Here is a 115343-nt window from a genome sequence, read left to right on the forward strand (position 1 = left end):
CGGGTGCCCCGGCTATCTCGCGCTCGAGTTCGTCACGGGGTCGGGGGCCGCCGAGGTAGGTGCTTACCTCTGGTGAGGCCAGCAGCTCGATGACCGCCACACGGTCCCGGGCCTCGGGCTCGCGGAGCACGAGCCTCTCGGTCTTGATCGGGGCTGGTGGCCAGGCGACGGGTTCGAGATCAGTCATGCCGACCAACCAATCAGCAGACTCGGCAGTGACCAGGATTCGCGGACCCGTCAACTCACGTGCCCGGGCCCCACCTTCTTCTCCCGCATCCCCGCCAACGAGCCACAGCCGCACTGCTGCGCGCTGCGGGTGGGTTCTCAGCGCGCGGCCATCCGTCGGTTCCTCCTCCGGTTTTTGACCATTCGTCAAACAGCAAGGGGCGGCAGGTCACAGGCCTGATGCGTCGACTGCCTGAAACCGCTGTCACCCGTCAAGGCAACAGCTGCCCGGACCGCCCTCCACGTAGCCAATCGGACGGCTACGCTCGAGGTCTGTACGTCGTTCGGGCGACTTGGGGAGGTAATGGGATGACGGAGGAAGGGCCCACGCCGGCCGCCTCGCCTTCCCTCTGGGAGCGCGACGAGGAGGTCGCCGCCGTGGAGCGGGCGATCGGCATCCTGCGCGCGGACCGGTCCTCCTCGGGCAACCTCCTGGTGTTCCGCGGCGAGGCGGGACTAGGCAAGACCGCACTGCTCACCGAGACGCGCCGGATCGCCGAGGCACGCGGCTGCACCGTCTGGTCCGCCCGCGGCGGCGAGACCCTCAGGTCGGTCCCCTTCAACGTGGTACGCCAACTGCTCCAGCCCGCGCTCGTCTCCCTGATGCCGGAGGAGGCGCGCGAGTATCTCGGCGACTGGTACGACATCGCGGGCCCCGCCCTGGGTGTGACGGATCCCGGCGAGCGCCAGGCCGACCCGCAGGGCGTGTGCGACGGTCTGGTCGCCGCGGTGCGCCGACTCGCCCGCCGCGACTGGCCGCTCGTCCTCGTGATCGACGACGCGCACTGGGCCGACCAGGAGACCCTGCGCTGGCTCGCCGCGTTCGCCGAGCGCCTCGACGACCTCTCCGTCCTGCTCGTGGTGGCCCGCCGCCCCGGGGACGTCACCGGCGAGAGCGCCCGCCACCTCGACGCCGTCTCCGCCGCCGCGGGCGGCCCGGTCGCCACGCTCAGCGCGCTCACCCCGGACGCCACCGCAGGCCTCACCCGCGCCACCCTCGGCGCGCACGCCGACGCCCCGTTCTGCCGCGAGGTCTGGGCCGTCACCGGCGGCAACCCCTACGAGACCGTCGAACTCCTCGCCAAGGTCCAGGACAGCGAACTCGAACCCGTCGAGGCCCAGGCCTGCGAACTGCGCGCCCTGAACCGCTCCGCGCGCGGCGGCGGCCTCGTCGCCCGCCTGGAGGGACTCGGCATCGAGGCCACCCGGTTCGCCTGGGCGGCGGCCATCCTCGGCACCGGCATCTCCGTCGACCTCGTCGCCAAGCTCGCCACCATGGGCCGCGACGACTCCGTGCGCTGCGCCGAACTCCTGCGCAACGCCCGCATCCTCACCGAACCCGACCCGGCCGCCGTAGCGGCCGCCGACGGCGACCTGGAGTTCGTCCACCCGCTCATCGCCACCGCCGTCTACAACTCCATCCCCGACGCCCTGCGCACCGCCATGCACGGCATCGCCGCCCAGGTCGTCGCCGACTCGGGTCTCGGCGCCGCCATGGCCTCCCGCCACCTCCTCCAGGTGCACCCGGACGACGACGAGGAACTCGTCGAGCAGCTGCGCGAGGCTGCCCGTGAACACGTCGCCGTCGGCGCCCCGGACGCGGCCCGCCGCTGTCTGGAACGGGCACTGCGGGAACCGCCCCGTCCCGAGACCCACGCGCGCGTGCTCTACGAACTCGGCTGCGCCACCCTGCTGACCGCACCCGCCACCACCGTCGACCACCTCCAGTCCGCGCTCGCCATGCCAGGCCTGGACGGCGCGGAACGCATCCAAGCCGTCTTCCGCCTCTCTCAGGCCCTGCTCCACAACGACCAGCTGGAGGACGCCGTTCGCACGGTCGAGGCGGAGGCCGCCCGGCTCGGACCCGGGCCCGCACAGCTGCGGCTGCGGGCCGTCCAGTACATGTGGGAGGGCATCCACGCGGGCGAGGCGAGCTCCCCGGGACGCTCCGAGCGGCTCGCCGAACTCGCCGCGACCTGCACCGGACGCGACAACTCCGAGCGCGCCCTGCTCATCCTGCGCGGCTTCGACGCCATGACCCACGGGGAGAACGCGGAGGTCGTCGTCGAGCTGAGCGACCGCGCCCTCGTCAACGGCCGCCTGGCACCCGGACTCGGCTGGACCGACACCGAGTGGGGCCTCGAGATCCTCATGATGCTCGCCAGCTCCTACACCTACACCGACCGGCTCGACCGCGCCGAGAGCATGTTCACCGAGGCCCTGCGTACCTACGAGTCGGCCGGCTGGAGCGGCGGCCACCTCGCCCTGGCCCACGCCTTCCTCGGCTTCGCGCACCGCCGGCGCGGCCGCCTCAGGGAGGCCGAGTCCACGCTGCGCGAGTCCCTGCGCATCGCCGAGCGTGTCGGCCGGGGACTGCCCCTGTACTGGTCGGCGACCTGCAACCTCGTCGACACGCTGCTCGCCCGCGGCCATGTCGACGAGGCCTGGGAGGTCGCCGAACAGTACGGTTTCGCCCCGCCCTACCCGTCCACCATCGTGCTGCCCGACCCGCAATCCGTACGCGGCCGGCTGCTGCTCGCCGTCGGCCGCACCCAGGACGCGGTCAACGAGCTGGAGGCCGCGGAGAAGGCGGCGACCGCCCGCGGCCATCTCAACCCGGTGATGGTCCCCTGGGCGCTCGACCTGGCCCGCGCTCTCTCCACGACGGACCCGGTCCGCGCGGCCCAACTCGCCTCCGACGCCCGGCGCCGCGCCGAGCGCTTCGGCACGGACACGGCGATCGGGGAGGCGCTGCGGTGCGCTGCCGCGCTGGAGACGGGGCAGCGGGCGGTGCGGTTGCTGTCCCAGGCGGTGACGTATCTGGAGTCCTCGCCCTGTCAGTACGAGCATGCGGCCGCGCGGGTGGAGTACGGGATCGCTGCGCGGTCGGTTGCCGAGATCCATCGGGGCTTGGCGTTGGCACGGTCGTGTGGGGCGGATGGGCTTGTGGCGCAGGCGCGGGAGGTGCTGGAGACGGGGAGGGGACTGCGGTGAGGTGCAGGCCGCAGGCTGTGTGTGGCTGGTCGCGCCCACGCGGCGGAGCCGCATATCGATACAGCCCCGCGCCCCTTAAGGGGCGCTACAGCGCGAGGAGTTGGTCTGTGACCTCCTCCAGGCGCTTCTGCATCTCCCTGTCGTACGTTTCCTCGTGCGCCCGGGCCGGACGCGTTCCGTCGAAGTAGCCGCCTGTCCCCAAGTCCTGTGTGGCCAGGGCCAGTACACCCGGCGCGCCGTCCGCCACCGTGCTCCGCGGTGTGAACTCGCCCTCGCGCACCATCGCCGTGTCCATGAACGTCGCCGGGTGCAGGACGTTCACCGCGACGCCCGTACCGGCCAACTCCTCGGCCAGGGTGAACGTATGGGCCGCCAGGGCGAACTTGGCGCGTCGGTACGCCGCGAAACCGTCGTATCCGCGACGGAACCCGATGTCGTCGAAGTCGACGGGGTCCTGGCCGACCGAGCCCACGTTGACGATGGGGGTGGGCGCGTTCGCGCGCAGCACCGGCAGCAGGGCACGGGTCAGGGCCACCGGCGCCAAGTAGTTGACCGCGAGCCGCAGTTCGTGGCCGTCGGCGCTCAACTCGCGCCCCGTGCCCGGCGCGCCCGCTCCGACGCCCGCGTTGTTGATCAGTACGTCCAGGTCGGGGCGGGCGTCGGCGACCCGTGCGCCCAGCTCCCGCACCTCGGCCAGCGAGGCCAGATCGGCCACGAACGCCTCGGCGTCGCCCTCGGTGCGCAGTTCCTCGACGAGCCGCTCGGTACGGCCCGGATCGCGGCCGTGGGCGAGCACGACATGGCCGGAGCGGACCAGCTCGAAGGCGAGGTGGTGGCCGAGTCCGGAGGTGGCACCGGTGATCAGAATCGTGGACATGCCTCCACCGTAGGCCCGCGGTGGAGGCATGTGCGTGACGTTGCCGCAGCTACGACCGGCAGGGTCACCCTTCTTCTTCCGCCAGCACGCGTTGCGCGGCGGCGAACGCCGAGTTGGCCGCCGGAACCCCGCAGTACACGGCCGTCTGGAGCAGTACCGCGCCGATCTCCTCCGGCGTCAGACCGTTGCGCCGGGCCGCCCGGACATGCATGGCCAGCTCGTCGTAGTGCCCGTGGGCGACCAGCGCGGTCAGTGTGATCATGCTGCGCTCGCGGCGGCTGAGCGTCGGGTCGGTCCAGATCTCGCCCCACGCGTAGCGCGAGATGAAGTCCTGGAATCGCGCGGTGAAGGGCGACTGCCGGGCCTGTGCCCGGTCCACGTGCGCGTCGCCGAGCACCTCGCGCCGCACCTCCATGCCCCGCTTGGCGCCACCGTCGAAGTGTGCGCGCAGAGCGGTCAGCACGGCCTCCGGGCACTGCGCGACCGCCAGATGCGAGGCCCCGGGGAGCTCGACGAGCGCGGCGCCCGGCACCGCGTCCGCGATCTCCCGCAGATGTGCCGGCGGGGTCGCCGGATCCTCCCGGCCCGCGACGAGCAGGGTGGGCGCGGAGATCTCCGCCAGCCGCTCCCGGATGTCGAAGGCGGCGAGCGCGTCACAGCAGGCGGCGTAGGCCTCGGGGTCGGCGTCCCGATGGTCCTGGACGAGCCGGGGCACCGTGAAGCCGGGCGTGAACCAGCGGGCGTCGGCACTCTCCACGAGCCGGTCCATGCCCTCGGCGCGGACCTGCGCGGCCCGCTCCTGCCAGGACCTGGAGCCGTTGAAGTGCGACGACGAGCAGATCACGGCCAGCGACGACACCCGCTCCGGATGGTGCACGGCCAGGTGCAGCCCGACCGCGCCGCCCAGCGACACCCCCGCGTACGCGAACCGCTCGATGCCGAGCGAGTCCGCGAGCGCGAGCACGAGGTCGGCGAGGTCACCGATGCCGGCGCCGGGACCGATCAGGCCGGCCGCGCCGCCGCCGTGCCCCGGCAGATCCCAGCGGACCACCCGGTGGGTGAGGGAGAGCTCGGGCGCGACCTTGTCCCACAGGGCGTACGACGTCCCGAGCGACGGTCCGAGGATCAGCGGGGGAGCCGAAGCGGGGCCCTCGGCATGGTGGTTGAGGAGTTTCTCGGTCAACGTCGCTCCAGAGCACGATCGGTGAGGGTGGCTGCGGCCCCCGTGTAACGGGCGGGGTCGGCGAGGCTGTCGAGGTCGACACCCTTCAACTCCGCTTCCTCCGCCAGGAGTTCGCCCAGGCTGCGGCCCTCGGCGTAGGTGCGCTTCGCCAGCTCGGTCAGCAGGGCCTTGGCGCGCGCCCGGCCCAGGACCGGCGCCAGTTCGGCGGAGAGCCGCTCGGAGACGATCAACCCGTGGGTGAGGCCCAGGTGTTCACGCATCACCTCCGCGTGCACCCGCAGCCCTTCGGAGAGTTCCGCGGCGTCACGGGCGGCGCCGCCGACCAGCCGGAGCAGGTCCCGCAGCGGTTCCCACTCCGCGTGCCAGGCGCCGGCCGGCCGCTCGTCCTCGGCCGTCAGCGACCCGTACAGCGTGGCCGCGAGCTGCGGCGCCCGCCGGGCCGCGGCCGCGATCAGCGTGGACCGTACGGGATTCGCCTTGTGCGGCATCGCCGACGAACCGCCGCCGCTGCCCTCCGAGACCTCGGCGATCTCGGTACGGGCCAGCGTGAGCACATCCGTGGCGACCTTCCCCAGGGCTCCGGCCGTGAACGCCAGACATCCGGCGAGATCGGCGATCGGGGTGCGCAGGGTGTGCCAGGGAAGCTCGGGCGCCTTAAGGCCGAGCTCCCGGGCGTACGCCGCCGGCAGCGCGGTCGGGTCGGTGGCGCCGTACGCGGTGAAGGCGGCCAGCGTCCCGGCCGCACCGCCGAGTTGGGCGGGCAGCGCGTTGCGTACGGCCGTGATCCGGTCCCGTGCGTCCAGTACCAGCGACCGCCACCCGGCCGCCTTCAGCCCGAAGGTCGTCGGCACGGCGTGCTGGGTGAGCGTGCGTCCCGGCATCACGGTGTCCCGGTACTCGGCGGCCAGCCTGGCCAGCGCCGCCGCCGTGCGCCCGAGGTCGGCACGGACCAGGTCGAGGGTGCGCACGGCCACCAGCACCGTCGCCGTGTCCATGATGTCCTGGCTCGTCGCACCCCGATGCACGTACGGCCCGTACTGCCCGCCGACCGCCTTCGTGAGGTCGGCGACGAGCGGGATCACCGGGTTGCCGCCCCCGCGCGCCCGTACGGCGATGTCCCGGGCGTCGAAGTCCCCGGACCGGGCAGCCGCGGTCACCGCCGCGGCGGCCTCCTCGGGAGCCAGGCCCAGCGCCGCCTGGGCGCGCGTCAGTGCGGCCTCCGCGTCGAGCAGCGCGCGCAGATACGCGGCGTCGCTCGTCGCGGAGGCGGCGGGGGATCCGGCCCACCCGGGGGCGAGCAGACCGGCGTCGGGTTCGGCAGAAGTCACTGGAACTCCAGGAAGACCGTCTCGCCTTCGCCCTGAAGGCGGATGTCGAAACGGTAGGTCCCCTTGGCGTCGTCCGTCGCGATGAGCGTGCCCCGGCGCGCCTCGTCCACCTGGGAGAGCAGCGGGTCGGCGGCGAGCGCCGCGTCGTCGCCCGGGAGGTAGATCCGGGTGTAGAGGTGCACGAGGAGCCCGCGCGCGAAGACGCACACGCTGAGGTACGGCGCGCTCAGACCTCGGGCGCCCGGCCGCAGCGTCCGCGCGGACCAGTGGCCGTTGGCGTCGGTCTGGATGCGCCCCCAGCCGGTGAACTCCACGCCGTTGCGGCCCAGGAAGCCGCCGCTCGACGGGTCGCGCCGCATGGAGCCGTCGACCGTCGATACGTTGCCGTCCGGGTCGGCGCCCCACAGCTCCACGAACGCGTCCGGCAGCGGGTTGCCCTCGCCGTCGTAGATGTATCCCTGGACCGCGATGGTGTCGGGGTGGCCGACGGGCGCGATGTCGCCGCCGCCGGGGAAGGGGAGGGCGTGGCCGTAGAAGGGCCCGACCGTGTGCGACGGCGTGGGCAGCACCGTCTCGGGACGGCTGATGTCGATCTTCGTCATGGCAGGTCAGCGCCCTTCTTCGATCCAGGTGGCGTTCGGGCCGTCGAGCACGACGTCCCAGTGGTAGCCCATCGAGAACTCCGGCACCGACAGGTTGTGGTCGTACGTCGCGACGAGGCGCTGCCGGGCCGCGTCGTCCGTCACCGACTGGATGATCGGGTCGTACGGGAACAGCGGGTCGGCCGGGAAGTACATCTGCGTCACGAGCCGCTGGGTGAACGCCGTGCCGAAGAACGAGAAGTGGATGTGTGCCGGGCGCCAGGCGTTGAGGTGCTGACGCCACGGGTACGGGCCCGGCTGGATCGTCGTGAAGTGGTAGTGGCCGTCGCCGTCGGTGAGGGTGCGGCCGACGCCCGTGAAGTTCGGGTCCAGCGGGGCGTCGTGCTGCTCGCGCTGGTGGGCGTACCGGCCGGCCGAGTTGGACTGCCAGATCTCGACCAACTGACCGCGCAGCGGGCGCCCGTCGCGGTCGAGCAGCCGCCCGGAGACGGTGATCCGCTCACCGATCGGCTCACCGTTGTGCTGCCGGGTGAGGTCGTTGTCGATCTCGGTGATGTCCCGCTCTCCGAAGGCGGGGGAGTGCAGCTCCACCAGCTCCGGGTCCTTGGACACGTCGATCGTGATCGGCGGCTGCTTGGGGTGGCGCAGGACCGAGGAGCGGTACGGCGCGTAGTCGCGGCGCGGCTGATGCTCGACTGGCGCACCGTCGGCGACCCGCTTCTCGTAGGCGGCGTGCTCGGCCGCGATCTCCTGGTCGATGTCGTGCTGGGTGAGTGTCATGGGGAGGTCCTGGGGTTTCTGGAAACTCGGGGTCCGGGGTCGCGCCCTTTCAGGGGCGCGGGGAACTGCGCGATCAGCCGCAGCCGGCCCGCAGTCGCGATCGATGCCTAGCGTTCCAGGACGAGTGCGAGTCCTTGCCCGACGCCGATGCACAACGTAGCGACACCAACTCCACTGCCCTTGCGAGCAAGTTGGTGGGCGACCGTACCGGCAAGGCGGGCACCGGAAGCGCCCAGCGGATGCCCGAGCGCAATCGCCCCGCCCTGCGGATTGAGAATCGCCGGGTCGAACTCGGGCCATTCGGCGACACATCCGAGCACCTGCGCGGCGAAGGCCTCGTTGAGCTCCAGGACCGACAGATCGTCAAACCCCTTGCCCGCCTTGGCCAGTGCACGCGTAACCGCCTCTACGGGGGCGAGCCCGAAGTAGTCCGGGTCGAGGGCGTTCACACCGGTCGCGGAGATCCGGGCGAGCGGCTCCCGCCCCGTGGCCCGCAGGCCCTCCTCGTCCACCAGCAGCAGCGCCGCCGCACCGTCGTTCAAGGGGGAAGCGTTCCCCGCGGTGACGGTGCCGCCGTCCTTACGGAACGACGGCTTCAGCTTCGCCATCGCGGCCAGAGAGGCATCGGCCCGTACGCATTCGTCGACGCCAAAGACCACCGGGTCGCCCTTGCGCTGCGGGATCGACACGGGCGCGAGCTCGGCGTCGAAGAGCCCGGCCTCCTGCGCCCTGGCCGCCTTCTGGTGCGAGGCCAGCGCGAACTCGTCCTGCTGCTCACGCGTGATCTTGTGCTTGTCGGCGATGAGTTCGGCCGACTCACCCAGCGGGACGGTCCACTGCGGGTCCATCCTCGGGTTGACCATGCGCCAGCCGAGCGTGGTCGAGTACAGCTCGGTGTGCCCGGCGGGGAAGGCCCGGTCGTTCTTGGGCAGCACGTACGGCGCCCGGGTCATCGACTCCACGCCACCCGCCACGGCGATGGAGGCGTCGCCGACCGCGATGGCGCGGGCGGCCTGGATGACCGCCTCCAGGCCGGACGCGCACAGGCGGTTGACGGTGACGCCGGGGACCGAGGTCGGCAGGCCCGCGAGCAGGGCGCCCATGCGGGCGACGTTGCGGTTCTCCTCGCCGGCGCCGTTGGCGTTGCCGAAGTAGACGTCCTCGACGCGGGAGGGGTCCAGGTCGGGCGTACGGGCGAGGAGTTCGCGGATGGCGTGGGCGGCCAGGTCGTCCGGGCGCACCGAGGACAGGCCGCCGTTGTAGCGGCCGATCGGGGTGCGGACCGCGTCGACGAGGTAGACGGGCTTCACAGCAGTTCCTCCGCGACGGTCAGCTTGGCGTCGGTCTTGGCGATGATCTCGTCGACCAGGACTCCGGGGGCGGCCTCGTTCAGCACGAGTCCTTCCGGCGTCACGTCGATCACGCCCAGGTCGGTGATGATCCGGTCCACGCACCCCTTGCCGGTCAACGGCAGCGCGCACTCCTCGAGGATCTTCGCGGAGCCGTCCTTGGCGGTGTGGGTCATGACCACGATGACGGTACGGGCGCCGTGGACGAGGTCCATCGCGCCGCCGATCCCGGTGATCAGCTTGCCGGGGATGGCCCAGTTGGCGAGGTCGCCCTTGGCGGAGACCTGCATGGCGCCCAGCACGGCGACGTCGATGTGGCCGCCGCGGATCATCGAGAAGGACAGCGCCGAGTCGAAGAAGGAGGCACCGGGCAGGACCGTGACGGTCTCCTTGCCGGCGTTGATCAGGTCCGGGTCGACCTGGTCCTCGGTGGGGTAGGGGCCGGTGCCCAGGATGCCGTTCTCGGACTCCAGGATCACCTCGACACCGGACGGGAGGTAGTTGGGGATCAGCGTGGGCAGGCCGATGCCGAGGTTGACGTACTGCCCGTCCTGCAGCTCGCGCGCCGCGCGCGCGGCCATCTGCTCGCGTGTCCAGGCCATCAGCTGCTCACCGTCCGCTGCTCGATCCGCTTGTCGGCGGCCTGCTCCGGAGTCAGTGCCACCACCCGCTGTACGAAGATCCCCGGCAGATGCACCGCGTCCGGTTCGATCTCGCCCGGCTCGACGAGCTCCTCGACCTCGGCGATCGTCACCCGGCCGGCCATCGCCGCGAGGGGGTTGAAGTTGCGCGTGGACCTGTTGAAGACGAGGTTCCCGTGCCGGTCGCCCCTGGCTGCCCGCACCAGCGCGAAGTCCGTGCGGATCCCGCGCTCCAGCACGTACTCGGTGCCGTCGAACTCCCGCACCTCCTTGGGCGGCGAGGCGAGCGCGACGCCGCCCTCACCGTCGTAGCGCCACGGCAGTCCGCCCTCGGCGACCTGGGTGCCCACCCCGGCCGGGGTGAAGAAGGCCGGGATGCCCGCGCCACCGGCGCGCAGCCGCTCGGCGAGCGTGCCCTGCGGGATCATCTCGACCTCGAGCTCGCCGGACAGGTACTGCCGCGCGAACTCCTTGTTGGCCCCGATGTAGGAGCCGGTCACCCGCGCGATGCGGCCCGCGGCGAGCAGGACCGCGAGCCCGGACTCCATGGCGCCGCAGTTGTTGGAGACCACGCCGAGGCCGCTGACCTCACGCTCGTACAGGGCCTGGATCAGCACGTTCGGCACACCGCTGAGTCCGAAGCCGCCGACGGCGAGTGTCGCGCCGTCCGGCACATCGGCCACCGCCTCGGCGGCGGTGGCGACCACCTTGTCCATGCGTGAAGCTCCATCCCACTGATTAATCAGGGCACTGAGTATTTCCGTGAAGTTTCCTTCACGCTGTCACTGGACGGGTGAGACGTCAAGACCCGGGAGAACTGTGAGGTCACACGGGTGGGCGACCTTGCAGACAGTCTGCGCCTGGCCCGGTATCGTTCAGTGCACTTACGAATTCGACCTCGGGAGCGCACATGGCCGCGGTGGATCTCACCACCCACCCCGGGCACCTGGCCCGGCGGCTCCAGCAGGCGCACTACCTGCTCTGGAACACGATGGTCTCGGAGGAGATCACCTCGCCGCAGTTCGCGGTCCTCAACGCGCTCGTCGCCGAGCCGGGCCTCGACCAGCGCACGGTGGGGGAGCGGGTGGGTCTGGACCGGTCCACCATCGCCGAGGTGATCAGCCGTCTCGGCCGCCGCGGGCTGGTCGACAAGGTGCGCGACCCGCAGGACGGCCGGCGGTTCCTGCTGCGCCTCACCGACGACGGGCTGCGCACCCACCGCAAGCTCACCGTGCGCACCGCCCGGATGAACCAGGTCTTCCTGGCCCCGCTCTCCGCCGAGGAGCAGTCCGTCTTCTTCGACCTGATCCAGCGGGTCTCGGACGCGGCCGAGGGGCTCCGCAACCCCGCGGAACCCCTCGTCGCCCAGCGCTAGGCCTTGGCGAAGAGCACCCAGACCTGCCCCTGGGCGAAGTTCACCGGCTCGCCGCCACTCGTCGTGAACGTCGTACCGTCCCTCGCCTTCTCGCGCTTCCAGTCGACGGTGTACGCCTTCCCGTCCCGCAGCACCTTCGCCTTCCCGGAGCCCACCGTCTCGGTGTACGGCGTGTTGTTGCCGAGGAAGTCGTGGAAGTCGGACTTGCGGATCTTCACGTACTGCACGACGACCGTCGCCGGGGCGAGCCGCTTGCCGGCGGTCGTGACGGTCGGCGTGCCGTCCATCGAGACCAGATAGCGGTCCCGGCTGGAGGACCAGGTGAACCGGAAGGTGGCCGCCGGGTAGCGCACGGTCTCCGAGGTGTCCTTCGTCCCGCCGGACGACGGGGCGGCGCCGTAGGTGAAGCCGGTCGTCAGGGCGTCCGCGCCCGGAACCGAGGGCATCAGGCGGTCCGGGCGCAGATAGAGGTTGTGCGGGGAGGGCTTGTCGGTGCCCCGGTAGTAGGCGCCTGACGTCTTGTCGGGTGTCTGCGGGTTCAGCGGCGCCTTGTCGATCAGCGGCATCAGCTTGCCCTGGGCACCGGAGAAGGCGAGCGTCGGGTGGTCGAACTGGCGCAGCAGCTCCAGATCGGACTCCCGGGCGCTGCGCACCGGCCCGACGACCTTGGGAAGCCTGGTCGCGTACACCGCCATCAGCCGGCTCAGTCCGCCCTCGACCTGCTCGGCGTAGATGATGTCCGCGGAGTCGGTGCCCGTGTGCGGGCGGGCCGCCCGTGCGTTGTCGATCTTCACGGCGAGCGCCGACTCACCGGTCAGCCCGCTCTGTGAGGGCTCCTGGCTCGGTTCCTGGTCCTGGTCCTGGGTCTGGTCCGTGCCTCGTCCGTCGTCGGCCGGGCCGGGCTGCTCGGTGCCTGTGCAGCCCGCCGCCAGGGAAATTGTCAGTGCGGCGGTCAGGAGCGCCGCCGTAGTCATGGCGCGTCTCTTGCGCGCCCTTCGTCCCATGCCCACCGTCGCCACCCAAGTCTCGTTTCACTGATTGTGCGCTTATGTGTTCATTGGTGGCCATACCCGGTGGGATTTGATCGGCCGAGGTGAATACCTCTGAGGAGCGCGTTGCTACGCCGAGCGGCCCACAGCGCGGTTCGGCGCAGGCGCCCCGGGTACCCGGGGCGCCTGCGCAGGGGCCGAAGGGAGTGGCGTGATGAAGGCAGTGACCTGGCAGGGCAAGCGGGACGTGCGGGTGGAGGACGTGCCCGATCCGGGGATCCAGGAACCCACGGACGCGGTCATCCGCATCACCTCCACCGGGCTGTGCGGCTCCGACCTGCATCTGTACGAGGTGCTCACCCCGTTCATGACGCCGGGCGACATCCTCGGACACGAACCGATGGGCATCGTCGAGGAGGTCGGCGCGGCGGTACCGGACCTGAAGGCGGGCGACCGGGTCGTGGTGCCGTTCCAGATCGCCTGCGGCAACTGCTGGATGTGCCTCAACTCGCTGCCGACCCAGTGCGAGACCACACAGGTCACCAGCGAGGGCATGGGCGCGGCCCTGTTCGGCTACACCCGGCTCTACGGCGCGGTCCCGGGCGCCCAGGCCGAGTACCTGCGCGTCCCGCAGGCCCAGTACGGCCCCATCAAGGTGCCCGAGGGTCCGTCGGACGACCGCTTCGTCTACCTCTCCGACGTGCTGCCCACCGCCTGGCAGGCCGTCGCCTACGCGGACGTCCCCGAGGGCGGCAGCGTCGCCGTGCTCGGCCTCGGACCCATCGGCGACATGGCCTGCCGAGTGGCACAGGTGCGGGGCGCCGGGCAGGTGTTCGGGGTGGACCTGGTGAGCGAGCGACTGCGCCGGGCACGCGCGCGTGGTGTGCAGACGTACGACCTGAGGAGCTTCGACAGCGAGAAGGAGCTCGTCCAGGCCATCCGCGACGAGACCGACGGCCGGGGCCCCGACGCGGTGATCGACGCGGTGGGCACCGAGGCCCACGGCAGTGCGGTCGCCCGGCTGGCCCAGCAGGCCTCCGCCCTGCTGCCGCGCCGGATCAGCGGACCGTTCGCGGAACGGTTCAGCGTCGACCGGCTCGCCGCCCTGCACACGGCCATCGAGCTGGTGTGCCGCGGCGGCACGATCTCGCTGTCCGGCGTCTACGGCGGCATGGCCGACCCGCTGCCCATGCTCACCATGTTCGACAAGCAGCTCCAGATCCGGATGGGCCAGGCCAACGTGAGGCGCTGGAGCGACGAGATCATCCCGTACCTGACCGACGAGGACCCGCTCGGCGTCGACGACTTCGCGACCCACCATGTGCCGCTGTCGGACGCCCCGCACGCGTACGAGATGTTCCAGAAGAAGCAGGACGGCGCGGTGAAGGTGCTGATGCGGCCCTAGGGCCCTTCTGACGGATCATCGCGGCGGTCAGCCCAGGATCTCGTTCAGGTCGTACCTGACGGGCTCCTCCAGCTGCGCGTAGGTGCAGCTCTCCGGCTCCCGGTCCGGGCGCCAGCGGCGAAAGCGGGCCGTGTGGCGGAACCGTACGCCGTTCTCCATGTGGTCGTACGCCACCTCGGCCACCCGCTCCGGCCGGATCGCCACCCACGACAGGTCCTTCTTGCCCGACCAGCGGCTCGGCGCCCCGGGCAGCCGGGCGCTCTCGTGGGCCGCCTCCTGCGACCAGGCCGCCCAGGGATGTCCGCCGGCGTCCTCCATGCGCAGCGGCTCCAGCTCCGCCACCAGCTCGGCGCGCCGCTTCATCGGGAAGGCGGCCGACACGCCCACGTGCTGGAGGGTGCCTTCGTCGTCGTGGAGGCCGAGCAGGAGCGAGCCGACGACCGGGCCGCTCTTGTGGAAGCGGTAGCCGGCGACGACGACGTCCGCCGTGCGCTCGTGCTTGATCTTGAACATGGCACGTTCGTCCGGGCGGTAGCGCAGGGTGAGCGGCTTGGCGATCACCCCGTCGAGCCCCGCCCCCTCGTACTGCTCGAACCACCGCTGAGCCACCTCGATGTCCGTGGTCGCCGGGGCCACGTGCACGGGGGCGATCACCCCGGACAATGCCCTGGTCAGCAGCTTTCTGCGGTCGTTCTGCGGGACGTCCAGGAGTGACTCGTCCTGGAGGGCCAGCAGGTCGAAGGCGACGAAGGACGCCGGTGTCCGCTCGGCGAGCGTACGGACCCGGGAGGCCGCCGGGTGGATGCGCTCGGTGAGCGCGTCGAAGTCCAGACGGCCGTCCCGCGCGATCACGATCTCCCCGTCCAGCACACAGCGCTCGGGGACCCTGTCCTGGAGAGCGGCCACGAGCTCGGGGAAGTACCTGGTCAGCGACTTTCCGGTACGGCTGCCCAGCTCGACCTCGGCCCCGTCGCGGAACACGATCGCCCGGAACCCGTCCCACTTCGCCTCGTACTGCATGTCCGGCGGGATCCTGGCCACCGACTTGGCGAGCATCGGCTTCACGGGCGGCATCACCGGCAGATCCATGCTGTCGATTCTGCGCCCGCGAAGCCTTATATGCCCGGTGTGCGAGGTTTGCGTGGTACGCCTACCGTGGCTCGCATGGGTGACGCGGTGGAACTGGAGGCGGGCGGCCGGACCGTCCGGCTGTCCAGTCCGGACAAGATCTTCTTCCCGGAGCGCGGGTTCACCAAGCTCGACCTGGCCCGCTACTACCAGGCGGTCGCCCCCGGCATCCTGCGCGCCCTGCGCAACCGCCCCACCACCCTGGAGCGCTACCCGGACGGCGTGAGCGGCGAGTCCTTCTTCCAGAAGCGCGCACCGAAGAACATGCCCGACTGGATCCCGACCGCCCACATCACCTTCCCCAGCGGCCGCAGCGCCGACGAGATGTGTCCCACCGAGGAGGCCGCCGTCCTGTGGGCCGCCCAGTACGGCACGCTCACCTTCCACCCCTGGCCGGTACGGCGCGACGACGTCGACCGACCCGACGAACTCCGCATCGACCTCGACCCGCAGCCCGGCACGGACTACGACGACGCCGTGCGCGCGGCGGGTGAACTCCGCGCCGTCCTGGAGGAGTTCGGCGGACTGCGCGGCTGGCCGAAGACGTCCGGCGGACGGGGCCTGCATGTGTTCGTGCCGATCGAACCCCGCTGGACCTTCACACAGGTCCGCAGGGCCGCGATCGCGGTGGGCCGGGAGATGGAACGGCGGATGCCGGACCAGGTGACGATCAGGTGGTGGAAGGAGGAGCGCGGCGAGCGCATCTTCATCGACTACAACCAGACCGCCAGAGATCGCACCATCGCGTCCGCCTACTCCGTACGACCCCGCCCGCACGCCCCGGTCTCCGCACCCCTGCGCTGGGACGAGGTCGGCCAGGCGCGCCCCCGGGACTTCGACCTCGCGACCATGCCCGCGCGCTTCGCCGAACTCGGCGATGTGCACGCGGACATGGACGATCACGCCTTCTCGCTCGACGCGCTGCTGGAACTGGCACGCCAGGACGAGCACGACCACGGTCTGGGCGACCTGCCGTACCCGCCCGAGTACCCGAAGATGCCGGGAGAGCCCAAGCGGGTACAGCCGAGCCGGGCCAGACACGACGACACGTGACGGTGGATCAGGTGCGGGCGGCCAGACGCCACAGCGAGGTCGTCTCCCGGCCGCGGGCCGCGTGGAGGGGATCACCGGGGTCCGTCGCGCGGCGGTGACGCGGCCTGGTGTCGATCCTCCCGCATACCCGCAGACCCGCGCCCTCGATCGCCGACAACAGCTCGCCGCGTGTGCGAAGCCCCAGATGCTCGGCCAGGTCCGACAGGACCAGCCAGCCCTCGCCGCCCGGTGCGAGATGGCCGGCCAGTCCGTCCAGGAACGCGTGGAGCATGGTGCCGCCCGGGTCGTAGACGCCCTGTTCCAGTGCGGAGGACGGCCGGGCCGGGAGCCAGGGCGGGTTGCAGACGACGACGTCGGCGCGCCCCTCGGGGAACAGTCCCGGACCCGTCACCCCGACGCGCTCGGCAAGGCCCAGCCGGCGGACGTTCTCACGGGCGCAGGCCAGGGCGCGCGGGCTGATGTCGGTGGCCGTGACGCGACGGAACCCCCGGCGGGCCAGCACGGCGGCGAGCACTCCCGTCCCGGTGCCCAGGTCGAACGCGGTGCGGGGAGCGGTCAAGGGGAGGGGAGCGGGCGCGGGAAGGGGCGCCGTCGCGACGAGGTCCACGTACTCGCCCCTGACCGGGGAGAACACGCCGTAGTGGGGGTGGACGCGGGCGCCGCCGAGGGCGGGTACCTCGACGCCCTTGCGGCGCCACTCGTGTGCTCCGAGCACGCCCAGCAACTCCCTGAGGGAGATGACCACGGGGCCGCGGGGCGGGCCGTAGGCCGCGGCGCATGCCGCACGGACGTCCGGGGCCCTGGGCAGGGTCAGAGCGTGGTCGTCGGCCAGCGGTACCACGAGACGGCCCAGGACCCGGGCCCGGTGGCCGCGCGCCCTGCGGTACAGATGGAAGGACTCGCTCGGGCTGTCGCCGGGCCGTGGTGGCTTGCGGTCGATGCGACGGCCGACGGCCTCCAGGAGCCGGCGCGCGTGGGGGAAGTCGCCCTGCCAGAGCAGCGCGGTGCCCTCGCAGGCCAGCCGGTGGGCGGTGTCGGCGCGCATCCGGTCGTCGACGACGACGCGCCGCGGGGCGGGGGCCGCGCTCTCGGAGTGCCAGCGGGCGTGTCGGACGGTGTCGGTGCGGGGCTCGGTCCAGGAGATGGTGGACACGGTGAACTCCTCGTGGTCGAACGTGCGGATACACGAAGAGCACTTCGACGAGGAGCACGAGAAGCGGCCGACGCGATGGCGTGGCCGCGGTGAAAGGGCAGGTGGGCTCTCTGTGAGCGCCGGGGCTACCGCTCCCGCGTCGAAGCGCGAGCGGGGACGTCGCCGAGCACCATGCCTAGTGTCATGACCTGTCCTGTCGGGGCTGTCGGGGCTGTCGGGAGGGAACGGCAGCAGGCTCGCACGTGGCCTTGCCGCCGGGCAAACCGTTTGCGGGGTGCGGCCCACCGTCACCGCGGTGGGCCGCACCCCTGGGGTCACCGGAGAGCGGTGCTCACAACTCCTTGATCCTGATGTCCCGGTACGAGACCACGTCCGTGGTGCCGTGCACCTGGAGTCCGAGGTAGCCGGAGGCGAACCGTCGCCCGTCCGTGCCCGGGTCGTCCGAGCGGGGCGGGGTGAAGTCCTGGCCGCCGATGTTGTCGAACTCGTTGATCAGCACGCCGTTGCGGTAGACCGAGTAGTGCTGGTCGACCACCCGGATCTCGTAGTCGTTCCAGGTGCCCTTCTGGGTCACGCCCGCGCCGGCCAGACCCACGCGGTCGAAGCCGTAGACCGAGCCCGTCTTGTACATGTCGCCGTCGGGCCGGTCCAGGACCTGCACCTCGTGCCCGTACTTGATGGCGACCCACTCCGGCCGTGACTCCTCCGGATGGTCGTGGATCCACGGGAAGCGCACGAACACACCGGAGTTGGCGTTGCCGGTGCCCGGCGCGTCGTCCCGCCACTGGAGCCGCAGCGAGAAGTCGCCGTACTTGCGCTCCGGGAACCACAGCATGCCGAGCCCGGCCTTGGTCGTGCCGGAGGTGATCGACCCGTCGGTGTTCAGTCCGAACGAACCGCCGCCCACCTGCTGCCACTTGGCGAACGAATCGGCGCTGCCGTCCAGGATCTTCCGATACCCCTCGGTCTGCCCGGGCTCGCCGATCCCGGACTGCCGGGCGGCCTTCTGGATGGCGTCGTACTCGCGCTGGTCGACGACCCCTTCCCTCAGGAGCTTGTCGAGGACCGTCTTCACGTGCTTGACGAACAGCGCGTGGGAGGTCCACTCCTTCTCGTCCTCGATCAACTCGTTGATACGGCACCGGCTGTTGGTGAACCGGTTGGGCACACCCGAGTCGACCTCGCCGACGATCACCGTCAACCGCTCGTCGAACTCGGGGCAGTTGGGTGCGGGGACCTGGCTGGACACGACGGTGAAGGTCACCGTGCGAGCGGCGGCGGTGTTGCCCGCCTTGTCGGTGGCCCGGTAGGCCAGGGTGTGGGCGCCGGCGCGGTCGACGATCACCGGTGTGGTGTATGCGATGTACGGTCCACCGTCGATCGAGTACTCGATCCGGTCGACACCGGACCCACCGTGCTCGTCCGTCGCGCTCACGGTCACCTTGGCGTTGCCGACATAGGCCCCGGCCGAGTTCTTCGTGCCCTCGACGGTCACCCCCGTCACCGGCGGTGTGGTGTCCGGGGTGGGTGTCGCGACGACCGTGAACCGCACGCTCTTCTCGGCGGCGACGTTGCCCGCCTTGTCGGTGGCCCGGTAGCGCACGGTGTGGGTGCCGAGCTGGTGCACCATCACGGGCGCGGTGTACGCCTGCCAGGCCCCGTCGCCGACGGCGTACTCGATGGTGTTGACCCCGGAGCCGGTGTCCGAGGCGGACACGGTCACCGTCGCCATGTCGAGATACGCCCCGTCGGCGTTCTGCTCGCCGGTCACCGTCGCCGAGGTGTCCGGGGGAGCGGTGTCGTCGGAGGGCGGGGGGACCACCGTGAACTGGACGCTCTTCTCTGCGGACACATTGCCCGCCTTGTCGAGCGCCCGGTAGCGGACCTTGTGGCTGCCGACCTGGTCGACGACGACCGGGGTGGTGTACGGCAGCCAGTCACCGGTATCGCCGACCGCGTACTGTATGCCGTCGACCCCGGATCCGCCCTCGTTGTCCGTCGCGCTGATCGCGACACTCGCCGAGCCGACGTACTCGCCCTGCGCGTTCTGCGTCCCGGTCACCTGCGCCGCCGTCGCGGGTGCGGTGGTGTCCTCGCCGGTGCCCTCGGTCACCACGAGGATGCCCTGCATCTGTCCGTGGCCCGGAATCGTGCAGTGGTAGAAGTAGCGGCCCGGGGTGAGGGTGACCTCGGCGGTGTGGCGGCCGCCCATGTCGTCGTTCGGGTTGGCGAGGATGTTGAGTTCCACATCGCTGTTGAACTCGGGGTCCGACGTCACGAACGTCAACGTGTGCGGCATACCGGTGGTGTTGCCGGTCGCCACGCTGTTCTCGAAGACGATCGTCGCCTGACCCGCCACCGCGGTCGCCGGCGCCGACGTGTACTTCGTGATGTCGTCGCCGGCCGTCCAGGTGAGTGTCTGGGCGGCGGCTGCCTGCTCCACGGGCTGCCGGGCGGAGACGGGCACCGTCTGCAGCCCGAGCATGATCAGTACGGCGGCCAGCAGGGCGGTCCAGATTCTTCGTCGCTGTGTCACCGAGCAGCCCCCCTCGCCAGCAGATCGGCGGCCGGAGTAGGACCTCCGCCCTGGTAAGTGACCCGCCACAGCGCCGACTTGGCGTCCGAGGTGAAGAAGCCGCGGCCGTAGTCGAGCACGTACAGCGAGCCGTCGGGACCGAACTTCCAGTCCATGAGGTTCTTGATGCCGTCGTTGCCGATGGGCACGATCTTCTTCAACGACTCGGAGTGCACGGGCAGTCCGCCGTCCCCGTGCGTCTTCGGGTCGGTGATGACGGCGTTGCGCGGCTGGTCGGCGTCGTAGAAGTCACCGACGAACCACTTGCCGTCCCAGTACGAAGGCCACTTGACCTCGCTGGCGCTCGCCGTGTCGTAGCGGTAGACCGGTCCGTTCATCGCGGCCTGTCCGCCGCCCTTCAGCCACGGCAGCAGATACGTGGACTCCTCCTGCTTGTAGGAAGGGAGGCCGTTCGCGTCGCGCGGGAAGTCCGGTGCGCCGCCCTGGGGCGAGTACCAGATGTTGTTGCCGGTGACCGGCGGCAGGTTGACAAGGCCGTCGTTGTTCGGGGACTCGTTCTTCGGGTGGTCGCAGTCGTACCAGCCCAGCGGCTTCGTCGGGTCGGGGAGGTTGCGGTCGCGATAGGGCTGCTTGTTGCCCATGCAGTACGGCCAACCCCGGTTGCTCGCCTTGGTGATGACGGCGAACGTGTCGTACTTGGCCGGACCCCAGGTCGTCGAGGGCGCCGAGGCGTCCGGGCCGACCCAGCCGGCGTACAGGATGTCGGTCTTGTGGTCGACGAAGATACGGGCGGGGTTCCTGACCCCCATCACATAGATCTCGCCGCGGGTCTTGCCGCCGCCCTCGTCGCTCTCCTGCCCGGTGAAGAGGTTCCCGGCGGGCAGGGTGTACGTCCCGTCCGGCTCCGGGTGGATGCGCAGGATCTTGCCGTTGAGGTTGTGGGTGTTGCCGGCGGTGCGCCGCGCGTCGGCGAAGGAGACGCCCTTGTAGTTCGGCTCCGGGTTGTTGCCCGAGTAACCACCGCTGAAGCCACTGGAGTTGTTGTCACCGGTCGCGATGTACAGGTTGCCCGTGGAGTCCCAGGTCATCCCGCCGCCCGCATGGCAGCAACTGTGGATCTGCACCGGCCACTTGAGCAGCACCTTCTCGCTGCCCAGGTCCAGCTTGTTGCTCGCCGGGTCGAGCGTGAACCGGGAGACTCGTCGCTCGGCCATGCGCGTCTCGCGGTTGATCTGCGCGTGCGGTGTGTAGTGCAGATACACCCACCCGTTGTCCTCGAACCGCGGATCGAGCTCGATGCCGAGTAGGCCCTCCTCGACCTTGACCAGCTCGTCGCCGCCGCCCTTGTTGCCGAAGACCGTCAACGCCCCCGCGAGGGTGACCCTTTTGGTCTTCGGGTCGTAGACATGGATCTCACCCCTGCCCTTGCCGATGTCGGGGTTGTTCCAGTCGGTGACCACGGGCTGCGAGGAGTCCGCGCCGCCCCGGCCGATGTAGAGCACCCGGCCGTCGGGCGCGGTGACCAGGCCGTGCGGCTCGCCGATCTGGTCGTTCTGCCCCGCCTGGTTGGGCTGGGTGAGACGCTCCGCCTTGTAGTTGCCGGTGATGGTCGCCTTGCAGTCGGCCTGCGCCAGCCGCGAGGTCCACAACAGGGCACCGCGCAGATGCGCACGGAAGTCGCTCTCGTCGTACGACGACACCGTGCCGCCCATGCCGGTGTAGAAGGAACGGCCGCCGTCGTAGTCACGGCACCAACTCACCGGATGATCCCAGCCGTTCTTGCTCGCGCCCGGCTGATATGTCGACTCGCGGACCCGGGCCACGGTGTGGACCTCGCCCGACGGGTTCTTGGCCCAGTTCAACCACTGATCGGGCCGCTTCCACTGCACCGGCAGATCCTTGGTCGCCGGATGCACGCGGTCGCCGACCTCGACGACGGCCCGTTGTACGGCCGTTGGACTGGAGGCCGCCGGACGGGCGCCGACCAGACCGGTGAACCAGTCCGAGTACGGCTCGGCGCGCGCCGCGTCATGCACGCCGACGAAACCGCCGCCGGCCTCCATGTAGGCCTCCAGACCGGCCTCCTGCTCCGGATCGAGGATGTCACCGCCGCCGGTCAGGAAGACGATCGCGTTGTACCGCCCGAGCTTCGTCCCGTCGGTGAACACCGACGCGTCGTCGGTGGCCACGGTCGTGAACCGCTGCTCGGGCGGCCCGGACAGGCCGATCGTCTCGATCGTCTCGATCCCCGCGTTCACGACCGGCGACTCCTCCCCGGCCGCCGCGGAACCGTAGAAGACCAGCACGCGTACATTCGCGCCGCCTGGCGGCGACTTCACGGACATCGTTGTCAGGGGCGGCTCCGGGGCCGGACGCGCGCTGGCGGCGGGACCCGACAGCAGTCCGGCGACGACGATCCCGGCGGTCACGCCCGCCACGCCGACCCGTCTTCTCGCGCTCAGTCCTCGTAAGTGCATGGGCACCTCCTCGGTCACAGCAACAGCGCGATGGAAGCTAGACCTCTTTGCGCAACTCGCCAATACCTATGACCGAGTTGGGGTCAACTTTGTCCTGAGCGTGGAAAAACAGCGGAACGGCCGGTACCGTCTCACAGGTTCATCACAGGTGCGTCTGCGCAAGTTCCGTACCAGGGTGGGGAGTTCCACGTGGACAGACGCGGGTTCAACCGACGAGTACTGCTGGGTGGCGCGGCCGTCGTGGGCAGCGGGGCCGTCGCGACATCGTTGTCGCTGGCGCCGGACGCCGTGAGCGCCGACGGACCGGCCAGGACCGCACCGGCCGGGGGCGAGGTGAGACACATCAAGCTGTACGCCGAGAAGCTCGCCGACGGGCAGCTGGGCTACGGCTTCGACAAGGGCAAGGCCACGATCCCCGGCCCGCTCATCGAACTCAACGAGGGCGACACCCTGCACATCGAGTTCGAGAACACCATGGACGTCACGGCGAGCCTCCACGTCCACGGCCTCGACTACGAAATCACCAGTGACGGCACCAAGTTGAACAAGAGCGACGTCGAGCCCGGCGGCACCCGCACCTACACCTGGCGCACCCACGCCCCCGGCCGCCGGGGGGACGGCACCTGGCGGGCGGGCAGCGCGGGCTACTGGCACTACCACGACCATGTGGTGGGGACCGAGCACGGGACGGGCGGTATCCGCAAGGGCCTGTACGGTCCGGTGATCGTGCGGCGCAAGGGCGACGTCCTCCCGGACAAGACGTACACGATCGTCTTCAACGACATGCTCATCAACAACAAGCCGGCGCACTCCGGGCCGAACTTCGAGGCCACGGTGGGCGATCGCGTCGAGTTCGTGATGATCACCCACGGCGAGTACTACCACACGTTCCACATGCACGGTCACCGCTGGGCCGACAACCGCACGGGCATGCTCACCGGCCCCGACGACCCGAGTCAGGTCATCGACAACAAGATCGTGGGCCCCGCGGACTCCTTCGGCTTCCAGGTCATCGCGGGGGAGGGTGTCGGGGCGGGCGCGTGGATGTACCACTGCCACGTCCAGAGCCACTCCGACATGGGGATGGTCGGGCTGTTCCTGGTGAAGAAGACGGACGGCACGATCCCGGGGTACGAGCCGCACGAGCACGATCACTGACGGGAGAGGTCGAACAGGGCTCACCCGCGCTACCGTCGCCGACACGGCAGGTCCACGAAGGGCGCCCCAGCGCATCGAGCACCTGCGCCTGGTCGTCCTCCGCCCGACTGCGCGCAGCGGCAAGCAGGAAATCGCCTCCAGCAGGGCGTTGATCATCGGGTGGCGTGGCCCCACCGCACTCAGACGCGTCTCGCCCTCGTGGCCATACGCCGATGATCTGGCCGTCCCGATCTCGTGAGCAACCGGATCTCGGTCCCTGGAGAGCGCTCTCACGCCTCCTCCGGCCAGGGCTATCCTGATCCGCAACCGCGAGGAGGGCCCCGAAGTGACCGAGACAGCGCCGCGTCCCACGCTGGAGGCCGTGGCCGAGCGGGCCGGGGTCTCGCGGGCCACCGTGTCCCGGGTGGTGAACGGTGGGGACGGGGTGCGGGAGCCACTCGTCGAGCGGGTCCGGCGGGCGGTGGAGGAATTGGGGTACGTGCCCAACCAGGCCGCCCGCAGCCTGGTGACGCGCCGGCACGACGCGATCGCCGTCGTCGTCGCCGAGCCGGAGACCCGGGTCTTCGCCGACCCCTTCTTCGCGCTGCAACTCAGGGGCATCAGCAAGGAGTTGACGGCCCACGACAACCAGCTGGTCCTGCTGCTGACCGAGGGACGCGACGACCACGCCCGGGTCGGCCGCTACCTCGCCGGCGGCCATGTCGACGGGGCGCTCGTGTTCTCCCTGCACCTCGACGATCCGCTGCCCGAACTGATCCAACGGGCCGGTATCCCGACGGTGTTCGGCGGGCGGCCCGGGTGGAGCGACGGCAGCCGTGACGTGGTGTTCGTCGACAGCGACAACCGGGGTGGGGCGCGGGACGCCGTACGCCATCTCGTGGGCCTCGGCCGCACCCGCGTCGCGCACATCACCGGTGCCCTGGACCAGACGTCGGCGGTGGACCGGCTGGAGGGGTTCCGCGACGTCATGGGGGACACCGGTCCGGGGCTGGTGGCCGAGGGGGACTTCACTCCCGGGGGCGGGGAACGGGCGATGCGGGAGCTGCTCGAGCGCTGCCCGGACGTCGACGCCGTGTTCGCCGCGAACGACCTCATGGCGTCCGGGGCGCTGCGGGTACTGCGTGAGCAGGGACGGCGCGTGCCTGACGACGTGGCCGTGATCGGGTTCGACGACATGCTGACGGTGGCGGAGCAGACCGATCCGCCGCTCACGACGATCCGTCAGGACATCGAGGAGATGGGCCGGTTGATGGCCCGTCTGTTGCTGGGGACGGACGGAGCCGCGTCCAGCGTCGTGCTGCGGACGACGCTGGTGCGGCGGGCGTCCGCCTAGGTGTGGGCCCGCAGCTGGTCCAGCGCATGCTCCAGGAGCGCCACCCGGAAGCCGGGCTCCGCGTCGCGCAGACTCGGATCGGCCGATCCGGCCCGGCCCCCGCCGAGCGCACGACCTCGATGTCCGGGTCGTGCTCCATGACCTCGATCAGGGCGGCCACGGCCCGTGGCTCCTCGGGCAGTCCGGGCGCGAGGATGTCCAGCCCGGCGAGGGCCGCTCGAACGACCCCCGGGTCGCGCGTCGCGCACGGTCGATGTCGTCCGCGGGGAGAGGAGCGTAGCGGCGTACGGCGTCATGAAGCAGCTCGACGGTCGCGGCGAACGTGACCGCGTAGGTGAGGGAGTCCTGGTCCGTCCCGGACAGCTCGTGGGGCTTCCCGCCCTGCTCACCTGCACGCCGCAGCCGAGCACCCGCTTCGGCGGCCGACTCGTCGTCGACGGTGTCCAGCGCGGCCCCCGCCCGAACCCCGACAGGCTGAGGGCCGCCCGCCGACCGGCCTCCTCGCGGCCCTCGTCAGCCCTGCTCCGGCACGCTCTTGATCACCGCGAACCGCGCCCCGTACGGATCGGCCAGCTTGGCCACGCGGCCGACGCCCTCCACGTCCGTGGCGGGCATACGGACCGTGCCGCCGAGCTCCTGCGTCCTGGACACCACCGCGTCCGGGTCCGTGACCTCGAAGTACGGCAGCCAGTACGGATCCGTCTCCCCGGGGGCCTCGGCCAGGGGCACGATGCCGCCGAACATGGCGTCCTCGGAGGCACCGGCGGGGTTGATGGTGGTGTACGTGCCGCCGGGGAAGTCGACGCCGTAGGTCTCCAGACCGAGGGCGGCGTTGTAGAAGAACGCGGCCGCGGGCTGGTCCGGTGTGTACAGCTCCAGCCAGCACAGCGAGCCGGGCTGCTGCACGACGTCGAGGCCCTTGTTCCGGGCGGGCTGCCAGATACCGAAGGAGACGCCCGCCTTGTCGGCGAGGATGGCCATGCGGCCCTGGTCCATGACGTCCATGGGCTGCATCAGCACCGCGCCGTGCGCCTGCTCGGCGGCCTTCGCCGTGGCGTCCGCGTCCGGTGTCTGGAAGTACACCGTCCAGGAGGACGGGCCCTGCTCCGGTGGGTTCTGCATGCCGGCCGCGGCCGTCCTGCCGTCGAGCTGGAAGAAGCCGTATCCGCCGGCCTCGGGCGGCCCCGGCTGGAACCGCCAGCCGAACAGCGCGCCGTAGAAGGAAGCGGCGCCGTCGATGTCGGGGGTGCCGAGATCGAGCCAGTTCGGGGCGCCGGTGACATAACGGGTGGTGAGCATCATTGCCCTCCTCTGAAGGGTCCCGTCCACTGCACTGCCGAGTGTTGCACCGCCCACTGACAATCGCCCCGGGCGGTGACCATCCGTGTCCGGCAGATCCCTCCCAGTTTTCCTGCGATTCCGCGCGCCGCCGTGCGCCACGCCGCGTGGCGCAGGACCATCAAGGCGGCCGGGGGCCTGTGAACGCGGCGTTGATCCCACGTTGATCGAACGTTTTTCGCCGCCCGGCACGATCCTCGGCATGCTCATCGAAACGATCACCCCGCCCGGCCTGGACTGGCAGGACGAGGCGTTGTGCGCGCAGACCGGTGGAGACTTCTTCTTCCCCGAGCCGGGCAGCTCCGTACGGGAGGCGAAGCGGATCTGCGGGCTGTGCCCGATCCGCTCCGCCTGTCTGGAGTACGCCCTCGACAACGACGAACGCTTCGGTGTCTGGGGTGGCCTGTCGGAGAAGGAACGCCTGGAGATCAGGCGTACGTCACACTGAACCGCCACGTCCCCGCCGGCACCCGCACGTCCTGGCCGGTCACGGCGAGCTCCTGCCCGTTGGCCTCGGCCGCGCGCACCTCGCCGAACTGGCACGGATAGACGAACCGCACCCCCTGCGGCGCCTGGGTGATGTCCACGGTCACCGTCCGCGCGGCCGGGTCGTGGGCGAGCCGGTAACCGAACGGCGAGCCGAAGAGCGTGGGGGCCGCGCCCACGGTGACCTGTTCGGCGCCCGGCACCCAGTGCGGTCGTACGCCGGGAGCGATGTACAGATGCGGGTCGTGGTCCTCGTCGGCCTCGAAGAAGAGGATGTCGCGGATCAGCAGCAGATACTCGGCGGCCGCCCAGCCGTGCGGGATGTCGCCCATGTACCAACGGCCGAACGGGGCTTCGGAGAAGTCGGACGCCACCGGGTACGCGTGCTGCTCGTTCCAGGCGCCCAGCGCCGCCGCACGCCCTGCCGTGTGGGGGAAGCCCGCGCCGACCGTCCAGCCGAGCAGCTCGTCCATCCGTCCCGGATCACCGGCGAGCAGATGGGCGTGCGCCAACTGCATGGTCAGATAGGGCCCGTACGCGTACCAGGCGGCGTCGTGCCGGAAGCCTCCGGTGACGAAGTGCGCGTACATGGTGTCGAGCGTGCAGCGGGCCGCCCGGTCGATGTCGTCGCCCAACTTGCTGCCCATGTGCAGACGCAGCGGGTGGAAGTAGGCGGCCGTGCCGATCATCGTCGAGTCGAGCCGTCCGACGTCGCCGGGGCCGGTCGGGATGTACGTCTCCCAGGCGCCGCGTCGCCGCTGCTCGCCCAGCACCCAGCGGATCGACTCGGCGGTGGCGCGCTTCAAGTCGTCGAAGGCGCCCCACAGTTCGCCGACCTCCGGTGCACCGATGCGTTCGGCGAGCCGCGCGGCCTCGTAAAGCCCGGCCAGGCCCCAGAAGTCGTCCCAGTAGTGCGGCTTGTCGCGCTCGCCGAGATGCTCGGCGCTCCAGCCGCTGTGCAACAGGCCGTTGTCGTCGCGGTTGTCCCGCAGCCAGCGGGCCGCGTCGCGCACATACGGGACGTACAACTTGGTCCCGAACGCCGCCTGTCGGCCGCTCGTGCGGTCGAACCGGCCGATCGCCCACAGGGCTTGGCCGTTGCTGTCCCACTCGCGGTCGTCCTTCTCGTGCGGGCCGCCGTAGAAGCCGTACTCGGCGCACGGACCGATCCGGCCCGTACCGTGGTTGAACCTGAGCGGGTAGTGGGTTCCCAACTGCCGTTCGGCCAGTGCCGAGTCGCCGACGAGCGAACATGCCGTCGCCTCGACGGAGGAGTCGCGGATCCAGAAGGAGTCGTAGACGGTCGGGCCGGGATGGATCTCACCGTGGTCGGACAGGATCAGGAGCTGTGAACGCGCCTGCCGGAACTGGTCGGTGAGGTGCGCCACCGGGCGCGGCAGCCCCGGCTGGAGCCCTTGCCCGAGGAGCTTCGCCGTCCAGAAGTCCCGGTTGGCCGACTCCAGTTCGGCGGCCGGCGTGCCCCTGAGTTCGGCGAGGTCGGCGGAGCCGGAGAACTGGTCCACGGGCAGGCGTACGTCGATCTCGAAGACCTCGTCCTCGGTGATCTGGAACGGCCACGCGAACACCGCGCTGCACAGCCCCGCCACCTGGTCCTGCGCTTCCAGGGCGCCGTTCAGCTTGCCGCCGACGGCCAGGTCGTAGAAGGCGCTGCGGGTGAGATACGCGGCGGGGTCCGAGGAGAAGTCCGCGTTGCCGTAGACCCCGTACTGCTGGGGCGCGGTGTCGAAGACCGGGCCCCAGCCCGAGTTGGTCTCGAGCCGCTGCTCGTTCGGCAGATGGCGCAGGAACGTCAGCCGCCGGTCGGTGATCTGCCGCCCGTTGCGGTCGTGCCGCTGGAAGCCGCTGGGCCCGGCCGGCAGTACCGCCGCGCACAGCAGCCCGGTGCGCTCCTGGCCCGTCGGACTGCCCACGGTCACCCGAGTGACCACCAGGTCCCGCCCGCTCGCGCCGACGGTGCCGGCGAAGGTGCGCTGCACGAACTCGACGTCGTCCGCGGTGCGGAACGTCGTCAGCACGACCGGCAGATGCGGTGCCTCCAACCGCTGCTCCACCCGTCCGCCGTCGGGGAGTTGGGGCAGCCGCACGGCGCCCGTGGCCGGGTCGTGCAGGAAGAACGAGAGGCTGTACCTGTCGTACACGGGCTCGATCTCGCCCGCCTGGCCGATCAGGGACTCCTGACGGTGGTCCTTGACGCCGACCATGTGCCAGTACCGGTACAGGGCGTTGGAGGCGAAGGCCGCCTCCTTGGACTCGTAGGTGCCGGAGTCGAAGTCGTCGCTCCAGCGTCGGAAGGCCTGCTGCGCCCACCAGGGCACGGGGTACGGGACCTGTTCCCGACCCGCCCAGGCGCGCCACATGACCTCGTAGAACATCCACTCATGGGTCTGGGCCATGGTGTGTCACCCCCTTCGGGCACCGTTGCACCGACGGGGCCTCCCGTAAATCGGTGCGACCGGCCGTTCGGGGTGCGGTTAGGATCCGGGGGCGCGTCCGGACGTAGCGCAGAGGCAGGCGCACCGCCTTGCTCAGGCGACCACGCCGGTTCGAATCCGGTCGTCCGGATACGCGCGGGGGTCCCGTAGAGCAGAGGCAGACTCGCCGCCTTGTCAGGGCGGATACGCCGGTTCGAATCCGGTCGGGACCGCGGTACGGCGGTGATGGGCGGGACGGCACAGGGGCGGGGCGATCATGGAGGCGGGACTGTCCGTTTCGGGGCACGAGGCGGTCACCGAGGCGGAACTGGCCGCCTTCCACCAGGTCGTGGGCAAGTTGCGGGCCCTGCCCGTCGACGATCCGGTGCGGTTGCGCGCCGAGCAGGTCGCCGCCTCCTTCGCCCGCGACGGGCGGCTGCGGCGGCGCAGGACGCGGGGTGCCGAAGCTTCCGCCGCCGACGCGCGGGCCATGGCCGCGACCGCGACCGGCGCGCCGAGCCGCCGCGAGGACGCGCCCCTGGCCGGATCCGGCGATCCAGGTGTCTTCCGCAAGCCGCGCACCTGCTATGTCTGCAAGGCGCCCTATCAACACGTCGATGCCTTCTACCACCGCCTCTGCCCCGCCTGTGCCGCCGACAACACGGCCCGGCGGGCGCTGAGCTGTGACCTCGGCGGGCGCCGTGTGCTGCTCACCGGCGGCCGGGTGAAGATCGGTTTCCAGCTGGCGCTGATGATGCTGCGCGACGGCGCGGAGGTCCTGGTCACCTCGCGCTTCCCGCACGACACCGTGCGCCGCTTCCGCGCCGAGCCGGGCAGCGGGAAGTGGCTCGACCGCCTCAGCGTGTTCGCCGTCGACCTGCGTGACCCGCGCCAAGTGCTCGGCCTGTGCGAGGAGTTGCGGCAGGAGGGCGAGCCGCTCGACATTCTCGTCAACAACGCCGCGCAGACCGTGCGGCGGCCGCCCGAGTCGTACGCGCTGCTCTCCTCCGGGGAGTACGACGCGCTGCCCGAGGGAGCGCGCCAGGCACCCGGCTTCACGCCGATGCGGATGCTGGAGAGCGGCGCGGCGTCCTTGCCGGCGGCCCTGCGCGAGGCCGACGAGGCCGGACTGCTGCCCGATCCGTCCCCGGAGAACTCCTGGTCGGCCCGGCTCGGCGCCCTCGACCCGGCCGAGGTGCTGGAGACCCAGCTCGTCAACGCCCTCGCCCCGGCCCTGCTGTGCGACCGGCTGCTGCCCCTGCTGCTCGCCTCGCCGCGGCCGCGCCGGTACGTGGTCAACGTGACCGCGGTGGAGGGCCGTTTCGCCGTCCGCAACAAGATGGCCGGTCATCCCCACACCAACATGGCCAAGGCCGCCCTCAACATGCTCACCCGCACCAGCGCCGCCGAACTCGCCGAGCAGGGCGTCCACATGTGCGCCGTCGACACCGGCTGGATCACCGACGAGAACCCGGCGCCGAAGAAGGCACGGATGGCCCAGGCCGGGTTCCGGACACCGCTGGACGTGGTGGACGGGGCGGCCCGGGTGTACGACCCGATCGTGCGGGGCGAGGCCGGGGATCCGGTCTCCGGGGTGTTCCTCAAGGACTATCGGGAGGCGCAGTGGTGACCTCGGACGAGGGGAAACGGCCGGCGGCGGACGGGTTCGCCGGTGTGCCGTCCGTCGTGCCGCGCCCGGTCGCCGAACTCGGCCCGCTGCTGGACTGGTTGCGTGCCGGGCGCCCGGCCGGGGAACGGCTGGACTTCCCGGCGGGCACGGCCCTGCCCGACGGCCGCCTCGACCTGTGCAAGCAGGAGCTGGGTGCCGAGGGCGCCGCCCTGGTCGCCGGGGCGCTCGCCCAAGGGCCCTCTCCCGTACGGCACCTGCTGCTCGGCACGGACGGGCTGGGAGATACGGGGGCGGCCGTCGTGGCCGGGGCGGGCGAGGACGTCGAGACGCTCTACCTCGGCTGCAACGGGATCACCGCGGGCGGCGCCTGCCGGATCGCCGACCAGCTGCGGGCCTCTCCGCAGGTTGTGACCGGGGTGTGGCTCAAACGCAATCCGCTGGGCGCCGGGGGAGGGCGGGCGGCGGCTGAACTCATCGAGTCCGCACGGTCGTTGCGCACCCTCGACCTTGTCCAGACCGGCCTCGACGCGGCCGGCGCCGTCGTCCTCGCCGACGCGCTGCTGGCGGCCGCGGGCAACGGGCGCCGTATCGAGCGGCTCTTCGTCGGCGGCAACCCGCTGGGGGAGGCGGGAGCGGAAGCGCTCGGCACGGTCGTGGCGGCCGGCGCGATCGACGAACTGTATGTGTCCGCCGCCCGGTTGCAGGACGCGGGAGCGCTCCGCCTGGCCGAGGCCCTGGAGCGGGCGCCGCACGGACGGCTCACCCGTCTCGCCGTCGCCAGCGACGGCATCGGACCACGGGCCGCCGCCCGGCTGGTGACGGCGGCCACCGCGGCCGGGGTCACCTTGCTGGACCTGGGCCGGGTGCGCGCGGCGGCGGTCCTGGGCGCTGCCGACAACCACATCGACCTGAGGGCCGCCGAGACGATGGCCGAGACCCTGGCCGCCGCCGAGCACCGCCTGACCCACCTGGTCCTGACCCACACCGGCATGCGCAGCCGCGAGGCCCACCGCCTCCTCGACACCGCACCTCGCGCCGTCACGGCCACGCGCTTCGTCCTGGGCCATGGCATCGCGGCCAGCGTCAAACGCCGCCTGGAGGCGCTCAGCGCACACCTTCCGCGGCCGGCGGTCCCCTCCGACGTGGCCGCCGTACGGAGCGTGCACAGGACAGCCCCGCCCGACGCCTGAGACTCACTGTCTCCGCATCCCCAGGAACACCTCCGTCCAGAACCGCTGCTGCCGCTCCGACGCCCCCACGAGATACGTCGCCCGAAGCTTCGCCGGCAACAGCGCGACCAGACGTGCCACCACCGCGCGGTGCTTCTTGAGCTGGGACAGCTCCGCGTTGGCGAGGATCTGGTGGACGACGTCGCTGTCGTCGCCGCCCTCCCCGGCGCGTATCCGTCGGTGAGCACCACGACGGCGTCCGGGGTCTCCTCGAACCGCCGTCCCTTCACCTCCGTACGGCCCTCCACATAGTCCGCGACGACCTGGAAGCTGGTACCGCCACCGCCGTAGACCCGCTCGCCCGGCACGAAGGGCATCACCACGGCGTCGAAGGACAGCCAGTGCGCCTGAACGCCGTCGATCCGGCCCACGAGTTCGGTGAGCCAGGTGATCACATGGTGCGGCATCGAGCCCGAGGTGTCGTACGCGACGACCAGCACCTTGTCCCGCACCGGGCCGCGCCGCGCCGGCATCGGATCCTGGCCGAGGGCCGCGAGCAGGGCACCGCGCTTCTTCGGGTACACCAGCCGTTCGCCGTCGCGCAGTCTGGAGCCGAGGACGTCGACCAGCCAGCGCTGCCACCAGTCGACCGTACGCGTGCGCGTGGTCTCGCCGCGCAGCATGCCCGCGCCCAGATTCCCCCAGATCCGGGCCGCCCGGGCGTTGCCGTCCTGGGTGCGGTCCATGAAGTCGAGCAGCTCCCGCTCCGCGCCCGCGTGCCCGCGCCGGGCCGCCAGCAGGGAGTTGAGCAGCGCGGAGGAGGTGACCGCGTCGACGGTCTCCTGGTCGGCCGGGACCGGGGCGCCGTCCGCCAGGTGCACGCACAGCCGGCGCTCCGGGACCGGCGGGCGGTGCATCCGCTTCAGCTCGCCGTAGACCCGCAGGTCCGTCTCGGTGAACGTCTCGTAGGGCACCGGCTCCAGGCCGTGGGTCGTGAGGTCCGCGCGGTAGTGCTCATACACCTTGTGCGGGTCGATGCCTGTCGGCCGTCCAGCAGAGGCAGTTCGCGTCTGCCGAGCCGGACCAGTGCGACATGGTTGATGGACACTTCGGCGGCCAGCTCGAAGACCGGGTCGTCGCGCAGCTCCGGTTCGGCGAACAGATGGCGGTGCACGAGGTGGCGGGCTTCGTGGAACAGGAGGAACTTCACGCCGTCCAGGCCGAGTCCGACGAAAAAGTCCGGGTTGAACAGCAGCAGACAGGTGCCGTCGCCGGACGCCACCACGGCCGTTGTGTCGATCGCGGTCGTCGGGATCTGGTGGTGGCACTTCGCGTACAGCCAGGACGCCACCGCCGACTGCGTCAGCCCGAAGTCCAGCAGCGCGGCCTCCTTGAGCCGCCGCGCCTCCTCCACCGCCCCCGGATCCGCCGGGCGGTACGCCTCCAGTGCCCTGCGGTCGGCGAGGTCGACCACCGGGGGACGCCGCCCCGCTCTCCGTACGCCATCTCGTGCCCCCCGTACTGACCTGCCCCCGTGCCTCATTGGTACCAGGGCCCACTGACATCGGGCCAAGGCATTACGATCTGGTGTCAAGGGCGGGGTCGTAGCGCAGAGGCAGGCGCACCGGTCTCCAAAACCAGAACACGCTGGTTCGAATCCAGCCGCCCCGCCCCCCTGGGCCCTGTCGCCTAGGCGATGGCGCCGGCGGTCACCACGAGTTCGGGCACGTTCCCGTGGAAGCTCTCCACCAGCTGGGCCAGCACCGCCCACGCCTCCTCACGGTCGCCCAAGTGCTCCCGGACCAGCGGGCGGAGCGCGTTCTCGGCCTCCTGGACGCGGTTCGGGAACAGCACGTGCCCCATCGCGAGCACTTCGAGGACGCGGATGGCCGGCCCCTCGGACATCACGTACTCGGCGGGACTGTCGTACACGCCCGCCTGGCGGAGCCGGTGCCTGAACTTGGCGTGTGAACCGAAGGGTTCACGCACCAGGGGCGGACAGTCCGGGCGCACGGACAGCGCCCAGCGCGCGTAACCGGGCAGTGGGTGCACGGCGTCGGCCTCGCCGACGGTCTGCCAGTCGGCGCGCGTCAGCACCATGGAGGCGGCGGCGCGTCCCGCGGCCATGGAATCCACCTCGCGCAGAGAGCCGACGAGGCCATGGCGGACGTAGCTCTCGGGGATCTCGTCCTCCGCCCCCGGGAGCGTGCGGTCGACGGGGATGGTGCCGGCGCGGCCGGGACCGAACGGCACACCGCGCGCGATGGCCCTGCGCAGCCCGGAGTCGGTGCTGATGTACCTCCACACGACAGCGTTGAGCTCCGGATCGTCGTTCTCGAGAATCCACAGCGCCACCGAGGCCGGCAGGTGCGTCGCCCACGTCCATGCCCGTCGCAACCGCTCCGCGGTGGCCTTGGGGCGCTCGGGAGAGGGCAGCCCGGTCCGTGCCCGTACCCGCTCGGCGGTCTCCCCGTCGACCAGGCCGAGCAGGGAGCCGACCGCCTGTTCCACCGTGCTGTTCTGCCGCATTGCCGCATGATGCCGCAGACGGAAGCCGGCCCGCGCGGAAAATTTCTCCGCGCGGGCCGGCTCGTGTGCTCCTGGGTGACGTCAGCCGGCGGCGCGCGCCGCCAGCCGCGCCTTGCGCGCGGCGAGCTTCTCGTCGAACTTGGAGGCCTCCGAGTCGAGACCGCCCATGTACAGGCCGATCTCGTCCTGCGCCTTCTGTCCCTCGGGGCCGAGACCGTCGATGTCCATGACCTTCAGGAACCGCAGTACCGGCTGGATGACGTCGTCGTGGTGGATGCGCAGGTTGTACACCTCGCCGATCGCCATCTGCGCCGCGAACCGCTCGAAGCCGGGCATGCCGTGGCCGGGCATGCGGAAGTTGACGAGGACGTCGCGCACGGCCTGCATGGTCAGGTCGGGGGCCAGCTCGAACGCGGCCTTCAGGAGGTTGCGGTAGAAGACCATGTGGAGGTTCTCGTCGGTCGCGATGCGCGCCAGCATGCGGTCGCAGACCGGGTCGCCCGACTGGTGGCCGGTGTTGCGGTGCGAGACGCGGGTCGCCAGCTCCTGGAAGGCGACGTAGGCCACCGAGTGCAGCATCGAGTGCCGGTTGTCCGACTCGAAGCCCTCGCTCATGTGGGACATGCGGAACGCTTCCAGCTTGTCCGGGTCCACCGCGCGCGAGGCGAGGAGGTAGTCGCGCATCACGATGCCGTGGCGGCCCTCCTCGGCGGTCCAGCGGTGCACCCAGGTGCCCCAGGCGCCGTCGCGGCCGAAGAGCGAGGCGATCTCGTGGTGGTAGCTGGGGAGGTTGTCCTCGGTCAGGAGGTTCACCACGAGCGCGATGCGGCCGATCTCGGTGACCTTCGACTGCTCCTTGTCCCAGGCCTCGCCGTCCTCGAAGAAGCCGGGGAAGTTACGGCCGTCGCTCCACGGCACGTACTCGTGCGGCATCCAGTCCTTGGTGACCTTGAGATGCCGGTTGAGTTCCTGCTCGACCACTTCCTCCAGGGCGTACAGCAGCTTGGCGTCGGTCCAGACGGAAGGGCTGCCGAGGTGAGGGGTGGCGATCGTCACGGGGACTCCAGGGGGACGTGTGACAAAGCTGAACAAACCGGCGAGCGGTTGCCGGATTCTGTGGAACTTACGAAAGCGTAGGCTACGAATCCGTAGGTTACGAGACCGTAGGTTAAGCACGTTGTAAAGATCCCTGATCAGCACATGTTCCAGGGCCTGCCCAAAGGCTCCAGGACCGCAGGTCCGGGACCGAACGGGTGATCTGCTCACTCGGTCAGGCGTACAGCTCCCGCATCCGGACCGAGAGGCATGTCACACATCCCTCGAGCTTCTCGAACTCGCTGATGTCGACGACGACGGGTTCGTGGCCGAGGTCGGCGAGCAGTTCCGTCGTCTTCGGCGCGCTCGCCGAGATGAGCAGCTTATGGCCGCCGAGCAGCACGACGTGGCCGCCGGCCGCCTCGGGCACCGACAGGAAGCGCGGGAAGAGCGAGGGCCGGTCCACCTTCGGGATGTGTCCGATCACCGTTCCGTCAGGGAGCGCGGTGACCGCCGACTTCAGATGCAGCACCTTGCTCACCGGCACCGCGACGACCCGCGCCCCGAGCGGCTCGAAGGCGGCCCGCAGCTGCTGCACGCCGGCCGCGTTGGTCCGGCCGCCGCGCCCGACGTAGATCGTGTCGCCGACCTTCAGGACGTCGCCGCCGTCGAGCGTGCCGGGCTCCCACACCCAGTTCACCGAGCAGCCGAGCGAGGCCACCGCCTCCTCGACGCCGGCGGTCTCCTGGCGCCGGGACTCGGCGCCGGGCCGGGTGATGAGCGCGACGTTCTTGTACATGACGACCGTGTCCTCGACGAACACGGAGTCCGGGCAGTCGTCGGCCGGATCCACCTCGACCGTGTCCCAGCCGTGTGCGCGCAGGGCCTCGACGTAGGCCTCCCACTGCTCGACCGCGAGATCGAGGTCGATCTTCTCGCGCTCGATGTGCGTCACCAGTCCTTCGGCGAGGCGCGGGCTGGGGCGGCGGACGAGGGCCTTCTTGCTGGGCACGAGGAACTCCGTAACGGCGGCATGGACGGCACCCCGGAAAAGCGGCACCGGTCAGCCATCATGCAGGGCGGGCCCGCGCGCACAAAACCCCCGGTGCCAGGCTGTGGCCCTCCTGAGATACGCGGCGGTAACCGAGCCCGGCGCCGCGAGCAGCTCATTCGGCGTGTGCGCGGGCGCGGGCCGGGCGCCCGGGTGCCCTCCCGGCGGAAGGGGCACCCGGAGCGCCGCGTACCCGGCTAGCCGACAGCCTCCGGCGTCGTTTCCCGCAGTTCACCGTCCAGCAGCAGCCAGCGCGTGATGCCGATCGACTCCAGGAACGGCAGGTCGTGGCTGGCCACGATCAGCGCCCCCTCGTACGACTCCAGCGCGGTCGTCAGCTGCCGCACGCTCGCCATGTCGAGGTTGTTCGTCGGCTCGTCCAGCATCAGCAGCTGCGGCGCCGGCTCGGCCAGCATCAGCGCGGCCAGCGCCGCCCGGAAGCGTTCGCCGCCGGACAGGGTCGCCGCCTGCTGGTCGGCGCGGGCGCCCCGGAACAGGAAGCGGGCCAGGCGGGCCCGCACCCGGTTGTTGGTGGCGCCCGGCGCGAACCGGGCCACGTTCTCGGCGACGCTGAGCTCGTCGTCGAGCACGTCCAGACGCTGGGGCAGGAAACGCAGCGGCACATGTGCCGTCGCCTCGCCCGCCACCGGCTCCAGCTCCCCGGCGACGGTCCGCAACAGCGTCGTCTTGCCCGCGCCGTTGCGCCCGATCAGCGCGATCCGTTCGGGTCCGCGCAGGTCGAAGCCGCCTCTCACCTGGGCCCCGTACGCCAGCTCCAGATCCATGAGGGTCAGGACGTTCCGGCCCGGCGGTACGGCTGTGTACGGCAGCTCGACGCGGATCTCGTCGTCGTCCCGTATCGCCTCCACCGCCTCGTCCAGCCGTTCCCTGGCCTCGGCGAGCCGCTCCTCGTGCATGATGCGGTGCTTGCCCGCGGACTCCTGCGCCGCGCGCTTGCGCGCCCCCATGACGATCTTCGGCTCGCGCTTCTGGTCCCACATCTTCTGCCCGTACCGCTTGCGGCGGGCCAACTTCATCTGGGCATCCGACAGTTCGCGCTTCTGCTTCTTCAGATCCGCCTCGGCGACCCGCATCATCCGTTCCGCAGCCTCCTGTTCGACGGCCAGAGCCTCCTCGTAGGCGGAGAAGGTGCCGCCGTACCAGGTGACCTCGCCGGAGCGCAGATCGGCGATCTGGTCCACCAGGTCCAGGAGTTCACGGTCGTGGCTGACCACGATCATGACACCGGGCCAGGACGCCACGGCCGCGTAGAGCCGCCGGCGGGCGTACAGATCCAGGTTGTTCGTCGGCTCGTCCAGGAGCAGTACGTCCGGGCGGCGCAGCAGCAGCGCCGCCAGCCGCAGGAGCACCGACTCGCCGCCGGACACCTCGCCGATCGTGCGGTCCAACCCGATGTCGCCGAGGCCGAGTTCACCGAGCGTGGCCAGGGCGCGCTCTTCGACGTCCCAGTCGTCGCCGACGGTCTCGAAGTGCTCCTCCGCCACGTCGCCCGCCTCGATGGCGTGCAGCGCGGCGCGCCGGTCGGCGATACCGAGCGCCTCGTCGACCTTCAGGCCGGTGTCGAGCGTGACGCTCTGCGGCAGGTAACCCACCTCGCCCGCGACGCGCACGGCACCGTCGACCGGGGTGAGTTCACCGGCGATCAGCTTCAACAGGGTGGACTTGCCCGACCCGTTGACGCCGACCAGCCCGGTCCGGCCCGGGCCGAAGGCGATGTCCAGGTCCTCGAAGACGGGGGTGCCGTCGGGCCAGGTGAAGGAGAGGGACGTGCAGGTGAGGGAAGTAGACATACGGGCCTCGCGGTTGCTCGATGCGACAGGGGGCAAACGCGTATCGAGACACCTGTGACCAAGGGGAGTCAGACTCCGCGGGCATGAGAAGAGCCCTGCACCGGAGGACGGCTCGAACGCCGAGGTCGCACGCAGCGCACACAGGTGGTGTGTGACGCGGGTGTCTCAGGACCTCAGACGAGCAACGTCCTTCTCCAATCGACGGCAACAGGACCGTCATACACCGTAGGAGAGGGCGTGAAGGCTGTCAACGAATTAACGTGAGACCCGATCGCACCTTGAGGAGGCCCCGTGCCCAACGGCTCGCTGTCGCTGCCCGCCCGGCTCTATCTGCTGGCCTGGGACACCACGAGGAACGAGCTCGCCGGCACCACCCACCTGGTGCGGGCCGGTGCCCTCACCGAGCTGGCCCAGCGCGGTCTGCTCGTCGACGACGACGGCATCGCCACCCCGGTCGACATGGACTCCCGCACCGGTGACGCCGTCCTCGACGGACTCCTGGAACTCGTACGCGAGTCCCGGCCGCACCGGTGGCGCAGCTGGGTGCCGCTGCACGCGCGCGTGACCGCGGAGGCCGTACGGGAACAGCTCGCCGCCGAGGGATACCTACGGGCGGACAAGCGCCGGGCCCTCGGCCTCTTCCCGACCGTCGAGTACGCCCTGGAACGGGTCGCCTTCGTGGACGTACTGCGCGAGGAGGCACGGCAGGTCCTCGAAGGGCCCGTGCGGCCCGCGGACGTCTCCGAGCGGGACGCGGCCGTCGTCGTGCTGGCGGCCGCGGCCGGGGTGAGCGCCCTGGTCGCCCGCAAGGAGCGCGGACAGCACCAGGAGCGGCTGGCGGATTTGGGGGAGCGCAGTGGGACGGCGGCGCCGGGTTTGCGGAAGATCATGGACGAGCTGGGTACGGCGCTGACGCCGACCGTCGCGCCGACGGGGGTCTGAGGGCGCGAGGGGACGGGGGCGAGGGACCGAAAGCGGTGTGAGGGCCAGCCGGTCTCGCGGGGCCGGTGAGGCGCTGCGGGCCCGAGGGGGCCGGTCGCGCAGTTCCCCGCGCTCCTGGGGTCGGTCGGTGCCCACGCCCTTCCAGGCGGTGGACGGTGTCGAGGCATCGGAACGTCCATGTCGGATTCCTGCCGGACCCGCCCCGGCTCCCGCTGCTTGGCTGGACGGCATGACGAACCAGACCTCGCTCCGTGATCGCGCCCTCGCCTTCCACGCCCTGCACGTTCCGGGGCGGCCGCTCGTCCTGCCCAACGCCTGGGACACCGCGAGCGCCCGTGTCGTCGAGAACGCCGGTGCCGCCGCCGTGGCGACCACCAGTGCGGGGCTCGCCTGGGCCCTGGGCGCGGCGGACGGCGACCGGGTGGAGCGGGAGCGGGCGCTCGGTGTCGTCGCGGACATCGTGGCTGCCGTCGGCGTGCCCGTCAGCGCGGACGTCGAGAGCGGCTACGCCGAGGATCCGGAGGGCGTCGCCACCACCGTCCGCGCGGTGCTCGCGGCGGGAGCGGTCGGCGTGAACATCGAGGACGCGCTCTACGGGGAAGGCGCCGGGCCGCTGCGGGCCGTCACCGCACAGGCCGAGCGGATCGCCGCCGCCCGGGAGGCCGCCGATGCCGAGGGCGTGCCGCTGTTCGTCAACGCCCGCATCGACACGCTCCTGCGGGGCGCCGGGGACGTGGACGGCACCCTGGAGCGGGCCGCCGCCTTCCGGGCCGCGGGCGCCGACGGGATCTTCGTCCCCGGGGCCGTCGACCCGGGAACCGTCAAGGTGCTCGTCGACGGCATCGACGGACCGCTGAACGTCATGGCCGGCCCGGGCGCCCCGCCGGTCGCGGAACTGGCCGCGCTCGGCGTCGCACGCGTGAGCGCCGGTTCGGGCATCGCGCAGGCCGCGCTCGCACTGGTCGACCGCGCCGCACGGGAGCTGCTGGGGGCGGGAACGTACGAGTCGCTGGCGGGAGGCCTCGACTACGGCAAGCTCAACGGGCTGCTGGGAACAGTGCGCTGAACGCGCCCCCGAGGGGCGCGGGGACCGCGCGACAAGCCACGACGACGCTGCGAACGACAGACGGCCGATGCGGCCCACGGTCCTTCGCGGCACCCCCGCGGAGCGCTACGCGTCCCGCATCAACTCCGCCAGCTGCTCGTCCAGGTCGAGCTGCAGATGCTCCAGCCCCACCGGCACCAACTCGGCCGTAGCCTGCAGGAACCGTCGTACCTCCCCCGAACGCACATGCACGACAGCCGTGCCCTCGGGCGCATGGAACTCCAGAACGGTGCGGTCGTACCCGTACGGCCGCACCCGCACGTCGCCATGCCCCTCGGCGGTCTCCAGGCCCGCCGTGAGGAGCTCGCGGGAGAAGGTCCAGCAGACCTCCACGCCCTCCAGCGTGGCCGGAGCCGGGAAGGTCATGCGGACGGCGAACGGATCGCGCCGGTCGTAGTGCAGCGTGGCGGGAATGCTCGGCATCCGCGGCGCGGCGGCGACGAGACGGGCCTCAACGGGCTGCTCGATGACAGTGGACAACGCGTTGCTCCCTAGTGACGGCTGGACTGACTTCCGGGCGGATGGGGCCGGGTACTGGTAGAGACGACGGAATCGGCCAATCCGTGTACATGAAAGTCGAGTGACCTCGGTCACCGTTTTTCATGCACGCAAGTGGCGCATGCCACCTTCCGTGCGCGAAGGGCACTTGTGGCGACCGGTGCCCCGTCCGGCGGCGGTCTGGACGGCCACGGGCGCGTGGACTAGCTTCGCCCGCCATGAGGCGCATGGGGAACACGCGACGCACGCGACACAGGGGACGTACCGGCAGACGGCTCGCCGCGGGAGTGGCGTGCGCGGCGGCGCTGGCCGCGCTGACGGCCGTACCCGCACAGGCAACGCCGCAGCACCGGGCGCCGCACTGGGAACTCAAGGACAGCGGGACCCCGGAGGTGCGCTTCCGCGGTCTGTCGGCCGTCAGCCGGACCACCGCCTGGGTCTCCGGCACCCAGGGGTCCGTTCTGCGCACCACGGACGCCGGCGCGACCTGGCAGAACGTCTCGGTGCCCGGCGCCGGCGAACTCCAGTTCCGGGACATCGAGGCGTTCGACGCACGCCGGGCCGTTGTGCTGGCCATCGGTGAGGGCGAGGCGTCCCGGGTGTACCGGACCGACGACGGCGGGGCCACCTGGACCGAGTCCTTCCGCAACACCGACGCCCGCGCCTTCTACGACTGCCTCACCTTCTTCGACCGCAAGCACGGCCTGGCGATGAGCGACCCGGTGGACGGGAAGTTCCGCATCCTGTCGACGAGCGACGGCGGCCGTTCCTGGAAGGTGCTGCCGAACGACGGCATGCCCGCCGCGCTGGAGGGCGAGGCCGGGTTCGCGGCCAGTGGCCAGTGCCTGGTGAGCTCCGGCCCGAAGGACGTCTGGCTGGCCACCGGCGGAGCGGCACGCGCGCGTGTGCTGCATTCCTCCAACCGCGGCCTGACCTGGACGGCCACCGACACGCCGATCCCCGCGGGCGACCCCGCCAAGGGCGTCTTCGCGCTCGCCTTCCGCGACCGTACCCACGGCCTCGCGGTCGGCGGCGACTACCGCCCCGACCAGGCGTCCCCGCAGGCGGGCGCGGTGACCCGGGACGGCGGCCGCACCTGGCAGCCCTCGGCGACACCGCCGCCCGCCTACCGCTCGGGCGTCGCCTGGCTCCCGTACAGCCGCACCGCCGCTCTCGCGGTCGGCCCCACCGGCACCGACCTGACCACGGACGGCGGCCGCACCTGGCGCACGGTCGACACGGGCTCGTACGACACCGTGGACTGCACCCCCGACCTCGGCTGCTGGGCGGCCGGCGAGAAGGGGCGTGTGGCCCGGCTGGAGAGCTGAACCGGAATGTGGGTACCCGGTCGCCGAGCGCGGAAGGAGTGAGCCCACATGCCACGTGGTTCGAGCCCGAAGAGGGAACGCCAGTACGAGCACATCAAGGAGAGCGCCCAGGACCGGGGCGAGAGCAAGAAGCGCGCGGAGGAGATCGCCGCGCGGACGGTCAACAAGGAACGCGCCCGCTCCGGGGAGTCGAAGACCGCGAGCCGCACCTCGACCCAGGACATGTCGTCCGGGAAGAGGGGCGGTCAGCGGTCCGGGAAGGGCTCCCAGGGTCCGACGTACGACCAGCTCTACGAGGAGGCCAAGCGCCGCAACATCAGCGGTCGTTCGGACATGAACAAGAGCCAGTTGCAGCGGGCGCTCGGCAAGTGACGCTTCAGGAGGGCGACTCGCGGTACCGCTCCAGCTCCGGTGCGGTCTTCGTGGCCGTGAACTCGGTGATGCGGTAGGCGCAGACGCCGGCCGTGACGAACGGGTCGGTCGCCGCGAGCTCCTCGATCCCCGCGCGGTCCTCCGCGACGGCCAGGATCACCCCTCCGTCGCGGGGGCTCTTGCGCCCGGAGGCAAGGAACACACCCCGCTCGTACTGTGCGTCGAGCCAGGCCACATGTGCCTCCAGCACGGCGTCGACCTGATCGAGCGGGGCGGTGTAGGTCAGCTCCAGTACGAACATGATCGCGAGCCTACGCCGACGTACGCTCGTCCCACCATGAGGACCGTAAGCATTCCCGCGGGCTGGCCCGCGACCGAGGAGCAGGCCCGCGCCGTCCAGGACGAGTTGCGGACGAAAGTGGTGCTCGACGAGCCGGGCCCGCCGCCCGGCACGGGGCACGTGACCGGAGTGGACGTGGCGTACGACGACGAGCGGGACGTCGTGGCGGCCGCGGCGGTCGTGCTGGACGCGGCGACCCTCGAAGTGGTCGCCGAGGCCACGGCGGTCGGCCGGATCTCCTTCCCGTACGTCCCCGGCCTGCTCGCCTTCCGCGAGATCCCCACGGTCATGGCCGCGTTGGACGCCCTCCCGTGCCCGCCCGGCCTCGTCGTCTGCGACGGCTACGGCCTCGCCCACCCCCGCCGCTTCGGCCTCGCCGGCCACCTCGGCGTCCTCACCGGCCTCCCCACCATCGGCGTCGCCAAGAACCCCTTCACCTTCAGCTACGACGACCCGGACACCCCACGCGGCAGCGCCTCCCCGCTCCTCGCGGCCACCGAGGAGGTCGGCCGCGCGCTCCGCACCCGCGAGGCCGTCAAGCCGGTCTTCGTCTCCGTCGGCCACCGAGTAACCCTCGACAACGCCTGCGCGCACACCCTGGCGTTGACCCCCCAGTACCGCCTCCCGGAGACGACCCGCCGAGCGGACTCCCTGTGCCGTAGGGCACTGAAGGAGGCGACCAGGATCAGGGACGGTCGAGTGGAGCCCACCGTGGACTGAGGGCGCGTTCCGTACGAGCGGATGCCGTACTGGGTGACTGAGTACGCGAACTGAGTATCTGTACGGATGCGAGCGTGCCGTCATGATCGGCAGGCTGTGCCCATGACGACGCACCGCATGCCCCGCCACCGCTCCCCGAAGCCGCTCGCCGACCCGAACCGCCCCGTCGAGCGGGCTCTGATGGCCGCGCTCGTCCTGGCCGTGCTCGCGGGGCTGGCCTGGATCTGCGGGATGATCTACACGGTCGCCACCTGGCCGCTGTAGGTCACCGGCTCCTGGCCACCCGGAAGACGATCCCCGCGCGCTGCAGCCGTTCGGTCAGGGCGTCGCCCATCGCCACCGCCGTGGTGACCTGACCGGAGGTGGGCGGGAGGTCGTCGAAGGCCAGGGACAGGGCCGCCTCGGCGAAGATCTTCGCCGTCTCGTCGTAGCCCGGGTCACCGCCCGCCACTTCGGTGAACACCTGGCGGCCGCCGCCCTCGCCGACGAAGCGGATCCTGAACCAGCTCTTGGCGCGCTTCTCGGCGCTCGGCCCGTCCCCGGGCTTGAGCCGGTCGGACAACCAGCGTCGCGCGGGCGGCAGTTGGGCCGCCGCGAAGAGCGCGCCCACGGCCGCGACGCCACCCACCGCGATCGGCAGCCGGCGTACGGCCGCGTAGTGGCGGTAGCGGAAATCGGGGCCGTAACGTTCCAGCGCGCGGGCCGACCGCCCCACGATCTGCGGGTCGATCGTCGGCAGCGGCAGCGCCCAGGAGCCGACTTCCCAGACGTACCGCGGGGCACCGCTCGGGGTCGACGCCCGCCGCCCCACCAGCCGCGGCTCGTGCCGACCACGGTCCCGCGCGGCGGCGATCATCTGCCGCCCGCGCGCGAACTGGCCCAGCGCCGAGGCGAACGTACCGCCCGAGAAGGTCGCGTCCGCCGTCACGAACCCGTCCACCGTGAGCGGCACCCCCTGCGGCAGTTGCCGCACCGTGAAGTACACCCCCAGGTCGTGCGGCACCGAGTCGAAGCCGCAGGCGTGCACCAGCCGTGAACCGGTCTCACGCGCGCGTGCGTCGTGCCGGACGTACATCCGGTCCACGAACTCCGGCTCGCCGGTGAGGTCGAGATAGTCCGCCCCGGTCTCCGCGCAGGCCGCGACCAGCTCCTCGCCGTAGGTCACATAGGGGCCCACCGTCGTGGCCACCACGCGCGCCTGTTCGGCGAGTGCCCGCAGCGAGGCCGGATCGGCCACGTCCGCCCGCAGCACCCCGACGTCCGCGCCGCCCGGCAGCCGCTCCCGCAGCGCCTGGAGCTTCTCCTCGCTGCGACCGGCGATCGCCCAGCGCAGTCCGTCGGGCGCGTGCGCGGCGAGGTACTGCGCGGTGAGCGTCCCCACGAACCCGGTGGCTCCGAAGAGCACGATGTCGTAAGGACGCTCCGACCTGTTCAGCCTGCTCATGACACCCCTCGGTTCCGCACCACGCGCCGTTGTCGGTGGCCGAGGCTAGCGTGAGGGGTGCGGGGCCCGACGACGAGGCCGGAGGTGTGCGGTGGCCGTGCCCAGAAATGCTCTGAAGAAGTGGGAAAAGGTGCGCGACTTCGCGCTCGGGATGCCGGGCGCTGTCGAGGCCACACGGCGGAGCCGCACATCGATACAGCCCCTGGGGCGAGTCGGTCGCCAAGGTCAACAAGAAGGTGTTCGTCTTCCTCGGTGTCGGCGACGGCAGCTATCCGCTCGGCGTCACGGTCAAGCTCAAGGACGACGAGGCGCATGCGCACGCCCTGACCTGCCCCGGCGCCGAACCCGCCGGGTACGGCCTGGGCAAGGCGGGGTGGATGCGCGTCCCGCTGGAGGAGAAGGGTGCCCCGGCCGCGGAGCTGCTGTGCGACTGGGTGGAGGAGAGCTATCGCGTGATCGCGCCGAAGTGCTGGCAGCGGAGCTGGACGCGCAGTGAGAGGCTGATTGTCTAAGCGCTTGCTCGTTCAGGTCTTGTGCCCGGTGGAACAGGTTCTTAGCATCACTGGTGTTACATCGGTTGTGTCACGCCAATGGGGGCTGGATGACAACGGCAACGACGCCGGGGCAGGGCCCGCTGACCGGCGTGCGCGTACTCGAGCTGGCCGGTATCGGGCCGGGCCCGTTCGCCGCCATGCTCCTCGCCGACCTGGGCGCCGACGTGGTCCGCGTGGACCGGCCGGGCGGACCCGGGCTCGCCATCGACCCCGAGTCCGACGTCACCAACCGCAACAAGCGCTCGGTGATCATCGACCTCAAGGCCCCGGACGGCGCCGCCCGCGTCCTCGACCTCGCCGAACGCGCCGACATCCTGATCGAGGGCTACCGCCCCGGTGTCGCCGAGCGCCTCGGCATCGGCCCCGAGGTCTGCCACGCCCGCAACCCGGGGCTCGTCTACGGCCGGATGACCGGCTGGGGGCAGGAGGGCCCCCTCGCCCAGCGCGCCGGCCACGACATCGCGTACATCGCCCTCACCGGCACCCTCGGCCTGATCGGCAGCCCCGACGCGCCCCCGCCGGCCCCCGCCAACCTCCTCGGCGACTACGCGGGCGGCTCCCTCTACCTCGTCGTAGGAGTCCTCGCCGCCCTCCACCACGCGCGGGCCACCGGCGCCGGCCAGGTCGTCGACGCCGCGATCGTCGACGGCACCGCCCATCTCTCGGCGATGATCCACGGCATGCTCGCCGCCGGGGGCTGGCGGGACCGGCGCGGCGCCAACCTCCTGGACGGCGGCTGCCCGTACTACGGCACCTATGAGACGGCCGACGGGAAGTACATGGCGGTCGGGCCGCTGGAACCGCAGTTCTACGCCGAGTTCGTACGCCTGCTCGACCTGGAGGAGCACGCCGAGGCCCGCAAGGACTGGACCCGCTGGGGCGAGCTGCGCGACGCCGTCGCCGCCCGCTTCACGTCCCGTACGCGGGACGAGTGGACGGCCGCCTTCGACGGCACGGACGCGTGCGTCGCCCCCGTCCTGTCGCTGCGCGAGGCCCCGCACCATCCGCACCTCGCCGCGCGCGGCACCTTCACCGACCACGGCGGCCTCACCCAGCCCGCGCCCGCCCCGCGCTTCTCCGCGACCCCGACCGCCGTACGCACCGGCCCCGCCCGGCCCGGCGCCGACACCGGGGACGTGGCGCGCGACTGGGACGTACCCCATCTCCTGAAGGGCCTCGATCCGGACGGCCCCGCGACGAAGGGCCCTGAATGAAGCGGCAGATCTTCGCCCCCGAGCACGACGCGTTCCGCGAGACCGTGCGTGCCTTCCTGGCCAGGGAGGTGCGGCCGTACTACGCGCAGTGGGAGAAGGACGGCATCGTCTCGCGCGAGGCCTGGCGCGCGGCCGGCGAGCAGGGTCTGCTCGGGCTCGCCGTGGACGAGGAGTTCGGGGGTGGCGGCACCGCCGACTTCCGCTACAGCGCCGTCCTCGCCGAGGAGTTCACGCGCGCGGGCGCACCCGGGCTCGCTCTCGGCCTGCACAACGACATCATCGGCCCGTATCTGACCGGCCTGGCCACCGAGGAGCAGCGGCGGCGCTGGCTGCCCGGTTTCTGCGACGGCACCCTGATCACCGCCATCGCCATGACCGAACCCGGCGCCGGCTCCGACCTCCAGGGCATCCGCACACACGCCGCGGACCGAGGCGACCACTGGGTCCTGAACGGCTCCAAGACCTTCATCTCCAACGGCATCCTGGCCGACCTGGTGATCGTGGTCGCGAAGACGACCCCCGAAGGCGGCGCGCGCGGTCTGTCGCTGCTCGTCGTCGAGCGCGGCATGGCGGGCTTCGAGCGCGGCCGCAACCTCGACAAGATCGGCCAGAAGGCACAGGACACGGCCGAGTTGTTCTTCCACGACGTGCGTGTGCCCAAGGAGAACCTCCTGGGCGAGCGCGACGGCGCGTTCGGCCACCTGATGACGAACCTCGCGCAGGAGCGTCTGAGCATCGCCGTCTCCGCGATCGCCGCCGCCGAACACCTGCTGGAGATCACCACGGAGTACGTCAAGGAGCGCGAGGCCTTCGGCCGGCCGCTGGCGACCAAGCAGCACATCCGTTTCGAGATAGCGGAGATGGCCACCGAGTGCGCCGTCACCCGCACGTTCCTCGACCGCTGCATCGAGGATCACTCGAACGGGCAACTCGACGCCGTCCACGCCTCCATGGCCAAGTGGTGGTCGACCGAGCTGCAGAAGCGGGTCGCCGACCGCTGTCTGCAACTGCACGGCGGCTACGGCTACATGAGCGAATATCCCGTCGCCCGGGCCTTCACCGACGGCCGCATCCAGACCATCTACGGCGGCACGACCGAGATCATGAAGGAGATCATCGGGCGTTCCCTGCTCGGCTGAAAAGCTCTTCCGCACGGCTGACCCTCACCCCCGAAAGGCCTCCCCGTGAGCACCGAAGCGTATGTGTACGACGCGATCCGCACCCCGCGCGGTCGCGGCAAGGCGAACGGCGCCCTGCACGGCACCAAGCCCATCGACCTGGTCGTCGGACTCATCCACGAGATCCGCGACCGTTTCCCGGGCCTGGACCCGACCGCCATCGACGACATCGTGCTCGGCGTGGTCGGCCCCGTCGGCGACCAGGGCTCCGACATCGCCCGGATCGCCGCCGTGGCCGCCGGACTGCCGGACACCGTCGCGGGCGTACAGGAGAACCGCTTCTGTGCGTCGGGTCTGGAGGCGGTCAACATGGCCGCGGCCAAGGTCCGTTCCGGATGGGAGGACCTTGTCCTGGCGGGCGGTGTGGAGTCCATGTCCCGGGTGCCGATGGCCTCGGACGGCGGCGCCTGGTTCAACGACCCGATGACCAACCTGTCCGTGAACTTCGTGCCGCAGGGTATCGGCGCCGACCTCATCGCCACCATCGAGGGCTTCTCGCGGCGGGACGTCGACGAGTACGCGGCGCTGTCGCAGGAGCGGGCGGCGACGGCCTGGAAGGAGGGCCGCTTCGACCGTTCCGTCGTGCCGGTGAAGGACCGCAGCGGGCTGGTCGTGCTGGACCACGACGAGTACATGCGCCCCGGGACCACCGCCGACTCCCTCGCCAAGCTCAAGCCGTCCTTCGCGGACATCGGTGACCTGGGCGGCTTCGACGCCGTCGCGCTCCAGAAGTACCACTGGGTCGAGAAGATCGACCACGTCCACCACGCGGGCAACTCCTCGGGCATCGTCGACGGCGCCTCGCTCGTCGCGATCGGCTCCAAGGAGGTCGGCGAGCGCTACGGCCTCACCCCGCGCGCGCGGATCGTCTCCGCGTCCGTCTCCGGCTCCGAGCCGACCATCATGCTCACCGGCCCCGCCCCGGCCGCCCGCAAGGCGCTCGCCAAGGCCGGGCTGACCATCGACGACATCGACCTCGTCGAGATCAACGAGGCCTTCGCGGCGGTCGTCCTGCGCTTCGTGAAGGACATGGGCCTGTCCCTGGACAAGGTCAACGTCAACGGCGGCGCCATCGCGCTGGGCCATCCCCTCGGCGCGACCGGCGCGATGATCCTCGGCTCGCTCGTCGACGAACTGGAGCGCCAGGACAAGCGGTACGGCCTCGCCACGCTCTGTGTGGGCGGCGGCATGGGCATCGCCACCATCGTCGAGCGCATCTGACCCCCCTCCCGACGGATCACACGGAGCATCTCCACATGAGCACTGAGTCCACCACCATCCGCTGGGAACAGGACCGGTCCGGCGTCGTCACCCTCGTTCTCGACGACCCCTCTCAGTCCGCGAACACCATGAACCAGGCGTTCCGCGACTCCCTCGCCGTCGTCACCGACCGCCTGGAGGCCGAGAAGGACTCCATCCGCGGCATCATCCTCACCTCCGCCAAGAAGACCTTCTTCGCCGGCGGCGACCTGCGCGACCTCATCCGGGTCACCCCGCAGACCGCCCAGGACCTCTTCGACGGCGGCCTCGCGATCAAGCGCGACCTGCGCCGCATCGAGACCCTCGGCAAGCCGGTCGTCGCCGCGATGAACGGCGCGGCCCTCGGCGGCGGTTACGAGATCGCCCTGGCCTGCCACCACCGCATCGCCCTGGACGCGCCGGGCTCGAAGATCGGCTGCCCCGAGGTCACCCTCGGCCTGCTCCCGGGCGGAGGCGGCGTCGCCCGCACGGTCCGCCTCCTCGGCATCGCCGACGCCCTGCTGAAGGTGCTGCTCCAGGGCACCCAGTACACCCCGCAGCGCGCCCTCCAGAACGGCCTGATCCACGAAGTGGCCGCCACCCAGGAGGAACTGCTCGCCAAGGCCCGCGCCTTCATCGAGGCCAACCCGGAGTCGCAGCAGCCCTGGGACAAGCCCGGCTACCGCATCCCCGGCGGCACCCCCGCCAACCCCAAGTTCGCGGCCAACCTCCCCGCCTTCCCGGCCAACCTGCGCAAGCAGACGGGCGGCGCGCCCTACCCGGCCCCGCGCAACATCCTCGCCGCCGCGGTCGAGGGCTCCCAGGTCGACTTCGAGACCGCACAGGTCATCGAGGCGCGGTACTTCGTGGAGCTGGCGGCCGGTCAGATCTCCAAGAACATGATCCAGGCGTTCTTCTTCGACCTCCAGGCCGTCAACTCCGGTGCCAACCGCCCCAAGGGCATCGAGCTGCGCACGGTCCGCAAGGTCGCCGTCCTGGGCGCCGGGATGATGGGCGCGGGCATCGCGTACTCGTGCGCCCGCGCGGGCATCGACGTCGTGCTGAAGGACGTGTCGGCGCAAGCGGCCGCCAAGGGCAAGGCCTACTCCGAGAAGCTCTGCGCGAAGGCGGTCTCCCGGGGCCGTACGACACAGGAGAAGGCGGACGCGCTGCTGGCCCGCATCACACCGACGTCCGACCCTGCCGACGTCGCCGGCTGCGACGCGGTGATCGAGGCCGTCTTCGAGAACCCCGAGCTCAAGCACAAGGTGTTCCAGGAGATCCAGCACGTCGTCGAGCCCGACGCGCTGCTGTGCTCCAACACCTCCACCCTCCCCATCACCGTGCTCGCCGAGGGCGTCGAGCGCCAGAGCGACTTCATCGGCCTGCACTTCTTCTCGCCGGTCGACAAGATGCCGCTCGTCGAGATCATCAAGGGCGAGCGGACGGGGGAGGAGGCCCTGGCCCGGGCCTTCGACCTGGTGCGGCAGATCAAGAAGACGCCGATCGTGGTGAACGACTCGCGCGGCTTCTTCACCTCCCGCGTGATCGGCCACTTCATCAACGAGGGCGTCGCGATGGTCGGCGAGGGCATCGAACCGGCCTCGATCGAACAGGCGGCGGCGCAGGCGGGCTACCCGGCCAAGGTCCTCTCCCTGATGGACGAACTGACGCTCACGCTCCCGCGCAAGATCCGCAACGAGTCCAAGCGGGCCCTCGAGGAGGCGGGCGGCGTCTGGCCCACGCACCCCGCGGAGGCCGTCATCGACCGCATGGTCGACGAGTTCGGCCGCACGGGCCGCAGCGGTGGCGCCGGGTTCTACGAGTACGGCGAGGACGGCAAGCGGACGGGCCTGTGGCCGGGCCTGCGTGAGCACTTCACTCGCGAAGGCGCCGAGATCCCCTTCGCGGACATGCAGGAACGCATGCTCTTCTCCGAGGCCCTCGACACGGTCAAGCTCATCGAGGAGGGCGTCCTGACCTCGGTCGCCGACGCCAACATCGGCTCGATCTTCGGCATCGGCTTCCCGGGCTGGACCGGCGGCGTCCTCCAGTACATCAACGGTTACGAGGGCGGCCTCCCGGGCTTCGTGGCACGCGCGCGTGAGCTCGCCGAGCGCTACGGGGACCGCTTCACACCGCCGGCGCTGCTGGTGGAGAAGGCGGAGAAGGGGGAGCGGTTCGGCGACGCGTGACGGGGCGTCGGTGGGGGGTCTTCGCCCCCGCTGCCCGTCCCGTCCCTGGGGGCTGCCGCCCCCAGACCCCCGCTTCGGCCCTGAACGGGCCTTGTCCTCAAACGCCGGACGGGCTGAGTTTCTCAGCCCCTGCGGCGTTTGAGGAGCGGGGGTCCAGGGGCGGGGTCGAAGGGGCGGCAGCCCCTGGGGATGGGAATGGGTAAGGGCGGCGGGGGCGAGAAAACCGCCCCGGGCACCCCGTACCGCTGAGCGACACGCCCCGCTTGCCCCCCGGGGGACGGAACGCCGACGCTGACCTGCGAACCGGTCCCCGTCCCCACCGAGGAGCCCCCTATGGGAACCCGTCCCGCCCTCGCCTTCCTGGACATCCTCCGCGGCGAGGGCGTGGACCGGGTCTTCGGCAACCCGGGCACCACCGAACTCCCCTTCCTGGCCGCCCTCAAGGAGACCGAGGGCGCCCCCGAGTACGTCCTCGGGGTGCACGAGGGCGCCGTCGTCTCGATGGCCGACGGCTACGCACGCGCCACCGGCCGCCCCGCCTTCGTGAGCCTGCACGTGGCCGCGGGCCTCGCCAACGGCCTCATCGGCCTCCTCAACGCCCGCCGCTCCCGCACCCCCCTCGTCGTGACGGCCGGCCAGCAGGACCGCCGCCACCTTCAGCAGGACCCCATGCTCACCGGCGACCTCGTCGGCCTCGCGACGCCCGCGGTGAAGGCGGCGTACGACGTCCAGCACGCCCGCGACCTGCCGCTGGCGTTACGCCGGGCCTTCGCCCTCGCCGTACGCCCGCCCGCGGGACCGGTGTTCCTGTCCATCCCCATGGACGTGTTCGCCGAGGACATCGAGGTCGAGGTCCCGGCCCGCACTGCGCCACCCCCGGCAGGCCCGGCCCCCGGCATCGAACGCGCCGCCGTCCTGCTCGGCGGCGCCGCCCGCCCCGCGATCGTCGCCGGCGACGGCGTCGGACGCGAGGACGCCGTCGCCGCCCTGGTCCGCGCGGCGGAGGCCTGCGGCGCGACCGTGCACCACCAGCCCATGGCCGACTGCCTGAACTTCCCTACCACCCACCCCCTCTACGCCGGGATGCTGCCACCCCGCCACGACGCGATCCGCGCCGCACTCGCCCCGCACGACGTCCTGCTGATCGCCGGCGCCCACGCCTTCACCCCGCACCACTACACCCCGGGCCCCGCACTGCCGCCCGGCGTCACCGTCGTCCAGCTCGACTCCGACCCCGAGGAGATCGGCCGTAACTTCCCCGCCGAAGCCGGGCTGGTCGGCTCCCTCGGCCCCTCCCTGCACCGCCTCGCCGACCTCCTGCGCGAACGTGTGCCCGCCCACACCGCCAAGGGCCGCATCCTGCACACCGGCGAACAGCACGCCGCGGACCGCGACCGCGCCGAGTCCGCCGCCCGCGCCGCGTACTCCCCGGCCCCGCTCGCCCCCTGGGCCGCCGCCCACGCCGTCGCCCGGGGTCTGCCGCCCGGCGCGGCGGTCGTCGAGGAGGCCATCACCGTAGGGCTGCTGCTTCGTCGGCTCGTCCGCCTGGACCGCCCCGGCAGCTACACCCACACCGTCGGCGGCGGCCTGGGCTGGGGCATCGGCGCCGCCGTCGGCCGCGCGCTCGCCGAGCCGGGACGCCCCGTGGTCGCCGTACTCGGCGACGGCTGCACCCTGTTCGGACTCCAGGGACTGTGGAGCGCCGCCCGTCAGTCGTCCCCCGTCCTGTTCGTGGTCATGAACAACGGCGCCTACCGCACCCTTCAGGACACCTACGAGGCGATGGGCGGCCCGGGCCCGTGCCCCGGCACCGAACTGGGCCCCCTGGACTTCACCCGCGCGGCCGCCTTCTTCGGCGTCGACGCGGTCCGCGCCGAGAGCGCGCAGCATCTGCGCGAACTGGTCGCCGGGGCAGGGAAGTTGAAGGGCCCACTGCTGATCGACGTACCTCTGGGGCAATGAGCCCCCACCGCGGGGACACCACGCCTGCGACCGAGGCGATGATCCGCCACTCACAGCGACGCACACCTTGCCACCCGCCGACCCAGGCATCACCATTCGGTCCATGACGGACGACGGTCCTCTGCCCAAGTCGGTGCTCGCACGCGGCGTGACCCTGCTACGTGCCTGCGGGGACTCCGGGACCGCCCTCACCCTCGCCGAACTCGCCCTGCGCACCGGGCTGCCGAAGCCCACCGCGCACCGGCTGATCGGCGAACTGGTCCGGCTCGGCCTGGTCGAGCGCACCCCGGACGGCCGCTACCGCATCGGCCTGGGGCTCTTCGTCCTCGGCCAGTCCGCGCCGTCGGTGTGCGAGCTGCGGGACGCGGCGCTGCCGTACCTGGGCGACCTGCACGAGGCCACCCACGAGAACGTCCATCTCGCCGTCCCGGACGGTACCGACACCCTGTTCCTGGAGAAGATCACGAGCCGCCGCGCCACCCCGATCGTCTCCCGCACCGGCGGCCGCCTCCCCGCCCACTGCACCGCCACCGGCAAGGTCTTCCTCGCCCTGGACCCCCGCCCGCCCCACCGCACCCTGCACCGCCTGACCCCCCGCACCCTGGTCCTCCCGGGTCAGCTGGCCCGCGACCTGGCCCTGACCCGCGCCCGGGGCTTCGGCGTCAACCTGGAGGAGGCCGAGATCGGCGTCTCGGCGGTGGCCGCCCCGATCTACGCCCACGACCGCGCCCCCCGCCCGATCGCAGCGATCTCGGTAACAGGCGCCACCCGCCACCTGAACATGGACCAAGTGGGCGCAAGAGTCTGCGCAGCAGCACGGGCCCTGACCCGAGCGTTGTCGGCATGAGCGATTGGCGGATACGTCCCACCTACGCTCCGCAAAATCCCAGGTGACCGACGCCCGGCGTGGGACACATCTGCCAATTACCTAGACGTCGACGCCCCGTGCTGCATCGCCACCGCCAGTGCGTGCTCTGTCAGGTGCGCTCCGTGTACCTCGCCCGTCACCCTGCCCCGGACGAAGACCAGCACTCTGTCGCACACCTCCGTCAGTTCCGCCAGGTCCGTCGATGCGATCAGTACCGCCGCGCCGCCTGCGGCCAACTCGCCCACGATCCGGTGCATTTCGGACCGTACGCCGACGTCCACGCCCCGCGTCGGGTCGTCGAGGACCACGATCGTGGGGTCGGTCGCCAGCCACTTGGCGAAGACGACCTTCTGCTGGTTGCCGCCGGACAGGCGTGCCACCACGTCGTGAGGGCCGCCGCGCAGCCGTAGCCGTTCGGTCAGGTCGACGGTACGGCGGACCAGTTCCGACCGCGACGGCGCGATGCCGCCCCGCCCGAGCCCCAGCCAGCTCACCGACGTCGTGTTCTCCCACACCTCCCGGTCGACCATCAGCCCGTACCGCTTCCGGTCGCTCGGCACGAAGGCGACCCCCGACCGCACCGCGTCCCGCAGCGAGTGCGGCAGACCGCGGCCGCCGACGTCCACCCGGCCCGCGGAGATCGCCGTACGGCCGCACACCACCTCCAACGCGCAGAGATGGCCCGCCCCTTGAAGCCCCGCGACCCCGACCACCTCACCCGCCCGGACCGTGAACGTCACGTCCGTGAGCCTGCCCGGCACGCTCACCCCAGACAGCACCACGGGCGGCGGCAGATCGACCACGGTCCGTGTCCGGCGTGCCTGCTGCTCGGGCCGGCCGCCCAGCATCGCCGTCACCAGTTCGGGCACGTCGACCTCCTCGCGGCGCACCCCGGCGAGTGCCACCCGCCCGTCCCGCAGCACCGTCACGCGCTGCGCGAACCGCATCACCTCCTCCAGGAAGTGGGTGACGTACAGGACGGCGATGCCCCGCCCGGTCAGCGTGCGCAGGACACCCTCCAGGCGGTCGACGGCGGCGGCCGGCAGCGCCGACGTCGGCTCGTCGAGGATCAGCAGCCGGGGGCGGCGCAGCAGGGCCCGGGCGATCTCCGTCAACTGCTGGTCCGCGAGGGGCAGTTCGCCGAGCTCCGTGCCGAGGTCCACGTCCAGGCCCAGCTCAGCGAGGACCGGCCCGGCCGCCCGGTCCATGGCACCCCGGTCGAGCAGGCCGAGGCGGCGCGGTGGACGGCGGGGGAAGAGGTTCTCCCGGACGGTGAGGTCGGGGAAGAGGCTCAACTCCTGGGAGACGGTGGCGATCCGGGTGTCCTTCGCGAGGCGCACCGCCCCCTCTTGTGCCGCCAGCGTCCCCGACACGATCCGCACCAGCGTCGACTTGCCCGCACCGTTCTCGCCGACCAGCGCATGCACCTCACCGCCCCGCAGCCGGACCCCGGCCCCGTCCAACGCCCTTACTCCGCCGTACGACTTGACCAGGCCCTGGGCCACGAGGATGTCGCCGTGCGCCATCTCAGCGCGCGTCCTTCAGGGGACGCAGCTGTCCCTCCTGATCGCCGAGGAGCTTGTCGATGGTGGGCCCGTACCAGTCGTAGGCCGCCTCCGGGGACTTCTGCCGGGTGATGATCTCGTCGATGTTGGAGGAGTCGACGACGCCGCCGGGGGAGAGGAACCAGCCGTCGGGCAGCTTGCCGTCGTTCTCGCGCACCGACTCGATCAGGATCGCCGTGGACAGATAGCCCTTGAGGAAGTGCTGCGGGTCGATGGCGACGAAGTTCGAGCCGTCCTTGACCGCGTCGAGGGTCTTGGGGTCGACGTCGAAGCCGGCGGTCAGCCACTTCCCCTTCTTCGACTTCTTGATCTTGGCGAGGTTGTAGCTGTCGGCGTCCCCGACACCGAGGAACGCCAGCGCGTCCGGATGCGCGTTGACCTGCGCCGACCAGGAGCTGTAGTTCTGGCCGGGATCGCTGTACGTCTGGAAGGGGCCGAGCACCTTCACGTCCGGCGCCTCCTTGCCGAACGTGTCCTTGATGCCCGCAGCCCGGTTGTCCAGCACCGGCGTCCCCGGGTTCGGCACCCCGATGACGATCTCGCCCTTCGGATCGTCGCCCAGCCGCTTCAGCGCCTCCTTCGCCATCAGCTCGCCGAGCGCGTAATTGTCGTTGCCCACATAGAAGTTCACCTTGCTGCCCTCGGTGGGGGAGGTGTCCAGGGCGACGATCGGGATGCCCTTGTCGACGGCTCGGGCAGCGGGGCGGGTGAAGATCGGCGGGTCGAGGTTCTCCAGGACGATGCCGTCCTTGGCGGTCGTCTGGAGGTTCTGGAACAGCTGGACCTCGGCCGGACCGTCCGTGTTGGGCGGGCCGACCGCCTGGAAGTCGACGTTCTCGGCGTGCTCCGCGGCGCTCTCGGCGCCGAGCACCATCTCGTGGGCGAAGTTGAGGGAGATGTTGGCCACCGCGATGCCCATGTCCAGCTTGCCGCCCTTGCCGCCGGACCCCTCGCTCTCACCGCACCCGGAGGCGCCCAGCAGTGCCAGGACGCCGAGGGCGGCGGCCACCGTACGGAATCGAGGATGCATCAGGGGCCTCCAAGAGCCATGTGCCGACCGGGTGTTCACCGGCGCCGCCGTCCCGTGCGGCGCAGCGCGCTGTCCGCCGCGACCGCGACGAGGATGACCCCACCGGTCGCGAACGACGTCCAGTTGATGGGTACTTCGAAGAACACGAGCCCCGCGGCCACGACCGCCAGGATCATCGCCCCCGCCACCGCGCCGACCACCGACCCGCGCCCCCCGGCCAGCGGCGTCCCGCCGATGATGCACGCGGCGATGGCCTGGAGCTCGTACCCCTGCCCGAGGGTCGGGTCACCGGCGCCGTAGAACGCGAGGGCCAGCACGGCGGCGCACGCCGTGGTCAGACCGGAGAGCGCCAGGGCCTGGACGCGGGTGCGCACGACCGGGATGCCGCTGAACGCGGCGGCGTCCGGATTCGAGCCGATCGCCCGCACCCGAGCCCCGAACCGGGTGCGGGTGAGTGCCACGGCCAGCACGGTGACCACCGCGAGCAGTACCCACAGGGCGAACGGCACCCCGCCAGGATCCCCGCCCGCGAAGGTGAAGAACGAGTCGTCCAGCGGCAGATCGGTGATCTGCCTGCCGTCGGCCAGCGCGAGCCCGACACCCCGGAAGAGCATCAGCGTGCCCAGCGTGACGATGAACGACGGCAGCGCCAGCAGGGTCGTCACCAGCGCGTTGAACACCCCGAGAGCGATCCCGGTGAGCAGCATCACCGGCACCGCCGCCCAGGGCGCCCAACCGTCCCGCACCAGGAGCGCCCCGACGACCAGCACCATCGCGTAGGTGCCCCCCACCGACAGGTCGACCTCGCGCATGGCGAGCGCGAAGACCATGCCGCACGCCATCAGCGAGATGTAGACCGAGTTGTGGGCGGTGGACAGCAGGTTGTCCGTGTCGAAGAAGTCCGGGTACGGGATGCCGATCGCCAGCACGAGCAGCCCCAGCACCAGCAGGACGCCCAGCTCGTCCCGCACCAGCCGGCGCGGCGGCAGCGGCCACCGGCGTCGCGTCGCGGTGTCCTGTTCGCGGGCGCGCTCGGCGTCGTCCACGGCACGCTCGGTCTCGGTCATCGGGCACGGCTCCCGTACGGCGGCAGCTGAAGGCCGCCCCCACGGGCGACTGGCCGCAGCGTCGGCCCCACGGGCGCGGGCGGCAACACGGGCGTTCCAGCGAGTGGAATGCGCTCTTGCCGGACGCCTGACGGGTCATCACACTCGCCCCATGGAGACGCGTACCGCCCTGGTGACCGGAGCGGCACAGGGCCTCGGGCAGGAGTTCGCCGTCGCGCTGGCCGGGCGCGGCTACCGGGTCGCAGGGCTCGACCTCGTCCCGCAGCCGCAGACCGCGGCCCGGATCCTCGACTATGTGGAACTGGTGGGAGACGTCACCGACGAGGAGGTCGTCCGGGCCGAACTGGAGCGTGTCATCGACCGGTTCGGCACCCTGCATGTCGTCGTCAACAACGCCGGCGTCTACCCGTCCAAGCCCTTCGAGGAGACGACCGCCGAGGAGTGGCGGCGCGTCCTGCGCGTCAACCTGGAGGCCCCGTTCCTGGTGACGCAGGCCGCGCTGCCCCATCTGAAGGCGGCCGGGTGGGGTCGTATCGTCAACATCGCCTCCGCGGCCGTGTTCACCGCACCGCCCACGATGGTCCCCTACGTCGCCTCGAAGATGGGCCTGATCGGCTTCACCCGCGCACTCGCCGCCGCGCTCGCCCCGTACGGGATCACCGTCAACGCCATCGCGCCCACCATGGTCCGCACCGCCACCGCCGAACGGACGGTCGGCGCGGACGGCGGCTTCGCGTTCGTGCGCGGCCGCCAGGCCGTCTCCCGCACCCAGGAGCCCGCCGACCTGGTCTCGACGCTGCTGTACGTGGTCGACGAGGGCAGCGGCTTCCTGACCGGGCAGACCCTCAACGTGTCCGGAGGGTCAGCCTACTTGTGAGGGGCCGGACGAGGTCGGAATCCATTCGCTGAGCTCCTCCTTCAACGAGCGCTGGAAGGTGGTCAGCAGCGCCTGCACCACGATCGGATGCATATGGGCGGACAGCGACCTCACGTCCTGCGTGTCCCGCTCGGACACCTCTCCCCGGAACAGTTCCGCCAACTCGTGCGCCGCGGCCCGCGCATGCTCGACGAGCACGGTGCGCGCCGCGAGGATCGACTCCAAGGACAGGGGTACGTCGAGCAGTTGGACTCCGAGCCGCAGCAGCCCGGAGTCGAAGTGATAGCCGTCGCCGTCCGGCCGTACGACGTTCATCGCGGCCAGCCGCTCCACGTCCGTGTCGGTGAGCGACCGTCCCGCCCGCTGCTCCAGCTCCCCGCGTGTGGCGCTCTGCGCGGTGTCCGGTGCCCAGGAGGCCACGACCGCACGGTGGATCGCGAGGTCGTGCGGGCTCAGGCCCGGCGGCAGCTGCCGCAGATACCGCTCGATCGCCGCCAGCGTCATCCCCTGGTGCTGGAGCTCCTCGATCAGCGCGAGCCGGGAGAGGTGCTCCTGCCCGTAGTGCCCCACCCGCCGCGGACCGATCACCGGCGGCGGCAGCAGCCCCTTGGTGCCGTAGAAGCGGACCGTGCGGACCGTGACGCCCGCCCGTGCGGCCAGCTCGTCGATCGTGAGGTCGGTCGCGTCGATCTCGCAGGGTTCGGTCGTCATGTGCAGCAGTATCGCTGTCTCACCAGTGCTGTGAAACCTGGCGAGCACCCCTGCCGATCATGCCTCCTGGCCCCGGAGGCCACTGTCAGTGGCGGCGCCTACGGTGGCGTCATGTCGGAGATCACTTATGTCCGGGGTGACGCCACGACACCGTCGGTGAAGGGCGTCAAGGTGATCGCCCATGTCTGCAACGACATCGGGGGATGGGGAAAGGGCTTCGTGCTCGCGCTGTCGCGCCGCTGGCCGGCGCCGGAGAAGGCGTACCGCGCATGGCACCGCGACCGCGCGTCGAACGACTTCGGTCTGGGCGCCGTCCAGTTCGTGCAGGTCGAGCCCTATGTGTGGGTGGCCAATATGGTCGGGCAGCGCGGGATACGCACCGGCAGCAAGGGCGTGCCGGTGCGCTACGAGGCGATCGACGCGGCACTGGAGAGGCTCGCGGTGAGGGCCACGGAACTCGGCGCCTCCGTGCACATGCCACGGATAGGGTGCGGACTGGCCGGAGGCAAGTGGTCCCGTGTCGAGCCGCTCATCAGTGAGCGGCTGGTCGGGAAGGGGATCGCGGTCACGGTTTACGACCATGGGGAGGACCGGAGTTGAGCAGGGACACCGACGTTCTGGTACTGGGCGGCGCGGGCGTCGACACCATCGTGTACGTGCCGGAGCTGCCGTTGCCGTACGCCGACAGCTACATGATCGACTCCGGGATCCGCACCCGCGCGGGCCAGACCGGAGACTTCGTCGCCGTCGCTCTCAGCTCGCTCGGCCTGCGCACCCACCACCTCGACATGCTCGGCGACGACCCCGAGGGCGACCTCGTGCGCGCCCTGCACCGGGACAAGGGCATCGCTCTCACCGCCGTCCCGCAGCCGGCCGGCACCAAGCGCGCGGTCAACCTCGTCAGCCCCGACGGCCGCCGGCTGTCCCTGTACGACACCAGCCGCGGCCACCCCGACGACCGACTGCCGGAGCCGACCGTCCGGGAACTCGCCACGGCCAGCCGGCACGCACATGTGTCGATCACCCAGCCCTGCGCCCACGCCCTGCCCGCACTGCGCGACTGCGGCGTGGGCATCTCGACCGATCTGCACGACTGGGACGGCGAGAACCCGTACCACGAGCCGTTCGCGTACACGGCCGACGTGGTCTTCCTCTCCGCCACCGCCCTGACCGACCCCGAGCGCACCATGCGCCGCATCGTCGAGCGCGGCCGCGCCGAGGTCGTCGTCGCCACCGCTGGGGCCCAGGGCGCATTTCTGCTGGCCGACGGCGAACTGACCCGGATCCCCGCGGTCACACCGCCCGCGCCGGTGGTGGACTCCAACGGAGCGGGCGACGCCTTCGCGGCCGCGTTCCTGTACGGCAGGCTGACCGGCGAGCCCCCGCACCGGTGCGCCCTGTACGGCGCGGTGGCCGGCGCCCACGCCTGCACGGTGGCGTCGACTCGGACGGACGCGATAGGGCGGGAGACGCTGCGTACCCGTGTGACCGGTTATTTGCGTGAGCAGGAAGCGGGTACTCGGACGGTGTGAGAAAGTCGCGCTGGATCGGAACGCTGATATTCCTGTCCACCTTCGGACTGGTTCTCGGCGGCTGCGGCGGTGCCGGAGAAAGGGCATCGGGAGCCTCCGCCGCGGCCACCGGATTCGAGCGCCTCCTGCGCTCCGACGATACGAAGGGCCTCTGCGAGGCTCTCGCGCCGGAAACCCGCAGTGAAGTGGAGGAGTCCGAGAAGGCGAGCTGCGAGAAGGCGATCGCCGCGCTGGAGATTCCGCTCGGCGGCGAGACCCGCAGAACGGACGTCCATGGCCGACAGGCCCGCGTGGTGCTGGAGTCGGACACACTCTTCCTGTCGCGGTTCGCCGACGGCTGGAAAGTCGTCGCCGCGGGCTGCACCCCCCGCGCCGGCCAGCCCTACCAGTGCGAGATCAAGGGAGGCTGACGGCGTATGCGGATCATGTTCACGACCTGTCTGCTGGTCGTCCTCTGCGGCCTCGTCTACTTCAGCGCCGTGGGGCTGATGAACCGATGACCACGAGAACGCGCGGATTCCTCCGCGACAACGGACTGGGCCTCGGATTCGGCTTCATATTCCTGCTGGCTCTCGTGGGACAGGCGATCGCGGGCCACGCGGAGTTCAACAACCAGCTGGCCACCGACGGGCTGGCCCAGGTCGGATTCGGCGAATACCTCATGTCGTCCGACTTCGCCGTCGACGTGACGGAGAACTGGCAGTCCGAATATCTGCAGTTCTTCCTCTACATCACCGCGACCGTGTGGCTCCTGCAGCGGGGTTCCCCGGAATCGAAGGAAATGCGCAAAGCCGGAACGGAGTCCGACAAGGCCCAGCAGGTGGGCAGATACGCCCACCGGTATTCACCCCGCTGGGCCCGTGGGCATGGCGCCCGGCGGCACGTCTACTCGCATTCCCTCGGTCTGGTGATGGGCACGCTGTTCGCCCTGTCATGGCTGTCCCAGTCGATCACCGGTGTCGCCGCCTACAACGAGGAACAGCTCCGGCAGCTCCAGGCGCCCATCGGCTGGGGAAGCTACGTCGGTTCGGCGGACTTCTGGAGCCGGACCCTGCAGAACTGGCAGTCCGAGTTCCTCGCCGTGGCGTCCATGGCCATCCTGTCCGTCTACCTCAGACAGCGCGGCTCGCCGGAGTCCAAGCCGGTCGGGGCGGCCCACACCTCGACCGGAGTCGAAGGATGAAACGGACCGCCCCCGCCATGGTCGGGGACCTGGGGCCCTAAGCGGCCGGGGCGCCCCGAAGGGGCGCGGGGCTGTATCGATCAGCGGCTCCGCCGCGGGGCGCGACCAGCCACGACGGCGCCGCAGACGAACAACAACCCGTCCACCGCACTTCCAGCGGAGCGCTCAGTGCTCGTGCACGTCGTTCGTCGCGGCGATCCTCTGCCACGACTTCGGCCGCACCGGCGGCGCCCCGGCCTTGGCCGTCCTGGCGATGGACGCGTCGGCCGCCGCAGGGGCGGTGGGCTTCGACGGCTGGAACAGCCACGTGTCGAAGAGCGCCGACAGCGACTGCCCCGACACCTGCTCGGCGTACTCGCGGAAATCGGCGACCGTCGCGTTGCCGTACGCGTACTTCTGCGGCCAGCCCTTCAGGACCGCGAAGAAGGCGTCGTCCCCGATCTCGTTGCGCAGCGACTGAAGGGCCAGCGCGCCCCGGTCGTAGACGGCGATGTCGAACTGGTTCTCCGGCCCCGGGTCACCGGGCTTCACCGTCCAGAACGGGTCGTCGGCCGGGTGCGAGGCGTACACGTAGTCCGCGATCTCCTGTGCCGTGCCCTCGTCCTCGTGCTCGGACCACAGCCACTGCGCGTACCGGGCGAAGCCCTCGTTGATCCAGATGTCCTTCCATCCGGCGACGGAGACGAGGTCGCCGTACCACTGGTGGGCCAGCTCGTGCACGACCACGGAGGTGTTGGAGCCGTTCGTGAACTGGCGCGGGCTGTAGAAGGGCCGGGTCTGCGTCTCCAGCGCGTACCCGGTGTTCGTGTTCGGCACATACCCGCCGAGCGCGTTGAAGGGGTACGGCCCGAAGTACTCGCTCAGCCAGTCGGCGACCTCCCCGGTCCGCTCGATGCTCGCCCGCGCCGCACCGGCGTTGTCGCCGAGGTCCTTGCTGTAGGCGTTGACGACCGGGATCCCGCTCTCGGTCCGGTCCGTCGTGATGTCGAACTTCCCGACGGCCAGCGTCGCCAGATACGTGGCCTGCGGCTTGTTGGACCGCCAGTTGAAGCGGGTCCAGCCGGCGCGTGAACTCGTCGACTGGAGCGTGCCGTTGGAGATGGCCTGGGTGCCGTCCGGCACCAGCACGGACACGTCGTAGGTGGCCTTGTCGAGCGGGTGGTCGTTGCTGGGGAACCACCACCAGGCGGCCTCGGGCTCGTTGGCGCCGACCCCGCCGTCCGGGGTGCGGTGCCAGCTGGTGAAGCCGTACGCCTGCTTCGACGACGGCACCCCGCTGTAGCGCACGACGACGGTGACAGCCGTGCCCTTCGCCAGCGGTGTCTTCGGCGTGATCTCCAGCTCGTGCTCACCGGACGTGGTGAACGACGCCTTCGCGCCGTTGACCCGCACCTCCTCGACGTCCAGCAGGAAGTCCAGGTCGAAGCGCGACAGTTCCTGGGTGGTGCGGGCCAGGAGGGTCGCCGTGCCCTCCAGTTCGTCCGTCGGCGGCTGGTACTTCAGCCGCAGGTCGTAGTGGGAGACGTCGTATCCGCCGTTGCCGTAGGCCGGGTAGTAGGGGTCGCCGATGCCCGGAGCGCCGGGGGAGTGGCTCGCGGCCGACGCCGGGATCGCCAGCAGGACGGACGCGGTGGCCAGTGCGCCGGGCGCGATGAGTCTGCGGTGCACGAAAGCTCCAAGTCGTAGGGGCACGAGGTCTGTTCGGAGCCTATTCATCACCTGTGGACGCAGGCGTGTCCACAGCCGCCCCTGTCACACGATCGCCATTCGGCCGTCATGAGCGATCACGTCCCACGCACCTTTCCAGCCACATCCCGCCCGCCCCGATCGGCCCTCTTTTGCGCGGGAGTTGACCGCTGTACCGTCCGCGCCATGCCGATACGCACGCGCTTCACGATCTGGAGATCGCTCGCGACGGCGGCCACCGCCGCCCTGCTGGCCACGTTCCTCACGCCCGTCGTCGCACAGGCCGCCCCGCGTGAGAGCCGACCCGTCTACTCGTACGAGAACGCGGTCCGTGAGGCCGTCTGGGTGGACACCGGACTCGACGGGGACGGCGACGGCAGGAGCGACCGTGTGGCCGTCGACATCGTCCGCCCCCGCGAACCCGCCCGGCAGGGCAGCAAGGTGCCGGTCGTCATGGACGCCAGCCCGTACTACTCCTGCTGCGGGCGCGGCAACGAGGGCCAGAGGAAGACGTACGACGCGAACGGCGACGTCGTCCAGATGCCGCTGTTCTACGACAACTACTTCGTGCCGCGCGGCTACGCATTCGTCGGAGTCGACCTCGCCGGCACCAGCCGCTCCGACGGCTGCGACGACGTCGGCGGCCGCTCGGACGTCCTCTCGGCCAAGGCAGTGGTCGACTGGCTGAATGGCCGAGCCACTGCCTACACGAGCCGCACAGGGAGCGCCAAGGCCAAGGCCACCTGGACCAACGGAAAGACCGGCATGATCGGCAAGAGCTGGGACGGCACCATCGCCAACGGTGTCGCCGCCACCGGCGTCAAGGGCCTCAGGACGATCGTCCCGATCAGCGCCATCTCCTCCTGGTACGACTACTACTTCCAGCAGGGCGCCCCGCTCTACGACTCCGGCCCCGACTGGCTGGCCACCTACGTCAACAGCCCGGACGCCCAGGCCAAGTGCGACGCCGTCCAGCAGAAGCTCATCGACGGCGCCCCGCGAACCGGCGACCGGACCGGCCTGTGGACCGAGCGGGACTACCTCAAGGACGCCTCCAAGGTGAGGGCGAGCGTCTTCGCCATCCACGGCCGACAGGACCTCAACGTCCGTATGCGGCACCTCGGCCAGTGGTGGGACGCCCTCGGCAGGAACGGCGTCGAGCGCAAGATCTGGCTCTCCCAGACCGGCCACGTCGACCCCTTCGACTTCCGTCGCGCCGAGTGGGTCGACACCCTGCACCGCTGGTTCGACCACGAACTCCTCGGCTACGACAACGGCATCGACCGCGAGCCGATGGCCGACATCGAACGCCACCCCGACCAGTGGGTCACCTCCAAGACCTGGCCCCCGCGCGGCACGAGCCCCGCGACCCTGCGCCCCGCCCAGGGAACCCAGCCCGGCGTCGGCACCCTCGGCCTGACCCGCGACCGCGGCACCGAGACCTTCACCGACGACCCGGCGCTGAGCGAGACCGACTGGTCCGCGCGGATCGACACGTCCACCCCGGAGAAGGCGGGCTTCACCACCGGCGCCCTCACCCAGGACCTGCGCCTGGCCGGCTCCTCGAAGGTCACCGTCACCGCCACCCCGACCACCACGACGGCCCACCTCTCCGCCGTCCTCGTGGACCTCGGCCCCGCCACCATCCGCGACTACGCGACCGCCGGCGAGGGCATCACCACGCTGACCGACCGCACCTGCTGGGGCGCGAGCACCGCCGGTGACAGCGCCTGCTTCAAGGAGACCCGGGCCAAGACCGCCGACGTCGACTACACGGTCGTCAGCCGCGGCTGGGCCGACCTCGGCACCTACGCCGACCCCGGCAAGGGCGTCCCGCTCACCCCGGGCAAGGCGTACACCATCACCGTCGACCTGGCGGCCACCGACCATGTCGTCCCCGCCGGTCACCGCCTGGCCCTGATCGTCGCGGGCACCGACCAGGACCTGATCGACCCGCCGTCGACCACCCCGACGCTCACGATCGACCTGTCCCGCACCTCGGCCCGCGTCCCGTTCGTCGGCGGCGCCTCGGCGTTCGCGCACGCCACGCAGGGCGCCGCCACCGCCGTACCGCGGACCGCGCCGCTCGACGGTGTGACGGCACCGCGGACCCTCCAGCGCGTCCCGGGGGCAGGCCGATGATCCGAGCCCTCACGCTGAGCACGGCGGCCCTGGCCGCCTGCCTGGTCGCCATGCCGGCCCACGCGACCGACTCCCCGCCGCGCACCGGTTTCGAGCAGTCGAACGGTGCCCGCTGGACCGGCGAGACGGAGGAACAGGACTTCCTGGCGGCCGTCGACGCGGGGAGCGACCGGGTCTCCCTCGCCCGCATCGGCACGACGAAGCGGGGCCGCCCCCTCCAACTGGTCCGCCTGGGCAGGCAGGGCGCCCCGAACAAGGTGCTCCTCGTCTGCAGCCAGCACGGCGACGAGCCGTCCGGCCGCGAGGCCTGTCTCTCCAGGGTCCGCGACCTGGCGTACGCGAAGGACGCCGGCACCCGGCGCTTCCTGGACCGCACCACCCTGCTCGTCGTGCCCACCGCCAACCCCGACGGCCGGGCCGCCGACACCCGCGGCAACAGCGACGGCATCGACGTCAACCGCGACCACCTCGCCCTGCAGACGGCCGAGGGGCGGGCCCTGGCCGCCGTGATCCGCGACCGGCAGCCCGATGTCATCTACGACCTGCACGAGTACGGCGCCACGCCCCCGTACTACGACAAGGACCTCTTCGACCTCTGGCCCCGCAACCTCAACACGGACGAGGCGGTCCACGACGAGGCCGAGACCCTGTCCCAGGCGTACGTCCGTCCCGCCGCACAGCACGCCGGGTACACGACCGGCACGTACGGCATCTGGACCGACCCCGTCACGGGCGATCCGATCAGACAGACCGCCGGTGACGGCCAGGAACGCATCCTGCGGAACATGTCCGGCATCAAGCACGCGGTCGGCCTGCTCATCGAGAGCCGCGTCGACGCGCTCGCGGACGTCGACGAGGCGACGAACAACCGGCGCCGGGTCAGCTCCCAACTGGCCGCACTGAAAGGCCTGTTCGGCTTCGCCGACGAGCGTCGCGGCCGGATCGAGGCGGCGACCGGCACGGCCCGTCACCAGGGCTGGGCCGACACCGGACCCGTCTACGTCGGCGGCGCCGACAACGACCCGCCCGAACCCGCTGAGGTGATCCAGGACCCGCCCTGCGGCTACCGGCTCACCGACGCCCAGTACTCGCAGGTCAAGGACGAACTCGCCCTGCACGGAGTGAGGACCGAGGGCACCCACGTTCCCCTCCGCCAACCCCTGCGCGCCCTCGTCCCGCTGCTCCTCGACGAACGCGCCCCCTACCACCTCACGGCAGGGGAACCCGACACCGACTGTTGAAGCGGCATCGATCAGTGGCACCTGTGGTACTCCGTAACCATGGTTTCCGGGAGAAGGTGCCGCACATGACGGAAGACTTGAAGGACAGGGGTGGCCGGGAAGCTCGCTCGGACGTTCCCGGCCCCCACACCACCGACCGCGTGGTGTTCGGCGTCACCGCCGTCATCACCGTGGCCTTCGTGATCTGGGGCTCGACGGCGACGGACTCGCTGGAGAGCGTCTCCACGAAACTGCTCAACGGCCTGATCCACAACGGTGGTTGGGCCTTCATGCTGGCGGCCTCCTGCTTCGTCGTCTTCGCCCTGTGGCTCGCGGTCAGCCGCTACGGCCGTATCCACCTCGGCGCCGAGGGCGAGGAACCCGAGTTCAAGACGGTGTCCTGGGTCGCGATGATGTTCAGCGCCGGCATGGGCATCGGCCTGATGTTCTACGGCGTGAGCGAACCGCTCTCGCACTACACGACCCCACCGCCGGGCACCACCCCCGCCGACTCCGCGGAACGCATGGAGACGGCGATGGCCACCACCCTCTTCCACTGGACGCTGCACCCCTGGGCGATCTACGCGGTGGTCGGCCTCGCCATCGCCTACAGCACCTACCGCAAACGCCGCCGCCAGACCATCAGCGCGGTCTTCACCCCGCTCATCGGTGAGAAGCACGCGGGCGGCACCGCGGGCCGGGTGATCGACATCCTCGCGATCATCGCCACCATCTTCGGCTCGGCGGCCTCGCTGGGTCTGGGCGCCCTCCAGATCGGCTCCGGATTCCAGGAGCTGGACTGGATGGACGACGTGAGCGAGGGGCTGCTCGTCGCCATCATCGCCGTGCTGACCCTGGCCTTCGTGGCCTCGGCGGTCTCCGGCGTGGAGAGGGGCATCCAGTGGCTGTCGAACACCAACATGGTGCTCGCACTGATCCTCGCCGTGTTCGTGTTCATCGCCGGCCCCACGATCATCGTCCTCGATCTCCTGCCCACCTCGATCTTCGCCTACCTCGGCGACCTGCCCCAGCTCGCCGGTCGCACCGAGGCCAGCGGCGGCGCGGGTGTCGCGGACTGGCTCGGCAGCTGGACCGTCTTCTACTGGGCCTGGTGGATCTCCTGGACGCCGTTCGTCGGCATGTTCATCGCCCGCATCAGCCGCGGCCGCACCATCCGGCAGTTCGTCGGCGGCGTCATCCTCGTGCCCAGCACCGTCAGCCTGGTCTGGTTCGCGGTCTTCGGCGGTACGGCGATGAAGCTGAAGGAGGGCGGCGCGCTCCGCGGCGCCGACACCCCCGAGAGTCAACTCTTCGGAGTTCTCCAGGAGTTCCCCATCGCGACCGCCACCAGCCTGCTCGTGATGGTCCTTGTCGGCATCTTCTTCGTCTCGGGGGCCGACGCCGCCTCCATCGTGATGGGCACGCTCTCCCAGCGGGGCGCCCTCGAACCGGGCCGCTTCGTCGTCGTGTTCTGGGGCATTGTGACCGGGGCCGTCGCCGCCATCATGCTGCTCGTCGGCAGCGGCCAGGGCGACGCGCTCACCGGTCTGCAGAACCTCACGATCCTGGCCGCCGCGCCCTTCGTCCTCGTGATGATCGGCATGTGCGTCGCCCTCATGCGCGACCTGCGCCGCGACCCGGTCATCGTGCGCGGCGAGATGGGCTCCGAGGCTGTGGAACTCGCCGTGATCGAGGGCCACAAGAGGTACGACGGCGACTTCGAGATCAGGGTCGGCCCGGGCGCCGGCACGGAGACGGAGGGCGACCCACTGGGCCACGACCACGCGTAGCTCCGCTGGAAGAGCGGTAGCCAAGACGCGGGCCGGTGGGGGCTGGTCGCGCCCGCGCGGCAAAGCCGCATATCGACGCAGCCCCGCGCCCCTTTGGGGCGCGGTGCCGCACCGGGATTCATCAAGACCGCCGGGACGGATCTAGGCGGAGGCGAGCGCCGCCGCTTTCTGCGCGCAGCCCCAGGCCACGGTGACGCCCCCGCCGCCGTGACCGTAGTTGTGCACCAACACCCGTCCGTCCGGCAGCAGTTCTCGCTCAAGCCGCACCGCGTCCCGCACCGGCCGCAGCCCCACCCGGTGCCCCAGCACCCGCGCCCCGGCTGTCTCCGGCCGCAGCGCCGCACACCGCCGTACGATCGCCTCGGCCACCGCCGGATCCGGCTCCGTCGACCACACCCCGTCGTCCGCCGTACCGCCCAGCAGGAGCCGGTCCGGATGCGGGAAGCAGTACGCCATCTCCCCGTCGGCGTCGGTCGACACGACCCACGTCCGGATGCCGGGGTTCGCCACGACGACCAACTGCCCGCGCACCGGCCGCACGGAGGCGTCCGGCACCAGCTCCCGCGCGCCCAGCCCCGTGCAGTTGACCACCACCGGCGCCCCGACCGACACGAGGTCGGACACCGTACGCGGCTCGATCGTCCCGCCCGCGTCGAGCAACCGCTGCCGCAGCCAGGGCAGATGGACCGCCATGTCGACGAGCGGGAGCCGTGCCCACAGCCCCGACCCGGCGTACTCCTCGGCCGTGGCGGCCCGCAGACCCGGCAGCCGCTCGCCCGCCCAGGCCGTGGCCCTGTCCAGGTCCGCCTCGCCGAGTACTCCTTCGACCATGCGTACGCCGGTACGGTCCGGGTCCGCCGCGAGCGCCTCGTACACCTCCAGCGAGCGCAGCGCCCACGCGCGGGCCGGCGCGACCGGCTCGATCCGGTAGGGCCACCACAGCGCCCCCGCAACCCACGAGGTGGTGCGCTCGACAGGATCCCGGCTCCACACCCGCACCCGCCTGCCGCGCTCGGCCAGGACCACGGCCGTCGTCAGCCCGATCACCCCACCGCCGACCACCACGACATCGCTGCTCGGCTCACTGTCCACACCGGGACGTTAGCGGAATGTCGTATGCCGTGCGCAGAGGGCGCTTGCTGCGGGAATACTCGCAGCATGTCTGCCGAGTACGCGACCTTCGGCCTGGCACCGGCGATGCGTGCCGGTGGAGTTCTCGTCAACGGTGAGTACCAGGTCCACCGGGACTTCATGGACTTCATCGTCGACGGACGACCGCTGCTCTTCCAGCTCTCCGACCTCGACGCCGTCTCCCCACTGGCCTCCGACGTACCACCCTCGATCTTCACCGCCCAGGTCCGCAGCCTGCTGCTGGAGACGGACGCCCCGCTTCCGGGTGGGCGCTACGTCATATACGGCTGCCCCGAGTGCGAGGACCTCGGGTGCGGTGCCGTCACCGCCGTGATCGAGAAGGAGCACGGCGACTTCATCTGGCGGGACTTCGCCTGGCAGACCGACGAACACGCCGACCTGGAGCTCAACGGTTACCACGGCATCGGCCCCTTCCGCTTCCGCGGCCCCGAGTACCGGCAGGCCCTGGACTCCCTGCTCGGCCCCGACTCCGCGAGCCCGCGCCGCCGCGTCCTGCTGATCGGCGCCCGCGTCGCCCTCCTCGCCAAGCTCGCCGCCGCCCTGCGCACCATCGGCATCGGCGCCGACATCACCCAGGACGCCGAGGGCGTGCCCGCCGACGAACTGCGCGCCTACGGTGCCGTCGCCTTCGGCCGTGCGGTCGCTCAGCAGGAACGTGCCGCCGTACGCCGGTCCTTCGAACGAGCCGGCGTCGAGGTGGCCTATGTCGACGGCCTCGCCCCGATAGTCCCCCTCCTCGTCGCCCAGATCGAGCACGCCCTCGACCGCAGCCCACAGGAACAGCGCCGCCTGACCCGGCTGGTCGCCGCCGACGGCGAGGCGGGCGTCGAGGTCACCTCGCCGTGCCGGGTGCGTCTCACGGCGTACCGCCTCGACCGGCTCCTGCGCACCCACGCCGAGGAGGTCTTCGACGGGGTCCTGGAGGCGGGCCGGCATCGCATCGCGCTGGACGCGAGGGCGGTGAAGGGGGAGTCGTTCGTGGTGGCGCGGACATCGGGGGGCGTGCTGGTCGAGGCGATGGCGCACTGAAGGCCCCCGCCTCGGCGGGGGCCCCGGGCACTCAGGAGAACAGCAGGCGCCAGGTCAGCGGACCGGGGGTGCCGTCGGCGTCGCCGCGCAGCTCCTTGCGCGACTTCTGGAAGGCCCGCACATTGAGCTGGTCCGCCTCGCCCCACGTCTTGCTGGGGCCGACCTTGTAGTGGTCGCCGAACCCGCGCTTCACCAGCTGCTTGCCGAGCTGGAGGACGTACTTGTTCGAGGCACCGGTCACGAAGTACTTGCGTCCCGGGAACGCGGGGATCTTCGGCTTGGCGGGCGTGGTGGGGGCGGGGGTGTCGTCGTCCACGTCCAGCTCGGCCTTGGCGTACTTGAGGAGTGCGGCGAAGTCGATCGCCCCCGGGTCGCCGTGCTCGTTCTCGACCACGTGGAGGTGCCCGCAGATCCCCTTGAACTTGTTCCACTGCGCGACCGTCATCCGGGCCCCGTTGCCCTTGCCGAACGAGCTCGGGTACGCGGGCCACTCCTGCGGCCCCGACAGCGGCACCCCGTGCTGCTCGTGCATCCAGGCCAGGAAGCCGGCGACGGCCTGCAGCGCCCAGTCCGGGGCCTCGGGCCAGTAGATGTGCGCCTGGCCCGCGGCCTTCCACTTCTTGTGCGTCTTGGGGTCGCAGGTGCCGACCAGCTCGACCTGGCACACGTTCGCGGTGTTGGTCTCCGCGCCGCCCCGCAGATTGACCAGCGCCCTGGACGAGGTCTCGATGTCGAAGTGCTGGAACCACTTCAGCTTCTTGGCGTCGAACTCCGGCACCGCTGTCAGGTTCGGAGCGGAGCCACCGCCGCCGTAGCCGGGCAGGGTGCGGCCCTCGGTGGTGTGCAGGACGACGACGTTGACCTCCATCGGATCACCGCCGAAGTCGTCCTGGTACCAGTTCGCCCGGCTCGCGCCCGGAAAGCGCTGGGGACCCGTCTTCGTACTCATCTCTGAACTCCTGAAGGGGTGATGTGGATCGGGTGACCGTGCGGTGCAAGGAAGTTGACCGCAAAAGTACGGCCGACCGGGGGAGGTCGGTGCGTGTCGCCGTTGCTTCGCCGTCGTCGTGTTGTCGTCGTGTTGTCGTCCCGCCGAGCCGGAGGCGTGGCCCCCGGCACGGAATCCGCGAGAAGCCCCCTCGAGCACCTCGCTAGGATCGATCCCCTCATGACTGCCACACTCGTCGCCAAGAATCTCGCCGCCGGCCACGGCGACCGCTCCCTGTTCGCCGGGCTCGACCTAGTCGTTGCGCCCGGTGACGTCATCGGGCTGGTCGGAGCCAACGGCGCGGGCAAGTCCACCCTGCTCAGGCTGCTCGCCGGGCTGACCACGCCGGAGGACGGCGAGCTCCGGCTCTCCCCGCCGACGGCGACCGTCGGCCACCTTCCTCAGGAGCCGGAGCGCCGCCCCGGTGAGACGGTCCGGGAGTTCCTGGCCCGCCGCACCGGCGTCGCCGAGGCCCAGCGGGTCATGGACGAGGCGACCCAGGCCCTGGTCGACGGGGCGCCGGGCGCGGACGACGCGTACGCCACGAGCCTGGAGCGCTGGCTCGACCTCGGCGGCGCGGACCTCGACGAGCGCGCCGCCGAGGTCGCCGACTCTCTGGGCCTGGCGGTGGACCTGGACCAGCCGATGACGGCCCTGTCCGGCGGCCAGGCGGCACGGGCGGGGCTCGCGTCGCTGCTGCTCTCCCGCTACGACGTCTTCCTCCTCGACGAGCCGACCAACGACCTCGACCTGGACGGCCTGGAACGCCTGGAACGCTTTGTGAGCGGCCTGCGCGCGGGCACGGTCGTCGTCAGCCACGACCGCGAGTTCCTCACCCGCACGGTCACCAAGGTCCTCGAACTCGACCTCGCGCAGGGACAGATCAACATCTACGGCGGCGGCTACGAGGCCTATCTGGAGGAGCGCGACGTGTCCCGCCGGCACGCCCGCGACGACTTCGAGGAGTACGCCGACAAGAAGGCGGCCCTCCAGGACCGGGCGCAGACCCAGCGCTCCTGGATGGACAAGGGCGTCAAGAACGCGCGCCGCAAGGCGGGCAACGACAACGACAAGATCGGCCGCAAGTTCCGCAGCGAGGCCAGCGAGAAGCAGGCCGCGAAGGCCCGGCAGACCCAGCGCATGATCGAACGCCTGGAGGTCGTCGAGGAGCCGCGCAAGGAGTGGGAACTGCGCATGGAGATCGCCTCGGCACCGCGCTCGGGGTCGGTGGTGGCGACCCTGCGGGAGGCGGAGGTCCGCCGCGGCGACTTCGGGCTCGGCCCGGTGACCCTTCAGATCGACTGGGCGGACCGGGTGGCGGTCACCGGTGCGAACGGCGCCGGCAAGTCGACCCTCCTCGGGGCACTGCTGGGCCGCGTCCCGGTCGACGCGGGCACCGCTTCGCTGGGCTCCGGCGTCCTGATCGGCGAGGTCGACCAGGCCCGCAAGCTGTTCCACGGCACCGAGTCACTGCTGGACGCCTTCTGCGCCGCGGTCCCCGACACGGAACCGGCCGAGGTCCGCACCCTGCTGGCCAAGTTCGGCCTGAAGGCGAACCACGTCCTGCGCCCGGCGGCCACGCTCTCCCCGGGGGAGCGCACGAGGTCCGCCCTGGCCCTGCTCCAGGGCCGGGGCGTCAACCTCCTGGTCCTCGACGAACCGACCAACCACCTCGACCTCCCGGCCATCGAGCAGCTGGAGTCGGCGCTCGACGCCTACGAGGGCACCCTGCTTCTGGTGACTCACGACCGCCGCATGCTGGACGCGGTCCATGTCACCCGCCGTCTGGAGGTCGCGGACGGCAAGGTGACCGAACGCTAGTGTCCTGCGCCTGAAATCACGGGCTTAAATCTGTCGCCGGTTATCGCTGGCTGGCTGGAGGAGTGACCTTGGCGAGGTAGTCGGCGAGCGAGTTGAGGATCTCGTCGGCGGTCTTGGTCCAGGTGAAGGGCCTGGGGTTCTCATTCCATGAGTCGATCCAGGCTCTGATGTCATCCTCCAGCGCCTTTACCGAGGTGTGGACGCCGCGCCGGATGAGCTTGTCGGTCAGCAGGCCGAACCATCGCTCGACCTGGTTGATCCAGGAGGAGCCGGTCGGAGTGAAGTGGACATGGAAGCGGGGGTGCTTGCCGAGCCAGGTCCTGATCTCGGGGGTGTTGTGGGTGGCGTAGTTGTCACACACCAGGTGCACATCGAGCCCGGCGGGAACCCTCTTGTCTATCGTGACCAGGAACTTCTTGAACTCGACGGCCCGGTGACGGCGGTGCAGTTCACCGATGACGGTGCCGTCGGCGATGTTGAACGCGGCAAACAGACTGGTAATGCCGTGCCGCAGATAGTCGTGGGTACGCCGCTCGGGCATGCCCGGCATCATCGGCAGCACCGGCTGCGAGCGGTCCAGCGCCTGAATCTGGCTCTTCTCGTCCACGCACAGCACCACCGCCTTCTCGGGCGGGTGGTGATACAGGCCGACGACGTCGACGACCTTCGCGACGAACTGCGGATCGGTGGAGAGTTTGAAGGCATCCTGCAGGTGCGGCTTGAGGTCGAACTTCTTCCAGATCCGCCCGATCGTCGACTTCGACAGCCCGGTGCGCTCGGCCATGGAAGCCCGCGACCAGTGCGTGTCCTTGCCCGGGGCCGATTCCAGCGTCGCCACGACAACATCCTCGACCTGGTCGAGCAGGATCGAGGGCGGCCTGCCGGACCGCGGCTCATCACTCAGCCCGTCCAGCCGCCGCTCGACGAACCGGGCCCGCCAGCGGCTCACCGACTGCTCGCGCACCCCGAGTTCGGCCGCCACCTGCTTATTCGTCCCGCCTTCCGCGCAACCCAACACGATCCTCGCCCGCAGAGCCAGGAACTGCGCGGTCCTGGCGCGCCTGGCCCAACGCGTCAGCTGAGCCCGCTCCTCATCACTGAGCACCAGCTCCGACTTGCGCCGGCCCGGCCGCGGATCATCCGCCAGTCCGGCCATCCGGCGGGCAGCAAACCGCGACCGCCACTTCCTCACCGTGTCCGCGGTGACCTTCAACTCCGCTGCCACACGCGTATTCGGCTGCCCGTCCGCGCACGCCAAAACGATCCGGGCCCGCTCGACAAGACGGGGCGCCACCGCCCCGCTCACCCAGCGCACCAACTCGGCGCGCTCCTCATCAGACAGCACAACTTCGACGGCACGCGGACCCCGAGACATGAAAACAGGCTACAGATTTAAGCCCGTGATTTCAGGCGCAAGACACTAGGACCGGTGGCGCAGCAGCGCGCAGACGAGGTTCTCCTGGACGGCGCGCATCCGGCGCAGCAGGTCGGGCTTCTGGGACTGGTTGATCTGGGTGGTGACCGAGAGCGTCAGTGACCGCTGCCCGTCCGGAGTGGCCGCCATCAGCTGGGTGTAGCCGAGGGTGTTGCCGGTGTGCCCCAGCATCACGCCGCAGCGGGTGGTGTAGCGGAAGATGCCGAGCCCCGCGTCGTTGCGCCCGGGCCCCTTGGGCTCGGAGTTGCCGGGGATCCAGTCGCGCTGCTGCTCCACGACCTGCGGGCCGTACAGTCGTCCTTCGGCGTAACCGCGGATGAAGCGCGTCAGGTCGGAGGGCGTGGAGACGATTCCGCCCGAGGCCCACACGCCGGACATGCCCAGGACCTCGCTCACGTCCTCGGGCGGGTCGGGCGGGGTCACGTCGTAGCCGTGCAGATACGGCTTCGGCATGCGGTACCCCTGCGGCAGGCTGGTGTCGCGCAGGCCCAGCGGCCGGTACACCAGCTTGTGCAGCAGTTGTTCGTACGGGATGCGGGTGGCCGCCTCCGCCATCAGGGCCACGGCGATGTTGTCCGAGTTGGAGTACTGGTACCGGGAGCCCGGCGCGAACCGCAGGGGTTCGCCGGCGGCGAAGTCCAGCAGCTTGCGGGAGTCGAAGCGGTGCCGGGGGTCGGCGAGGACGATCTTCAGGAACCCGGGGCTCTGCGAGTAGTCGGGCAGGCCGCTGGTGTGGTGCAGCAGCTGGCGCAGTGTCACGGCGTGCCAGGCCTTGGGCAGGTGAGGCAGCCGCTCACCGAGGGTGTCGTCCAGGTCCAGGGTGTTCCGGTCGACGAGGGAGAGCGCGACCGCGCCGCTGAAGGCCTTGGCCGTACTGGCGATACGCATGTGATCGTGGGGCGTGGGCCGACGGCCGGTGTCGAGATCGGCGACCCCGGCCCTGAGGACCCGGCTGGTCCTGCCGTCCCGGAGCACGGCGATGACGCCGGGCGGACCGCCGGGCGCGTCGACCAGGTCCTCCAGCTGCTGCCGGAGCCCGGCGTCGGAGTGTGGTCCGGGAGGCGTGGCCGCGACGGCGGCGGTCTGTGACAGGGCGGCCAGAGAAGCCGCGATCAGTGCGACGGCCGTACGGCGACGGAATCCGGAGGGGACAGGCATGGACTCTCCCGGGCAGGCGGGACGGGGTGGACTGACCCGCCCAGCTTCGCCCCGCCCGGATCCGGGCAGCCGGTCAAGCTACTGCACCTGGCGCAACGGGAAGGGCGCGAAGCGCCTCTTCCAGGGGCGCGGGGAACTGCGCGACCAGCCGCGACGGCCCCGCAGTCTCCCCACCATCGGCGAAGCCGTCAGCGCTTGCCCTTCTTCGGATCAAGCAGCCCGGCCTTGCGCAACGCATCCGCCATCGCGCTGTTGGCCGGCGGCGGCGCCGCCTGACGCGAACCGCCCCCCTGCCCACCACGGCCGCCGCCCTGCCGCTGCTGGCCCTGCTGCCGCTGCTGGGGCGGACGTCCGCCCCGCTGTCGGCGCTCGCCCCCGCCACCCTGCTGATCCTGGGGAGCCGATTCGTCGTCCAGCCGCAGCGTCAGCGAGATCCGCTTGCGCGGGATGTCGATGTCGAGAACCTTCACCTTGACGATGTCACCCGGCTTCACCACGTCCCGCGGGTCCTTCACGAAGGTCTTCGACAGTGCCGAGACATGCGCGAGACCGTCCTGGTGGACACCGACGTCGATGAACGCCCCGAAGGCCGCCACGTTGGTGACGACGCCCTCCAGGACCATCCCGGACGTCAGGTCGGAGATCTTCTCGACGCCCTCCTTGAAGGTGGCCGTCTTGAACGCGGGCCGCGGGTCACGCCCCGGCTTCTCCAGCTCCTTGAGGATGTCGGAGACGGTGGGCAGACCGAAGGTCTCGTCCACGAACTCCTGGGGCCGCAGGGAGCGCAGCACGCCCGTGTTGCCGATCAGGGACGCGACCTCCCGGCCCGCGGTCTTCACCATGCGCCGGACCACCGGATACGCCTCGGGGTGCACGCTGGACGCGTCCAGCGGGTCGTCGCCGCCGCGGATCCGCAGAAAGCCCGCGCACTGCTCATAGGCCTTCGGACCCAGCCGGGCCACCTTCTTCAGTGCGGTGCGCGAAGTGAAGGGACCGTTGGCGTCGCGGTGCGCCACGATGTTCTCGGCGAGGCCGGAGGTGATGCCGGAGACCCGGGCGAGCAGCGGGGCCGACGCCGTGTTGACGTCCACCCCCACACCGTTCACACAGTCCTCCACCACCGCGTCCAGCGAACGCGACAGCTTCACCTCGGACAGGTCGTGCTGGTACTGGCCCACACCGATGGACTTCGGATCGATCTTCACCAGCTCGGCCAGCGGGTCCTGGAGACGGCGGGCGATCGACACCGCGCCGCGCAGCGACACGTCCATGTCCGGCAGTTCCTGCGAGGCGAAGGCCGACGCCGAGTACACGGACGCGCCCGCCTCGGACACCATCACCTTGGTGAGCTGCAACTCGGGGTGCTTGGTGATGAGTTCGCCGGCGAGCTTGTCGGTCTCGCGGGACGCCGTGCCGTTGCCGATCGCGATCAGGTCGACCGCGTGCTCCTTGGCGAGGCGGGCCAGCTTGGCGATCGCCTCGTCCCACTTGTTGGCCGGGACGTGCGGGTAGATGACGTCGGTGGCGACGACCTTGCCGGTGGCGTCGACGACGGCGACCTTCACGCCCGTCCGGAACCCGGGGTCCAGGCCCAGCGTCGAGCGCGTGCCGGCGGGGGCGGCGAGCAGCAGGTCGCGGAGGTTCGCCGCGAAGACGTTCACCGCCTCGTCCTCGGCGGCGGTACGCAGGCGCAGTCGCAGGTCGATGCCGAGGTGCACCAGGATGCGGGTGCGCCAGGCCCAACGGACGGTGTCCGTGAGCCACTTGTCGCCGGGGCGGCCGCGGTCGGCGATCTGGAACCTGTGCGCGACGATTCCCTCGTACGAGGAGGGACCGGGCTGCTCGGAAGGCTCCTCCGGCTCCAGGACGAGGTCGAGGACGTCCTCCTTCTCGCCGCGCAGCATGGCCAGGACGCGGTGCGAGGGCAGCTGCTTGAAGGGCTCGGCGAAGTCGAAGTAGTCGGCGAACTTGGCGCCCGCCTCCTCCTTGCCCTCCTTCACCTTGGCGGCGAGGCGGCCGCGCACCCACATGCGCTCGCGCAGCTCGCCGATCAGGTCGGCGTCCTCGGAGAACCGCTCGGTGAGGATGGCCCGTGCGCCGTCGAGCGCGGCCTGCGGATCGGCCACGCCCTTGTCGGCGTCGACGAACGCGGCGGCGGCGGACAGCGGTTCGACGCTCGGGTCCCCGAGCAGCCCCTCGGCGAGCGGCTCCAGGCCGGCCTCCCGGGCGATCTGTGCCTTGGTCCTGCGCTTCGGCTTGTACGGCAGGTAGATGTCCTCGAGGCGCGCCTTGGTCTCCGCGCCGCGGATCCGCGCCTCCAGCTCCTCGGTGAGCTTGCCCTGCTCGCGCACCGACTCCAGGATCGCCGTCCGCCGCTCCTCCAGCTCCCGCAGATAGCGCAGCCGCTCCTCGATCGTGCGCAGCTGCGCGTCGTCGAGCATCTCGGTCGCTTCCTTGCGGTAGCGGGCGATGAAGGGCACCGTCGAACCGCCGTCGAGCAGTTCCACGGCGGACTTCACCTGCCGCTCCCGCACGCCGAGCTCCTCGGCGATCCTTCCTTCGATGGATCCGATGTCGATGGGCTCGCGTGTCGTCACGATGCCGTACCGCCTTCTCACTGAGGTTGCGCGGCAATTGTGGCAGGTGGCACCGACACTCGGGGATCAGGGCGCGGACATCAGGCCCGTCGACTGCGCGTGGAACTCGATGCGCCGCCGAACAGCCGGGCCAGCGCCCGGAAGGGCAGCGTCACGACAGTGGCGATGGCGCCGCCGATCTGCCGGAGCACGTCTGCGATCGCTCGGAACACGAACTTCCCCTTTCGTCACCCGGCCACGCGACCGGGAAGTCCGGGTACCTCGCTGTGGTCCCGCCATGCATCCGGTTGCGCAGGAGCGCCGCCCTCGGACCTGCTCGGCGCTCGGCGACACCACCTCTGAGCGGCGGACGGGCGCGGGGGGTGAGCCCACCTCGACACGCGCCGGTGCTACCGCGTCCGCCCCGCCGTACCCCGACCCGACACTCAGCCCTTGCCGATCAGATCCGCCGGATACGCCCCCGCCGCCGACGCCGCCCGCGCGAAGCCCGCCCCGAGTTCCGTCAGCCGTGCCACACCCGCGGTGCCGAGGTGTTCGTACGGTGCCCGGTCCAGTCGGTCCGTCTCGGTCTCGATCTCCTCGCGCAGTGCCGCACCCTGTTCGGTCAGCTCACCGGCCTCGTCCAGGAGCCCGCGGTCCCGGAGCCGTCCGACCGCCGCGTCCCATTCGTCCTGGCTCCAGCCGCGCGTGGTGAGCACCCACTTGGGGCTCATGCCCTTACCGGTCGCCGCGTGGGCCACCATGGCCTCCAGGCCGCCCAGCTCCGCGGCGGTCAGCGCGGCGAGATGGCCGTCGCCGCGGTGCTCGCGCAGCAGGGTCGCGGCATGGAAGTACGCCAGGTGCGGCTCCTCGGGGACCGGCAGGTCCGCGTGCGCCGCGTACAGCGGACGAGCACTGCGCGAACCGGCCTCGGCGGCGCGCAGCGCCAGCTCCGCGGCCTCCGCCATCTCCGGTGACAGGAGCGTCTGCGCCCCGAGCAGCCGCCGCAGCGCCGCGTCGACGCCACGCACGCGTGCCGCGAGGACGGCCTCGGGCGAGGCCAGGGCCCACACATCGGGGACGTACCGGGCCACGAGCTCGTGCTTGTAGTTGGAGAACGTCGCCGTCACCGTCCCGGCGCCCACCGGCCCCATGGCGGCGGCCCGCACCGCGAAGTTGGCGGCCCTGGGGTGCGTGATTCCGATCCCGGCCAGCTCCTTGCCCAGTTCGGGCGCGAAGTAGGAGGTGGCGTGCAGGGAGTTGAGCACATTCGCGCAGCGGCGGACGGCCCGGAGCTCGATGGGGGCGGTAGTCATGCCCGGCAGGTTACCAACCGCTTGGTATGTCCCTCTATGGTGAGGACGGACGTGGCAGGAAAGGTGGGGTACTCGTCATTGCGGCCGTCCGCGGGTCCGCCCAGAATCGAGTGCATGACGCAGCGAACCGTCCTCGTCGTCCTCTTCGACGACGTGCAGAGCCTCGACGTCACCGGCCCCCTGGAGGTGTTCGCCGGTGCCGAGACGCACATCCCGGGCACGTACCGCATCCGTACGGCCTCCCTGGACGGCGCACCCGTGCGCACCTCCAGCGGCCTGACCCTCGTACCGGATCTGGCTCTCACGGACGCGCCCGTTCCGCACACCCTCCTGGTCCCGGGAGGTCAGGGCACCCGCCGTCCCGACCCGCGCCTGACCGACTGGCTGCGCGAGAACGGACCGCCCGCCGAGCGCCTCGTCTCCGTCTGCACCGGCGCGATCCTGCTCGCCGAGGCGGGCCTGCTCGACGGACGTCGCGTGACGACCCACTGGGCGTACTGCGACAGGCTCGCCCGCGACCACCCGGCGATCCACGTCGAACCCGACCCGATCTACATCCGGGACGGAACGGTCGCCACCTCCGCCGGTGTCACCTCCGGAATCGACCTCGCCCTCGCGCTGGTCGAGGAGGACCTGGACCGGGACGTCGCCCTCGCCATCGCCCGCCATCTGGTGGTCTTCCTGCGCAGACCGGGCAACCAGGCCCAGTTCAGCGCTCAGCTCGCCGCGCAGACCGCGCAGCGGGAGCCTTTGCGGGAGGTTCAGCAGTGGATCACCGAGCATCCGGACGGTGAGCTGAACGTCGAGTCGCTCGCTGCCCGCGCCCGCCTCTCGCCCCGCCACTTCGCCCGCGCCTTCCAGGCGGAGACGGGCATGACCCCAGGCCGCTACGTCGACCGGGTCCGCCTCGAACACGCCCGCCGCCTTCTGGAGGAAACCGCCGACGGCGTGGAGGAGATCTCCCGCGCCAGCGGCTACGGCACCTCCGAGACCATGCGCCGCGCCTTCGTCAAAGCCCTGGGAACGCCACCGACCGAGTACCGCCGCCGCTTCCGCCCGGCACCTGTCCACTGAGGGCGCCGTTCAGTCTTCTCCGGCATCCGCCCGCTGTGATGCCGGTCGGTTCCCTGCGCAACCTGCCCGCTGTGATGCCGGTCGGTTCCCTCCGCCACCTGCCCGCTGAGATGCCGGTCGGTTCCCTCCGGCAACCGCCCGCTGAGGCGCCGGTCGGTTCCCTCCGCCGCGTGTCCGCTGATGGTCGGTTCCTCGCCGACGTCCGCCCACCGAGACGCCGGTCGATTCCCTCCGGCATCCGCCCACCGAAAGGATCCCGATGCAGATCGCCATCGTTTTGTTCGACCGCTTCACGGCCCTCGACGCCGTGGGACCCTACGAGACCCTCGGCCGCCTCCCGGACGCGGAACTGTTCTTCGTCGCCGAGCGGACGGGCCCCGTCCGCACCGACACCGGCAACCTCGCCATCACCGCCGACCGCACGCTCGCCGACGTGTCGAGCCCGGACATCGTGGTCGTCCCCGGCGGCCCCGGACAGACCCCGCAGATGGAGAACGAGACCCTCCTGGACTGGCTGCGCACCGCCGACGCCACCAGCACCTGGACGACATCGGTGTGCACCGGATCGCTGCTGCTGGCCGCCGCCGGACTCCTCGACGGCCGCCGCGCGACCTCCCACTGGCTGGCCCTGGACCACCTGAAGCAGTTCGGGGCCGAGCCCACGGGGGAGCGGGTCGTCCTCGACGGCAAGTACGTCACCGCGGCCGGCGTCTCCTCCGGTATCGACATGGGCCTCACCCTGCTCGGCCGGATCGCCGGCGACGAACACGCCCAGGCCGTACAGCTGTTGACGGAGTACGACCCGCAGCCGCCCTACGACGCCGGCTCGCCCCAGAAGGCTCCCGCGCACCTCGTCGAGGAGTTCCGCTCCAAGAGCCGGTTCATCCTGAAGTAGTCCAGGTGAAGCGCGGCTGCCTGCGCTCCAGGAACGCGGCGACGCCCTCCGCGGTGTCGCCGTTGCCGCGTGCCTGCTCGGCCCAGTGGGCGTCCCGGTCCACGACCCCGCCCGCGAACTCCTTCGCCGCGGCCTGTGTCAACTGCGAACGGGACACCAGGATCCGGGTGAACTCCGCGACCCGCTTGTCCAGTTCACCCTCCGGCAGCACCTCGTCGACCAGCCCGGTGCGCAGCGCCCGGTCGGTGCCGATCAACTCGCCGGAGAACAGCAGGTACTTGGTGGCGGCCGGACCCACCAGTGCCACCAACCGCCTGGTGGAGGAGGCCGCATACACGATCCCCAGCTTGGCCGGGGTCACCCCGAACAGCGAGCCCTCCTGCGCGAACCGCAGATCGCAGGCCGCCGCGAGCTGTGAACCGCCGCCCACACAGTGCCCGCGGACCGCCGCCAGCGTCGGCTTCGGGAAGGCGGCGAGCGCCTCCTCGGCCGCCACCGCGAGCCCCTGTGCCTCTTCCGACGACTCCCGCAGCGTGGAGATGTCGGCCCCGGCGCAGAACGTCCCGCCCTCCCCGGTGAGCACCAGAGCCCGTACCTCCGGGTCGGCGGCGAGAGTGTCGAGCAGCGGCGGCAGCGCCCGCCACATCGCGGCCGTCATCGCGTTGCGCTTGGCCGGGTGGTGGATGACGACGGTGGCGACGGAATCGGTCACGCTGTACAGCAGCTGGGGCTCCATGGCCGGATGCTAACCGCCTCCTGCGCTCGTACGATCGGGGAGGGGCCCCGTGTGAGGAGGCGCCGATGGCCAAGGACGAGACCGCGAAGCTGAGCCGGGGCTTCGGCTGGCTGGCCGCGCTCGGCGTGATCCTGGTGCTCGCCGGACTCGTCGGGCTCATCTACACCGGGGTGGCCACGCTCACCTCCATGCTGCTGTTCGGCTGGCTGCTGCTGATCGGCGGCGCCGTCGGCCTGCTGCACGCGATCCAGGCGCGCGGCACCAACTTCTTCTGGCTCGGCGTCGTGGTCGCCGCCCTGAACATCGCGGCCGGTGTGGTCGTCATCCGCAGACCCGAGGCGGCCGCCGAGGCCCTGACCATGTTCGCGGCGCTGCTCTTCCTGACCGGCGGGGTGTTCCGGCTGGCCGGCAGTCTGGTGGTGCGCGGTACGCAGTTCGGCTGGACGCTGGTGCAGGGTGCCTTCGGACTGCTCCTCGGCATCCTCGTGCTGGCCTCCTGGCCGAGCAGCAGCAAGTACGTCATCGGCTCCTTCTTCTCGCTGGCGCTGCTCTTCGACGGGCTCGGTCTGATCGCCACGGGGTTCGGCGGGCGGCGTATCGTCGGGATGGTCTCCGAACGGCTCGCCGCCGAGGACGACGCACGGAGCGAAAAGGACGAGGCGGTCGCCAAACCCGTACAACCCGAATAGTTCGCGAACACGGCAAAAGTGGGACAGGGGCAGTCTCATAGTCGACCGTGTCGTGCGAGGGTGATCACAAACGCTCGATATCTGCTGACTTCTGTTCAGTCATCCGGCGCGGAGCGACTCGCTGCCAACACTCGACGTGTGGTGACAATCGAGCGCGAGGGTGGCGACCGGACGATGGAGAACCATGGGCGCGGGTCCGCCCCACGCCCAGCAGCCGGTGAGGTCGAGGAGCCGGCCCCCGGGCTGCCCGGGCCGCTGCCGTACGAGGGCGTCTGGCGGTTCACCGCTCCCGCCGTCGATGCCTCGGTCCCGCAGGCGCGGCACGCCGTGCGGGATCTGCTGCTGCGCCAGGGCGTACCGGTCTCGGACGACCTGGTGCACGGACTCCTGTTGATCGTCTCCGAACTGGTCACCAACGCGGTGCGGCACGCGGCCCTGCTGTCGCCGATGCTCGCCGTGGAGGTCGCCGTCGGCGCCGAGTGGGTGCGGGTGTCGGTGGAGGACAACCACCCCTACCGCCCGACCGCCCTGGAGGCCGACCACGGCCAGACCGGCGGCCGCGGGCTGCTGCTGGTGCGCGAGGTCACCCGCGAGGCGGGCGGCGTCTGCGATGTCGAGCACACGGCGAACGGCGGCAAGGTGATCTGGGCCGCCCTGCCGCTCGTACCCGTGCGGGTGTCCTAGGAAGCGGGCGTCACCAGCCGGCGGACGGGCCGGTCAGCTCCCTGACCGCGGGCCGGGCAGCGTCCAGCACCGTCATGAACCAGGACGAGAAGGTGTCCTTGGCGTGCCGCTCCGCCAGCTCGGCGGGGGTCACGAAGACCGTCTCGCCGATCTCCTCCGGATCCGGACGCAGGGGGGACTGCAGCAGGCCGACGAAGAGGTGGTTGTACTCCTGCTCCACCAGGCCCGAGTCCGGGTCCGGGTGGTTGTAGCGGACCGTGCCCGCCTCGGCGAGCAGCGACGGGGAGGCGCCCAGCTCCTCGTACGTGCGCCGGGCGGCCGCCGCGAAGGGCGCCTCGCCCGGATAGGGGTGGCCGCAGCAGGTGTTGGACCACACACCGGGGGAGTGGTACTTGCCCAGCGCGCGCTGCTGGAGCAGCAGCCGGCCCCGCTCGTCGAACAGGAACACGGAGAAGGCGCGGTGCAGCTGCCCCGGCGCCTGATGGGCGGCGAGCTTCTCCGCGGTGCCGATCGTGACGCCGTCCTCGTCGACGAGTTCCAGCAGAATCGCGTCAGCTGTGCCGTTCGACGGACTGTGCGTCGCGGTGGCAGGTGTGATCGGCATGCCCATCCTTCGCATCGGTTTTTCGCGCACCAAGTGTGCCGCACACATACGGCACTACCGGCAGTTGATCGTGCCCGGCGCGGCGGACGGGGAACCGTCCGGGGTGGCGCTGTGGGGTGGAGGACGCAGCCGACCACCGGATCGCTGCATTCCGCCTGAAACGTACTTTCGGGACGTTCGAGCATGCGTGCGGGACTCTCAGTGGCAGAGCTTCGCCTCGTGCTCCGCGTGCCCGACCGGCTCCAGCTGGAAGGTGCAGTGCTCCACGTCGAAGTGGTCTCCCAGGCAGCCCTGGAGTTCGTGGAGCATCTTCTCGTGACCGATCGCGTTCAGCACGTCCGAGCGCACCACCACGTGCGCGGACAGCACCGGCATTCCGGAGGTGATCGTCCAGGCGTGCAGGTCGTGGACGTCCTCGACGCCGTCGAGGGCCAGCACGTGGGCCCGTACGTCGTCCATGTCGACGTTCTTCGGGGCCGCCTCCAGCAGCACGTCGAGGGTCTCCCGCAGCAGCTTCCAGGTGCGCGGCACGATCATCAGTCCGATGACCAGGGAGGCGATCGGGTCCGCGGCCTGCCAGCCCGTGGTGAGGATCACCACCGCGGAGATGATCACCGCGAGCGAACCGAGCGCGTCCGCCGCGACCTCCAAGAAGGCGCCCCGCACGTTCAGGCTCTCCGCCTGTCCGCGCACCAGCAGCGACAGCGAGATCATGTTCGCGACCAGGCCGATCGCGCCGAACACGATGGTCAGCCCGCCCTCGGTGCCGGCGGGCGTGATGAACCGCTGGATCGCCTCGTACAGGACGTACCCGCCGACGCCGAGCAGCAGCAGACAGTTGGCGAGCGCGGCGAGGATCTCCGCGCGGGCGTAACCGAAGGTGCGCTTCCCGCTCGGCGGGAGGCTCGAGAAGTGGATCGCCATCAGGGCCATCCCGAGGCCCAGCGCGTCCGTCGCCATGTGCGCCGCGTCCGCGACCAGGGCGAGCGAGTCCGCCATGACGCCGCCGACGATCTCGACGACCATGACGGTGAGGGTGATCGACAGCGCGACCCGCAGCCTGCCGCGGTATGCCGCGGTCGCCGTACCGCCGGTCGGCGCATGCGAGTGCGCGTGCCCGTGATCGTGCCCAGCCCCCATGGAAGCCGCCTCCTACGTGTCGACCCGGAACAGCCCGCCCGGGATCACAGTGAACTACGGGTGGGGGGTATGGGGCAACGCGGCACTGAACACCGTTGTCATGTGCCCTGACCTGCGGAAACGATCCGCAGGTCAGAACACTCCCGAATCACTTGGCGTGGTGCAGCTGCCAGCCCCGCCACGCCGACTCGATCATCTCGTGCACCCCGCGGCGGGCCGTCCAGCCGAGCTCCGCGGCGGCCCGGGCGGCCGAGGCCACCGAGACCGGGGCGTCGCCGGGGCGCCGGGGCTCCACGACGGCGGGCCGCCGGTCGCCGGTGACCTCGCCGATGACGGTGACCATCTCGCGCACGGAGACGCCCTCGCCACGGCCGATGTTGACGGTCAGGTCCCCGCTGCGGTCCCCGAGCCCCTGTGCGGCCGCCAGATGCGCCCCCGCCAGGTCCGCGACATGGATGTAGTCACGGATACAGGTGCCGTCCGGCGTCGGATAGTCGTCGCCGAAGATCCGCGGGGCCTCGTCACGGGTGAGCCGGTCGAAGACCATCGGCACGATGTTGAAGACGCCGGTGTCCGCCAACTCCGGCGTGGCCGCGCCCGCCACGTTGAAGTAGCGCAGGCACACGGTCGATATGCCGTGCGCCCGCCCGGCCGCCCGCACCAGCCACTCACCGGTGAGCTTCGTCTCGCCGTACGGGTTCACCGGGGCGCACGGGGTGTCCTCCGTGATCAGCTCCGCGTCCGGGTTGCCGTAGACGGCGGCGGACGAGGAGAAGAGGAAGCGCTCGATCCCGGCCTCGGCGACGGCTTCGAGGAGCGTCGCCAGTCCGCCGACGTTCTCCTGGTAGTAGTGCATCGGCTGGGCCACGGACTCGGCGACCTGCTTGCGCGCGGCCAGGTGCACCACCCCTGTCACCTCGTGCTCGGCGAGCACCCGCTTCAGCAGAGCGGCGTCCAGCGACGAACCCCGTACCAGCGTCACGTCCGCCGGCAGTCGCGCAGGGAACCCGGCCGACAGATCGTCCAGCGCGAGGACGCGCTCCCCGGCGTCCGTCATGGCCCGTGCCACGTGGGCCCCTATGTATCCCGCTCCACCTGTGATCAGCCATGTCATGGTCGCCCACCCTATGCCGAGGCGATGGTGGGACCCGCAATGTCCCAGATGCCCGGTCCGGTGGCCCGCGGTTTGTGGGCGAGGCCCGTGATCACCCATGATGATCGCGGCAAAGGCCGGGGGAGACGGCGTTGATCGGCCCATGAACGGGCGGTGAACGCGGGCTTCCCGGCATCCGATAGCCTCTGCCGACATGCCGCCCGGGCGCGCCGAGCCACGCCGAGGGGCGCCCCCACCATGCAGATGACCGGCGCCCCGCGTCGGCACCCAGGGAGTGAGTTCGGTTGTCGACCGCCATCCTCACCGGTCAGCCGGTCCCCGGATCGTCGATCGAGGGCGATCTGCGGTCGCTCGGCTTCGACGTCCGGGTCGCCTCGGACGCCGCCGACGCCGAGACGCTCCTCGCCCAGGTACCGGGCGACCAGCGGGTCGCCGTGGTCGACGCCCGCTTCGTGGGCCACCCGCACGCCCTGCGCCTCGGCCTCACCGACCCCCGCTTCCCGCTCGCCGCGATCTCCGGCGCCGTCACCGCCCAGCCGGCCGGGCGGCAGACCCTGACCCGGGCGATGGCCCGGGAGAGCAGCGCCGGCGGCGGTACGGCGGGTGGGGGTGCCCCCGCGCGAACGAAGTTGAGCGTGGGGGATCTCGACAGCCTCGCCGACCGCATCGTCACCGCGCTGGACACCGAGAACGCCGGTGTCCACCACCCCGAGCTCGGCAGCCTGGTCGCCGCCGTGCCCGCCGACCCGCAGGCCCGCAATGAGGCACGGCAGGCCGTCGCGGACGTCGACGACGAAGCCGTACGCCTGAAGTCGGCCGTGAAGTCCCGCGACGGCTTCTTCACCACCCACTTCATCAGCCCCTACTCCCGCTACATCGCCCGCTGGTGCGCCCGCCGGGGCCTGACCCCGAACCAGGTCACCACCGCCTCCCTGCTCACCGCCCTGATCGCGGCGGGCAGCGCGGCCACCGGCACCCGGGCCGGCTTCATCGCCGCAGGCGTCCTGCTGATCGCGTCCTTCGTCCTGGACTGCGTCGACGGCCAGATCGCCCGCTACTCCCTGCAGTACTCCACGCTCGGCGCCTGGCTCGACGCCACCTTCGACCGGGCCAAGGAGTACGCCTACTACGCCGGCCTCGCCCTCGGAGCCGCACGCGGCGGCGACGACGTCTGGGCGCTGGCGCTCGGCGCGATGATCCTGCAGACCTGCCGGCACGTCGTCGACTTCTCCTTCAACGAGGCGAACCACGACGCCACGGCCAACACCAGCCCCACCGCCGCGCTCTCCGACAAGCTCGACAGCGTCGGCTGGACGGTGTGGATCCGCCGGATGATCGTGCTGCCGATCGGCGAGCGCTGGGCGATGATCGCGATCCTGACGGCGGCCACGACTCCTCGGATCACCTTCTACGCACTGCTCATCGGCTGCGCCTTCGCGGCCACGTACACCACGGCGGGCCGGGTGCTGCGATCGCTGACCCGCAAGGCCCAGCGCACGGACCGCGCGGCACAGGCCCTGGCGGACCTCGCGGACAGCGGGCCTCTGGCCGAAGTGATCGCGCGCTTCCTGCCCGGCCCGGTCCGCAGGACCGCCCCGCTCAGCGCCGCCGCCGGCGCGGTCGCCGTGGTCCTGGCGGCCTGGGTCTGGGGCCCCGCCTGGCAGGTGGTCCTCCTCGCCGGGCTGTACGTCCTGCTGTCGGCCGAAGCCGTCTCGCACCCCCTCAAGGGCGCCCTCGACTGGTTGATCCCCCCGTTCTTCCGGGCAGCCGAGTACTGCACCGTCCTGGTCCTGGCAGCCGAAGCGGACGTGAACGGAGCCCTTCCTGCGGCTTTCGGGCTGGTGGCGGCTGTCGCCTACCATCACTACGACACGGTGTACCGCATCCGCGGCAACGCCGGCGCGTCCCCGACCTGGCTGGTGCGCGCCATCGGGGGGCACGACGGGCGGACGCTGCTCGTCACCGTCCTGGCCGCCGCGCTCACCGCCTCGCAGTTCACGGTCGCGCTCACGGCTCTCGCCGTGGCCGTCGCCCTGCTGGTGCTCGTCGAGAGCATCCGCTTCTGGGTGTCCTCCGGGGCGCCCGCCGTACACGATGAAGGAGAACCCGCATGATCGGCCTCGTGCTGGCGGCCGGCGCCGGACGGCGTCTGCGCCCCTACACCGACAGCCTTCCCAAGGCTCTGGTGCCGGTGGGCCCCGCGGGCATAGAGGGCGAACCAACGGTTCTCGACCTCACTCTCGGCAACTTCGCCGAGATCGGGCTGACCGAGGTCGCGATCATCGTCGGCTACCGCAAGGAAGCCGTGTACGAGCGCAAGGCGGCGCTGGAGGCGAAGTACGGCCTCAAGCTCACCCTCATCGACAACGACAAGGCCGAGGAGTGGAACAACGCCTACTCCCTGTGGTGCGGCCGTGACGCCCTCAAGGACGGCGTGATTCTCGCCAACGGTGACACCGTCCACCCGGTCTCCGTCGAGAAGACCCTGCTCGCCGCCCGCGGCGAGGGCAAGCGGATCATCCTCGCCCTGGACGCCGTGAAGTCCCTCGCGGACGAGGAGATGAAGGTCGTCGTGGACCCCGACAAGGGCGTCCAGAAGATCACCAAGCTGATGGACCCGGCCGAGGCCACCGGTGAGTACATCGGTGTCACCCTGATCGAGGGCGCCGCCGCCGCCGAACTGGCCGACGCGCTGAAGACGGTCTGGGAGACGGACCCGCAGCAGTTCTACGAGCACGGCTACCAGGAGCTCGTGAACCGCGGTTTCAAGATCGACGTGGCGCCGATCGGCGACGTCAAGTGGGTCGAGATCGACAATCACGACGATCTCGCCCGCGGACGGGAGATCGCGTGCCTCTACTGACCCGGCTCATCCCCGCTCCGGTCGTCGTCGACATCCGCCCGGGTGCCCTCGACGACCTGGTGGGCGTCCTCGCCGACGAGCGCATCTCGCACTCCGGCAGGCTCGCCGTCGCCGTCAGCGGCGGCTCCGGCGCCCGGCTGCGGCAGCGGCTGGAACCCTCGCTCCCCGGCGCCACCTGGTACGAGGTCGGCGGCGGCACCCTCGACGACGCCGTACAGCTGGCCAGTGACATAAAGGCCGGCCACTACGACGCCGTCGTGGGCCTCGGCGGCGGCAAGATCATCGACTGCGCCAAGTTCGCCGCGGCGCGCGTCGGCCTGCCGCTGGTCGCCGTACCGACGAACCTCGCGCACGACGGCCTGTGCTCCCCGGTCGCGACCCTCGACAACGACGCGGGCCGCGGCTCGTACGGTGTGCCGAACCCGATCGCGGTCGTCATCGACCTCGACGTCATCCACGAGGCCCCGGCCCGCTTCGTGCGCGCCGGCATCGGCGACGCCGTCTCCAACGTCTCCGCGATCGCGGACTGGGAGCTGGCCAACCGCGTCAAGGGCGAGAAGATCGACGGCCTGGCCGCCGCGATCGCCCGCCAGGCCGGAGAGGCGGTTCTGCGGCACCCCGGCGGCATAGGGGACACGGACTTCCTGCAGGTGCTCGCCGAGGCGCTCGTGCTCAGCGGTATCGCCATGTCGGTCTCCGGTGACTCCCGCCCCTCCTCGGGCGCCTGCCACGAGATCAACCACGCCTTCGACCTGCTGTTCCCCAAGCGCGCCGCCGCCCACGGCGAACAGTGCGGACTGGGCGCCACCTTCGCGATGTTCCTGCGAGGTGCCCACGAGGAGTCGGCGCACATGGCCTCCGTGCTGCGCCGGCACGGACTGCCGGTGCTGCCGGAGGAGATCGGCTTCACCGTGGACGAGTTCGTCCGCGCCGTGGAGTTCGCTCCGGAGACCCGGCCCGGCCGGTACACGATCCTCGAACACCTCGACCTCAAGCCCGACCAGATCAAGGATCTCTACGTCGACTATGTCAAGACCATCGGTAGCTGAACTCCGTCCGGTCGTGCACCCCGCAGGGGTCAAGGACCGGCGCAGCGGTGAGCACTGGATGGGGCGCCTCTACATGCGCGAGGTGTCCCTGCGGATCGACCGCTACCTGGTCAACACCAGGGTCACGCCCAACCAGCTCACGTACCTGATGACCGTCTTCGGTGTCCTGGCGGCCCCGGCACTTCTCGTGCCGGGGATCTGGGGGGCCGTGCTCGGTGTGGTCTGCGTGCAGATGTATCTGCTCCTTGACTGCGTCGACGGCGAGATCGCCCGCTGGAAGAAGCAGTACTCGCTGGGCGGCGTCTACCTGGACCGGGTCGGCGCCTACCTGACCGACGCCGCCGTGCTGGTGGGCTTCGGTCTGCGCGCCGCCGACCTGTGGGGCAGCGGCCGGATCGACTGGCTGTGGGCCTTCCTGGGCACCCTTGCCGCGCTCGGCGCCATCCTGATCAAGGCGGAGACCGACCTCGTCGGTGTCGCCCGGCACCAGACCGGCAAGCCGCCGGTCCAGGAATCGGCGTCCGAGATGCGCTCCTCCGGCATGGCACTGGCCCGCAAGGCCGCCGCCCTGCTGAAGTTCCACCGGCTGATCCTCGGCATCGAGGCGTCCCTGCTGATCCTGGTCCTGGCGATCGTCGACCAGATGCGCGGCGACCTCTTCTGGACCCGGCTCGGCGTCGCGGTACTCGCGGGCATCGCGCTGCTCCAGACCCTGCTGCACCTCGTGTCCATCCTCGCCTCCAGCAGGCTGAAGTGAGCGGCATGAAGGTCGGCGCGGTCATCATCACCATGGGCAACCGCCCCGACGAACTGCGGGCCCTGCTCGACTCGGTCGCCAAGCAGGACGGCGACCGCGTCGAGGTGGCCGTCGTCGGCAACGGCTCGCCCGTCCCGGACGTCCCCGAGGGCGTCCGCACGGTCGAGCTGCCCGAGAACCTCGGCATCCCCGGCGGCCGCAACGTCGGCATCGAGGCCTTCGGCCCCAGCGGCCGCGACGTCGACATACTGCTCTTCCTCGACGACGACGGCCTGCTCGCGAACCACGACACCGCCGAGCTGTGCCGCCAGGCCTTCGAGGCCGACCCCGAGCTCGGCATCATCAGTTTCCGCATCGCCGACCCGGACACCGGCGAGACCCAGCGCCGCCACGTCCCCCGCCTGCGCGCCGCCGACCCGATGCGCTCCTCCCGGGTCACCACCTTCCTCGGCGGCGCCAACGCCGTACGGACGAAGGTCTTCGCCGAAGTCGGCGGTCTCCCGGACGCATTCTTCTACGCCCATGAGGAAACCGACCTGGCATGGCGGGCTCTCGACGCGGGCTGGATGATCGACTACCGGTCCGACATGGTGCTGTACCACCCCACGACCGCGCCCTCGCGGCACGCGGTCTACCACCGCATGGTCGCCCGCAACCGCGTCTGGCTCGCCCGCCGCAACCTCCCCGCCCTCCTGGTCCCGGTCTACCTCGGGGTCTGGATGCTGCTCACCCTGCTGCGCCGCCCCTCGCGGCCCGCGCTGAAGGCGTGGTTCGGCGGGTTCCGGGAGGGGTGGAGCACCGGCTGCGGCCCCCGCAGGCCGATGAAGTGGCGTACGGTGTGGCGGCTGACCCGACTGGGCCGGCCCCCGGTCATCTGACAAGCTCGAAACTGAGAGCACCGCCGGGCCCGGCCCAGGACCCCGGTTCATGCCCCCAGCCCGCACAGGCTGCGCATCTCGAGGACGAAAGTTTCCACTGGTGAGTGAGACAACGCATGACGGCGGAGTCGCGGTGACCGCGCCTCCGTCGCCCGACGAGGGCCTCACGGCGGCACAGCTCGCCGACAAGTACGGGCTGTCCGTGAGCGGCGCCCGCCCCTCGCTCGTCGAGTACGTCCGCCAGCTCTGGGACCGCCGTCACTTCATCCTCGCGTTCTCGCGGGCGAAGCTGACCGCCCAGTACAGCCAGGCCAAGCTCGGCCAGCTGTGGCAGGTGGCCACGCCGCTGCTGAACGCGCTCGTGTACTTCTTCATCTTCGGTCTGCTGCTGGGCGCCCGGAAGGGCATCCCGCACGACATCTATGTGCCGTTCCTGGTCACGGGCGTCTTCGTCTTCACGTTCACGCAGAGCTCGGTCCTCGCCGGCGTACGCGCCATCTCCGGCAACCTCGGACTGGTCCGTGCCCTGCACTTCCCACGTGCCTCGCTGCCGATCTCGTTCGCGCTCCAGCAGCTCCAGCAGCTGCTGTACTCGATGATCGTGCTGGTCGTGGTCATGGTGGCGTTCGGCAGCTACCCCGGCCTGTCCTGGCTGCTGGTGCTGCCCGCGCTGGTCCTGCACTTCGTCTTCAACACCGGCCTCGCGCTGATCTTCGCCCGCATGGGCAGCAAGACCCCCGACCTGGCCCAGCTGATGCCGTTCGTGCTGCGGACCTGGATGTACGCCTCGGGCGTCATGTTCAGCATCCCGGCGATGCTCGCCGACAAGGACATGCCGGGCTGGGTCACCGAGGTCCTGCAGTGGAACCCCGCCGCGATCTACATGGACCTGGTCCGCTTCGCGATGATCGACGGATACGGCTCGGAGTACCTGCCCCCGCACGTGTGGCTCTTCGCCCTCGGCTGGGCGCTGCTCGCCGGTGCGTGCGGCTTCGTCTACTTCTGGAAGGCCGAGGAGAGGTACGGCCGTGGCTGAGCAGCAGCGGGACCCCCGCCCCACCGTCATCGCGGACGACCTCCACATCGTCTACCGCGTCAACGGCGCCAAGTCCGGCAAGGGCAGCGCCACCGCCGCGCTCAGCCGGATCGTCAAGCGCGGTGAGGAGCGGGGTGTGCGCAAGGTGCACGCCGTGCGCGGCGTCTCCTTCGTCTCCTACCGCGGTGAGGCCATCGGGCTGATCGGCTCCAACGGCTCCGGCAAGTCGACCCTGCTGCGCGCCATCGCCGGCCTGCTGCCCGCCGAGAGCGGCAAGGTCTACACCGACGGCCAGCCCTCGCTGCTCGGCGTCAACGCGGCCCTGATGAACGACCTCACGGGCGAGCGGAACGTCATATTGGGCGGGCTCGCCATGGGTATGTCCCGGGAGCAGATCAAGGAGCGCTACCAGGAGATCGTCGACTTCTCCGGCATCAACGAGAAGGGCGACTTCATCACCCTCCCGATGCGCACCTATTCCTCCGGCATGGCGGCCCGACTGCGCTTCTCCATCGCCGCGGCCAAGGACCACGACGTCCTGATGATCGACGAGGCCCTGGCGACCGGCGACCGCAAGTTCCAGAAGCGCTCCGAGGCGCGCATCCGTGAACTGCGCAAGGAAGCCGGCACGGTGTTCCTGGTCAGTCACAACAACAAGTCGATCCGTGACACCTGCGACCGGGTCCTGTGGCTGGAGCGCGGCGAGCTGCGCATGGACGGCCCGACCGAAGAGGTCCTCAAGGAGTACGAGAAGTTCACGGGCAAGTAGTCCACCCGGGCCTGGACGCAGGGGCCAGGACGCTTCGCAGGGCCCCGCCGGAACTACTCCGGCGGGGCCCGGCGTCTGCAAAGGAAACGTCAACTTCGGTACGGCGTAGGAATCTTGAAGCCAATCGGTGTGTTCTTGTGATGTGCAGGACACCCCGACTCACCACGTTGAGTTGTACAACGTAAGCTGTACCGGTCCCGAATCGCGGCAAGTGGGGCGATAATGCCCGACACCTTCAGTTGGAGCGGCTGTGCGGAAGGCCGGGCGGCGTGTCCGAAATAGTGTGTATTGGGTCGGCGGTGTAGAACGGGAGATGTGACGGCTATGGCTACGGAAACTCCCCAGCTCAACGCATGTGCCGTCCCCGCTCCGGGCAGTCCGCGGTGACGGGAACCGACACGGGGCGCGCCCCGGATCCGGAGCGCGGCACGCTGGACAAGGCCGCGGGTGAGAACTTCCCCGTGGCTCCCTTCTTCCTGCCCCGGGCCTGGCGCACCGATCTCATGGCGGTGTACGGCTTCGCCCGCCTTGTCGACGACATCGGCGACGGTGACCTCGCCCCCGGCGGCGCCGACGCCCGTCTGCTCGGCGTGCCAGCCGAGGACGCCGAGGACCGGCTTCGCCTGCTGGACGCCTTCGAGGCCGACCTCGAGCGGGTCTTCTCCGGAGAACCCCGCCACCCCCTGCTGCGCCGCCTCCGACCGACGGTCCGCCGCTGCTCGCTCACCCCCGGGCCCTTTCTCGGCCTGATCGCCGCCAACCGCCAGGACCAACTGGTCAAGCGGTACGAGACCTACGACGATCTGCTCGCCTACTGCGAGCTGTCGGCCAACCCCGTGGGCCGCCTGGTCCTCGGCGTCACCGGCACCTCGACCCCCGAGCGGATCCGGCACTCGGACGCGATCTGCACGGCCCTGCAGATCGTCGAACACCTCCAGGACGTCGCCGAGGACCTCGGCCGCGACCGCATCTACCTGCCCGCCGAGGACATGAAACGGTTCCATGTCCAGGAGGCGGATCTCGCCACGAAGACCGCAGGCGCATCGGTGCGCGCACTGGTCGCGTACGAAGCACAACGCGCCCGCGGTCTCCTGAATGAAGGCGCCCCCCTGGTGGGTAGCGTCCACGGCAGGCTGAAGCTGCTGCTTGCGGGTTTCGTGGCGGGGGGAAGGGCGGCCATCCACGCGATTGCCGCCGCCGAATACGACGTACTTCCCGGCCCGCCCAAGCCCGGCAAGCTCCAGTTGCTGCGCGAGGTGGGCGTGACTCTGCGAGGAGAGGGGTGATCCGGACCGTGGAGGCCGAACCGCATGTGTCCGCACCGGTACTCGCCGCCTACAGCTATTGCGAGGCCGTCACCGGACAGCAGGCCCGTAACTTCGCGTACGGCATCAGGCTCCTGCCGCTGCCCAAGCGTCGCGCGATGTCCGCGCTCTACGCGTTCTCGCGCCGCGTCGACGACATCGGCGACGGCGCGCTGGACCACGATGTGAAGGCCGTCAGACTCGAGGACACCCGGACGATGCTGGCCCGGGTCCGCGAGGGCGCGGTCGACGAGGACGACACCGACCCGGTCGCGGTGGCCCTCGCCCATGCCGCCGAGACCTTCCCGATCCCGTTGGGGGGCCTGGACGAGCTCATCGACGGCGTCCTGATGGACGTACGCGGCGAGACCTATGAGACCTGGGACGACCTGAAGGTCTACTGCCGCTGTGTCGCCGGCGCCATCGGGCGGCTCTCGCTCGGTGTGTTCGGTACGGAACAGGGGGCGCGCGGCGTCGAGCGCGCGCCGGAGTATGCCGACACGCTCGGTCTCGCGCTCCAGCTCACCAACATCCTGCGGGACGTCCGTGAGGACGCCGAGGGCGGGCGCACCTATCTGCCGGCCGACGACCTCGCGAAGTTCGGCTGCTCGGCCGGGTTCAGCGGGCCGACGCCACCGGAGGGCTCCGACTTCGCGGGCCTGGTGCACTTCGAGGTGCGCCGGGCCCGCGCCCTTTTCGCCGAGGGCTACCGGCTGCTCCCCATGCTCGACCGGCGCAGCGGTGCCTGTGTCGCCGCCATGGCCGGCATCTACCGCCGGCTCCTCGACCGTATCGAGCGCGACCCCCAGGCGGTGCTGCGCGGCCGGGTCTCGCTGCCCGGACGCGAGAAGGCGTACGTCGCGGTGCGCGGCCTCTCCGGCCTCGACGCCCGGCATGTGACGCGGCGGACCGTCAGGAGGCGCGCTTGATGGACAATTCGGTCCAAGGTGATGCCGCTGGGGAAAAGTGGCACGCAACCCTCCGCTCAGGGAGCGCGTCCCTGACTGCAACGGTCGGCTGTGCACCGTTCAAACACCACGGCGGCCGGGCAGGGGAGGGTGCACGATGACCGACGGAACTCAGTCGGGGCGGGACGCGGTCGTGATCGGCGGCGGACTCGCCGGCATCACCACAGCGCTCGCCCTCGCCGACGCGGGGGTCCGCGTCACCCTGCTCGAAGGCCGGCCGCGCCTGGGCGGGCTCGCCTTCTCCTTCCAGCGCGGCGAGCTGACCGTCGACAACGGACAGCACGTCTATCTGCGCTGCTGCACCGCCTACCGCTGGTTCCTCGACCGGATCGAGGCAACCGCGCTGGCGCCGCTGCAGAACCGTCTCGACGTGCCCGTGGTCGACGTCGACAAACCCGAGGGACGGCGGCTCGGCAGGCTGCGGCGCGACGCGCTGCCGGTGCCCCTGCATCTGGGGCGCAGCCTCGCCACGTATCCGCATCTCTCGCTCGCCGAACGGGCCAAGGTGGGCCGGGCCGCGCTCGCGCTCAAGGGGCTCGACCTCGCCGATCCGAGCCTGGACGCACAGAGTTTCGGCAGCTGGCTGACCGCGCACGGTCAGTCGGCGCGTGCCGTCGAGGCCCTGTGGGACCTGGTGGGGGTCGCCACCCTCAACGCGGTCGCGGGCGACGCCTCGCTGGGGCTCGCCGCGATGGTGTTCAAGACCGGTCTGCTGTCCGACCCGGGCGCGGCCGACATCGGATGGGCGCGCGTCCCGCTGGGTGAACTGCATGACCGCCTCGCCCGCAAGGCGCTCGACTCCGCGGGCGTGCGTACCGAGGTCCGTACACGCGTCACCTCCATCTCTACTGACGAGAACGGGACTTGGAGCGTTCAGGTTCCCGGCGAGACGCTGCGCGCGGACGCGGTCGTCCTCGCCGTACCCCAGCGCGAGACGTACGACCTGCTGCCGGACGGCGCCCTCGACGCCCCCGAACAGCTGCTCGCGATCGGCACCGCGCCGATCCTCAACGTGCACGTCGTGTACGACCGCAAGGTGCTGAACCGTCCCTTCTTCACCGCCCTCGGCACCCCGGTGCAGTGGGTGTTCGACCGCACCGACGCCTCCGGGCTCAGGGACGGGCAGTACCTGGCCCTGTCCCAGTCGGCCGCGCAGGACGAGATCGACGAGCCGGTCGCCGTGCTGCGCGAGCGCTATCTGCCGGAGCTGGAGCGGCTGCTGCCCGGCGCGCGCGGTGCCGAGGTGAGGGACTTCTTCGTGACCAGGGAGCGGACGGCGACGTTCGATCCCGCCCCCGGCGTCGGACGGCTGCGGCCCGGCGCCCGCACCAGAGCCCCCGGCCTGTACCTGGCCGGTGCGTGGACCGCCACAGGGTGGCCCGCGACCATGGAGAGTGCGGTCCGCAGTGGTGTGAGTGCGGCGGACGCCGCGCTGAGCGCCCTGGGCCGGCCCCGCCCCAGCCCCCTCTTCGACATGGAGGAGGCGGCCTGATGCTCGATCAGCACGCGGCAGGCCCCCGCACCCCCGGTACCGCAACAAGAGGAGAGACTGTGCCCACTGTGCCCCCGGCCTCGACGGCTGCCGAGGCGGTGGACGTGACCGCGCTGCTGGAGCGTGGCCGAACCCTGGCCACTCCGGTACTGAGGGCGGCGATCGACCGCCTGGCCGCTCCCATGGACACCGTTTCCGCCTACCACTTCGGCTGGATCGACGCCGCGGGCAACCCGACCGCCGGTGATGGCGGCAAGGCCGTGCGCCCCGCACTCGCGGTGCTGTCCGCCGAGGTCACCGGCGCCGCACCCGAGGTCGGTGTCCCCGGCGCCGTCGCCGTGGAGCTGGTCCACAACTTCTCGCTGCTGCACGACGACCTGATGGACGGCGATGAGCAGCGCCGCCACCGCGACACGGTCTGGAAGGTGCACGGCCCGGCCCAGGCCATCCTCGTCGGCGACGCCTTGTTCGCGCTGGCCAACGAGGTGCTCCTCGAACTCGGCACCGTCGCGGCGGGCCGCGCCACCCGGCGCCTCACCTCCGCCACCCGCGCCCTCATCGACGGACAGGCCCAGGACATCTCCTACGAGCACCGCGACCGCGTCAGCGTCGAGGAGTGCCTGGAGATGGAGGGCAACAAGACCGGCGCCCTGCTGGCCTGCGCCAGCTCCATCGGCGCGGTGCTCGGCGGCGCGGACGACCGCACCGCCGACACCCTGGAGAGGTACGGCTACCATCTCGGCCTCGCCTTCCAGGCCGTCGACGACCTCCTCGGCATCTGGGGCGACCCGGTCTCCACCGGCAAGCAGACCTGGAGCGACCTGCGCCAGCGCAAGAAGTCCCTGCCGGTCGTGGCCGCGCTCGCGGCGGGCGGCTCCGCCTCCGACCGGCTCGGCGAGATCCTCGCCGCGGACGCCAAGAGCAGCGACTTCGCGAACTTCTCCGAGGAGGAGTTCGCGGCCCGCGCCGCCCTCATCGAGGAGGCGGGCGGCCGGGACTGGACGGCCGGAGAGGCCCGCCGACAGCACACCATCGCCGTCGAGGCGCTCGACGCCATCGACATGCCCGACCGGGTGCGGGCCCGGTTCACCGCGCTCGCCGACTTCGTCGTCGTACGAAAGAGATGATCACTATCGGTCGAATAGCCCTCGCGTAGTCGCCGGCCGGTGTCGCGGGAAACCGAGCACCGGCCGACGGCGGACCCACAGCAGAGCACCACATGCACACTGCACGAAGGGGAAGCCATGACAGCGACGACCGACGGAAGCACCGGGGCCCTGCCGCCCCGGGCTGCCGCGGCCAGCGAAACCGACATCGAGACCCCCGCGGCGGCCGGGGTACAAGAAGCCGCCGTACGCGCCGTGCAACGCGCCACGGAGTACCTGCTCGCACGCCAGGACTCGCAGGGCTGGTGGAAGGGCGACCTGGAGACCAACGTCACCATGGACGCCGAGGACCTGCTGCTCCGTCAGTTCCTGGGTATCCGCGACGAGTCCACCACCCATGCGGCCGGCCTGTTCATCCGCGGCGAGCAGCGCGAGGACGGCACCTGGGCCTCCTTCTACGGCGGACCCGGCGAACTCTCCACCACCATCGAGGCGTACGTCGCCCTCCGGCTGGCCGGTGACGCACCCGACGAGCCGCACATGGCGAGGGCGTCGCAGTGGATCCGGGCCCGGGGCGGCATCGCCTCCGCCCGCGTCTTCACCCGGATCTGGCTCGCCCTGTTCGGCTGGTGGAAGTGGGAGGACCTGCCCGAACTCCCGCCCGAGCTCATCTACTTCCCGAAGTGGATGCCGCTCAACATCTACGACTTCGGCTGCTGGGCCCGGCAGACCATCGTCCCGCTGACGATCGTCTCGGCGAAGCGGCCGGTACGGCCCGCCCCCTTCGCGCTCGACGAACTGCACACCGACCCGGCCGACCCCAACCCGGCCAACCCTCTTGCCCCGGCGGCGAGTTGGGACGGCGCCTTCCAACGTCTGGACAAGGCGCTGCACCAGCTGCGCAAGGTCGTGCCGCGCCGGCTGCGCAAGGCGGCCATGAGCACCGCCGCCCGCTGGATCATCGAGCGGCAGGAGAACGACGGCTGCTGGGGCGGCATCCAGCCGCCGGCCGTGTACTCGGTCATCGCCCTCCATCTGGTCGGCTACGACCTCGAACACCCGGTCATGCGGGCGGGGTTGGAGTCCCTGGACCGTTTCGCCATCTGGCGTGAGGACGGGTCCCGGATGATCGAGGCCTGCCAGTCACCGGTGTGGGACACCTGCCTCGCCACCATCGCGCTCGCCGACGCCGGAGTGCCCGCCGACCATCCGCAGCTCGTCAAGGCCGCGGACTGGATGCTCGGCGAGGAGATCGTCCGGCCGGGGGACTGGGCCGTCAAGCGGCCCCAACTGCCGCCGGGCGGCTGGGCGTTCGAGTTCCACAACGACAACTACCCCGACATCGACGACACCGCGGAGGTCGTCCTCGCCCTGCGCCGCGTCAGGCACCACGATCCGGACCGGGTGGAGAACGCGATCGGGCGCGGGGTGCGCTGGAACCTCGGCATGCAGTCGAAGAACGGTGCCTGGGGCGCCTTCGACGTCGACAACACCAGCCCGTTCCCCAACCGGCTGCCGTTCTGCGACTTCGGTGAGGTCATCGACCCGCCGTCCGCCGATGTCACCGCCCATGTGGTGGAGATGCTGGCCGTCGAGGGACTCGCGCACGATCCGCGCACCCGGCGCGGCATCGAGTGGCTGCTCGCCGAACAGGAGCAGGACGGCTCGTGGTTCGGGCGCTGGGGCGTCAACTACGTCTACGGCACCGGGTCGGTGGTGCCCGCGCTCGCCGCCGCCGGCATCCCCGCCGCGCACCCGGCGATCCGGCGGGCAGTGGGCTGGCTGGAGTCCGTCCAGAACGACGACGGCGGCTGGGGCGAGGACTTGCGCTCCTACAAGGAGGCCAAGGCGTGGAGCGGCCGTGGGGCCTCGACCGCCTCGCAGACGGCCTGGGCGCTGATGGCCCTGCTGGCCGCCGGCGAGAAGGACTCCAAGGCGGTCGAGCGGGGCATCGCCTGGCTCGCGGCCACCCAGCGGGAGGACGGCTCCTGGGACGAGCCCTACTTCACCGGCACCGGCTTCCCGTGGGACTTCTCCATCAACTACCACCTCTACCGGCAGGTCTTCCCGCTCACGGCACTCGGCCGGTACGTCCACGGAGAGCCGTTCGCCCAGGCGGGGGAGGCGTGAGATGAGCACCCGGCCGGCCTCCGCCCCGCTGCTGATCGCCTGCGCGCTCGGCATCGAGCACCTCGCCCTGCGCAGCGGCGACCGCGCCGGCGCCGACGGGCCGGTCACCGTGCTCCGCACCGGCATGGGCCCCAGGGCGGCCGAGCGGGCCGTCACCCGCGCCCTCACCGATCCCGCTCTCGCCGACACCGCGGTACTGGCCACCGGCTTCTGTGCGGGGCTCGCCCCCGGCATGCACCCCGGCGATCTCGTCGTCGCCGAGGAGACCCGGGATCCGGACGGAACCGTTCCCTGCGTCGGGACCGACCTACTCGTCAAGGAGCTCCTGCGGGCGGTCCCCGGACGCACCGTCCACACCGGACCGCTCACCGGCTCCGATCACGTCGTACGCGGTCACGAACGGTCGGACCTGTTCGCGACCGGCGCGATCGCGGTCGACATGGAGTCCGCGGCCACGCTCCACAGCGCTGTGCGGACCGGAGTACGCCCCGTTGCGGCCGTCCGGGTGGTCGTGGACGCTCCAGAACATGAACTCGTCCGGATCGGCACGGTGCGCGGTGGAATATCAGCCTTCCGCGTCCTTCGTTCCGTCCTTCCCGCTTTCTATGAATGGCACCGTTCCTTGCTGCTCCCCAGGAGGTGAGCCAGATGGCCATGCCGCTGCGTCAGTCCATCAAGGTCGCTACATACTTGGCCGAACAGAAGCTCCGCAGGCGGGACAAGTTCCCGCTGATCGTGGAGCTGGAACCCCTCTTCGCGTGCAACCTCGCGTGCGAGGGCTGCGGCAAGATCCAGCACCCGGCGGGTGTGCTGAAGCAGCGTATGCCGGTGGCGCAGGCCGTCGGGGCGGTCCTTGAGTCCGGTGCGCCGATGGTGTCCATCGCCGGCGGTGAGCCGCTGATGCACCCTCAGATCGACGAGATCGTGCGGCAGTTGGTGGCGAAGAAGAAGTACGTCTTCCTCTGCACCAACGCCATGCTGCTGCGCAAGAAGATGGACAAGTTCACGCCCTCGCCCTACTTCGCCTTCGCCGTGCACATCGACGGGCTGCGTGAGCGGCACGACGAGTCGGTGGCGAAGGAAGGTGTGTTCGACGAGGCGGTGGAGGCGATCAAGGAGGCCAAGAAGCGCGGCTTCCGGGTCACCACCAACTCGACCTTCTTCAACACGGACACCCCGCAGACCGTCATCGAGGTGCTCAACTACCTCAACGACGACCTGCACGTCGACGAGATGATGATCTCGCCCGCCTACGCCTACGAGAAGGCGCCCGACCAGGAGCACTTCCTGGGCGTGGAGCAGACCCGCGAGCTCTTCAAGAAGGCCTTCGCGGGCGGCAACCGCAAGAAGTGGAGGCTCAATCACTCCCCGCTCTTCCTGGACTTCCTGGAGGGCAAGGTCGACTTCCCGTGCACGGCGTGGGCCATCCCCAACTACTCCCTCTTCGGCTGGCAGCGCCCCTGCTACCTGATGAGCGACGGGTACGTCCCGACGTACCGCGAACTCATCGAGGAGACCGACTGGGACAAGTACGGTCGCGGCAAGGACCCGCGCTGCGCCAACTGCATGGCGCACTGCGGCTACGAGCCCACCGCCGTCCTCGCCACCATGGGTTCGCTGAAGGAGTCGCTGCGCGCGATGCGCGAGACGGTCTCCGGAAACCGGGAGTGAGGACATGACCGCCGTCTCCTTGGGCGTTCCCGAGGTACCGGTCCGGCCGATCGCCGAGCGGCGCGTGTCGCGGCAGATCCAGGTCGGGCCGGTGGCGGTCGGGGGCGGGGCGCCGGTGTCGGTGCAGTCGATGACGACGACCCGTACGTCCGACATCGGCGCCACCCTGCAGCAGATCGCGGAACTCACCGCGTCCGGCTGCCAGATCGTCCGCGTCGCCTGCCCCACGCAGGACGACGCGGACGCCCTCGCGACCATCGCCCGCAAGTCGCAGATCCCGGTGATCGCGGACATCCACTTCCAGCCCAAGTACGTGTTCGCGGCGATCGAGGCCGGCTGTGCGGCCGTACGCGTCAACCCCGGCAACATCAAGCAGTTCGACGACAAGGTCAGGGAGATCGCGCGGGCCGCCACGGACCATGGCACGCCGATCCGGATCGGCGTCAACGCCGGGTCGCTGGACCGCAGGCTGCTGCAGAAGTACGGGAGGGCGACACCGGAGGCGCTCGTCGAATCGGCGCTGTGGGAAGCGTCGTTGTTCGAGGAGCACGGCTTCCGGGACATCAAGATCTCGGTCAAGCACAACGACCCCGTGGTCATGGTCAACGCCTACCGGCTGCTCGCCGAGCAGTGCGACTACCCGTTGCATCTGGGGGTCACGGAAGCCGGTCCCGCCTTTCAGGGCACGATCAAGTCGGCGGTGGCCTTCGGGGCGCTCCTCAGCAGGGGCATCGGCGACACGATCCGGGTCTCGCTGTCCGCGCCGCCCGCCGAGGAGGTCAAGGTCGGCATCCAGATCCTGGAGTCGCTGAACCTCAGGCAGCGACGCCTGGAGATCGTGTCGTGTCCGTCCTGCGGGCGCGCCCAGGTCGACGTCTACAAGCTGGCCGACGAGGTCACGGCGGGCCTTACGGGCATGGAAGTGCCCCTGCGGGTCGCGGTGATGGGATGTGTGGTCAACGGTCCCGGCGAGGCGCGGGAGGCCGACCTCGGGGTCGCCTCCGGCAACGGCAAGGGACAGATCTTCGTCAAGGGCGAGGTCATCAAGACCGTCCCCGAGTCGAAGATCGTGGAGACCCTCATCGAGGAGGCGATGAAGATCGCCGAACAGATGGAGCAGGACGGCGTCGCGTCGGGGGAGCCGGCCGTCACCGTGAGTTGAACAGGCACGGACCGAAGGGGGCCCGACGTGACGATTCTGGAGAACATCCGGGGACCACGTGACCTGAAGGCGCTGTCCGAGGTGGAACTCGGTGAACTGTCCGAAGAGATAAGGGAGTTCCTGGTCCATGCCGTGGCCAGGACCGGCGGACACCTCGGGCCCAATCTGGGGGTGGTGGAACTCTCCATCGCGCTCCACCGGGTCTTCGAGTCGCCTGTCGACCGCATTGTGTGGGACACCGGTCATCAGAGCTATGTACACAAGCTTTTGACGGGACGTCAGGACTTCTCCAAGCTGCGCGGCAAGGGCGGTCTGTCCGGCTACCCCTCGCGTGAGGAGTCCGAGCACGACATCGTGGAGAACAGCCATGCCTCCACCGCGCTCGGCTGGGCAGACGGGCTGGCCAAGGCCCGCCAGGTCCAGGGCGACAAGGGGCATGTGGTCGCGGTCATCGGCGACGGCGCGCTCACCGGCGGCATGGCCTGGGAGGCGCTGAACAACATCGCGGCCGCCAAGGACCGGCCGCTGATCATCGTCGTCAACGACAACGAGCGCTCGTACTCGCCGACCATCGGAGGCCTCGCCAACCACCTGGCGACCCTGCGGACCACCGACGGCTACGAGAAGGTCCTGGCCTGGGGGAAGGACGTACTGCTGCGGACGCCGGTCGTGGGCAGCACGATCTACGAGTCGCTGCACGGTGCGAAGAAGGGCTTCAAGGACGCGTTCGCTCCGCAGGGCATGTTCGAGGACCTCGGGCTGAAGTACGTCGGCCCGATCGACGGGCATGACATCGGGGCCGTGGAGTCGGCGCTGCGGCGCGCGAAACGGTTCCACGGGCCGGTCCTCGTCCACTGTCTGACGGAGAAGGGTCGCGGTTACGAGCCCGCTCTCGCCCACGAGGAGGACCACTTCCACACCGTCGGTGTGATGGACCCGCTCACCTGCGAGCCGCTCGCGCCCTCCAACGGGCCTTCCTGGACCTCGGTGTTCGGGGACGAGATCGTCGCGATCGGGGAAGAGCGCGAGGACGTCGTGGCGATCACGGCGGCCATGCTGCACCCGGTGGGGCTCGGCAAGTTCGCCGCGCGGTTCCCGGACCGGGTGTGGGACGTCGGCATCGCCGAACAGCATGCGGCGGTGTCCGCGGCCGGGCTCGCGACCGGCGGGCTGCATCCCGTGGTCGCCGTCTACGCGACCTTCCTCAACCGTGCCTTCGACCAGCTCCTGATGGACGTCGCGCTGCACCGCTGCGGAGTGACGTTCGTGCTGGACCGGGCCGGTGTCACGGGTGTGGACGGGGCCTCGCACAACGGCATGTGGGACATGTCGATCCTCCAGGTCGTACCCGGCGTGCGGATCGCCGCGCCCCGCGACGCGGAGCAGCTGCGCTCACAGCTCAGGGAGGCCGTGGCAGTGGACGACGCGCCGACGCTCGTCCGCTTCCCCAAGGAGTCGGTGGGCCCGGAGATCCCCGCGGTGGACCGCGTGGGCGGCATGGACGTACTGCACCGCGGGGAGCGGCCCGAGGTGCTGCTGGTGGCCGTCGGTGTGATGGCGCCGGTCTGTCTCCAGGCCGCCGAACTGCTTGAGGCCCGCGGTATCGACTGCACGGTCGTGGACCCTCGTTGGATCAAGCCCGTGGACCCGGCGCTGCCCGGCCTCGCCGCCGAGCACCGGTTGATCGCCGTCGTCGAGGACAACAGCCGTGCCGCCGGTGTCGGTTCCGCGGTGGCCCTCGCGCTGGGCGACGCCGAAGTCGACGTACCGGTGCGGAGGTTCGGGATTCCGGAGCAGTTCCTCGCCCACGCCAAGCGCGCTGAGGTGCTCGCCGACATCGGGCTCACCCCGGTGGAGGTCGCCGGGCGGATCAGCGCGAGCCTGGCGGTCAAGGAGGCCGAGGAGACGTTGGCCGCCAAGGAGGCCGAGGCAACGTCGGCCGTCGGCGAGCAGACCGGCGGCCCTGTCAGGGAGAAGGCCGAATGACCACGGAGTTCGACCTCGGCAGACTCCTTGCCGAGCGCGGGGCCGAGCGCTACGAGCTGCACACGAAGTACCTGAACCACCAGCTCCCGCGCATGCTGCACACCATCGGCTTCGACAAGGTCTACGAGCGGGCCGAGGGAGCGTACTTCTGGGACGCGGACGGCAACGACTACCTGGACATGCTCGCCGGGTTCGGGGTGATGGGCCTGGGCCGTCATCACCCCGTCGTCCGCAAGGCGCTGCACGACGTCCTCGACGCCGAGCTCGCCGATCTCACCCGCTTCGACTGCCAGCCGCTGCCCGGGCTGCTGGCCGAGAAGCTCCTCGCGCACAGCCCGCACCTGGACCGGGTGTTCTTCGGGAACAGCGGTACGGAAGCGGTGGAGACCGCGCTGAAGTTCGCCCGGCGGGCCACCGGCAAGCCGCGGATCCTGTACTGCGACCACGCCTTCCACGGACTCACCACGGGCTCGCTGTCGGTCAACGGCGAGGACGGCTTCCGTGACGGCTTCGCCCCGCTGCTGCCCGACACGGCCGTACCCCTCGGCGATCTCGACGCCCTGGCAAGGGAGTTGAGGAAGGGCGACGTCGCCGCCCTGATCGTCGAGCCCATCCAGGGCAAGGGCGTCCACGAGCCCCCGCCCGGCTATCTGCGCGCCGCCCAGGAAATGCTGCACCGGCACAAGGCGCTGCTCATCGCCGACGAGGTGCAGACAGGCCTCGGGCGGACCGGCGACTTCTACGCCTACCAGCACGAGGACGGCGTCGAGCCGGACCTCGTCTGCGTGGCCAAGGCGCTCTCCGGCGGCTATGTGCCGGTCGGCGCCACCCTCGGCAAGGACTGGATCTTCAAGAAGGTCTTCTCGTCGATCGACCGCGTCCTGGTCCACTCGGCGAGCTTCGGGTCCAACGCGCAGGCCATGGCGGCCGGGCTCGCCGTGCTGTCCGTCATGGAGAACGAGCAGATCACCGCGAACGCCCGCGCCACCGGCGAACTGCTCAGGAACCGGCTCGCGGCACTGGTCGACAAGTACGAGCTGCTCGCCGACGTCCGCGGCCGGGGTCTGATGGTCGGCATCGAGTTCGGCCGGCCCAAGTCCCTCGGTCTGCGCAGCCGTTGGACCATGCTGCAGGCCGCCCGCAAGGGACTGTTCGCGCAGATGGTCGTCGTACCGCTGCTCCAGCGCCACCGGATCCTCACCCAGGTCTCCGGCGACCACCTGGAGGTCATCAAGCTGATCCCGCCGCTGACCGTCGGGGAGCGGGAGGTGGACCGGTTCGTCGACGCCTTCACGGACATCATGGACGACGCGCACGGCGGGGGCGGACTGATGTGGGACTTCGGGAAGACGCTGGTCAAGCAGGCGGTGGCCAACCGGTAGCGGTGCGGTTTGCCTCTGAGGCAAGAAAATTGCCCTGGAGGCAAACCTCCGGCTGAATGGAGGGCATGAGCTCTCCGGAACCCGAGCCGGCCGACGCCCTGCCCGTCGTCGCGCCGCAGCTCCGCGCGCTGCGGCACCGCGCCTCCCTCACCCTGGAGGCCGCGGCCCGTGCCGCCGGGCTGTCGCCCGCCCATCTCTCCCGGCTGGAGACCGGGCAGCGCCAGCCCTCGCTGCCGATGCTGCTCGCGCTCGCCCGGATCTACGGTACGACCGTCTCGGAGCTGCTCGGCGAGACGGTCACCGAACGGGACGCCGTGGTGCGCGCCACCGACATGGAACCGACGGCCGCGGGCGGCTGGACCTACTGGCAGGCCGGTGCGCCCGGACGCGGTATGCAGGCGCTGCGCGTGCACGTGCCCCACGGCTCGCAGGGCGACATCGTGCGGGTCCACCCCGGCGAGGAGTGGCTGTACGTCCTCAGAGGACGGCTGCGGCTGCGCCTCGGGGACACCACCCACCTGCTCGCCCCGGGCGACAGCGCGCACTTCGACTCGCTGACCCCGCACCGCATCGCGGCCCAGGACCCCGACGGGGTCGAGCTGCTCTTCGTCCACACCCTGCTGCAGAGCCCCACGGCCACGCTGTGCCTGGGCCCCACCCCTGGAGAGACGCCATGAAGGACATGGAGGAGAGGTTCCCGCGCGGCATCTGGGTGCGGCTGATCATCTACATCGCGGTGGGGCACCTCTTCGCGGCCTTCATCTACCTGCTGTTCGAGCTCGGGGCCAAGCAGTAGACCCGGCGGCCCTCAGTCGAGGAGCCGCTCGCGCAGCCGGTCCCGGAGCTGCGGGGTCAGGCCGAGCCCCTGCTCCAGGTAGGTGTCGACGCTGCCCCAGGTCTCCTCGATCGTCTCGAACGCGGCCTGAAGATACTCGGCGCGCGCGTCGAAGAGGGGGCCGAGCAGCTCCATGACCTCGGGGGAGTAGGCGGCGGTGGACTTGCTGCTGCGGTGCACCTTGTAGCGGCGGTGCTTGGCGTTCGACTCCAGGTAGTCCGCGACGATCGCCTCCCGCTCCACGCCGAGGGCGAGCAGCGTCACGGCGATGGACAGGCCTGCCCGGTCCTTGCCCGCCGCGCAGTGCATCAGAGCGGGGACGCTCTCCTCGGCGAGGGAGTGCAGGACGCGGGAGTGCTCGGCGGTGCGCTCCTTCACGATCTTGCGGTACGAGGCGATCATCCGGTTCGCCGCCTTGTCGTCGCCGAGGATCTCGCGCAGCTGCTCGATCTCGCCGTCCCGGACCATCTTCCAGAACTCCGAGCCGTCCGCCGGGTCGCTCAGCGGGAGGTTCACATTGCGCACGCCCGGCAGCTCGACGTCGGGGCCCTCCAGCTTCTGGTCCGACGCGTTGCGGAAGTCGAAGATCGTGTGCAGCCCCAGGGAGGAGAGGAACGCGGCGTCCTCGTCGGTCGCGTGCGCCAGGTGACCGCTGCGGAACAGCACTCCGTAGCGCACCCGCCGTCCGTCCACCGTCGGCAGACCGCCGACATCCCGGAAGTTGCGCACTCCGGTCAGCTCGGGCTCGGTCGACGGGATCTGCTGCGTCACGGGGGCTCCTCCCAGCCGGTCCCGCCGCCACGGCTCGTCAGCGGGCACCTCCTCGACGATACGACATCGGTTCCTGGGGCAATCAGTTGTCCACAGGCGTTGCACCCAGGGCTCGCGGCCATTGATGATGTTGGCACTTGAGTGCACCTGTTTGTATCTGTGAGGATTTGATGCTGGAGATCTCCGAAACCGGCCGTACCTGGCTTCTCTCCGGGCCTGCCAGCAGTTATGCCGTCCACCTCACCGGGGACGACGTCCTGTTGCACCTCCACTGGGGCTCGAGAATCGAGCTCGCCGACGCCGAGGAACTCGCCGCCCGCCCCCTGCCCGCCGAACGCGGCTTCGAGTCCCCGCTCGACGGTCGCGAGGAGTACCCCGTCGAGGGCGGCCCCCGCTTCGTGCGGCCCGCCCTGTCGGTACGGACCGACGAGCGGCGCGGCACCGAGTGGGGCTTCGAGTCCTACGAGAGCACCGGCGACACCGAGAGCGACGAGCTGCGGCTCCGCTTCCGTGACGGCGGACTGGCGATCACGCTGCACTACCGGATGCGCGGCGATGTGATGGAGCGCTGGGTGACCCTGGACAACCAGGGGCCCCAGGCCGTGGAGCTCCTGCGCGCCGACTCCGCCACCTGGACCCTGCCCGACCGCGAGGACTGGCGGCTGTCCCACCTGCACGGCCGCTGGGCCGCCGAGTCCCGGCTCACCAGCGCGCCGCTCACGTACGGCGAGAAGGTCATCGGCAGTCGCCGCGGGCACACCGGGCACCAGTACCTGCCGTGGGTGGCACTGGACACGGACGCCACCGAGGAACGCGGCGAGGTCTACGGCTGCGCCCTCGGCTGGTCGGGCTCCTGGCGCATCGCCGTGGCCCAACTCTCCGACGCGCGCGTGCAGATCACCGGCGGCGTCGGACACGACGAATCCGGCCTGCTGCGGCTGGCGGCGGGGGAGTCCTTCACGACGCCCGTCTTCGCCGGCCTGTGGAGCGACGGCGGCTTCGGCGGGGCGAGCCGGGCCTGGCACGCGTACCAGCGGGCGTACGTCATCCCGGACGCCGACCGGGACCGGCCCGTGCTGTTCAACTCCTGGGAGGCCACCGAGTTCGACATCTCCGAGGAGCAGCAGGGCATCCTCGCCCGGCGGGCCGCGGCGATCGGCGTCGAGCTGTTCGTGGTCGACGACGGCTGGTTCGGCACCCGCACCAGCGACCGTGCCGGCCTCGGCGACTGGACGCCCAACCGCGACCGTTTCCCGGGTGGCCTGAAGCCCCTCGCCGACTACGTGCACGGACTCGGCATGCAGTTCGGCATCTGGGTCGAGCCCGAGATGGTCAATCCGGACAGCGAGCTGTACCGGGCGCACCCGGACTGGGTTCAGTACCAAGCGGGACGAAAGCGGACGGAATTCCGCAACCAGCTCGTACTCAACCTCGCACGTGAGGACGTCCAGGAGTACCTCTGGCGCCACCTCGACGCACTGCTGACCAGCGCCCCGATCGACTATGTGAAGTGGGATTTCAACCGCAGTTTCACCGACGCCGGCTGGCCCGGCGAGCCCTACCCGCAGCGTCTCTGGACCGACCATGTGCACGCCTACTACGCCTTGTTGGACCGGCTGCGGGCCGTCCATCCGGGGGTCGCGTTCGAGTCCTGCTCGGGCGGAGGCGGCCGTATCGACCTCGGGGTCATGGTTCGCACGGACCAGGTGTGGACCTCCGACAACACCGACCCGCTCGACCGGCTCGCCATCCAGCACGGCTTCGGCCAGATCCACCCCGCGCGCGTGATGGCCGCCTGGGTGACCGACAGCCCGAACGCCATGCTCAACGGCCGGGTCAGCTCGCTGCGCTTCCGGTTCGTCAGCGCCATGGCCGGGGTGCTCGGCGTCGGCGGAGACCTCGCGCAGTGGAGTGAGGAGGAGCTCGCCGAGGCCCGTGAGTGGGTGGATCTCTACAAGGAGATCCGGCCCGTGGTGCAGCGCGGTGACCTCCACCGGCTGCGACCGCCGCGGGGCGGCCTCAGTGCCGTCCAGTACGTCCTCGGGGACGAGACCGTCGTGCTCGCCTGGCTCCAGGCGCAGAGCTACGGCGAGCCCGTGCCGGCGCTGCGGCTGCGCGGACTCGACCCGACAGCGTCGTATGAATGCCTCGAAACGGGCGAAGTTCACAGGGGTGCCGTATTGCTGCATCACGGACTACGCGTCGGATTGCGCGGCGACCTGGATGCGGCAGTTCTCCGGCTGCGTCGCATCTGAGCTGTCTGTCCGAATTGGTGCCTTCCTCATCCTTCATTCCAACTCGCTCTGGAATAGGGGAAGCTGTGAATGTGCCACGTGAGGAGGGTCATATCCGTGACCGTGCGTCGCCCGTCATGTCCACGTAATTCCCGTTCTTTTCCAGGGGTTTTGCATGGCGGGAGGTGTGCGCAATTCACGCAGGGTGACCGGTAATTCTCACAGCGGATCACAAGGAACGCATTCACGTGGAACCTCTCACTTGTCCCTTTGCGTCTTGCTCGCTTACGTTCGCCATCAATCCGGACGGACGCCCAATCCTGCCGCCGCCCGGGGACCGCACAACTCACCCGTGAACGGCAGGAGCGGGGGACCCACAGGTACAACTGCCTGTTCCGGTCTCCGGAACGGCTAGGGGTTAAGTCGCACTTCGGTGCGGCCGGGCATCTCCAGCCCGAACCCGACAGCTCACCTCGCAGGCGCCGGAGAGGAATTCGCCATGCCCGCGAAGGGTAAGCACCGCCGTCCCAAGGCCCAGCGCCTCACCCGCTCGATCGCCGTCGCCGGCACCGGTGGCGCCGCACTCGCCCTCCCGCTGATGGGTGCCGCAGGCGCCCACGCGGCCACCCCGCAGTCCGTTTCGGAGAAGGCCGTCCAGTCCCTTCCGGTCGCCGAGAAGACGGCCACCGAGAAGAAGACCGCGGAGAAGGGCGCCGCGAACACCGCGTCCGTGCGCACCTATTCGGTGCGGTCCGGTGACTACCTCTCGAAGATCGCCGACGAGCAGAACGTCAGTGGTGGCTGGAAGAAGCTCTACTCGGACAACCGTGAGGCCGTCGGTTCCGACCCGGCGCTGATCCACCCGGGTCTGAAGCTCACCCTCGGCAAGAAGGCCGCGGCGAGCACGGAGAAGTCGGCGAAGACGCAGAAGTCGGCGGAGGCGCAGAAGTCCTCTTCGCCCGAATCCTCCGCATCCTCCAAGGCTTCCTCGTCGAACACGACGACCGCGACGCAGAGCAGCGAGACGACCGGCACCAGCGGCTTCACCCTCCCGGTGGCGGGCGCCACCGTCGGTACCCCGTATCGGATGTCCGGCAGTATGTGGTCCAGCGGCTACCACACGGGTGTCGACTTCGTCGTCCCGACCGGTACCTCGCTCAAGGCCGTGGGTGCGGGCACGGTCGTCTCCGCCGGCTGGGGCGGCGCGTACGGCAACCAGGTCGTCATCAAGCTCGCCGACGGCTACTACGCCCAGTACGCCCACCTCTCCGCGCTCTCGGTCTCGTCCGGCCAGACCGTCACCGAGGGCCAGCAGGTCGGCCTCTCCGGCGCGACCGGCAATGTGACCGGCCCGCACCTCCACTTCGAGATCCGCACCACGCCGGACTACGGCTCGGACGTGGACCCGCTCGCCTACCTCCGCGCGAAGGGCGTCTCCGTCAGCTGACGCCCTCCCCCTGTGCCACCGAAGGCCGGATCCCGATCCCCGGGTCCGGCCTTCGGTGTTCGCTCTTGCGGGTTCATGATCACTTTGTTGCGTTCTTGTGGCACGGCTGTCCAAAGCGTCGACAGTGAGGGGAGGGTGGGGACAGAGTGATCTCCGTAACGATGCAAGCGCTTTCTATCCGCATCTTCCGGAGGTACCCGTGCCCGGCGTCGACCGACGCACCGTCATCAAGGGCGCCGCAGCCGCGGCCGCCGCGGCCCAGTTCTCCTGGGCCCTGTCCCGCACCGCCGCCGCGGCCGACGCGGACGACACCGAACTCCACTGGCTGGAGGGCGCGACGCCCGACGCCCACGCCGGTACCACCTGGGGCGTGCCGTGGGCCCGCGGGACCTACCGGCCGGAGCAGAATTTCCGGCTGACGACCGCCGCCGGAAACGACGTCCCCGTCCAGAGCTGGGTCACCGGCCACTGGCCCGACGGCTCGGTGAAGTGGACCGCGCACGCGATCGCGCCCGGCGCCCCGAAGGCTTCCGCGTACAAGCTCGCGGCGGGCAGCCCGGCAGCTCCCGAGCAGAAGGTCACCGTCACCCGGTCCGGCGGCCGGGTCGAGGTGTCGACCGGTGTGATCACGGCCGTGTTCGGCGCGAAGGGCTCCGACACCGTCGTCCGCAGCGTGCGGCGCGGGTCGGCCGAGATCGCGCGGGACGGGAAGCTGGTCGCCCTGCGACAGGAGTCCGTGCGAGAGGGCGCGGACGTCGAGAGCTTTGCCGGCCGGGTGGAGAAGGTCGAGGTCGAGCAGGACGGTCCGGTCCGGGCCGTCGTCCGCGTCGAGGGCCGGCACCGCAAGAGCGGCCGTGGCTGGCTGCCGTACACCCTGCGCTTCTCCTTCTTCGCCGGCGCGGGCTCCTTCCGCCTCGTGCACACCTTCGTCTGGGACGGTGAGCACAAGCCCGGCTCCGACCAGGGCGACTTCCTGCGCGGTCTCGGTGTCCGCTTCACCGTGCCGCTGCGCGATCAGCCCTACGACCGGCACATACGGTTCGCCGACTCCGGCGGCGGACTGTTCAGCGAGGCCGTCCAGGGCATCACGGGGCTGCGTCGCGACCCGGGCGCGGCGGTCCGGAACGCCCAGATCGCCGGCGAGAAACTGCCCGACACCGCCACCTGGGACACCCGCGTCTCCAGCCGCCTCGCCTATGTCCCGACCTGGGGCGACTACACACTCACCCAGCCCAACGCCGACGGCTACACCGTCCGCAAGCGCACCAAGGCGGGCTACGGCTGGATCCACGCGGCGGCCGGGCGGCGCGCCGGCGGCTTCGGCTACGTCGGTGGCGCGAGCGGCGGACTCTCCTTCGGCCTCAGGGACTTCTGGCAGCGCCACCCGGCCCAGCTGGACGTCCGGGGCGCCCACACGGACGCCGCCGAGGCCACCGTATGGCTGTACTCGCCCGAGGCGCCCCCGCTCGACCTGCGCTTCTACCACGACGGACTGGGGCAGGACACGTACGAGAAGCAGTCCGACGGCGGTCTGGAGATCACCTACGAGGACTACGAGCCGGGCTTCGGTACGCCGTACGGCATCGCACGGACCAGTGAACTGACCTTCTGGGCAGTGGAGAAGACGCCGTCGGCCGGTGTGCTCGCCGCGCAGGCCGCCGCCACCGCGACGCCACCGCTCCTCACCGCCACACCTCAACGGCTGCACGCGGCCGGGGTGTTCGGCGACTGGGCGCCCGTCGACCGTTCCGACAAGGCCCGGACGGTCGTCGAGGATCGCCTCGACGAGCTGTTCGCCTACTACGTAGGTCAGCGTGAGCAGCACCGCTGGTACGGCTTCCTGGACTACGGCGACGTCCAGCACACCTACGACAACGACCGGCACGTCTGGCGCTACGACATCGGCGGATTCGCCTGGGACAACTCGGAGTTGGGCACCGACCTCTGGCTCTGGTACCACTTCCTGCGCACCGGCTCCGCCGAGGTCTTCCGGTTCGCGGAGGCCATGACCCGGCACACCGGCGAGGTCGATGTCTACCACCTCGGCAAGTGGGCGGGCCTGGGCACCCGGCACGGCGTGCAGCACTGGGCCGACAGCGCCAAGCAGGTCCGAATCTCCACGGCCGCCAACCGCCGCTTCTACTACTTCCTCACCGGTGACGAGCGCACCGGCGACCTGCTGAGCGAACTCGTCGACGTGGAGCTGACGTTCCTGGAGGTCGACCCGCAGCGCAAGGTCCGCGCCGACGGTTACACGCCCGGC

100 protein-coding genes, 3 tRNA genes, 1 pseudogene and 1 riboswitch (2 of these 105 cut by a window edge) are annotated in these 115343 nt (G+C 70.8%); of the genes and pseudogenes, 63 read left to right on the forward strand and 41 right to left on the reverse strand.

Going from position 1 to position 115343, the window contains the following annotated elements; translation table 11 throughout:
• Nucleotides 1–187, reverse strand: partial view of a GNAT family N-acetyltransferase gene (locus tag TN53_RS00710; protein ID WP_046256281.1) — the 5' end (the start) only. Its footprint begins 350 nt before the window's first position; 187 of the gene's 537 nt are visible here — the first part of the coding sequence; its start codon is at nt 185–187; its stop codon lies beyond the left edge, outside the window.
• A gap of 347 nt (nt 188–534) precedes the next feature.
• Between TN53_RS00710 and TN53_RS00715 the strand changes: the two genes are divergently transcribed.
• Nucleotides 535–3219 carry an ATP-binding protein gene (locus tag TN53_RS00715; protein WP_046256282.1) on the forward strand — a complete coding sequence of 895 codons (2685 nt, stop codon included), beginning with the start codon at nt 535–537 and terminating at the stop codon, nt 3217–3219.
• Nucleotides 3220–3304: 85 nt separating this feature from the next.
• Here TN53_RS00715 and TN53_RS00720 read toward each other — a convergent pair whose 3' ends face one another.
• The 8 genes from TN53_RS00720 to TN53_RS00755 form a co-directional block, all read right to left on the reverse strand.
• Entirely contained in the window at nt 3305–4096 is a 792-nt protein-coding gene (locus TN53_RS00720) for an SDR family NAD(P)-dependent oxidoreductase (RefSeq protein WP_046256283.1), read from the reverse strand.
• 64 nt (nt 4097–4160) lie between these two features.
• Entirely contained in the window at nt 4161–5279 is a 1119-nt protein-coding gene (pcaD, locus tag TN53_RS00725; protein WP_046256284.1) for a 3-oxoadipate enol-lactonase, read from the reverse strand.
• The gene (gene pcaB, locus TN53_RS00730) at nt 5276–6607 is read right to left on the reverse strand and encodes a 3-carboxy-cis,cis-muconate cycloisomerase (RefSeq protein ID WP_046256285.1); all 1332 of its coding nucleotides are present in this window, start codon (nt 6605–6607) and stop codon (nt 5276–5278) included. The genes pcaD and pcaB overlap by 4 nt, the downstream gene beginning before the upstream one ends.
• Complete coding sequence (gene pcaG / locus TN53_RS00735) at nt 6604–7209, reverse strand: protocatechuate 3,4-dioxygenase subunit alpha (RefSeq protein ID WP_046256286.1); 606 nt, start codon at nt 7207–7209, stop codon at nt 6604–6606. The genes pcaB and pcaG overlap by 4 nt, the downstream gene beginning before the upstream one ends.
• Nucleotides 7210–7215: 6 nt before the next feature.
• Entirely contained in the window at nt 7216–7989 is a 774-nt protein-coding gene (pcaH, locus tag TN53_RS00740; protein ID WP_046256287.1) for a protocatechuate 3,4-dioxygenase subunit beta, read from the reverse strand.
• 107 nt (nt 7990–8096) lie between these two features.
• Complete coding sequence (locus TN53_RS00745; protein ID WP_046256288.1) at nt 8097–9299, reverse strand: thiolase family protein; 1203 nt, start codon at nt 9297–9299, stop codon at nt 8097–8099.
• On the reverse strand, nt 9296–9940 hold the full coding sequence (locus tag TN53_RS00750) for a CoA transferase subunit B (protein ID WP_046256289.1): 645 nt from the start codon (nt 9938–9940) through the stop codon (nt 9296–9298). Before TN53_RS00750 ends, TN53_RS00745 begins: the two co-directional genes overlap by 4 nt.
• On the reverse strand, nt 9940–10695 hold the full coding sequence (locus TN53_RS00755) for a CoA transferase subunit A (RefSeq protein ID WP_046256290.1): 756 nt from the start codon (nt 10693–10695) through the stop codon (nt 9940–9942). Before TN53_RS00755 ends, TN53_RS00750 begins: the two co-directional genes overlap by 1 nt.
• Before the next feature lie 194 nt (nt 10696–10889).
• Between TN53_RS00755 and TN53_RS00760 the strand changes: the two genes are divergently transcribed.
• Entirely contained in the window at nt 10890–11354 is a 465-nt protein-coding gene (locus TN53_RS00760) for a MarR family winged helix-turn-helix transcriptional regulator (RefSeq protein ID WP_046256291.1), read from the forward strand.
• Here TN53_RS00760 and TN53_RS00765 read toward each other — a convergent pair.
• Complete coding sequence (locus TN53_RS00765; RefSeq protein ID WP_420719065.1) at nt 11351–12328, reverse strand: DUF3048 domain-containing protein; 978 nt, start codon at nt 12326–12328, stop codon at nt 11351–11353. The two genes, TN53_RS00760 and TN53_RS00765, sit on opposite strands and share 4 nt — an antisense overlap.
• Before the next feature lie 229 nt (nt 12329–12557).
• Between TN53_RS00765 and TN53_RS00770 the strand changes: the two genes are divergently transcribed.
• Entirely contained in the window at nt 12558–13748 is a 1191-nt protein-coding gene (locus tag TN53_RS00770; RefSeq protein WP_046256292.1) for a zinc-dependent alcohol dehydrogenase, read from the forward strand.
• A 27-nt stretch (nt 13749–13775) separates the two neighbouring features.
• On the opposite strand, the gene TN53_RS00775 is transcribed toward TN53_RS00770, so the two are convergent.
• Nucleotides 13776–14837, reverse strand: a complete 1062-nt coding sequence (locus TN53_RS00775; protein ID WP_046256293.1) for an ATP-dependent DNA ligase — start codon at nt 14835–14837, stop codon at nt 13776–13778.
• Nucleotides 14838–14912: 75 nt separating this feature from the next.
• Between TN53_RS00775 and ligD the strand changes: the two genes are divergently transcribed.
• Nucleotides 14913–15929, forward strand: a complete 1017-nt coding sequence (gene ligD / locus TN53_RS00780) for a non-homologous end-joining DNA ligase (RefSeq protein ID WP_046256294.1) — start codon at nt 14913–14915, stop codon at nt 15927–15929.
• Between the two features lie 7 nt (nt 15930–15936).
• Here the strand turns inward: ligD and TN53_RS00785 are convergent, their stop codons facing one another.
• The 3 genes from TN53_RS00785 to TN53_RS00795 all read right to left on the reverse strand — a co-directional run bounded on the left by TN53_RS00785 (nt 15937) and on the right by TN53_RS00795 (nt 22095).
• A complete protein-coding gene (locus TN53_RS00785; RefSeq protein ID WP_046256295.1) occupies nt 15937–17082 on the reverse strand; it encodes a methyltransferase in 1146 nt (381 codons plus the stop codon).
• Nucleotides 17083–17413: 331 nt separating this feature from the next.
• A complete protein-coding gene (locus TN53_RS00790) occupies nt 17414–19567 on the reverse strand; it encodes an OmpL47-type beta-barrel domain-containing protein (protein ID WP_046256392.1) in 2154 nt (717 codons plus the stop codon).
• Nucleotides 19568–19614: 47 nt separating this feature from the next.
• Nucleotides 19615–22095 (reverse strand): ThuA domain-containing protein, encoded by a 2481-nt coding sequence (locus TN53_RS00795; protein WP_199924481.1) that lies wholly within the window; start codon nt 22093–22095, stop codon nt 19615–19617.
• Nucleotides 22096–22284: 189 nt separating this feature from the next.
• Here TN53_RS00795 and TN53_RS00800 point away from each other — a divergent pair, with 189 nt between their 5' ends.
• Nucleotides 22285–23253 carry a multicopper oxidase domain-containing protein gene (locus tag TN53_RS00800; RefSeq protein WP_046256296.1) on the forward strand — a complete coding sequence of 323 codons (969 nt, stop codon included), beginning with the start codon at nt 22285–22287 and terminating at the stop codon, nt 23251–23253.
• A gap of 325 nt (nt 23254–23578) precedes the next feature.
• Complete coding sequence (locus TN53_RS00805) at nt 23579–24586, forward strand: LacI family DNA-binding transcriptional regulator (protein ID WP_046256297.1); 1008 nt, start codon at nt 23579–23581, stop codon at nt 24584–24586.
• A 513-nt stretch (nt 24587–25099) separates the two neighbouring features.
• Here the strand turns inward: TN53_RS00805 and TN53_RS00810 are convergent.
• A complete protein-coding gene (locus tag TN53_RS00810; protein ID WP_046256394.1) occupies nt 25100–25885 on the reverse strand; it encodes a VOC family protein in 786 nt (261 codons plus the stop codon).
• A 241-nt stretch (nt 25886–26126) separates the two neighbouring features.
• On the opposite strand from TN53_RS00810, the gene TN53_RS00815 reads away from it, so the two are divergent.
• Nucleotides 26127–26372, forward strand: a complete 246-nt coding sequence (locus TN53_RS00815) for a WhiB family transcriptional regulator (RefSeq protein WP_199924482.1) — start codon at nt 26127–26129, stop codon at nt 26370–26372.
• On the opposite strand, the gene TN53_RS00820 is transcribed toward TN53_RS00815, so the two are convergent.
• Complete coding sequence (locus TN53_RS00820) at nt 26353–28824, reverse strand: hypothetical protein (protein ID WP_046256299.1); 2472 nt, start codon at nt 28822–28824, stop codon at nt 26353–26355. The two genes, TN53_RS00815 and TN53_RS00820, sit on opposite strands and share 20 nt — an antisense overlap.
• A gap of 97 nt (nt 28825–28921) precedes the next feature.
• Between TN53_RS00820 and TN53_RS00825 the strand changes: the two genes are divergently transcribed.
• The 5 genes from TN53_RS00825 to TN53_RS49430 all read left to right on the forward strand — a co-directional run bounded on the left by TN53_RS00825 (nt 28922) and on the right by TN53_RS49430 (nt 32577).
• Nucleotides 28922–28993 (forward strand) — tRNA-Ser (locus tag TN53_RS00825).
• A gap of 10 nt (nt 28994–29003) precedes the next feature.
• Nucleotides 29004–29075: transfer RNA gene (locus TN53_RS00830), tRNA-Asp, on the forward strand.
• A gap of 44 nt (nt 29076–29119) precedes the next feature.
• Nucleotides 29120–30472: an SDR family NAD(P)-dependent oxidoreductase gene (locus tag TN53_RS00835; protein ID WP_046256300.1), complete on the forward strand. Its 1353-nt coding sequence runs from the start codon at nt 29120–29122 to the stop codon at nt 30470–30472.
• On the forward strand, nt 30469–31662 hold the full coding sequence (locus TN53_RS00840) for a ribonuclease inhibitor (protein ID WP_095046228.1): 1194 nt from the start codon (nt 30469–30471) through the stop codon (nt 31660–31662). The genes TN53_RS00835 and TN53_RS00840 overlap by 4 nt, the downstream gene beginning before the upstream one ends.
• 417 nt (nt 31663–32079) lie before the next feature.
• The gene (locus TN53_RS49430) at nt 32080–32577 is read left to right on the forward strand and encodes a hypothetical protein (RefSeq protein ID WP_420719066.1); all 498 of its coding nucleotides are present in this window, start codon (nt 32080–32082) and stop codon (nt 32575–32577) included.
• On the opposite strand, the gene TN53_RS49435 is transcribed toward TN53_RS49430, so the two are convergent.
• A complete protein-coding gene (locus tag TN53_RS49435) occupies nt 32564–33115 on the reverse strand; it encodes a DUF2201 family putative metallopeptidase (protein WP_420719067.1) in 552 nt (183 codons plus the stop codon). The genes TN53_RS49430 and TN53_RS49435 overlap by 14 nt on opposite strands.
• 122 nt (nt 33116–33237) lie before the next feature.
• Between TN53_RS49435 and TN53_RS00850 the strand changes: the two genes are divergently transcribed.
• Nucleotides 33238–33313 (forward strand) — tRNA-Trp (locus tag TN53_RS00850).
• A gap of 17 nt (nt 33314–33330) precedes the next feature.
• On the opposite strand, the gene TN53_RS00855 is transcribed toward TN53_RS00850, so the two are convergent.
• The 4 genes from TN53_RS00855 to TN53_RS00870 form a co-directional block, all read right to left on the reverse strand.
• A complete protein-coding gene (locus TN53_RS00855) occupies nt 33331–34170 on the reverse strand; it encodes a hypothetical protein (protein WP_046256301.1) in 840 nt (279 codons plus the stop codon).
• An 81-nt stretch (nt 34171–34251) separates the two neighbouring features.
• Nucleotides 34252–35226 (reverse strand): acyl-ACP desaturase, encoded by a 975-nt coding sequence (locus tag TN53_RS00860; RefSeq protein WP_046256302.1) that lies wholly within the window; start codon nt 35224–35226, stop codon nt 34252–34254.
• 214 nt (nt 35227–35440) lie between these two features.
• The gene (gene ddaH / locus TN53_RS00865) at nt 35441–36217 is read right to left on the reverse strand and encodes a dimethylargininase (protein WP_046256303.1); all 777 of its coding nucleotides are present in this window, start codon (nt 36215–36217) and stop codon (nt 35441–35443) included.
• A gap of 236 nt (nt 36218–36453) precedes the next feature.
• Entirely contained in the window at nt 36454–38067 is a 1614-nt protein-coding gene (locus TN53_RS00870) for an ABC-F family ATP-binding cassette domain-containing protein (RefSeq protein ID WP_046256304.1), read from the reverse strand.
• 291 nt (nt 38068–38358) lie between these two features.
• Between TN53_RS00870 and TN53_RS00875 the strand changes: the two genes are divergently transcribed.
• Together TN53_RS00875 and TN53_RS00880 are read left to right on the forward strand one after the other, a co-directional pair.
• On the forward strand, nt 38359–39009 hold the full coding sequence (locus TN53_RS00875; protein WP_046256305.1) for a GOLPH3/VPS74 family protein: 651 nt from the start codon (nt 38359–38361) through the stop codon (nt 39007–39009).
• 229 nt (nt 39010–39238) lie between these two features.
• On the forward strand, nt 39239–40075 hold the full coding sequence (locus tag TN53_RS00880) for an isocitrate lyase/PEP mutase family protein (protein ID WP_046256306.1): 837 nt from the start codon (nt 39239–39241) through the stop codon (nt 40073–40075).
• A 105-nt stretch (nt 40076–40180) separates the two neighbouring features.
• On the opposite strand, the gene TN53_RS00885 is transcribed toward TN53_RS00880, so the two are convergent.
• Nucleotides 40181–40594 carry an SsgA family sporulation/cell division regulator gene (locus TN53_RS00885; RefSeq protein WP_046256307.1) on the reverse strand — a complete coding sequence of 138 codons (414 nt, stop codon included), beginning with the start codon at nt 40592–40594 and terminating at the stop codon, nt 40181–40183.
• Nucleotides 40595–40839: 245 nt separating this feature from the next.
• On the opposite strand from TN53_RS00885, the gene TN53_RS00890 reads away from it, so the two are divergent.
• A complete protein-coding gene (locus TN53_RS00890; protein ID WP_046256308.1) occupies nt 40840–41940 on the forward strand; it encodes a WD40/YVTN/BNR-like repeat-containing protein in 1101 nt (366 codons plus the stop codon).
• Nucleotides 41941–41988: 48 nt separating this feature from the next.
• The gene (locus tag TN53_RS00895; protein WP_046256309.1) at nt 41989–42312 is read left to right on the forward strand and encodes a plasmid stabilization protein; all 324 of its coding nucleotides are present in this window, start codon (nt 41989–41991) and stop codon (nt 42310–42312) included.
• A gap of 4 nt (nt 42313–42316) precedes the next feature.
• On the opposite strand, the gene TN53_RS00900 is transcribed toward TN53_RS00895, so the two are convergent.
• The gene (locus TN53_RS00900; RefSeq protein ID WP_046256310.1) at nt 42317–42613 is read right to left on the reverse strand and encodes a YciI family protein; all 297 of its coding nucleotides are present in this window, start codon (nt 42611–42613) and stop codon (nt 42317–42319) included.
• 36 nt (nt 42614–42649) lie between these two features.
• On the opposite strand from TN53_RS00900, the gene TN53_RS00905 reads away from it, so the two are divergent.
• On the forward strand, nt 42650–43372 hold the full coding sequence (locus TN53_RS00905; RefSeq protein WP_046256311.1) for an endonuclease V: 723 nt from the start codon (nt 42650–42652) through the stop codon (nt 43370–43372).
• A 102-nt stretch (nt 43373–43474) separates the two neighbouring features.
• Nucleotides 43475–43636, forward strand: coding sequence for a morphogenic membrane protein MmpA (mmpA, locus tag TN53_RS47185; protein WP_095046219.1), 162 nt, complete (start codon nt 43475–43477; stop codon nt 43634–43636).
• Between the two features lies 1 nt (nt 43637).
• On the opposite strand, the gene TN53_RS00910 is transcribed toward mmpA, so the two are convergent.
• Nucleotides 43638–44816 (reverse strand): saccharopine dehydrogenase family protein, encoded by a 1179-nt coding sequence (locus TN53_RS00910; RefSeq protein WP_046256312.1) that lies wholly within the window; start codon nt 44814–44816, stop codon nt 43638–43640.
• 151 nt (nt 44817–44967) lie between these two features.
• On the opposite strand from TN53_RS00910, the pseudogene TN53_RS00915 reads away from it, so the two are divergent.
• From TN53_RS00915 to TN53_RS00945, 7 genes and pseudogenes are all read left to right on the forward strand, one after another.
• A pseudogene (locus TN53_RS00915) lies at nt 44968–45312 on the forward strand (MmcQ/YjbR family DNA-binding protein).
• A 105-nt stretch (nt 45313–45417) separates the two neighbouring features.
• Nucleotides 45418–46584, forward strand: a complete 1167-nt coding sequence (locus tag TN53_RS00920) for a CaiB/BaiF CoA transferase family protein (RefSeq protein ID WP_046256313.1) — start codon at nt 45418–45420, stop codon at nt 46582–46584.
• Nucleotides 46581–47723, forward strand: a complete 1143-nt coding sequence (locus TN53_RS00925; protein WP_046256314.1) for an acyl-CoA dehydrogenase family protein — start codon at nt 46581–46583, stop codon at nt 47721–47723. Before TN53_RS00920 ends, TN53_RS00925 begins: the two co-directional genes overlap by 4 nt.
• Nucleotides 47724–47768: 45 nt before the next feature.
• On the forward strand, nt 47769–48983 hold the full coding sequence (locus TN53_RS00930) for an acetyl-CoA C-acetyltransferase (protein WP_046256315.1): 1215 nt from the start codon (nt 47769–47771) through the stop codon (nt 48981–48983).
• A 35-nt stretch (nt 48984–49018) separates the two neighbouring features.
• Entirely contained in the window at nt 49019–51196 is a 2178-nt protein-coding gene (locus TN53_RS00935) for a 3-hydroxyacyl-CoA dehydrogenase NAD-binding domain-containing protein (RefSeq protein WP_046256316.1), read from the forward strand.
• A gap of 333 nt (nt 51197–51529) precedes the next feature.
• Nucleotides 51530–53158 carry a thiamine pyrophosphate-binding protein gene (locus TN53_RS00940; RefSeq protein WP_046256317.1) on the forward strand — a complete coding sequence of 543 codons (1629 nt, stop codon included), beginning with the start codon at nt 51530–51532 and terminating at the stop codon, nt 53156–53158.
• A 103-nt stretch (nt 53159–53261) separates the two neighbouring features.
• A complete protein-coding gene (locus TN53_RS00945; RefSeq protein ID WP_046256318.1) occupies nt 53262–54005 on the forward strand; it encodes an IclR family transcriptional regulator in 744 nt (247 codons plus the stop codon).
• A 77-nt stretch (nt 54006–54082) separates the two neighbouring features.
• On the opposite strand, the gene TN53_RS00950 is transcribed toward TN53_RS00945, so the two are convergent.
• Genes TN53_RS00950 through TN53_RS00960 form a run of 3 tightly spaced genes read right to left on the reverse strand, consistent with a single transcriptional unit; the run spans nt 54083 to nt 57688 of the window.
• Nucleotides 54083–55552: a sugar ABC transporter ATP-binding protein gene (locus TN53_RS00950; RefSeq protein WP_046256319.1), complete on the reverse strand. Its 1470-nt coding sequence runs from the start codon at nt 55550–55552 to the stop codon at nt 54083–54085.
• Nucleotide 55553: 1 nt separating this feature from the next.
• Nucleotides 55554–56621 carry a sugar ABC transporter substrate-binding protein gene (locus TN53_RS00955; RefSeq protein ID WP_046256320.1) on the reverse strand — a complete coding sequence of 356 codons (1068 nt, stop codon included), beginning with the start codon at nt 56619–56621 and terminating at the stop codon, nt 55554–55556.
• 35 nt (nt 56622–56656) lie between these two features.
• Complete coding sequence (locus tag TN53_RS00960) at nt 56657–57688, reverse strand: ABC transporter permease (RefSeq protein ID WP_046256321.1); 1032 nt, start codon at nt 57686–57688, stop codon at nt 56657–56659.
• Nucleotides 57689–57839: 151 nt separating this feature from the next.
• Between TN53_RS00960 and TN53_RS00965 the strand changes: the two genes are divergently transcribed.
• Entirely contained in the window at nt 57840–58565 is a 726-nt protein-coding gene (locus tag TN53_RS00965; RefSeq protein ID WP_046256322.1) for an SDR family NAD(P)-dependent oxidoreductase, read from the forward strand.
• Here TN53_RS00965 and TN53_RS00970 read toward each other — a convergent pair.
• Nucleotides 58551–59276, reverse strand: coding sequence for a MerR family transcriptional regulator (locus TN53_RS00970; protein WP_046256323.1), 726 nt, complete (start codon nt 59274–59276; stop codon nt 58551–58553). The genes TN53_RS00965 and TN53_RS00970 overlap by 15 nt on opposite strands.
• Before the next feature lie 111 nt (nt 59277–59387).
• On the opposite strand from TN53_RS00970, the gene TN53_RS00975 reads away from it, so the two are divergent.
• The 4 genes from TN53_RS00975 (at nt 59388) to TN53_RS00990 (ending at nt 61991) form a co-directional block, all read left to right on the forward strand.
• Nucleotides 59388–59876, forward strand: coding sequence for a macro domain-containing protein (locus TN53_RS00975; protein ID WP_046256324.1), 489 nt, complete (start codon nt 59388–59390; stop codon nt 59874–59876).
• Nucleotides 59873–60808 (forward strand): PfkB family carbohydrate kinase, encoded by a 936-nt coding sequence (locus tag TN53_RS00980; protein ID WP_046256325.1) that lies wholly within the window; start codon nt 59873–59875, stop codon nt 60806–60808. Before TN53_RS00975 ends, TN53_RS00980 begins: the two co-directional genes overlap by 4 nt.
• Nucleotides 60805–61218, forward strand: a complete 414-nt coding sequence (locus TN53_RS00985) for a hypothetical protein (protein WP_234441484.1) — start codon at nt 60805–60807, stop codon at nt 61216–61218. The genes TN53_RS00980 and TN53_RS00985 overlap by 4 nt, the downstream gene beginning before the upstream one ends.
• Nucleotides 61219–61304: 86 nt before the next feature.
• On the forward strand, nt 61305–61991 hold the full coding sequence (locus TN53_RS00990; RefSeq protein ID WP_046256326.1) for a DUF6766 family protein: 687 nt from the start codon (nt 61305–61307) through the stop codon (nt 61989–61991).
• Nucleotides 61992–62156: 165 nt separating this feature from the next.
• On the opposite strand, the gene TN53_RS00995 is transcribed toward TN53_RS00990, so the two are convergent.
• Complete coding sequence (locus tag TN53_RS00995; protein WP_199924483.1) at nt 62157–63659, reverse strand: M1 family metallopeptidase; 1503 nt, start codon at nt 63657–63659, stop codon at nt 62157–62159.
• A 204-nt stretch (nt 63660–63863) separates the two neighbouring features.
• Between TN53_RS00995 and TN53_RS01000 the strand changes: the two genes are divergently transcribed.
• The 3 genes from TN53_RS01000 (at nt 63864) to TN53_RS01010 (ending at nt 68829) form a co-directional block, all read left to right on the forward strand.
• Nucleotides 63864–65819 (forward strand): Xaa-Pro dipeptidyl-peptidase, encoded by a 1956-nt coding sequence (locus TN53_RS01000; protein WP_046256328.1) that lies wholly within the window; start codon nt 63864–63866, stop codon nt 65817–65819.
• Nucleotides 65816–67060, forward strand: coding sequence for a M14 family metallopeptidase (locus TN53_RS01005; RefSeq protein WP_046256329.1), 1245 nt, complete (start codon nt 65816–65818; stop codon nt 67058–67060). Before TN53_RS01000 ends, TN53_RS01005 begins: the two co-directional genes overlap by 4 nt.
• Before the next feature lie 65 nt (nt 67061–67125).
• A complete protein-coding gene (locus TN53_RS01010) occupies nt 67126–68829 on the forward strand; it encodes a BCCT family transporter (protein ID WP_095046220.1) in 1704 nt (567 codons plus the stop codon).
• A gap of 141 nt (nt 68830–68970) precedes the next feature.
• Here the strand turns inward: TN53_RS01010 and TN53_RS01015 are convergent, their stop codons facing one another.
• Nucleotides 68971–69921 (reverse strand): FAD-dependent oxidoreductase, encoded by a 951-nt coding sequence (locus TN53_RS01015; RefSeq protein ID WP_046256330.1) that lies wholly within the window; start codon nt 69919–69921, stop codon nt 68971–68973.
• A gap of 66 nt (nt 69922–69987) precedes the next feature.
• On the opposite strand from TN53_RS01015, the gene TN53_RS01020 reads away from it, so the two are divergent.
• Nucleotides 69988–71010: a hypothetical protein gene (locus TN53_RS01020; protein WP_046256331.1), complete on the forward strand. Its 1023-nt coding sequence runs from the start codon at nt 69988–69990 to the stop codon at nt 71008–71010.
• A 31-nt stretch (nt 71011–71041) separates the two neighbouring features.
• Here TN53_RS01020 and TN53_RS01025 read toward each other — a convergent pair whose 3' ends face one another.
• Nucleotides 71042–71959 carry a peptidoglycan-binding protein gene (locus TN53_RS01025; protein ID WP_046256332.1) on the reverse strand — a complete coding sequence of 306 codons (918 nt, stop codon included), beginning with the start codon at nt 71957–71959 and terminating at the stop codon, nt 71042–71044.
• A 219-nt stretch (nt 71960–72178) separates the two neighbouring features.
• Between TN53_RS01025 and TN53_RS01030 the strand changes: the two genes are divergently transcribed.
• Nucleotides 72179–73819 carry an ABC-F family ATP-binding cassette domain-containing protein gene (locus TN53_RS01030; RefSeq protein WP_046256333.1) on the forward strand — a complete coding sequence of 547 codons (1641 nt, stop codon included), beginning with the start codon at nt 72179–72181 and terminating at the stop codon, nt 73817–73819.
• Between the two features lie 40 nt (nt 73820–73859).
• On the opposite strand, the gene TN53_RS01035 is transcribed toward TN53_RS01030, so the two are convergent.
• The 5 genes from TN53_RS01035 to TN53_RS01050 form a co-directional block, all read right to left on the reverse strand.
• Nucleotides 73860–75194, reverse strand: coding sequence for an IS630 family transposase (locus tag TN53_RS01035; RefSeq protein WP_095046221.1), 1335 nt, complete (start codon nt 75192–75194; stop codon nt 73860–73862).
• A gap of 45 nt (nt 75195–75239) precedes the next feature.
• Nucleotides 75240–76412, reverse strand: a complete 1173-nt coding sequence (locus TN53_RS01040) for a serine hydrolase domain-containing protein (RefSeq protein WP_046256335.1) — start codon at nt 76410–76412, stop codon at nt 75240–75242.
• Between the two features lie 188 nt (nt 76413–76600).
• Entirely contained in the window at nt 76601–79009 is a 2409-nt protein-coding gene (locus tag TN53_RS01045) for a Tex family protein (RefSeq protein WP_046256336.1), read from the reverse strand.
• Between the two features lie 80 nt (nt 79010–79089).
• Nucleotides 79090–79221 carry an LPFR motif small protein gene (locus tag TN53_RS49075; RefSeq protein ID WP_252100478.1) on the reverse strand — a complete coding sequence of 44 codons (132 nt, stop codon included), beginning with the start codon at nt 79219–79221 and terminating at the stop codon, nt 79090–79092.
• 213 nt (nt 79222–79434) lie between these two features.
• Nucleotides 79435–80304 carry an SCO6745 family protein gene (locus TN53_RS01050; protein WP_046256337.1) on the reverse strand — a complete coding sequence of 290 codons (870 nt, stop codon included), beginning with the start codon at nt 80302–80304 and terminating at the stop codon, nt 79435–79437.
• Between the two features lie 114 nt (nt 80305–80418).
• On the opposite strand from TN53_RS01050, the gene TN53_RS01055 reads away from it, so the two are divergent.
• Both TN53_RS01055 and TN53_RS01060 read left to right on the forward strand, forming a co-directional pair.
• On the forward strand, nt 80419–81378 hold the full coding sequence (locus tag TN53_RS01055) for a GlxA family transcriptional regulator (RefSeq protein WP_046256338.1): 960 nt from the start codon (nt 80419–80421) through the stop codon (nt 81376–81378).
• A gap of 259 nt (nt 81379–81637) precedes the next feature.
• Nucleotides 81638–82273 (forward strand): DJ-1/PfpI family protein, encoded by a 636-nt coding sequence (locus TN53_RS01060; protein ID WP_046256339.1) that lies wholly within the window; start codon nt 81638–81640, stop codon nt 82271–82273.
• Here the strand turns inward: TN53_RS01060 and TN53_RS01065 are convergent.
• A complete protein-coding gene (locus TN53_RS01065) occupies nt 82260–83009 on the reverse strand; it encodes an enoyl-CoA hydratase/isomerase family protein (RefSeq protein WP_046256340.1) in 750 nt (249 codons plus the stop codon). The two genes, TN53_RS01060 and TN53_RS01065, sit on opposite strands and share 14 nt — an antisense overlap.
• Before the next feature lie 65 nt (nt 83010–83074).
• Here TN53_RS01065 and TN53_RS01070 point away from each other — a divergent pair, with 65 nt between their 5' ends.
• Nucleotides 83075–83698, forward strand: a complete 624-nt coding sequence (locus TN53_RS01070) for an HdeD family acid-resistance protein (protein WP_046256341.1) — start codon at nt 83075–83077, stop codon at nt 83696–83698.
• A 174-nt stretch (nt 83699–83872) separates the two neighbouring features.
• Entirely contained in the window at nt 83873–84382 is a 510-nt protein-coding gene (locus TN53_RS01075) for an ATP-binding protein (protein WP_046256398.1), read from the forward strand.
• Between the two features lie 10 nt (nt 84383–84392).
• Here TN53_RS01075 and idi read toward each other — a convergent pair whose 3' ends face one another.
• The 3 genes from idi to galE all read right to left on the reverse strand — a co-directional run bounded on the left by idi (nt 84393) and on the right by galE (nt 87240).
• Nucleotides 84393–84986, reverse strand: coding sequence for an isopentenyl-diphosphate Delta-isomerase (gene idi / locus TN53_RS01080; protein WP_046256342.1), 594 nt, complete (start codon nt 84984–84986; stop codon nt 84393–84395).
• A 198-nt stretch (nt 84987–85184) separates the two neighbouring features.
• Nucleotides 85185–86126 carry a cation diffusion facilitator family transporter gene (locus TN53_RS01085; RefSeq protein ID WP_046256343.1) on the reverse strand — a complete coding sequence of 314 codons (942 nt, stop codon included), beginning with the start codon at nt 86124–86126 and terminating at the stop codon, nt 85185–85187.
• 148 nt (nt 86127–86274) lie between these two features.
• A complete protein-coding gene (gene galE, locus TN53_RS01090; RefSeq protein WP_046256344.1) occupies nt 86275–87240 on the reverse strand; it encodes a UDP-glucose 4-epimerase GalE in 966 nt (321 codons plus the stop codon).
• Nucleotides 87241–87524: 284 nt separating this feature from the next.
• On the opposite strand from galE, the gene TN53_RS01095 reads away from it, so the two are divergent.
• The 20 genes from TN53_RS01095 (at nt 87525) to TN53_RS01185 (ending at nt 108589) form a co-directional block, all read left to right on the forward strand.
• Nucleotides 87525–89354, forward strand: a complete 1830-nt coding sequence (locus tag TN53_RS01095) for a DUF5941 domain-containing protein (protein WP_046256345.1) — start codon at nt 87525–87527, stop codon at nt 89352–89354.
• The gene (locus TN53_RS01100; RefSeq protein ID WP_046256346.1) at nt 89351–90103 is read left to right on the forward strand and encodes a sugar phosphate nucleotidyltransferase; all 753 of its coding nucleotides are present in this window, start codon (nt 89351–89353) and stop codon (nt 90101–90103) included. The genes TN53_RS01095 and TN53_RS01100 overlap by 4 nt, the downstream gene beginning before the upstream one ends.
• The gene (locus tag TN53_RS01105; RefSeq protein WP_046256347.1) at nt 90091–91152 is read left to right on the forward strand and encodes an iron-containing alcohol dehydrogenase family protein; all 1062 of its coding nucleotides are present in this window, start codon (nt 90091–90093) and stop codon (nt 91150–91152) included. Before TN53_RS01100 ends, TN53_RS01105 begins: the two co-directional genes overlap by 13 nt.
• The gene (locus tag TN53_RS01110; RefSeq protein ID WP_199924484.1) at nt 91130–91909 is read left to right on the forward strand and encodes a CDP-alcohol phosphatidyltransferase family protein; all 780 of its coding nucleotides are present in this window, start codon (nt 91130–91132) and stop codon (nt 91907–91909) included. Before TN53_RS01105 ends, TN53_RS01110 begins: the two co-directional genes overlap by 23 nt.
• A gap of 5 nt (nt 91910–91914) precedes the next feature.
• Nucleotides 91915–92787: a glycosyltransferase family 2 protein gene (locus TN53_RS01115; RefSeq protein ID WP_046256349.1), complete on the forward strand. Its 873-nt coding sequence runs from the start codon at nt 91915–91917 to the stop codon at nt 92785–92787.
• Between the two features lie 100 nt (nt 92788–92887).
• Nucleotides 92888–93823 carry an ABC transporter permease gene (locus TN53_RS01120; protein WP_046256350.1) on the forward strand — a complete coding sequence of 312 codons (936 nt, stop codon included), beginning with the start codon at nt 92888–92890 and terminating at the stop codon, nt 93821–93823.
• On the forward strand, nt 93816–94592 hold the full coding sequence (locus TN53_RS01125) for an ABC transporter ATP-binding protein (protein ID WP_046256351.1): 777 nt from the start codon (nt 93816–93818) through the stop codon (nt 94590–94592). The genes TN53_RS01120 and TN53_RS01125 overlap by 8 nt, the downstream gene beginning before the upstream one ends.
• 383 nt (nt 94593–94975) lie before the next feature.
• Nucleotides 94976–95878, forward strand: coding sequence for a squalene synthase HpnC (gene hpnC, locus TN53_RS01130; RefSeq protein ID WP_046256399.1), 903 nt, complete (start codon nt 94976–94978; stop codon nt 95876–95878).
• On the forward strand, nt 95875–96825 hold the full coding sequence (gene hpnD / locus TN53_RS01135) for a presqualene diphosphate synthase HpnD (RefSeq protein WP_046256352.1): 951 nt from the start codon (nt 95875–95877) through the stop codon (nt 96823–96825). The genes hpnC and hpnD overlap by 4 nt, the downstream gene beginning before the upstream one ends.
• On the forward strand, nt 96825–96965 hold the full coding sequence (locus TN53_RS48100; protein ID WP_234441485.1) for a DUF6380 family protein: 141 nt from the start codon (nt 96825–96827) through the stop codon (nt 96963–96965). Before hpnD ends, TN53_RS48100 begins: the two co-directional genes overlap by 1 nt.
• Entirely contained in the window at nt 96962–98356 is a 1395-nt protein-coding gene (hpnE, locus tag TN53_RS01140) for a hydroxysqualene dehydroxylase HpnE (RefSeq protein WP_046256353.1), read from the forward strand. The genes TN53_RS48100 and hpnE overlap by 4 nt, the downstream gene beginning before the upstream one ends.
• Nucleotides 98356–99483, forward strand: coding sequence for a polyprenyl synthetase family protein (locus TN53_RS01145; protein WP_095046223.1), 1128 nt, complete (start codon nt 98356–98358; stop codon nt 99481–99483). The genes hpnE and TN53_RS01145 overlap by 1 nt, the downstream gene beginning before the upstream one ends.
• Nucleotides 99484–99600: 117 nt before the next feature.
• Nucleotides 99601–101592 (forward strand): squalene--hopene cyclase, encoded by a 1992-nt coding sequence (gene shc, locus TN53_RS01150; protein WP_046256355.1) that lies wholly within the window; start codon nt 99601–99603, stop codon nt 101590–101592.
• Nucleotide 101593: 1 nt separating this feature from the next.
• Nucleotides 101594–102235 carry a 1-hydroxy-2-methyl-2-butenyl 4-diphosphate reductase gene (locus TN53_RS01155; protein WP_046256356.1) on the forward strand — a complete coding sequence of 214 codons (642 nt, stop codon included), beginning with the start codon at nt 101594–101596 and terminating at the stop codon, nt 102233–102235.
• A gap of 5 nt (nt 102236–102240) precedes the next feature.
• Complete coding sequence (gene hpnH / locus TN53_RS01160; RefSeq protein WP_046256357.1) at nt 102241–103263, forward strand: adenosyl-hopene transferase HpnH; 1023 nt, start codon at nt 102241–102243, stop codon at nt 103261–103263.
• Between the two features lie 4 nt (nt 103264–103267).
• The gene (gene ispG, locus TN53_RS01165; RefSeq protein WP_046256358.1) at nt 103268–104425 is read left to right on the forward strand and encodes a flavodoxin-dependent (E)-4-hydroxy-3-methylbut-2-enyl-diphosphate synthase; all 1158 of its coding nucleotides are present in this window, start codon (nt 103268–103270) and stop codon (nt 104423–104425) included.
• A gap of 27 nt (nt 104426–104452) precedes the next feature.
• On the forward strand, nt 104453–106411 hold the full coding sequence (gene dxs, locus TN53_RS01170) for a 1-deoxy-D-xylulose-5-phosphate synthase (RefSeq protein WP_046256359.1): 1959 nt from the start codon (nt 104453–104455) through the stop codon (nt 106409–106411).
• The gene (locus TN53_RS01175; protein WP_046256360.1) at nt 106408–107793 is read left to right on the forward strand and encodes an aspartate aminotransferase family protein; all 1386 of its coding nucleotides are present in this window, start codon (nt 106408–106410) and stop codon (nt 107791–107793) included. The genes dxs and TN53_RS01175 overlap by 4 nt, the downstream gene beginning before the upstream one ends.
• Before the next feature lie 56 nt (nt 107794–107849).
• Nucleotides 107850–108470: a helix-turn-helix domain-containing protein gene (locus tag TN53_RS01180; protein WP_420719068.1), complete on the forward strand. Its 621-nt coding sequence runs from the start codon at nt 107850–107852 to the stop codon at nt 108468–108470.
• Complete coding sequence (locus TN53_RS01185) at nt 108467–108589, forward strand: DUF6126 family protein (protein ID WP_046256361.1); 123 nt, start codon at nt 108467–108469, stop codon at nt 108587–108589. The genes TN53_RS01180 and TN53_RS01185 overlap by 4 nt, the downstream gene beginning before the upstream one ends.
• A 12-nt stretch (nt 108590–108601) precedes the next feature.
• Here TN53_RS01185 and TN53_RS01190 read toward each other — a convergent pair whose 3' ends face one another.
• Nucleotides 108602–109399, reverse strand: coding sequence for a tyrosine-protein phosphatase (locus TN53_RS01190; protein ID WP_046256362.1), 798 nt, complete (start codon nt 109397–109399; stop codon nt 108602–108604).
• A 170-nt stretch (nt 109400–109569) separates the two neighbouring features.
• On the opposite strand from TN53_RS01190, the gene TN53_RS01195 reads away from it, so the two are divergent.
• The 3 genes from TN53_RS01195 to TN53_RS01205 form a co-directional block, all read left to right on the forward strand.
• Nucleotides 109570–111654, forward strand: coding sequence for an alpha-galactosidase (locus tag TN53_RS01195; protein WP_046256363.1), 2085 nt, complete (start codon nt 109570–109572; stop codon nt 111652–111654).
• Nucleotides 111655–111970: 316 nt separating this feature from the next.
• Nucleotides 111971–112128, forward strand: a riboswitch (cyclic di-AMP (ydaO/yuaA leader).
• Between the two features lie 4 nt (nt 112129–112132).
• Nucleotides 112133–113080, forward strand: coding sequence for a M23 family metallopeptidase (locus TN53_RS01200; protein ID WP_046256364.1), 948 nt, complete (start codon nt 112133–112135; stop codon nt 113078–113080).
• 199 nt (nt 113081–113279) lie between these two features.
• Nucleotides 113280–115343, forward strand: partial view of a hypothetical protein gene (locus TN53_RS01205; protein ID WP_046256365.1) — the 5' portion only. Its footprint extends 660 nt past the window's final position; 2064 of the gene's 2724 nt are visible here — the first part of the coding sequence; the start codon lies at nt 113280–113282; the stop codon falls past the right edge of the window.

This window comes from Streptomyces sp. WM6386 (genome assembly GCF_000972385.1).
Classification (GTDB): Bacteria; Actinomycetota; Actinomycetes; order Streptomycetales; family Streptomycetaceae; genus Streptomyces.

What these genes read in the sequence shown, in the direction of transcription:
- TN53_RS00765 (WP_420719065.1), bottom strand. Translation starts at nt 12,328, where the DNA reads ATGACTACGGCGGCGCTCCTGACCGCCGCACTGACAATTTCCCTGGCG.
- TN53_RS01050 (WP_046256337.1), bottom strand. Translation starts at nt 80,304, where the DNA reads ATGACTACCGCCCCCATCGAGCTCCGGGCCGTCCGCCGCTGCGCGAAT.
- TN53_RS01025 (WP_046256332.1), bottom strand. Translation starts at nt 71,959, where the DNA reads ATGAGTACGAAGACGGGTCCCCAGCGCTTTCCGGGCGCGAGCCGGGCG.
- TN53_RS00810 (WP_046256394.1), bottom strand. Translation starts at nt 25,885, where the DNA reads ATGCTCACCACCCGTTATGTCACCGGCGCCCCGAACTGGCTCGATCTC.
- TN53_RS00970 (WP_046256323.1), bottom strand. Translation starts at nt 59,276, where the DNA reads ATGACGACCGAACCCTGCGAGATCGACGCGACCGACCTCACGATCGAC.
- hpnH (WP_046256357.1), top strand. Translation starts at nt 102,241, where the DNA reads ATGGCCATGCCGCTGCGTCAGTCCATCAAGGTCGCTACATACTTGGCC.
- TN53_RS00770 (WP_046256292.1), top strand. Translation starts at nt 12,558, where the DNA reads ATGAAGGCAGTGACCTGGCAGGGCAAGCGGGACGTGCGGGTGGAGGAC.
- TN53_RS00920 (WP_046256313.1), top strand. Translation starts at nt 45,418, where the DNA reads ATGACAACGGCAACGACGCCGGGGCAGGGCCCGCTGACCGGCGTGCGC.
- TN53_RS01155 (WP_046256356.1), top strand. Translation starts at nt 101,594, where the DNA reads ATGAGCACCCGGCCGGCCTCCGCCCCGCTGCTGATCGCCTGCGCGCTC.
- TN53_RS01030 (WP_046256333.1), top strand. Translation starts at nt 72,179, where the DNA reads ATGACTGCCACACTCGTCGCCAAGAATCTCGCCGCCGGCCACGGCGAC.
- ispG (WP_046256358.1), top strand. Translation starts at nt 103,268, where the DNA reads ATGACCGCCGTCTCCTTGGGCGTTCCCGAGGTACCGGTCCGGCCGATC.
- TN53_RS00750 (WP_046256289.1), bottom strand. Translation starts at nt 9,940, where the DNA reads ATGGCCTGGACACGCGAGCAGATGGCCGCGCGCGCGGCGCGCGAGCTG.
- TN53_RS00940 (WP_046256317.1), top strand. Translation starts at nt 51,530, where the DNA reads ATGGGAACCCGTCCCGCCCTCGCCTTCCTGGACATCCTCCGCGGCGAG.
- TN53_RS00945 (WP_046256318.1), top strand. Translation starts at nt 53,262, where the DNA reads ATGACGGACGACGGTCCTCTGCCCAAGTCGGTGCTCGCACGCGGCGTG.
- TN53_RS00955 (WP_046256320.1), bottom strand. Translation starts at nt 56,621, where the DNA reads ATGCATCCTCGATTCCGTACGGTGGCCGCCGCCCTCGGCGTCCTGGCA.
- TN53_RS00935 (WP_046256316.1), top strand. Translation starts at nt 49,019, where the DNA reads ATGAGCACTGAGTCCACCACCATCCGCTGGGAACAGGACCGGTCCGGC.
- TN53_RS01005 (WP_046256329.1), top strand. Translation starts at nt 65,816, where the DNA reads ATGATCCGAGCCCTCACGCTGAGCACGGCGGCCCTGGCCGCCTGCCTG.
- galE (WP_046256344.1), bottom strand. Translation starts at nt 87,240, where the DNA reads ATGACATGGCTGATCACAGGTGGAGCGGGATACATAGGGGCCCACGTG.
- TN53_RS00870 (WP_046256304.1), bottom strand. Translation starts at nt 38,067, where the DNA reads ATGTCTACTTCCCTCACCTGCACGTCCCTCTCCTTCACCTGGCCCGAC.
- TN53_RS00895 (WP_046256309.1), top strand. Translation starts at nt 41,989, where the DNA reads ATGCCACGTGGTTCGAGCCCGAAGAGGGAACGCCAGTACGAGCACATC.
- TN53_RS00965 (WP_046256322.1), top strand. Translation starts at nt 57,840, where the DNA reads ATGGAGACGCGTACCGCCCTGGTGACCGGAGCGGCACAGGGCCTCGGG.
- mmpA (WP_095046219.1), top strand. Translation starts at nt 43,475, where the DNA reads ATGACGACGCACCGCATGCCCCGCCACCGCTCCCCGAAGCCGCTCGCC.
- TN53_RS00755 (WP_046256290.1), bottom strand. Translation starts at nt 10,695, where the DNA reads ATGGACAAGGTGGTCGCCACCGCCGCCGAGGCGGTGGCCGATGTGCCG.
- TN53_RS00715 (WP_046256282.1), top strand. Translation starts at nt 535, where the DNA reads ATGACGGAGGAAGGGCCCACGCCGGCCGCCTCGCCTTCCCTCTGGGAG.
- TN53_RS00815 (WP_199924482.1), top strand. Translation starts at nt 26,127, where the DNA reads ATGCTCATCGAAACGATCACCCCGCCCGGCCTGGACTGGCAGGACGAG.
- TN53_RS00795 (WP_199924481.1), bottom strand. Translation starts at nt 22,095, where the DNA reads ATGCACTTACGAGGACTGAGCGCGAGAAGACGGGTCGGCGTGGCGGGC.
- TN53_RS01100 (WP_046256346.1), top strand. Translation starts at nt 89,351, where the DNA reads ATGATCGGCCTCGTGCTGGCGGCCGGCGCCGGACGGCGTCTGCGCCCC.
- TN53_RS01180 (WP_420719068.1), top strand. Translation starts at nt 107,850, where the DNA reads ATGGAGGGCATGAGCTCTCCGGAACCCGAGCCGGCCGACGCCCTGCCC.
- idi (WP_046256342.1), bottom strand. Translation starts at nt 84,986, where the DNA reads ATGCCGATCACACCTGCCACCGCGACGCACAGTCCGTCGAACGGCACA.
- TN53_RS00925 (WP_046256314.1), top strand. Translation starts at nt 46,581, where the DNA reads ATGAAGCGGCAGATCTTCGCCCCCGAGCACGACGCGTTCCGCGAGACC.
- TN53_RS01195 (WP_046256363.1), top strand. Translation starts at nt 109,570, where the DNA reads ATGCTGGAGATCTCCGAAACCGGCCGTACCTGGCTTCTCTCCGGGCCT.
- TN53_RS00775 (WP_046256293.1), bottom strand. Translation starts at nt 14,837, where the DNA reads ATGGATCTGCCGGTGATGCCGCCCGTGAAGCCGATGCTCGCCAAGTCG.
- TN53_RS00905 (WP_046256311.1), top strand. Translation starts at nt 42,650, where the DNA reads ATGAGGACCGTAAGCATTCCCGCGGGCTGGCCCGCGACCGAGGAGCAG.
- TN53_RS01145 (WP_095046223.1), top strand. Translation starts at nt 98,356, where the DNA reads ATGCTCGATCAGCACGCGGCAGGCCCCCGCACCCCCGGTACCGCAACA.
- TN53_RS01070 (WP_046256341.1), top strand. Translation starts at nt 83,075, where the DNA reads ATGGCCAAGGACGAGACCGCGAAGCTGAGCCGGGGCTTCGGCTGGCTG.
- TN53_RS00855 (WP_046256301.1), bottom strand. Translation starts at nt 34,170, where the DNA reads ATGCGGCAGAACAGCACGGTGGAACAGGCGGTCGGCTCCCTGCTCGGC.
- hpnE (WP_046256353.1), top strand. Translation starts at nt 96,962, where the DNA reads ATGACCGACGGAACTCAGTCGGGGCGGGACGCGGTCGTGATCGGCGGC.
- TN53_RS00880 (WP_046256306.1), top strand. Translation starts at nt 39,239, where the DNA reads ATGACGAACCAGACCTCGCTCCGTGATCGCGCCCTCGCCTTCCACGCC.
- TN53_RS00835 (WP_046256300.1), top strand. Translation starts at nt 29,120, where the DNA reads ATGGAGGCGGGACTGTCCGTTTCGGGGCACGAGGCGGTCACCGAGGCG.
- TN53_RS01055 (WP_046256338.1), top strand. Translation starts at nt 80,419, where the DNA reads ATGACGCAGCGAACCGTCCTCGTCGTCCTCTTCGACGACGTGCAGAGC.
- ligD (WP_046256294.1), top strand. Translation starts at nt 14,913, where the DNA reads ATGGGTGACGCGGTGGAACTGGAGGCGGGCGGCCGGACCGTCCGGCTG.
- TN53_RS01085 (WP_046256343.1), bottom strand. Translation starts at nt 86,126, where the DNA reads ATGGGGGCTGGGCACGATCACGGGCACGCGCACTCGCATGCGCCGACC.
- TN53_RS01200 (WP_046256364.1), top strand. Translation starts at nt 112,133, where the DNA reads ATGCCCGCGAAGGGTAAGCACCGCCGTCCCAAGGCCCAGCGCCTCACC.
- TN53_RS01020 (WP_046256331.1), top strand. Translation starts at nt 69,988, where the DNA reads ATGTCTGCCGAGTACGCGACCTTCGGCCTGGCACCGGCGATGCGTGCC.
- pcaH (WP_046256287.1), bottom strand. Translation starts at nt 7,989, where the DNA reads ATGACACTCACCCAGCACGACATCGACCAGGAGATCGCGGCCGAGCAC.
- TN53_RS01040 (WP_046256335.1), bottom strand. Translation starts at nt 76,412, where the DNA reads ATGCCTGTCCCCTCCGGATTCCGTCGCCGTACGGCCGTCGCACTGATC.
- TN53_RS00975 (WP_046256324.1), top strand. Translation starts at nt 59,388, where the DNA reads ATGTCGGAGATCACTTATGTCCGGGGTGACGCCACGACACCGTCGGTG.
- TN53_RS01000 (WP_046256328.1), top strand. Translation starts at nt 63,864, where the DNA reads ATGCCGATACGCACGCGCTTCACGATCTGGAGATCGCTCGCGACGGCG.
- TN53_RS01185 (WP_046256361.1), top strand. Translation starts at nt 108,467, where the DNA reads ATGAAGGACATGGAGGAGAGGTTCCCGCGCGGCATCTGGGTGCGGCTG.
- TN53_RS01065 (WP_046256340.1), bottom strand. Translation starts at nt 83,009, where the DNA reads ATGGAGCCCCAGCTGCTGTACAGCGTGACCGATTCCGTCGCCACCGTC.
- TN53_RS00890 (WP_046256308.1), top strand. Translation starts at nt 40,840, where the DNA reads ATGGGGAACACGCGACGCACGCGACACAGGGGACGTACCGGCAGACGG.
- TN53_RS01110 (WP_199924484.1), top strand. Translation starts at nt 91,130, where the DNA reads ATGTCAAGACCATCGGTAGCTGAACTCCGTCCGGTCGTGCACCCCGCA.
- TN53_RS00720 (WP_046256283.1), bottom strand. Translation starts at nt 4,096, where the DNA reads ATGTCCACGATTCTGATCACCGGTGCCACCTCCGGACTCGGCCACCAC.
- TN53_RS01010 (WP_095046220.1), top strand. Translation starts at nt 67,126, where the DNA reads ATGACGGAAGACTTGAAGGACAGGGGTGGCCGGGAAGCTCGCTCGGAC.
- TN53_RS00760 (WP_046256291.1), top strand. Translation starts at nt 10,890, where the DNA reads ATGGCCGCGGTGGATCTCACCACCCACCCCGGGCACCTGGCCCGGCGG.
- TN53_RS00950 (WP_046256319.1), bottom strand. Translation starts at nt 55,552, where the DNA reads ATGGCGCACGGCGACATCCTCGTGGCCCAGGGCCTGGTCAAGTCGTAC.
- TN53_RS00990 (WP_046256326.1), top strand. Translation starts at nt 61,305, where the DNA reads ATGACCACGAGAACGCGCGGATTCCTCCGCGACAACGGACTGGGCCTC.
- TN53_RS00790 (WP_046256392.1), bottom strand. Translation starts at nt 19,567, where the DNA reads ATGCTCGGGCTGCAGACGGTGCCCGTCTCCGCCCGGCAGCCCGTGGAG.
- TN53_RS00900 (WP_046256310.1), bottom strand. Translation starts at nt 42,613, where the DNA reads ATGTTCGTACTGGAGCTGACCTACACCGCCCCGCTCGATCAGGTCGAC.
- TN53_RS01075 (WP_046256398.1), top strand. Translation starts at nt 83,873, where the DNA reads ATGGAGAACCATGGGCGCGGGTCCGCCCCACGCCCAGCAGCCGGTGAG.
- TN53_RS00820 (WP_046256299.1), bottom strand. Translation starts at nt 28,824, where the DNA reads ATGGCCCAGACCCATGAGTGGATGTTCTACGAGGTCATGTGGCGCGCC.
- TN53_RS01115 (WP_046256349.1), top strand. Translation starts at nt 91,915, where the DNA reads ATGAAGGTCGGCGCGGTCATCATCACCATGGGCAACCGCCCCGACGAA.
- TN53_RS01060 (WP_046256339.1), top strand. Translation starts at nt 81,638, where the DNA reads ATGCAGATCGCCATCGTTTTGTTCGACCGCTTCACGGCCCTCGACGCC.
- TN53_RS01035 (WP_095046221.1), bottom strand. Translation starts at nt 75,194, where the DNA reads ATGTCTCGGGGTCCGCGTGCCGTCGAAGTTGTGCTGTCTGATGAGGAG.
- TN53_RS48100 (WP_234441485.1), top strand. Translation starts at nt 96,825, where the DNA reads ATGGACAATTCGGTCCAAGGTGATGCCGCTGGGGAAAAGTGGCACGCA.
- shc (WP_046256355.1), top strand. Translation starts at nt 99,601, where the DNA reads ATGACAGCGACGACCGACGGAAGCACCGGGGCCCTGCCGCCCCGGGCT.
- TN53_RS01175 (WP_046256360.1), top strand. Translation starts at nt 106,408, where the DNA reads ATGACCACGGAGTTCGACCTCGGCAGACTCCTTGCCGAGCGCGGGGCC.
- TN53_RS00910 (WP_046256312.1), bottom strand. Translation starts at nt 44,816, where the DNA reads ATGAGCAGGCTGAACAGGTCGGAGCGTCCTTACGACATCGTGCTCTTC.
- pcaG (WP_046256286.1), bottom strand. Translation starts at nt 7,209, where the DNA reads ATGACGAAGATCGACATCAGCCGTCCCGAGACGGTGCTGCCCACGCCG.
- TN53_RS00960 (WP_046256321.1), bottom strand. Translation starts at nt 57,688, where the DNA reads ATGACCGAGACCGAGCGTGCCGTGGACGACGCCGAGCGCGCCCGCGAA.